The organism is Myxococcales bacterium (assembly GCA_016720545.1).
Lineage (GTDB): Bacteria > Myxococcota_A > Polyangia > Polyangiales > Polyangiaceae > JAAFHV01.
In genome coordinates, this window is the sequence record JADKKK010000002.1 from 574,655 (window position 1) to 689,997 (window position 115,343).

A 115,343-nucleotide genomic window follows, 5' to 3' on the forward strand; every position below is an offset into this window, starting at 1 on the left:
AAACTCGGGGATCATCGCGAGGAGCAGCCCCACGTCGTGCAGCTCGCGCAGCATCGAGCCTGAGCGGGTGCGCACCTCCGGGACCGCGCAGACGAGCCTCACGAAGAGCTCTGCGGCCTCGGCGCTCGCGCGGAGCCGGGCGCAGAACTCGGGATCGGCGGCCGCACGGACGATCGCGTCGGTCGCGAACGGAAGCACCGGGGCGTTCTCGCTGATGCACGCGGCGTAGACGCGGAACGCGAGCGGCGGATCCAGCTCGAGGCGGAGCGGGTCGAGCGTGACCTGGCCGTCGAACAGCCGCACGCCCCCCGCCAGGTGCACCTCGGCGGGCTTGCCGCGACGCCGCGGTGGGGTCGCGCGGGCCAAGATCTGCTCCCGCGAGCGGGTCACGGCGCGCGCGTGCACGTAGTAGTCCTGCATCATGCGCTCGGCGGCGGCCGCCCGCGCCGCGGGCTCGTCGTCGGCCATTCGCGAGCCCTCTCGCGGTCCGTAGCCCAGCTCGAGCGCGATGGCCTCCTGCTGGTCGAAGGTGAGCCTGTCGCTGCGGCGGGTGGCCTTCGCGTGGAGCCGGTTGCGCACACGCCAGAGGAACTCCTCCGCGCGCGCGATCTCCTGCGCCTCGCGGGGCACCAGCACGCCCATGCGCACGAGCGCCGCCCAGAACCCGCCCGCGCGGACATCACCGGCCCGGTAGCGCGCGCGCGCCGCCCAGCGGGCCACGTCGAGGTCGCGGAGGCCACCCGCGCCGCTCTTTACGTCGGGCTCCAGGAGGTACACCGAGCCTCCGAAGCGGGCGTGGCGCGCCGACACCTCGTCGTGGAGGCGCGCGATGAACGGCCCAAGCTCTCCCTCGCTGAAGAGCCCCGCCGTGGCGCGGGCCGACAGATCGCGCTCGAGCTCCACGCTGCCTGCGACCACGCGCCCGTCGAGCAGCGACGTCGCGGTCGCGAGGTCGGTCTGCGCCAGCTCCAACAGGGACGTGGCGGTCGCCACCTGGTAGCCGACTGAGACCCCTGCGTCCCACAACGGGTAGAGCATCGTCTCGGAGAGCGCGTCGGCGCTGGGGTGCTCGCGCGAGACCAAGAGCCGTACGTCCGCGTCGCTCCGGAGCGCCACCGCGCCGCGGCCGTAGCTCCCGATGGCCACGAGGGAGAGCGCGTCCGGGGCGTGGGGGGGGAGCGCGCGGCTCGCCTCGCGAAAGAGCATCGCCAGGATCGCGTCGAGCCGCGCAGCGTGCTCGATGCCCAGAAGGACCCCGTCGGGGCCGTGCAGCTCGGCCCCCTCGCGCTCCTTCGGGGGGCGCGCCACGATGCGCGCCTCGAGCGCCTCGCGATCGTGCGCGACGGTCACGCGGAGGCGAGCCGTCAGCTCCGCCGTCGCGGCCGTCGCGCCCACCGCCCCCGCGCGCTGCTTCACTCTGTCACCATCGGCCGGCAGCGTAGCCGGTCGCGCGCGCCGCCGTCACGAGCTCAGGTGCCGCCGTATTTCTTGCAGCTGTCCGCCCCGGTAGCGAACGTCAGCCCGACGACGCACTTCTTGAGGGTGTCCTCGCAGAGGTTGCTCGCGCAGTCGCGCGAGCTCACGCAGGTGTCGCCGATCTCGAGCTTCTTCTTGCACGTGCCGTTGCACAGGAGGCTCGTTTCGCAGGTGTCGAAGCCGACGCAGAGCTCCCCGAGCGCCTTCAGCTTGACGCAGGTCTTCACGCCTTCGCCCGTGCAGAGGTAGCCGGGCACGCACGACTCGCCCGGGTTCCCGCAGGGTGTGTCAGGCGCCTTCTGGACCGCGTCCGCGCAGAAACCCTTGTCGCAAATCAGGGTGCCTACGCACTGAGCGGTCGCCGTGCAGGCCTTGTTCTTCTCCACCTTCCCCGAGAAGACCTTGAGGCACGCGGCCTCGAGCAGCGCGAGCTCCTCGGCCTTGATGAGCGCCTTGTCGGCCTTGTAGGCCGTCGACAGCTGCAAAATGCACTGATCGGCGCCGTCCGGGTTGTAGCTCAGGCCGAGGGCCGAGGACGCGAACGCGCTCGACTTGCAGAAGTCCTTGCGCTTGGTGATGCACGCGTCCTTCTTCACCGTGCACAGATCGCTGACCGCGCACTCCGCGTCGGCCCGGGCCGCGCAGAACGCGTCTTCGGTGGGGTACTTGGGGCCGGCCGGCGCGTCGGGGGTGGAGCTACAGCCGACCACGAGCCCGAGCGCCGCGGAGGTCCCCAGGGCAAGCGCGATACGGGCGAGGCGAACAGGGCGAGCGACGGCTCGGGAGGCGTAGGGCATGGGCATCTCCAATGAAGTGAGGCGGCGGCTGCGGCCGGACCTTCCGACCAGCATATGCCAGAAAGACGGCGCTGCACCAAAGGCCACGCAAACGAAGGGGTCCTATCGCCAATGAGGGCGTCGTCTTCGCGTGAGCGAGGGCGCGACGCTCGGCGAGTCACTCGTCGCCCCGTCGCGTGCCCCGGGTCCCGCGCGGGCCACGCCGAGGCGGAGCTCCGCTCGCCTCGCCTCCATCCCCCACGACCTCGATGGCCCGCCGGGCCAAGGAGCCACCATGCGCCTCTCGTTACTCTCGCCCCGTTCGCTCGCCGCCTTCGCTGCCTTCGCCGCCTGCACGGCGCTTTCGCTCACGGCCTCCGCCGACCCGACGCCCAACTACAAGGAGTCTCGCGTGGAGGGAGGCAGCGTCGTCAGCTTCGAGACGGACGGGCTCCGCGCCGACGGCAACAGCTTCCTTGGCGACACGATCCGGCGCCCGCCCGGGGCGGTCAGGGTCGGCCTCATTCGCCCACGATTCAACTTCGTCCCCGAAATGTTGAAGAGCGTCGAGAATCTCTGAGTCGCCCGCCCGCCCGCCTCGCCGTCGGAGTCGGCCACTCCAACCGAGCTCGGGCCGGTCGTGGCAGGTCGAGATCGATCCGTGGTGCGCCGCACGTCTGAAACCACCGAGAGCCCTTGCAGACACCGCGGCGCTTGGACTATGGTTCCGTCGCCTCGCGAAGGTGGCGGAATTGGCAGACGCGCTGGATTCAGGTTCCAGTGGGGTAACTCCTGTACGGGTTCAAGTCCCGTCCTTCGCACTCGGTCCTCCAGGGGCCCAAGCGGCCCCAGCCCGCCTCCCCTCCAACTTACGGCCGCGTCGCCCCTCCCGCAGGAGCACGCGGCCGTAGGCGCGTGGGCGACTCGGGTGCCGCGTAGCTCCCATACCGAGACCGCACGACTCCGTTGAACCGGTGTTCACGTCATGCTATTGGCGCGTCGTTCTCGGGCCGGACTTGTCGTCCGGCCGCGCGGTCCCCAAGAGGGCCGCCGGAAGCACACCGCTCGGAACGCAAGGAGAAGCGCCCGTCATGGTCCAGTCTGAGGTTTCGAAGGCCCTCCCGAAGGGCAAGATCGTGCAGGTCATCGGTCCGGTCGTCGACGTCGAGTTCCCGACGGCAATCTCCCGCAGATCCTGAACGCCCTCAAGCTCGACAACGCGAGCATTTCCAGCGCCAAGGACAACCTCACCCTCGAGGTGGCGCAGCACCTCGGCGAGAGCACCGTCCGCGCGATCGCCATGGACTCGACCGACGGCCTCGTCCGCGGCGTCGAGGTCCGTGACACCGGCGCGCCGATCGCCATGCCCGTGGGCCCCGAGTGCCTCGGCCGCATCCTGAACGTCATCGGCGACCCGGTCGACGAGGCCGGCCCCGTCAACGCGAAGCGCACCGCGCCCATCCACCGCGCGCCTCCGCTCTTCCAAGACCAGTCGACGAAGGTCGAGATCTTCGAGACCGGCATCAAGGTCATCGACCTCCTCGCCCCCTACCGCAAGGGCGGCAAGATCGGCCTCTTCGGCGGCGCGGGCGTCGGCAAGACCGTCCTGATCCAGGAGCTCATCAACAACGTCGCCAAGAAGCACGGCGGCGTGTCCTGCTTCGCGGGCGTCGGTGAGCGCACCCGCGAGGGCTGCGACCTCTTCCTCGAAATGAGCGAGTCGAAGCTCGACACGGGCGCGCCCGTCATCTCGAAGACGGCGCTCGTCTTCGGTCAGATGAACGAACCCCCGGGCGCTCGCGCCCGCGTCGCGCTGTCGGCCCTCACGGTCGCCGAGTACTTCCGCGACGAGGAAGGGCAGGACGTCCTCCTGTTCGTCGACAACATCTTCCGCTTCACGCAGGCGGGCTCTGAGGTGTCGGCGCTCCTCGGCCGTATCCCCAGCGCCGTCGGCTACCAGCCCACGCTCGCCACCGAGATGGGCGCGCTCCAGGAGCGCATCACCTCGACGAACAAGGGCTCGATCACCTCGGTGCAGGCCGTCTACGTGCCCGCCGACGACCTCACCGACCCGGCGCCCGCGACCACATTCGCCCACCTCGACGCCACGACCGTCTTGAACCGCGACATCGCGGCGCTCGGCATCTTCCCGGCGGTCGATCCGCTCGACTCGACCTCGACCATGCTCGACCCGCAGATCATTGGCGCGCGTCACTACGACGTCGCCCGCCGGGTGCAGGGCACGCTGCAGAAGTACAAGGATCTGCAGGACATCATCGCGATCCTCGGCATGGACGAGCTCAGCGAAGACGACAAGCTCGTCGTGTCGCGCGCACGCAAGATCCAGCGCTTCCTCTCGCAGCCCTTCTTCGTCGCCGCGCAGTTCACCGGCCTCACCGGAAAGCTCGTGCCCCTCGAGGAGACCATCGCGGGCTTTGAGGAGGTCGTTGACGGCAAGTACGACGACGACCTCAAGTACCCCGAGCAGGCGTTCTACCTCGTCGGCAACATCGAAGAGATGAAGGCGAAGGCCGCCGACCTCACCAAGAGCAAGAAGTAGTTCAGCGCTGGGCCGCGGCGGCGCTCGGCGTCGACGCGCGCCGCCGCCTCCGCGCGACCCGTACACCGACGCCCGTATCGAGGATTCATGGCCACCGACAAGATCGAACTCGAGATCGTGACCCCGCGCGGGCTCGCGCTGAAAGCCTCCGTCGACGAGGTGACTGCGCCGAGCATCGTCGGCGAGTTCGGCCTGATGCCGGGTCACCTCCCGGTGCTCGCGGCCGTCCGCACGGGCGTCATCAACTACCGAATCGGCCAGGAGCAGAATAAGTGCGCGGTCGGCGAGGGCTTCGCCGAAGGCGGCCCCGCGAAGCTCCTCGTCCTCACGGAGGACTACATCACCAAGGCGGGCGTCGAGCCCGTGAGCGTGCGCGCCGAGCTCGCCGAAGTCGAGGCCCAGCTCGACAAGGCCACGCACGACGTCGACGCCGCGCCGGACGAGGTGCGACGCCTCATCATCCGGGAGAACTGGCTGGCGGCCCAGCTCGAGCTCATCGGCGATCCCCCGGCCCCGACCATGAATCCGGTCGAGGACTTCGGCGCCGACGAAGACGACGAGGTCCACCTCGAGCCCGACACCGAAGCGGCGACGGACCGGTGATCCCCGACCGAGCTCAGCGCGTGGTGTGGCTCGCGGCGACGGCGGGCGTCGTGGCGCTCGCCCTAGCGGTTTCCCTTGACAAGCCCTGGGTCGCTCCCCGTCCGCCCCGGGACGCGGGCCCCGACGACGCGTCGACGACCGGGCTCGTCGAGGCGGGGACGGCGACCGCGGAGGTCCCCCTCGCCGCGATGACGGCGGACGGCGGAGCCTTGGCCGACGACGCGGGCGCTGCGCTGAGCCCCCTCGGCGCTTCGCCGATGGACCTGCTGAACACGTCGGACGCGAGCACGCGGTTCGTGCGCATGGGCGTCGTGCTCGTGCAGTACGCCGGAGCGCAGGGCGCCGCGCCCAACGCGCGCCCGAAGGCCGCCGCGCTCGAGCTGGCGAGGCGCCTCGCCGACGAGGCGAAGGGCGATTTTCACCAGGCCGTGACCCACGGCGATCCGGGCTCGGCCGACGACATCGGGCGCATCGCCCGGGGAATCCTCGAGGGGCCGGTCGAGGGGCTCGTTTTCTCGATGTCCGCCGGTCAAACCAGCGAGCCTGTGGAGACCCCCCGCGGGTACTGGGTCGTCAAGCGCCTCCAGTAGTGCTAAGGCCGCGTCAATGGCAACCATTGACATCACGCAGTCGCACCGTCTCTCCCTCGAAGAGGCGCGCACCCAGGCAGAGGAGCTCGCAAAAACCATGGAGGCCAAGCTCGGTCTCACGTGGAAATGGAGCGGCAATACCATCAACTTCGAGGCGCCTAGCGGCGCGGCGAAGGGCACCAAAGGCGAGGTCGCCGTCACCGAGCGTGACGTGCGGGTGGCGATCGATCTCCCCTTCATGCTTCGCGTGATGAAGGGCTCGATCGAGGACAAGATCAAGGAGCGGCTGGCGAAGTTCGCCTGAGGCGCGTGCGGGGCCCGCGGAGCTCGTCGAGACGGCCCTCGGCGAGCTCATGCCTCGCCCGCGAGCGACCGCTCAGCTGACGTGGTGTGTGTGCGCCGTCTTTCTGTTGTGTCGCTGCAAGGTCGCGTAAGCTCGGCGCTCGCACACCCGCGACGCCCAAGTCGTCGGCGGTGGTGCACCCACACCGATGAACGCACCCGACTCGAATCGCCCCGCTCCCCCCACCGCCGGCCCGTCCGTGCCGCCCGCCCCGCTCGGCGCGGGCGAGGTCCAGTTGGCCGCCGTTCGACTGCGCGCAGAAGTGGACCTTGCGCGCGACTCTCTCCGCCGGGCGAGGCTGCTCTACGAGATCGGGGAGCTCGAGGAGGCCGCGGGGCGCCACGCCGAGGCGACGGCAGCGTACTTCGCCGCCCACGACGCGGAGCCGGAGTTCCACGAGGCGCTCGAGGGGCTCGCGCGCACGCTGCGCCACGAGCGCTCACCCGAGGCGCTCGGGAAGCTCTTCGACGCGCTCACCGCCGCGGCCACGACGCCGGACGAGCGTGCGCGCGCGTGGACGGCGCGCGGCGCCTACCTGTACGGCGCTGGCGAATTCGACGGAGCGCGCGCGGCGCTCCAGGAGGCGATCGAGGCGGGCGCCGGGCCGGCGGACGCGGGCCCCGCTCACCTCCTGCTCGAGGCCGTTGCCGCGCGACTCCCCGATCCGGAGCTGCGCGAGACGGCCCTCACGGCACGCGCCGCGCTCCCCGGACAGTCCGACTGGCGCGCGCTGCTCCTCATCGACGCGGCCAACCTCGCCGCTGGAGCCGGAGCGCTCGACCGCGCGGTGATCGCGCTCGAGCGCGCGCGCGATCTCGGCGGATCGGCGACTTACCTCGCCACGCGGCGCCTCGCGGAGCTGCTCGCCGCCCCCACCAACGACGACGCCGAGCACGCCGCCCGGGCCGCCGGGGCCCTCGAGGGCGAGGCCGCGCTCGTCGTCGAGGCCATGAGCTCGCCGGCGCGCGCAAGTGAGCTCGGTGTCCCCACCTCGGTTGGCCTCCACGTGGCCGTGGAGCGCCTCGTGCGCGCGGCGCGTTTCGCGGTCTCGGCGAGCGACCCGCTGCGCGCCGCCGCTTCCCTCGACCGCGCCATCACGCTCCTCGAGGGGCTCGAGGGCCCGTCGGGCGGGCTCTCGTGCACCCGACGACTGCTGCTCGCCACGAAGCTGCAGCTCGCCGACTCCGTGGGCGACGACGCGCTCGCGAGCGCGATCGCAGCGGAATGGCTCCCTCGCGAAGAGGACGGGCGCCTGGCGGCGTCCCTCGCGATGACCGTCGCCGAGGAGGCCGCAGGCCGTGGCGACCTTGCGGCGGCCCTGGAAGCGGCCTCGGCGGCCACGCGGCTCGATCCAGAGTGCATCCCCGCGCGAGCCCTCGAGCTCGATCTTCTCGCCGACGGCGAGGACGCGGGCCCGCTGGTCGAACGGCTCGCGAGCCTCGCCGACGCGGTGCCCACGCTCCCCGCGAAGGGGCGCGGAGCGCTGCTCGTGGCGTTCCTGGCCGGAAGCCGGCTGGGAGACTCCAGCAAGGTGCGTGACGCGCTCGGCGCGGCGGCCTCGACCGGCGTCGACCCCGAGACGATCGCCCGACTCGCCCGCAGCCTCGCGCTGCTGATGGCCAACACGGAGCTCTACGAGAGCGCCTCGCGCGATCTGCTCGGGTGCCTCGGACCGACCGCCGAGGCGCTCGTCGTCGGCTTCGAGATCGTGCGCGAGCGTGTCCGCGCCGGCGACGCCGAGGGCGCCCGCGCGGCGCGCGAGGCCCTCGTCGCTCTTCCGGGCGGGGCCGAGCTGGCCCAACGGATCGCCGCGTTCGTCCCCGGGCAGGCGTCGCCCGACCAGCGCTTCGCGGCCATCGTGGCCCTCGATCGCGGCGCCCCGACCGTCGAGGGGCGGACGCTCGGCGTGCTTCACGCCCTCGCCGCGCGCGATCGAGGCGACGCCGCGGCCGCCGTCGCGCGCGCCCAGGCGCTCGCCGCGGCTGCGCCCGACGACCCGTTCCTCGCGTTCCTCGCGCTCGATCTCGCGCGCGAGACGACGCCCTGCTCGACACGGCGCTTCGGCTCGAGCAGTCGGCGCCGTCCCAGCAAGAGCCCGAAATTGGCGCCGCGATGCTCCTTGAGGCCGCGTTCATTCGGTTCCGAGCAGGGCGCCCGACCGACGCCCTCCGCGCCCTCGGCGCCGCGCGCGAGCTCGCGCCGGAGGCCGCGCAGGTGGCGTACGCTTGGGCGCTTCGCGGGCAGAGCCTCGAGCAAGCCCACGACCGCCGGGACGCCCTCGCGGAGGCCTCCCAGCGGCTCGGTGAGGCCGAGTGGGCGCTCGAGCGGTTCGCGAACGGGGTGGCGCTCGAGGACGACGCGGAGGTGCGCTCGTCGCTCGAGGCCGCCGGCCGCGCCGATGGCGCGCTCCCGCTCGCCGCCGCGCTGGGGGTGCTCGCGTCCGCGTCGCCCGACTCCGACGCGCAGCGCATCGACGAGGCCCTTGATCTCGTCGCGAACCTGGGCAAAGAGGGCGCGATGTTCGCTGCGGGCGAGCGCACGCGGCTCGCGCGCGACCGCTCCGACGAGGCGCTCGTCGACGCCGCGAGCGCCTGGTTCGGCGCCGGCGGCGGCCTCTGCGCGGCCGTCGAGTGGTTGTCGGCGTCGATGGCGCTCGGTGGCGGCGCCGGCGAAGTGCTCGCCCGCGACGCGGTGGCGGATGCGCTCCAGGACGAGGCGCGCGAGGGCGTGTCGGCGAGCGCGAGGCTCCTCGGGCACGTCCTCGATCCGTCGACCCCTCAGCCGCTCGTCGCCGGCACGAGCCACGCAGTACGCCTCGCAAACCTGGAGCTCGCGCCACCAGGCTCGGACCCCCGGCGCCGCGCTGCCGCCTTGAATCGCCTGGGCAGCTCCCTCGGCGACGAGATGGACGCGGACGCGGCGGGGCTCTCGGCCTGGTCGATCTACCTCACGGGCGACCCGAAGGGCGCGCTCCCCCTGTTTCGCGCGGCCACCGCCGCCCACCCGTCGGACCTCGCGTCCTGGGAGGGGGTGCGCACGTGTGCGCTGGAGTTGGGCGATCATGCCGGGTACGCTGAAGCCTGCGAGCAGCTGGGCGCGCGCGCGCGCAACTCCTCCCGCGGCGCCGTTTTTTGGGAGCAGGCGGGGCTCACGTGGCTCGACGAGAACCAGGGAGCTCGAGCCGAGGCCGCGCTCGATCAGTCGTTCCATCGCGACCCCACCCGGCCCGTCGCCTTCGACAAGCTCTTTCGCCGGGTCCGCGACCGCAAGGAGTCGGACAAGATGCTGGAGCTCGTCGATCGGCGACTTCCGCACACCGACGACACCGACGAGCTCGTCCGGCTCTACTGGGAGCAGTCGCGCGCGCTCCGCGAGAAGGGCGATTTCGACGGCGCGCTCTACGCGCTTGAGAACGTGAGGACCATCGACCCCGACCACGTCGGCGCCCTGGCCCTCCTCGGAGAGGTGCACATTCGCCGAGGAAGGTACGACGAGGCGGCGGCCCAGCTCGCCCGCCTCGCCAGCGTCCCCGCGGCGCCCGCGAAGAGCCGGGTCACCGCGGGCATCGCCGCGGTCGACCTCTACGAGAACAAGCTCGGCCGCAACGAGGACGCCCTGCGCGTGCTCCAGGTCCTACACGCGGCCGGGATCTCCACCCTGCCCGTGCGCGAGCGGCTCGCGCGAGCGGCGGCGCGGACGGGCGCGTGGGAGCCGGCCGCGACCATTCTCGAGGAGCTCATGGGGGAGCGCGACACGCGCGAGGGTCGGGTGGAGGCCGCGCGCCTGGCGCTCGTCATCTACCGCGACCGCATCCGCGCGCCGGCCCGCGGCCTCCGCGCCGTAACGAGGCTGCTCGACGAGTCGCCCACCGACGGCGAGGGACTCGAGTTCCTGGTCGAGCACGACATCGACCGAGACGCCCGTCGCGCGCTGCTCGAGCGAGGTCAGGCGGCGCTGCTCGCGGCGCTCCAGCAGGAACCCGGGGATCCCGCGAACGGGCGTCGCCTCTCGCGCGTCGCGCGCGCGCTCGGCAGCGGGCAGCTCGAACACGTCGCGCTCTCCGTGGCCATCGCGACGAACGGCCCGGATCCTGGCCTCGAGCAGGCGCTCGCGCAGCTCGCCTCGGGGAAGCCGCGGGCTCCTCAGCTCGCCATGACGGAGGTGCTGCTCCGGCGCGTGCTGGCCCCCGGCGACGAGGGCCCCCACGCGCAGCTCTTCGCGCTGCTCGGCCCCACGATCGCGGAAGCCCTGGGCCCCACCGTGGCCACGCTCGGCGTCACGAAGCGAGAGCGCGTCGATCCCCGCAGCGGCGTCGCCGTGCGCAACGAGATCGCCGCGTGGGCGGGCGCGTTCGGGATTGCGGACTTCGAGCTCTACATCGGCGGGAAGGATCCCCAGGGTGTCCAAGGCGTCCCGGGCGAGCCCCCGGCCCTCGTCGTCGGCGGAGGCGTCACCGCGCCGCTGACCCCCCTCGTGCGATCCCGCGTCGCGCGAGAGCTCCTCGGGATCTCCCGCGGGACGGTCATCACCCGTTGGCGCGACGACACCGCCCTCGCCGCGCTCGTCGTCGCCGCCTGCAACCTCGCGAAAGTGCAAATTGACTCGCCGCCCTACGCCATCCTCGCGGAGGTGGAGCGTTCGCTCGGGAAGGCGCTGGGGCGACGGACGCGCAACGCCATCGAGCCTGTCTGCCGGGCGCTCGCTCAGTCGGGCGTCGACACCAAGACGTGGGTCTCCCGCGCGATCGCGTCCCAGCACCGAATGTCCGCCATCGCATCGGGCGACGTCAGCGTCGTCCTTGCGGACGCGTTCGGCCTGACGCCGACCGACCTCGTCAGGGTGGCGCGAGAGGACCTGCGCTGCGCCGAGCTCTTCCGCTTCGCCTTGACGCCCGACTACTTCGACATCCGGAGGCTCCTCGGCCTCGAGACTTCCTCATGAGCAACGACGACAAACTCCCTGACTTTTCTGGCATTGACTGGGATGTGGCGCTCGACGAGTGGGAGCAGCGCGTCGTGCTCCCGGGCGAGACGGGGGCCCCCGCGGCGGCCCCCGAGCGCGCGTCCAGCGACGTCGCCCCCGTCTCCGCGGCGGCCTCTCTCGGCGCTCCCATCGAGCTCGACCGCGCCAGCGCCGCGTCCCCCGCGCCCAGCGCGGATCCCGAACGGTTTCGCCCCACGAGGCCGCCGCCCCGCGACCCCCGGTCCGTTCCCCCACCCGCGATCGGCCCACTGCCGCGGCCCGCGCCGCCGCTCGAGCGGGGCGCGTTTGCGCGTGAACGCGTCAACGACGACCAGACGCGCGCTTTCTCGATGGACTCGCTCGCGGCCGACTCCGTGCGTGGTGATTTCGGCGAAGAGGAAGAGCCGACGCGCGCGATCTCCATGGCGACGTTCGACGCCGCGACGCCCGATCCCGGGGCCCCCGTGCGCGTCCCACCGCCCCGCGCCCCCTCCCGACGGCCGGCCGCCCCGGAGGTCACGCTGCCCTCCACGCGCGCGCCGGGTGGGCTCGCGGACGTCACGCCGCGGCGACCGCCGCCCGAGGTGATCGCCGTCGAGGTCCCCGCCCTTACTCCGCTCGCGCCGACCACCACAAGCGGTCCTCAAGTCGCCGCCGCGAGCCCCCGCGCGGACGTCCCCACCGACGACCGTGGAGCCGGGCGCGAAGTGCCTAGCGTGCCGGCGCCCCGTGTGTCGAGGGCGCAGCCGGTCTCGCCCGCGTCGGGCTACCAGCCGCGCAGCGAGGCGTTCCGCCCACCTCCACCTACCTTCTCCGACGAGAAGCCGGCGCACGCTTGGCTCGCTCCGGCCGCGAGCTCTGCGCTCGCCGAGCGCGCCGCCTGGATCGAGGAAGAGGCCCGCGCCACCGAATCCGCCGAGGAGCGCGCGCGGCTCCTGCTCGCGTGCAGCGAGCTCCGCGCCATCGCGAACGAGCCCGACGCCGCGCTGCTCTTGGCCGCGGAGGCGCGGCAGATCGCCCCCCACCTGCCGCTCGCCTGGGCGCAGACCCGCGGCCTCGCCGCGCCCGGCGAAGAGGCGCTGGCACAGCTCGACGCGGAGGTCCCGCACGCCCGCACGTCGGCGGCGAGGGTGCACATGACCCTGCTCGCCGCGGACATCGCCCGCATCTACGGGGACGAGGCTGGCGCGAGGGACCGCTGGGAGCAAGCCACCAAGCTCGACGCGCTCGACGTTCGCCCGGCGCTCGCGCGCGCATGCGCGGCCCTCGGAGAGCGTGAGCACACGAGCGCGGCGCTGCGCCCCTCCGAGGTGCGCGAGCTCGAGGGGCTCGACGAAGCGGTCGGCCAGGTGCTCGCGCTGCGTGGCGCGCGCGCAGCCTCGTTGCCTGCGCCCCTGGCCGCCAACGACGCGCTGCGCGGCCTGCGAGGTCGGCTCACGGAGCGGGATTTCGCGGGGGCGCAACGTGCCGCCGCAGAGCTCGGCACCGTCGAGGGACTCGGCGCGGCGAGCGCGTGGCTCTCTTCGGCCTTCGGGGCGCTCTCGACCTCGACCCGCCGCGCCTCCCAGCGCGCGCTTCGCCCGCTCGTCGACGCGGGGGATCGCGCTGCGCGCCGCGCGTACGTCGCGCGCTGCCTCGAGCTGTCGGACGTGGACGGTCTGCTGGAGACACTCGCCACCGGGCAAGCGTTCACGCGCGAGGAAGAGGCCGTGCTCATCTCGCTCGCCGGAGGTGAGCCGCGCTCGTGCACCGACGCGCTCACTGCGCCAGGGCTCGCGCCGCTCGCGGCCGCGATTTCGGGCGCGACGTCGGTCGCCCGCATCGACCGAGCGCGGCACGTCGCCGGCTCGCCGGCCCAAGGTGCGAGGGTGCGCCTCGCGCGCCTCGTCGCCGCCGGCGCCCCCGCCGACGCGCGGACCGCCGCGTACGCAGAGCTGGCGGAGCCGAGCGCCGCCGAGGCGGCCATCGCGCTGCACGACGCGCTCGAGGCCGGCGCGGCCTCCGAGATCATGGGCTCGGTCGTCACGTTCGCTGACGGAGACCCCGACGCGACGGCCCACCACCTCGTGCGCGCGCTGGTCGCCGAGACGGCGAACGACCGCATCCGGGCGAAGGAGGCCATCCGCGACGCCCGCCGAATCGCGCCGCCGTGCGAGTCGCTCGTCCGTCTCGCGCTCTCGACCGACGCTTCGCTGGAGGCGGCGCCCGAGCTGCTCATGACCGCCGACGCGCTCCCCGCGGGCGTGGGGTCCGCGATCTTGCGCGTCGAGGCCCTCGCGCGGGAGACCGAGCTCCCGGATGCCACGCGGGCTGCCGAGCTGCAACGCGCCCTGGCCGACGCGCCTCACCTCGGCATCGCCGCCTTCTTGGCCGAGCGCGTCGCCCGCCGCCTCGGCGACGAGGAAGAGGCGCTACGCCTCCTCGACGCGCGGAGCGCTTCGAGCGAGGACCCGGTCGAGCGAGCGCTCGACGCCGTGCGCGCAGCCTGGCTTGAGACCGACCCCGCGGCGGCCGCCGCGCGCCTCGCGGCCGTGGTCGCCGAGTTCCCGGCAGACGTCGCCCTGCGCGATCTCCGCGAGCGCCTGGCGCCCGGGCAAGGGGCCGAGTGGCGCGAGGCGCACGCCGACGCGAGCCAGCCCGGGGCGAAGGCCCTCTACCTCACTCAGGCCGCGCTCGCGCGTGAGCAGGAGGGCGACACGACGGCGGCGCTTGCGGCCGCACGGCGCGCTGTCGCCACCGGGGCCGAGGGTGCCCCCGTGGTGGTGCTCGAGCGCCTCGAGCTGTCCTCGGGCGAGCCCGCGAGGCTCGCCGATCCCCTCCTCGCCGCCGCGCGCTCCGAGTCGGCGGAAGTCCGACGCGACGCGTACCAGCGCCTCGCGGAGATCGACGGACGAAAGGAGGACGCGGCCAGCGCGCTGCTCTGGCACCGCGCGCTCCTCGAGGAGCAGCCCGGACACCTGCCGAGCCTCCGCTTCATGGAGCGCGCGCTCCTCGACCGCGGGCGCTCGGACGACCTCGAGCCCATCGTGGCCGCGATCGCCGAGACGCTGCTCCCCGCGAGCGTCGCCGAGCGCTCTGCCCACACCTTCCTCGCCGCGGAGCTCCAGGGCCCGGCGCCCGAGTCGCGCGGTCGTCGCGCCGAGTTCGTCAAGACAGCTTACGAATCGACCCCCGCGTTCTGGTCGACGCGCGCGATGTACAACCAGGCTCGCGAGCGGGGGGAGGACGCCCTCGTGCTGGAGAGCATCGCCCGGCTGCTCGAGACCGAGGAGCGCCTCCCGGAGACCGCGGCCCTCCTCGTCCGCGCGAGCCAGGCCGCGTGGCGCCTCGGTGACCCCGACGCGGCGCGCGACTACCTCGAGCAGGCAGCCGCGACGGATCCCGGCGACGTCGTCACGTGGGCGTTCCTTGCCGACGCGCGCGCGGAAGGCGGCAACCCCCAGGGCGCTGCGGAGGCGTGCGAGAGTCAGGCGCGCACGAGCGTGGTCCCCTCCCACCAGCTCGCGGCGTGGTACCGAGCGAGCCAAATTTGGCTCGAGAAGCTGAACGACGAAGAACGCGGCGTCTTGGCGCTCGAGCAAGCGATGATGATCGACGCGGGCTACTCCGACGTCTTCGATCGGCTCTCGGCGCTGTACGGGGCGCGCCGCAACGACGTCGCGCTCGTCGAGCTCCTGGAGCTGCGCCTCGCCAAGCTCCTCGCCGACGACGCCCGCCGGCTGGCCCTCTCCCTCCAGCTCGCACAAACCTTGGCGGGCATGGGCGATCCGCAGCGCGCCCGCGACGTCCTCGACGAGGTGCTCGCCGCGCACCCCGAGGACGAAGATGCGCTCTTCACGCTCGCGGAGCTCCAGGGCAAGAGCGGCGACCACGAGGGCGCGGAGGCTACCTACCTCCGCCTATCGCGCCTCACCCTCCCGGCACGCCAGTCGCGGCGTGTCTTCGACGCGCTGGCGGATCTCTATCTCGGCGGGCTCGGGAACCTGAGCCGCGCGGAGGTGGCCCTCATGGAGGTCCTGAAGCGTGCCCCAGAGGACCGCCCGACGCTCGAGCGCCTCGTGGTCGTGCACCGCCGCCAGGACGACGTCGTGCGCGCGCTCGAGGTCCAGCAACAGCTCGTCGCGCTCTCCTCGTCTCCCGAGCAGCGCACGGCGGCCCTCGTCGAGCTCGCGGCGATCTACGAGACCGTCGCGCGCGATCCACGCAAGGCCGAGGCGACGCTCGAGGCCCTGCGCAAGGAGCTCCCGCTCTCGGTCACCGCGCTCCGCGCGCTCGCGAGCTTCTTCGAGCGCCAGGGCCAGACGGCCGCGCTGCACGTCTTGCTGGACCGCGCGGCGGGCGATGCGCGCCGCGCCTTCTCGGGCGGCCGCTTCGTCACGGCGCTCTTCGAGGTGCTCGGCGCCGCCTACGAGCTGCGCGGCAAGGCCGACGCCGCCCGCGTCGTCGCGGCGACGCTCGCGGCCATCCAGGGGCAGCCTGCGGCCCTCGCCGGGGTCGAGCTGCGAGCGTCCGCTCCCGAGCTCGACGAGCTCCTCGCCCCCGAGGTCCTGAGCCCTGCGCTCCGCGGTCTCCTGCGACGCGCCGGCGACTCGCTCGACCGCGGACACCCGTTCGATCTCGGGCCCCTCGCGGCGACGCCCCTCGATTCGAGCCATCGGCTGGCGCGCATCATCCAGCAGGCCGCGAGCTCGATGGACCTCTCCGGCCTCCTCGTCCTCGTGTCGCCGAAGCTCGGCCCCGTCGCGATCCCGGGCGCGTGCACGCCACCGACGCTCGTGATCGGGGAGCGCCTGCTCGAGGTGACGAACGACGCGGCCCGGATCTTCCAGGTGATCCGCGCGCTCAAGCTGCTCTCTGTGCGAGCGTCCGCGCTCGTCCGCGGCAAGTCGGAGGAGGTCAACGCGCTCGTGTCGGCCTGGCTCACGCTCTTCAACCCGAGCTGGGAGCCGTCGAACGTGCCCCCTGCCCTGCTCGAGGACATGCAGCGTCGCCTCGAGCCCACGATGCCCGCGGAGGACCCCGCGTTGGGCGTCGCGGCGCTCGAGGCGGCGGGCCTCCTCGGCACCTCGGGCCCGCAGCTCCGCGCCGCGGCGCTCGGCTGGGCGAACCGCGTCGCGCTCCTCTCGGTGGGCGATCCCTCGGCGGCGCTCGACGCCATCGCGTGGAGCCTCCGCGAGGACGGCGCCCCCGACGCGGAGGACGAGCGCGCCGCCTGGATCGCGCGCCACGCCGAGGCGCGCGACCTCCTGACCTTCAGCGTCAGCGACGCCTACACCGAGGCGCGCGCGCACGCCAAGGCGTAGAGGCGGGCTACTCGATACACAAGACCTCGTATCTGTTGATCTTTCTGCCAAGCTCAACCTCGACCTCGTCGCCCTCGCGCGCCCCCAAGAGGGCGCGCCCGAGGGGCGAGCGGGGGGTGACGATCTGCACGCGGTGCCCGTCCAGCTCGAGCTGCTCCCCGCCGCCCGCCGGAGCGAACAGACACACGAGGCGGTGATCGTGACCGCCGGGCCCCGCCAGCGTCACGAGGGCGCCCGCGCCCACGACCCCGGTGCTCTCGAGCCTCGGTAACGCGTCGAGCAGGCCGACCGTGCGCTCGAGCTCGCGAACGCGCTCGCCCTGCGCGCCGGCGAGGTAGCTCGCCTCGATGGCCCGCGTGTCCTTGTCGTTCTCCGGCTTCGCCTCTTCGTGGGTGGCGCCGGCCTTGGTCGCCTGAGCGGCCGCCGTGGCGGTCGCGAGAGCCGCGCGTGTCGAGGAGACGAAGGCCGCGATCACGGCGCGCTTGTCGAGTCGTGGCTGCACGGGCCGAATACGTTACGAGCTTCGCGCGGACCTGGGAAGCACGCGAACGGCCGCGTTCGCGCGATGAGCGCTTGCCCACCCGCAGGCGCGAGGCTATTGGGACGCGTCCGCAGCGACGCCCCGCGTTTCGCGCGCGAACCTTAGCATCCGAGTGTTTGGAGAGAGAGAACCGCCATGCCGAACGACAGGCTCCGCAACGTCGCGATCGTCGCCCACGTCGACCACGGAAAGACGACGCTGGTCGACCACATGCTCCGCCAGGCGGGCACGTTCCGCGAGAACGAGGCCGTCGTCGACCGGGTGATGGACTCGAACGATCTCGAGCGCGAGCGTGGCATCACCATCCTCGCCAAGAACACCAGCGTCCGCTGGGCCAACGAGAAGGGCGAGAGCATCAAGCTCAACGTCGTCGACACCCCGGGCCACGCCGACTTCGGCGGCGAGGTCGAGCGCACGCTCCTCATGGCCGACGCGTGCATCCTCCTCGTCGACGCCGCGGAGGGCCCCCTCCCGCAGACGCGCTTCGTCCTCAAGAAGGCGCTCGAGCTCGGCTTCCCGATCATCCTCGTCATCAACAAGATCGATCGCGGCGACGCCCGCCCGGACGAGGTCCTGAACGAGGTGTTCGACCTCTTCTGCGATCTCGACGCGAGCGACGCGCAGACCGACTTCCCCGTGCTCTATGCCATCGGAAAGCTCGGCATCGCGAAGCGCTCGCTCGACGATCCGTCGACCACGCTCAGGCCGCTCTTCGAGACGATCCTGGCGCACGTGCCGCCGCCCGAGGGTGACCCCGAGCTCCCCCTCCAGATCCTCGTCAACAACCTCGATCACGACGACTACGTCGGCAAGCTCGGCATCGGCCGCATCGTCGCGGGCACCGTGCGCGCGAACCAGCCCGTGGTCGTCCTGAAGGATGGCCGCCACGTGAAGGGCACCATCAAGGTGCTCGCCACCTTCGAGGGGCTGAAGCGTGCGACGGCTCAGGAGGCGCAGGCCGGCGAGCTCGTCGCCATCGCGGGCATCGACGACCTCGAGGTCGGCGACACCATCGTCGACGCCTCCCCGGGCTTCGAGGAGCGCGCGCTGCCCCGCATCGTCGTCGAGCAGCCGACCATCAAGATGCGCATCGGCGTCAACACCTCTCCGTTCGCCGGAAAGTGCAAGCAATCCAAGTTCTTGACGAGCCGGCAGCTCCGCGAGCGCCTGGAGCGTGAGACGCGACGCAACCTCGCCGTCCGCATGGAGGAGACCGACACCCCCGACACCTTCGTGATGCTTGGGCGCGGCGAGCTCCAGCTGGCGATCCTCGTCGAGACCCTGCGCCGCGAGGGCTACGAGATGCAGCTCGGCAACCCCGAGGTCGTCACGCGCATCGTCGACGGCGAGGCGGAGGAGCCCTACGAGCTCGTCGTCGTCGACGTCCCCGAGCAGTTCATCGGGGTGGTGACCGAGCGGCTCGGCTCGCGCCGCGGTCGCATGCTCAAGATGGCGAACCCCGGCTACGGGCGCGCGCGCCTCGAGTACCGCATCCCGAGCCGCGGGCTCATCGGCTTTCGCGGCGAGTTCCTCACGGCGACGCGCGGCACCGGGCTGCTCAACACGGTGTTCGACGGCTGGGAGGCCTGGGGCGGGCCGATGGCCAAGCGCCAGACCGGGGCGATCGTCTCCGATCGGGCGGGCGTCGCCACCCCGTACGCCCTGCACCACCTCCAGCCCCGCGGCACGTTCTTCCTGGGCACCGGCGTGGAGGTCTACGAGGGCATGATCGTAGGCGAGCACAACCGCCCGAACGACACCGACGTGAACGCCATCAAGGAGAAGAAGCTCTCCAACGTGCGCAACCACGGCAAGGACGAGAACGTGGCGATCGCGCCCCCGCGCATCCTCACGATCGAGACCGCGATGGAGTGGATCGACTCCGACGAGCTCGTCGAGGTCACCCCAGACGCCGTGCGCGTCCGCAAGCAGGTGCTGCAGATCAACAAGCGCCAGCGCCGCAGCGACGCCATCGAAGACGCGCAGGCCCTCGATTACTGAGGCGGAATTGGCCCCAACAGGCCGCCGTCCTTGGTACTCTGAGGGCGTGAACCCGCGACGCTCCCCCGTCTGCACTCAGGCACCCGCGTGGACGCGCTAGGCCGCTCCACGCGCAAGCCTGGCGCGATGGTCTGTGGCAAGTGGCGCATCGTCCAGCACCTGCGCTCCACGCCCACGACGGCGACCTACGCGGCGCTGCACCGCAACGGGGCAGAGGTCACACTGAAGATCCTCCACTCGAACCTGGCGGGCGACAAGACCCTCCAGGCGCGGTTTCGGCGCGAAGCGTACGTCGCGAACACCGTCCCTCACCCGGACGCCGTGAAGGTCATCGACGACGACGAGACCGAGGACGGGTGTGCCCTCCTCGTGATGGACCACTTCGAGGGCGACACCCTCGAAGAGCTCCGCATCCGCAAGCGCGGCAAGCTGCCGTACGAGCAGGTCGCCGGGTACATGGAGCAGCTCCTCGACATCCTCGCGGCAGCGCACGACGCCGGGGTCGTGCACCGCGATCTGAAGCCCGAGGCGGTCCTCGTCACGAAGCAAGGTCGTGTAAAAGTTCATGATTTTGGGACCGCCCGCGTCCTCACCGAGACCGCGAACGTCCACGAGATGACCGCCGCGGGCCTCGTCGTAGGCTCCCCCGCGAACATGGCGCCGGAGCAGGCGCGCGGGCAGCGCGATCTCGTGGACGCCCAGAGCGACATTTTCTCGCTCGGCGCGCTGTATTTCCTGCTGCTCTCCGGGCGCGCGGTCCACGAGGAGGAGAGCCCGCTCGCCGCGCTCATGGCCGCCGCGAGCCGGCCGGCCCCGAGCCTCCGCACGGTGGTGGGCGTCGACGTGCCGGACGGCGTCGTCGAGGCCGTCGATCGCGCCCTCGCGTTCATGAAGGTCAATCGCTGGCCCGACGCGCGCGCGTTCAAGGCCGCCCTGCGCGCGGGTCGTGGGGAGATGATCGACACGTTCCCGCAAGCGGGGCGGCGCGATCCGCTCGCCGACCTCATGGGCAGCATGAAGGACGGCGCGGCGCTCGCCGTCGCCTTCGCGACCGGCACGCAGGACGACCCGGGCTTCGCGCCCGATCCGTCGCCTCCGCAGGCGCCGCAAGCCGCACGCGCTCCAGGCGCTCCGCTGCCTCCGCAGGCGCCGCAAGCCGCACGCGCTCCAGGCGCTCCGCTGCCTCCGCAGGCGCCCAAGCCGCACGCGCTCCAGGCGCTCCGCTGCCTCCGCAGGCGCCGCAAGCCGCACGCGCTCCAGGCGCTCCGCTGCCTCCGCAGGCGCCGCAAGCCGCACGCGCTCCAGGCGCTCCGCTGCCTCCGCAGGCGCCGCAAGCCGCACGCGCTCCAGGCGCTCCGCTGCCTCCGCAGGCGCCGCAAGCCGCACGCGCTCCAGGCGCTCCGCTGCCTCCGCAGGCGCCGCAAGCCGCACGCGCTCCAGGCGCTCCGCTGCCTCCGCAGGCGCCGCAAGCCGCACGCGCTCCAGGCGCTCCGCTGCCTCCGCAGGCGCCGCAAGCCGCACGCCCGCCGCCGTCGCGGGTCTCGGGGCCGCAGGCCGCGCGACCGCCGGGTGCTCCGCTGCCCCCGCAGCCGTCGCAGACCGCGGGCCCGCCTCCCCTTCAGGACCGCGACAGCGTTCGGCCGCGCGCTGCGCCTACGCCGTCCGAGCGCCCACCGCGCGCCGCGGTCGCGACGCACGGGACGAACCGCCCGCCGCCCCTCCGCGCCGTCCCGTCCACGCCGCCGCGCGCCCCGGAGGACCGACCGAGCTTCGCGCCCGACTCCGGCCCCGGAGGAGGCGGCTATCTTGCGCCCGTCGGCGTGCAGCCGTGGCAGCAGAGCGTCGAGGAAGAAGACGCGCCCACGATCGCGGGCCCGATGGATCCCGAGCTCAGCGCGGCGCTCGCCCAAGTGCGGGGCGAGGCGGCGGCGATCCGAGGCGCCGTCGCTCCCCCACGAGTGGGCCCCACCGAGCGCCCGAGCGTCGCTCCCAGACCCGCCCCGAGCGCTCCCGCGGTGGCACCGCAGACCCCCGCTGCCCGCCCCGCCGTCGTCGCGAGGCAGCCATCCCGACAGGCCTCGGGGCCCGGGTCAGAGCGCCAGCCGCTCGCCTCAGCGCCTTCCGCCCCCGCCGCCCCCGCCGCCTCCGGCGATCCGCGCTACTCGACGGTCGTCATCCCGGGCAGCCCGGGCCAGGCGGTGCCCGACGCGCGCATGAAGCCCGCCGTGTTCGACGCGGACATGATGTCCGACGATCGCACTCAGGTCGACATGCCGCTCCCGCCCCCGCGCGCGCTCGCCGTGATCGGGCCGCCCCAGCTACCCCCGCCCACGAGCCAGGCCTCCCCGCGCGGCTTCGCGTTCATTCCAGCGCCCGAGCTGCCTCCCGAGATGCGCGGCTACGACCCCGGGCCCGCACGCCGAAACATGCCCTCGCACCCCTTCGAGGTCTTCGAGGCTGCGCCTCCGCCTCCCGTCATGCCGCAGGCCCCGACCGTGCCGCAGGGAGCCTTCCCCGGTCGCCGCCTCTCCACGCACGAAGACCTGCGGATACTGGTCCCCGAGAAGAGCTACGCGATGGACCACAACCCCTTCGCGGCGGCTCTACGGCGACGCCAGCGCATCAAGGTGGGCATCCTGGTGTTCGCCGCGATGCTTGGGCTCGGCCTCGCGGGCGCAGTCGCGAGCCGCTTCCTGCACTAACTGGGGCACCCTGGCCGTCTTTGGGCCGGGACCCAAGACCAGGAGGTGGGGCCCCTAAGGGCTCCGCCCGTGGGGCGGGGGGACGGAGTCCTCCGATGACGAAGGAATGAACCACCGGGCTTGATCGAAGGTCGTGCTCGGTGCTCTAGCGCCACTTGAACAGCCGCATCGCCAACGCGAACGACACAGCGAGCCAGACGGCCATGACGAGCAGCTGACGCCCAATCTCGGCGAAGCCCGCGCCGTCGATCATGACCGCGCGGAGCGCCTCGTTCAGCGCCGAGAGCGGCAGGAGGCGAATCACGGGCTGCACCCGCCCCGGGAACCGGGCTGCCGAGAAGAACACTCCCGAGCAGAGGTACATCGGGAACGAGAGCACGTTGATGAGCCCGCTGACGATCTGCGGGTTCTCCGCGCGCGAGGCCATCGCGAGGCCCATGGTCGCGAACATCATCGCGCCGAGCAGGACCACCACGAGGAAGGCGAGCGGCGAGCCGCGTACCGTGATCGAGAAGAGCAGCCTCGCGAAGATGAGCAGGGGTGGCAGCTCGATCGCCAGCAGGACGACCCGCACGATGAGGAACGACGCGAGAAAATCGCTGCGACGCATCGGCGTCGCGACGATGCGCTTCAGCAGCTTCTTGCCGCGCATCTCGGCGAGGGAGAAGCCGATGCCCCAGAAGCCCGTCGACATGAGGCTCAGGCCGAGGAGCCCGGGCAGCAGGAAATCGATGTAGCGTGCACCCACCTCGGTGACGAGCTCGTCGCGCGAGCCGACCGCGGGGGTCGCGCCCGCGGCGCGCTGGAGCTCGCGATCAGCGAGGGCCCGCGCGAGCCTGGCCTCGGCTCGACTCTCGTCGTAGCGGTAGGTCACGGTGCCGTCCGCCTCACCGACGACGAGGACGTCCACCTTCCCGACGCGCAGGTCGTTCTCGGCGCGGGCCGCCGGCGAGACCGTGGCCACCACCTCGCGACCGCCCGCGAGCCGCTCCGCGAGCCACGCCGCGCGCGGGCCGTCGGCGATCGCGACATGCGCTGGCTCGGGGGCGCGCGCGCGGAACGCGAGGCCGAGCACGAGCGACATGATGATGGGGAACCCGTAGGTCCAGAAGAGGCCGCCCGGCTCCCTGTAGGACGCACGCATGTGCGACGTGACCATCGCGCGGATGGACCGTACGCGGCGCGCGCCGTCACTCACGGAGCTGCCTGCCGGTGAGGTCGATGAACACGTCCTCGAGGGTCGCGCGGTGGGTGCCGAGGCTCGCGACCTGTTCGGCGTACCGCTCGAAGAGGGCGAGGATCCCGGGCAGCGCGGCGTGGAGCTGCGTCACCGTGAGCGTGAGCACGCCCGCGTCTTCGCGCAGCGACACCACGCCCTCGGCCGCGCGGAGGCTCGCGCGGAGAGGGTCGCGGCCGTCGACCGCAGGGGACGGGCCCTCGTCGATGGCGACGCGGTCCTCGGTCGCGGGGCTCGCGCTCGAGGGCCGCGCCTCGAGACGCACCTCGATGACCTCTTTTGCGCCAAGCGACTCGATGAGCTCGTTGGGGGTCCCGCACGCGATGACCTTGCCGTGGTCGACGACCGCGACGCGATCGCAGAGCTTCTCCGCCTCGTCCATCGCGTGGGTGGTGAGCAGCACCGACCCGCCCCCCGCCTTGAAGGCGGTGACGACGTCCCAGAGGGCTCGGCGGGACTGGGGGTCGAGCCCCGTCGTGGGCTCGTCGAGGAAGAGCAGCGCCGGGTTCCCGACCAGCGCGCAGGCGACCGCGACGCGCTGCTTCTGCCCGCCGGAGAGGGTCTCGTAGCGGGCGTCGGCCTTCTCGGTGAGGCGCACGAGCGCCATGGTCTCGTCCACCGTACGGCCGTCGAGGAAGAACGCACGAAAGAGACCGATGGTCTCTCTCACGGTGAGCTTCTCCTGCAGGTGGGTGGTCTGGAGAGACACGCCCACGCGCTCCCGCAGCCAGGCGGCGTCCCGCTCCCAGGTCTTCCCGAAGAGCTGCACGACGCCGTCCGTGGGCTCGAGGAGCCCCTCCAGGATCTCGACCGTCGTGGTCTTCCCCGCGCCGTTCGGCCCCAGCAACCCGAAGCACTCGCCCCGCTCGACCCGCAGGTCGAGGCCGGCGACCGCGAGGGTCTCCCCGAAGACCTTCACGAGCCCCGAAGTGAGCACCGCCGGGCTGTCGGAGCGCGTGTCGGAACCAGGCTCGGGGGACGCGGACACCCCCCACCGATAGCCCACACCAGCCCGCGGCGTCCAGAGCGCCGCTCCGCTCATTTCGGGCGGCTTTTCGCCGATTTGCGTCGCCGCGCTCCTCGGCTGGCGACAGAAACTCGTCGTCGCGCCTCGCTCGGCTCGCAGCTCGGCCAAAATCCTCGGTCATCAAGGGGTTCGGCGCTTTAGGATGGCCGTATGCCTCGCCTCACCGACAACCCGAGCTACGCCGCACTTCGAGAGCACCACCGCGCCGAGGGCGCTTCGCTGGTGATGCGCGAGCTCTTCGACGCGGATCCGACGCGCTTCTCCCGCTATTCGAAGCAGGCCGCAGGCCTCCTCCTCGACTTCTCGAAGAACCGCGTGAACGACCGCACGATGGAGCGCCTCTTCGCGGTCGCGCGAGGGGCCGGCGTGGAGGACCGGCGTCGCGCGATGTTCGCTGGCGAGAAGCTGAACGTCACCGAGGGGCGCGCGGTGCTCCACGTCGCGCTCCGGCGCCGCAGCCCCGATCCCGTGCTCGTGGCGGGCCGCGACGTGATGCCCGACGTGCGCGCGGTGCTCGCGAAGATGCGCGATTTCACGTCCCGGCTCGAGTCGGGCGCGTTCGCCGGGCACACGGGCAAGAAGCTCACCCACCTCGTCAACATCGGCATCGGAGGGTCCGACCTCGGGCCCGTCATGGTGACCGAAGCGCTCCGCCCGTACGCGCGCCCCGGTGTCACCGCCCACTTCGTCTCCAACGTCGACGGCACGCACCTCGCCGAGGTTCTGCGGAAGGTCGACCCCGAGAGCACGCTGTTCATCGTCGCCTCGAAGACCTTCACCACCCAGGAGACCCTGGCGAACGCGCGGAGCGCCCGCGAGTGGCTGATCGGGCGGCTCGGCGACCCTGCCGCCGTCGCGAAGCACTTCGTCGCGCTGTCGACCAACACCGAGCAGGTGCGCGCCTTCGGCATCGACCCCGCGAACATGTTCGAGTTCTGGGACTGGGTCGGGGGTCGCTACTCGCTCTGGTCGGCGATCGGTCTGTCGATCGCCGCCACCCTCGGGATGGACCGCTTCGACGAGCTGCTCGACGGCGCGTTCGCGATGGACCGCCATTTCCAGGAGGCCCCGCTCGAGGACAACCTGCCCGTCATCCTCGCGCTGCTGGGTGTATGGTGCACGAATTTCCTCGGGGCCGAGACCCACGCCATCCTGCCGTACGACCAGTACATGCACCGCTTCCCAGCGTACTTCCAGCAGGGCGATATGGAGTCGAACGGCAAGCGCGTCGATCTCGACGGCGCGGCGGTCGACTACGCGACGGGCCCCGTTCTGTGGGGAGAGCCCGGCACGAACGGCCAGCACGCGTTCTACCAGCTCATCCACCAGGGCACGCGCCTCGTGCCGTGCGACTTCCTCGTGCCCGCGCTGAGCCAGAACCCGCTGGGCGAGCACCACGACCTCTTGCTCTCGAACTTCCTCGCCCAGACCGAGGCGCTCATGCGGGGCAAGACCGAGGCCGAGGCCCGCGCCGAGCTCGAGAAGCGAGGTCTCGGCCCCGCCGACGTCGCCCGGCTCGCGCCGCACAAGGTGTTCCCCGGCAACCGGCCCACGAACAGCCTGGTGTTCGAGCGGCTCGACCCCAAGACCCTCGGGGCGCTCATCGCGCTGTATGAGCACAAGATCTTCGTCCAGGGCGTGATCTGGAACGTGAACAGCTACGACCAGTGGGGCGTCGAGCTCGGAAAAGAGCTCGCGAGCCGCATTCTCCCGGAGCTGCGCGACCCGGCGGAGATCACCTCGCACGACAGCTCCACCAACGGCCTCCTCGCGTGGTTGAAGGCGCGCCGCGCCCGCTGAGGCGAGCCGGGGGGTCTTCGTTCTTTTTGTGGGACATTGGGCCCGTTTGGGCCTCTGCTGAACGGACGAGCTAGCGCAGCGAGCTCGCCGCGTTCTTCGCTGGGAGGGAATGACGAACATGATTCGAACCACACCCAAGGGCATGCTGACCGTGGTCTCTCTGCTGGTCGTGTGGGGCTGCACCAAGCCCGCGCCCGATCACTCAGCGGATCCGGCGCCGGCCGACACCACGCCCGCAGCCAAGGGGCCGACACCTGCGACGTCGGGCGGCGCCCCGCACGCGCCCCTCGGGGCCGCCACCCCCACGGACGAGCCGGCGGCCGCCAGCGCCGACGAGAGCCGCCCGACCGACATCGGCACGTACACCTCGGTCGTGCCCAACCCGTCGATGACCTCCAAGCTCCCCTGCCCGCCCGGCACGACGCAATCGACGGGAGACCACGTGCTCGAGTGCCGCTCGGCCGGCGCGGTCGGCAAGACGCTGTCGAAGCGCCATGGCCCGGCGATCTGGTTTCACAAGAACGGCAAGGTGCACCGCGCCGGTTCGTACGACCAGCACGAGTGGACCGGTCGCTGGTGGGAGCTCGACGACGCCGGGCGCCCCACGAGCAGCTCGGCCTACAAGAACGGCATGGAAGACGGGCTCCACGTCACCTTCCACCCCAACGGGAAGCGAGCCTCCGAGACCTTCTACAAAGAAGGCAAGATGAGCGGGCTCAGCAAGGTGTGGACCGAGGAGGGCGAGCTCATGGGCACGACCACCTACGCCGACGGCAAGGTCGTGGGCACGAAGACCTTCAAGTACAAGCTCAAGGTCGCCACCCCCGAGGAGCTGAAGAAGCTGAACGAGGACCTGCAGAAGCTCCTCGACGAGCAGAAAAAAGAGATGGACAAGCTCAAGTAGCGGCTCGGCGGCGAGGCCTCGCGGGGCCTCGCCGGGCGTCGCGGCGGCTCATCCCGCCACGCCGCGGGTCTTGTCGAGCAGGCTCGGCAGCTTGCCCTGCAGGCGCAGCTCCCACTCGCGGCTCTCGCTCACGTGCTCTCCCTCGGGGAGCAGCGCGCGGTACCGAGCGAGCTGCCGGAGCCCCCGCTCCGCGTCCGGCGCCGCCTGCGCGCCCGCGACGAGGGTGGAGAAGTACGCGTCGTCAAGCGCGAACGGATCCATCTCTTTCTCGACCAAGTTCAAGCGGATAGCCGCCTCGAAGTCGTCGGCTGCCCCCGCGAAATCCTCCAGGAGCTCCTTCGCGGTCGCGCGATCGAAGTACGGCTCGGGACCGGTCGCGCCACCCTCGAGCTCGCTCGTGGCGGCCGAGATCGCCTCGTCGTAGTCGCCCCGCTCGATGTGCCCCTTGGCGAACGACATTCCGTAGCGACCGGCCATGACAACCTCCCTGCGCGACCTTGAATCCTCGCCATGCGCGAATGTGCGCGAGCCTCACGCTGGGTGTGCGGGGGACGACGCGTACGGCGCCGCCAACCTCAGGCGAGGGCCTCGAGGAGCAGGCGCGTGCGCCCAACGATGATTTCGTCGCCGGGGACGACCAGCTCGTCACCCTTGATCTTCACGAACACCCCCGACTGCGAGCCGAGGTCGGTGAGCAGGATCGCGCCCGCCTGCTCCTCGACGAGGCAGTGCGGCTCGCCGACCAGCGGGTCGTTTGGGAACACGAAATCGCCCACCTCACGGCCGAGCTGCATGGTCGTGCCGCGCGCGAGCACGCACGCGCCTCGGCCGCCGCCCTCGAAGAGCTGCACGAGGCGGAACGACGAGGGCCACTTGGGCGACGAGTAGAAGTAGGTGGGGCCGGCCGAAGGCCCGTCGTCCGCCTGCGGGTTCATCTCGACCGTGAGCACCTGATCGCCGACGATGAACTGGTCGCCAGGCTCGAGCTCGACAGGCCGCCGAACCCGGAGGAACACGCCGTTCCCGGCCTCGAGGTCGCACAGATACACCTGCGCGCCGTCGACGCGGAGCACGGCCTCGCGCGGGTGACAGAACCTGTCGCCGTGCAGAGGGACCTCGCCGGAGCGACCCAGAACGACCTCGCGAGAGGTACCTTCGTAGACCTGGGGGCCCTGCGGAGCCCCGCGCAGCACCCGGAGCCGCACCGTCGCGCGAGCCTTCGGCGGAGCAGCGGCGCGGCGCGCCTCGGGCGGGAGCGGCGGGGCCTTCGAGGGCACGGGCGGCGCGTGCGCGGCGACCGGCGGTGGCTTTGGGGCGCCCTTCGGCTCCTTCGCGGCGAGCTTCTGAACCTCGACGACGGGGTCGTGCTCCAGCACCTCCATGCCGCCCACCGCGCGCCCCTCGATCACCGGATCGAAGGTGCCCGTGCGGAGCAGGATGGCCATTTCCATATGCTGGCCCTTCATGAGGGCGCGCACGAACGGGGCGATGTCTTCCCGGTGAACCGCGTGCGCATAGCTGCGCTTGTGGCTCTTGATGACGCGGCCGCCGTCCGCGAACAGGTGCGTGATGAGGTGCGGCTTGTCGAGGCCGGAGTCCTCCGTCTGGATGTGGAAGACGAGGCCCTTGTACTTGACGTTGTTGTTGAAGCCGACCTGCGCCCGGCGGAAGGCGGGCTTGGCGATCTCGCGCTCCAGCCGGCCGATCTCGGCGGGCGTCCACACCGCGATCGCGTCCTCCAGCGGCGCGTGATCACCCGCCTGGATGCCCTCCATGCGCTCGAACGCGAGCTTGGCGAGCGGTGAGCTCGGATCGATGCGGAGCGCCTCGGCGAGCAGCTCGTGGCTCTCCTTGTCGTTGTTCCCGGTGGCCGCGCAGGCGCTGAGGAGCGCCACCGCTTCGGGGGCTCTCCCCGCCCCAAGGAGCCACTTGGCCACCCTGGCCGCGGGCGACCGCGCGACTGCCTCGTCCATTGGGGCCAATAGAATATCAGCTGGCCCGAGTTGCAAGCGGGAACCGCTCGCCGCGCGCGATCCCGGGCTCGCGCCTCAGGCCGGCGCGTCGGGCTCCTCGGGCTTGGTCGCTCGCGCCCGGAGCCGCGCGAGCTCTTCTTTAGCACGAACCAGGTTGTAGTCGCGCTCCATGGTGTGCACGCGCGTGAGGTAGAGCCCCGTGCCCGCCATCACGATCCCCAGCGAAAACACGAGGAAACCGTAGATGGGCTTGTGCGCCACGGCGATCGCCACGCCGACCGCCAGGCCGACCAGGGGAAACCACCGGAGCCGCCGCTCTTCGACCTTGAGCGTCGCTTTGAGCGCCTCGAGACGGGCGACCTCCTCCTCGTACTTCTTCAGCAGCGAGTCATCCTTCACGCGCACCTTCCTAGCACCTCCTGCGGTAGGTTCCCTCTCCGATACGCCGCCGCGCCGAGAGGGCACCGTGCCGGCCTGGTCTCGCCCGGTCTCGCCCGCGCCTGCGAGGCGCGCGGCCTGCGCGCGATCACTCCTCCTCCGTCCGCGCGGGCGAGTACAGCGACACGCCGCGCACATTCTCGAGCACCGTGAGCGGGTGGCGAAGCGACGGGAACGCCCGCTGCTCGCAGCCGGTGCGCTCGCACAGCCGGCAGGTCACCCCAACCGGGACGCAGGTGTCCGGGTTGGCGAGATCGATTCCGTCGGAATAAACGAGCTCTTTCGCGTAGTTAAGCCTGCATCCGAGGCCGATCGCCTGCACCGGCTTTTGCGCGTGGTACCCGCCCGAGTCCTTCTGGATCGTGCGCGCCAGACAGAAGTAGGCCTCGCCGTCGGGCATGCGCGACATTTGAATGCGGATCATGCCCGGCGTGAGGAACGCGCTGAAGATGTTCCAGCGCGGGCACGCCCCCGAGAAGCGCGCGAAGCGGATGCCCGAGGCGCTGAAGCGCTTCGAGATGTTCCCCGCGACGTCGATGCGGATCATGTGGAACGGCACGCCCTCCGAGCCGGGCCGCCGGAGGGTCGTCAGGCGGTGGCACACCTGCTCGAAGCCCACCTTGAAGCGGCGCCCGATGACGTCGAGGTCGTAGCGCTCCTCGCGGCACGCGGAGATGAACGGCTCGTACGGCATCAGCACGGCGCCGGCGAAGTAGTTCGCGAGCGACACCCGCGCGAGCGCCCGTGACTCGGCGGTGGTGAGCCGCGGATCGTTCGAGAGTCGATCGAGCGCCGCGCGCTGCGTGAGCAGGCCGATCTGGTGGGCCACTTGGAAGGTGCGCGTGCGCGTGGGCAGGAGCTCGGAGAGCACGAGCCGCTTCTGGGCGGCGTCGAAGCGTCGCAAGATGCCCCGCTCCGAGCCCGAACGCGCGATCTCCACGGCGACGCCGTGCTCGCGCTCCAGGTAACGGAGCAGGCCCGGATAGAGCTCCTCGGTGCGGAGGCCCGCGTCGCGCCAGAGCTGCTCCGCGCTCGCCTCGAGCTCGGGCACGAAGTTCCACATGCGCTGGACGAAGTCGGAGACCTCCTCGGTCGGCAGGTGCGAGCGGTCCACGAGCCCGAGGTCCTCGCCGCCGACGAGCCGGCTCGAGAGGTCGTCGGTCGTGGCACGCGAGGCCTGGTAGGCCCGGTAGAGCGAGAGTACGGCGCGCGACGCCGCGGGGCTCGCCGCCGCCATCTCGCGCACGTCGACGGACGTGAGATCCTCGTCTTCGAAGAGCGGATCGGCGAACGCCTCGGTGAGGTCGGCCACCAAGCGCGCGTCCTCGTCGGTCGCGAACGCGTGGAGGTCGAGCTCGAAGAGCTGCGCCAGCTTGATGAGCAGCGGCGCGGGCAGCGGCCTGCGGTTGTTCTCGATGAGGTTCAGGTAGCTCGCCGACACGCCAAGCCGCTCGGCGAGCGCCGCCTGGCTGAGCCCCTTCTGACGGCGCATCGACCGCACCTTCGCGCCGAGGCGCCGCGCGCTCTCCGGCGCGCCTTCGCCTTCACTCCCAGAGGCGGCCGGCGCCGCCCGAGCCCTTGACTTGTCGCGTCACTTTCGCCGCCATGCCCTCGTCTCCCTCACCAGTTCGGCCGAACAGCCGCGCCGCGTCGTGACAACAATTACATCATTACAAGTCGACATTCACAAAACATTACCCACTTTTCCCGAAATTATCGGGACTTCATTGACAAGTGACACGACTGGGCACATTGTCAACGGCGTTCGAGGCGACCGTGACGCGGGCGCCCACAGACCTGCCAGGAGACCATATGACCTCTTCGAGCGAAGCATCGGCCAGCGTGCCCGGCGTCGTCGTGCGCGCCGGAGCCGGCTCCCCGTCTTTGGCGGAGCAGCACGTCCTCACGCCCGCGGCGCTCGCGTTCGTGGCCGACCTCGCGCGGACGTTCGGCCCGCGCATTCGCGAGATCCTCGCCGCCCGCGTCGCCCGGCGCGCGCGCATGGAGGCAGGCGCGACGTTCGACTTTCTCCCAGAGAGCGCGGGGATCCGCGCGGCCGACTGGACCGTCGCGCCGCTCCCGCCGGATCTCCTCGACCGGCGCGTCGAGATCACCGGCCCCGTCGACCGCAAGATGATCATCAACGCGCTGAACTCGGGCGCGCGGGTCTTCATGGCCGATTTCGAGGACGCGACCTGCCCCACCTGGGAGAACCAGATCGAGGGCCAGCAGAACCTCTTCGACGCGGTGCGCCGCACGATCTCGCTCGAGACGCCAGAAGGGCAAGACGTACCGCCTGAACGCGCAGATCGCGACGCTGCTGGTCAGGCCGCGCGGCTTTCACCTCGACGAGAAGCACGTCACGGTGGACGGCCGCCCGGTGCCGGCGGCGCTCTTCGACTTCGGGCTCTTCTTCTTCCACAACGCGCGGGAGCTCCTCGCGCGGGGCACGGGCCCGTACTTCTACCTGCCGAAGCTCGAGGGGCACCTCGAGGCCCGTGTGTGGAACGACGTGTTCGTGCACGCGCAGCGCGCCCTGGGACTGCCGGTGGGCACCATCAAGGCCACCGTCCTCATCGAGACCCTCCCGGCCGCGTTCGAGATGGACGAGATCCTCTACGAGCTGCGCGAGCACTCGGCCGGCCTCAACTGCGGGCGCTGGGACTACATCTTCTCCTTCATCAAGAAGCGCGCGCAGGACCCCGCCGCGCTCGTGCCCGACCGCGCCCAGCTCACGATGGACAAGGGGTTCCTGCGGGCCTACTCCGAGCTCCTCATCCAGACCTGCCACCGGCGCGGCGTGCACGCGATGGGCGGCATGGCCGCGCAGATCCCCATCAAGGACGACGACGCGGCGAACGAGGCGGCCTTCGCGAAGGTGCGCGCCGACAAGCTCCGCGAGGTCACCGACGGCCACGACGGCACCTGGGTCGCGCACCCGGCGCTCGTCCCGGTCGCGCTCGAAGTCTTCGACGCGCACATGCCCGGAAGGAACCAGCTCGACAAGAAGCGTGAGGACGTCGCCGTCAGCGCCGACGACCTGCTCGCGATCCCGCCGGGCACCCGCACCGAAGCCGGCCTCCGCCACAACGTCCGCGTGGGTGTACAATACATCGAAGCGTGGCTGCGCGGCCAAGGCTGCGTACCGCTCTACAACCTCATGGAAGACGCGGCGACGGCCGAGATCTCCCGGGCGCAGGTCTGGCAGGAGATCCGCCACGAGGCCAAGCTCGACGACGGCACCGTGGTCACGCGCGCGCGCCTCGCCACGATCCTCGACGAGGAGCTCGCGCGAGTGGCGACCGAGGTCGGCGCCGAGCGCTTCGGGTCCGGCAAGTTCGCCGAGGCCCGCGCGCTGTTCGAGAAGCTGTCGACCGAGCCCAGTTTCGAAGAGTTTCTCACCCTCTCTGCCTACGACCACGTGCTCGCGCACGGCGGCTGACCGCCACGGATCCCTCTGTCACCGCGTCGCCCAAAGCTCGCGACGCACTGCTTGTAACGAACTGTCACTCAAGGAGATTTTCATGTCCTCGACCCCGTCCGACCTCCTCGCCAAGCGCTTCGAAGGCATCGTCCGCCCCTACACCCCGGCCGACGTCCAGAAGCTGCGCGGCTCGGTCAAGATCGAGCACACGCTCGCCCGGCTGGGCGCCACGCGGCTCTGGCAGCTGCTCCACGAGACGCCCTACGTGGCGGCGCTCGGGGCGCTCACGGGCAACATGGCGGTGCAGCACGTGCGCGCGGGCCTCCAAGCCATCTACCTCTCCGGGTGGCAGGTCGCGGCCGACGCCAACACCTCCGGGCAGATGTACCCCGATCAGAGCCTCTACCCCGTCGACAGCGTGCCGGCCGTGGTGAAGAAGCTGAACCTCGCGCTCCAGCGCGCCGACCAGATCGAGCACGCCGAGGGCAAGCGCCTGCACGACTGGTTCGTGCCGATCATGGCGGACGCCGAGGCCGGCTTCGGCGGCCCGCTGAACGCCTTCGAGCTCATGAAGGCCATGATCGAGGCCGGCGCGGCGGGCGTGCACTTCGAGGACCAGCTCGCCAGCGAGAAGAAGTGCGGGCACATGGGCGGCAAGGTGCTCGTGCCCACGAGCCAGTTCATCCGCACCCTCGTCGCCGCGCGCCTCGCCGCCGACGTGATGGACGTGCCGACCCTCCTCGTGGCCCGCACCGACGCCGACAGCGCCAAGCTCCTCACGAGCGACGTGGACGAGCGCGACCACCCCTTCATCCAGAAGGGCGAGCGAACGGCCGAGGGCTTCTACAAGATCAAGAGCGGCGTCGAGACCGCGATCGCCCGCGGCCTCGCGTACGCCCCGTACGCGGACCTCGTGTGGTGCGAGACCTCGACCCCCGACCTCGCGCAGGCCAAGCAGTTCGCCGAAGGCATCCACGCCAAGTTCCCCGGCAAGCTCCTCGCGTACAACTGCTCGCCGTCGTTCAACTGGAAGAAGAACCTGGACGACGCGACCATCGCGAAGTTCCAGGCCGAGCTCGGCGCCATGGGCTACAAGTTCCAGTTCGTCACGCTCGCGGGCTTCCACGCGCTGAACCACGGCATCTTCACGCTCGCCAAGGACTACAAGGCGCGCGGCATGGCGGCCTACAGCGAGTTCCAGACGCGCGAGTTCGCGTCCGAGAAGGACGGCTACACCGCGACGCGCCACCAGCGCGAGGTCGGCACCGGCTACTTCGATCAGGTCGCCGAGGTCATCTCGGGCGGCAAGGCCTCGACCCTCGCGCTCGAGGACTCGACCGAGGCTCATCAGTTCTAGAGCCCGCGGGGGTCAACGCTCGCACGCGCTCGAGTCGGCGGGACGTGACCTAGGTCATGACCGCCGACTCAAGCGCTGCGAACGACGCCCCTCCCGAGGCCGCGCGCCCAGCTCGATGCGCGGGCTCGGGGCGGTTTGGAGGCGTTCTGGCCGCGCTCGCACTGGTTTTTTGCTCGCGTCGTAGCCCCGATTCACGTAGCTTTTCTGCCGAACCATGTCCGACCGGAAGCGCGATCAGAGCGACACCTTGAAAATGGGCGCAGAGGTCCCGCGCGCCAAGGTGAAGCCTGCGCTCCCGAGCCTCGAGCTGGACGACGAGGTCACGGTCGCCGGGGCCGACGCGGCGCGTACGTTCGCGATCCCGCCCAACACGACGGCGCCCCCTGCCGCCCCGTCGGGAGGGACGCTCGGCCCGCAGTCGCTCCCACCAGAGAGCATCCGCAGCGACGACATCGAGTTCCACGTCATCCGTGATCACCACGTCACGAACGGCCCGCGCCGTACCTGGCGGGCCATCGAGGTGTGGACGCGCCACAACGTGTACGGCATCGACTCGCAGATGACCTGCTTCGAGATCATCGACCGCGCCACCGGCAAGCCGGACGACGCGCACGCGATGCTCGGCGCACGGCTCGGCGGCGGTCGCGTCCGTGAGAGCGACTTCGTTCGCTACTCGTACCCGCTCCCCATCCCGGGCATGGCGGCCATGTTCACCCAGGGGCGAAAGCACGGGTACACCTCCACGGTCGACCGGGTCGTGGTGCGAGTTCGCGTGCTGCAGGCGCGACCCGACGACGCGCTCCCCACCTGGGACGAGATCGCCAGCCGGTGGGAGCCCACGAAGCGGTGACGCCCGCGCGGGCCCGCGCGGGTGGGCCGCAGCCTCGGGTCGCCCGCCCGGCCGCATGGAGCATCACCGTGGCCGCCTGCGCGCTCCTAGGGGCGTGCACGCGCGTCGACGAGCCCAGCCACCCGAACGACGCATTCGCATCCGCACCGCCACCGAAGGCTCCGAGCGCGTCGGCGCCCGCGTCGAGCCCTGCGCCCGCCCCCAAGCCGCCGCCCGCGCCGCCTCTCCCCTCCACCAAGACGGGCAAGGTCTCATGGAGCCAGGCGCCCTCGGGCGACGTCGCGCCGCTCGTGCGGGCCTTTGGTGAGGCCGCGCGCGGCGCCGGCAGGACCCCACTCGTGTACGTGGGGGCCCCGTGGTGCGAGCCTTGCCAGCGGTTCCACAAAGCCGCAGAGGCGGGCGAGCTCGATCGCCGCTTCGGCGATCTCGCGATCCTCGAGTTCAACCTCGATGTCGACGCGGATCGCCTCCGCGCCGCGGGCTACACCGCCGACCTCATCCCGCTCCTCGCGGTCCCCGCGGCCGACGGCCGGAGCACCGACAAGAAGATGTTCGGCTCGGTGAAAGGGGCCGGCGCGGTCGCGAACATGACACCGCGCCTCGCGGCGCTTCTCGAGCGATAGAGGCCCCGCGGCGCCCGAGATCGCGCCGCGCGAGCTGCGCGACACGCCCGAGTGTCGTTCCTGTGAACTTCGTGCTTGTCACCTGGGCTCACTGCCCGTATTGGGACCGCCGCCGTGCGAACCATCGACGGCGCCCCGCGCAGCCCGCGCGAGCCCCTTTTGTCTCAACCTTTCAGGAGCTTACTATGGCCCATGGTCGTCACATCAAGGTCCTCGGTCGCGGCTCCGCTGCGCTGATGGGGAATGCCGCCAACGTCGAGGCCATGCTGCGCTCGCTCATCGACATCCTCGGCATGCGCATCCTCGACAAGCCGCACATGTACGAGGTGGAGACCGAGATCGCGAAGCTCGGCGTGGAGCCCTTCGAGGACGAGGGGGGCGTCACGGGCGTCTGCGTGCTCTCCACGTCCCACTGCTCGATCCACACGTGGCCGCTGCGGCCGTTCTTCGTCATGGACGTCTACTCCTGCCGCGACTTCGACGGCGTAGAGGTCGAGCGGCACCTCCGCGCGGCGCTCGGCGCCTACGATCTCCAGGTCACCGACGTGTCGGCAGCGCTCGAGTACAAGTTCGAGAGCACGCCGCCGCGTCCCGAGCTCCACGCGTAGAGCTTCAAGGCTCCTTGGCCTCTGCGGCGAGGAACTTCGCGGCCGCCTCGGGATCGGCGAACCGGACGGCGAGGCGGTAGCGCCAGGGCTCGGCCGAGCCCCGCGACGACGTCTCCACCCGGAGCACGGTCGCCCGCAGCTCCGCCGGTGGGGCCCCGGGAGCGTGGAGGCGCAGCGTGAGCTCCGCGCCCACCTCGAAGTGACTCGGCGTCGCGATCTTCATTCCGCCCGTGCTGGCGTCGCGCGAGACGCCGAAGCGGTCGCGCTTCCCGTCGCCCACGATTTCTACGGCGACGTAGGTGGCAAAGCGCTCCTCGACGCGACGTTCGGCGTGCTCGTTCGGGTCGCTCATGACGCCCTCTCGAGGCCGAAGGCGCAGAGCCCGCGGGCGCGGAGCGCCGTACGAAGCGACGGCGCGAGCGCAGGCTGGCCGAGGAGCGACGCGAGCAGCTCGGCCGCCCAGTCGTCGAGCATCTTGCCGCTCCACCCGCTCGGGTCCTCGGCGACCACCGACAGCTCGCCGCGCACGATGGCGCGCCACGCCGCGAGCTCCTTCGCGAGGCGTGGTCGGAGCACACCGTCCTCCCCCACGAGCGCGGCGTCAATGAGCCGGGCCCGCACCCCCTCCCCGGCCACGCCGCCCGCGAGCAGGGCGCGGACGTCGCCCTCGTGGGCTCCTGCCACCTCCGCCATCGCCTCGACGAGGCCGTGCAGGTACGGATCGTGGGGCGGGCTCGGCGGGCGCGGGCGCGCTCGTCGCTCGGCGCGCAGGCAGGGCGGGCGCGCGGCGGGCTCGGCGACCGCCGGAGCGGGCGCAGGCGCGGGAGCGACGATCTCAGGCGCGGCGTCGCGCGGCGCGTGGACGGGCTCGAGGCGGAGCGCGGGCTCGGCGTGGGTCGTCGCGGCCACACGGTCGTTGTCGCAGGGGAACTCTGGGCAGGGGCGCACGATCTTCTCCATCTCTTTTCCGCGGCTCATTTCCGCCTCGCGCGTCGCGTGCCCGTGAGCCGCGACCCGAGCGCCGCCGGGGCGCCCCCCCGACAGAGCCACAGGCGCGACCCGTGGGGCAAGAAATCGGGCACTCCCCGCGCAGGATCGACGCCCGCGCTCGGGATTTGACTTTCCGTCGCGCGGCCCTCGCGTTACTCGAAGAGGCCAGAACCACAGGAGCATCCAGGTGAAGAACGCTTACGTCTCCGGCACCGGCATGTACGTACCCCCGCGGGTCGTCACGAACGACGATCTTCGCACCCAGTACGGCATCGACACGACCCACGAGTGGATCCTCCAGCGCACGGGCATCGAGGAGCGCCGGTACGCCGACGAGGGGATCGGCTCCTCCGACCTCGCGGTGCCCGCCGCCGAGATGGCGATCAAAAACGCCGGGCTCGAGAAGGAGGACATCGACATGATCCTCTTCGCGACGCTCTCGCCGGAGCACCAGTTCCCGGGCTCGGGCGTGTACCTCCAGAAGAAGATGGGCTTCTGCGAGGGCCCGAAGGCGAAGTTCGTCCCCGCGATGGACATCCGTAACCAGTGCTCGGGCTTCCTCTACGGCCTCGCGACCGCCAGCGGCATGGTGCGTTCGGGCGCGGCCAAGCACGTGCTCGTGGTCGGCTCCGAGACCCACTCGGCGGCCCTCGATTTCAGCACTCGCGGGCGAGCGGTGACGTCTCTCTTCGGCGACGCCGCGGGGGCCGCGGTGGTGAGCGCGACCGACGAAGACCGCGGTATCCGCCACTACAAGCTCGGCGCCGACGGCCGCTACGCCGACACGCTCGCGCTCCGCGTCTTCGACATCCGCAAGCGCCCCTTCATCCCCGTCAACGAAGAGGGCAACGGCGTCGTCGACCCGTTCATGCTCTGGCCCCAAATGGAGGGCAAGGTCGTCTTCAAGAACGCCGTCGAGCGCATGATCGGCGGCCTCATGGAGGTCTGCACCGAGTCGGGCATCGTCGGCAGTGACATCGACTTTTTCCTCTTTCACCAGGCGAACCTGCGCATCAATCAGTACGTGCAGCAGACCCTCGGCATCCCCGACGAGAAGGTCATCCACAACATCCAGCGCTTCGGGAACACCACCGCCGCGACGATCCCGCTGCTCATGCACGAGGCCCTCGAGGCCGGCCGCCTCAAGCGCGGCATGAAGGTCGCCGCGGTGGCGTTCGGCTCCGGGTTCACCTGGGGCGCGATGATCATCGACTGGTGACCCGCGCTGCGCGAGGCCACGGGGGCGAGCGTGTCCCCGCGGCCAGCGCAACGCTGGCAACACGAGCGCGCAGCCGCGGCAGCGGGGCGCGCCTCGTTGACGACCTACTCGGTCTTGGGCAGCTCGTCGGGCCCCGCGGCCTTCGCCTGGGCGGCCTTGGGCAGGATCAAGTGCAGCAGCGACGGCAGGAAGAGCATCGCCATCACGATGCACGCGACCTCGCCAGCCACAGCGAGGTAGCCGAACGACTGGAGCGCCTGGTTGTCCGAGACGACGAGCGAGCCGTAGCCGACGATGGTCGTGTAGCTGCACAGCACCACGGCGCCGCCGGAGCGCTGCACCGCCCGGCGCACGTCTCCGCCGAGTAGACGCGTGCGGTCGAAGATGTTGAACGGGTACTCGCAGCCGATCCCAAAAGTGATGGGCAGCGCGACGAAGTTCAAGAAGTTCAGCTTCACGCCGAGGTGCGCCGCGACGCCGAGCGTGCACACGACGCCCATGAGCAGCGCGAGCAAGACGGCGAGCCCTCCACGGAGCTGATGGGTCGCGAGCAACACGACCACGATGACCGCGAGGAACGAGGCGACCGTCGCGAGCGGGCCGTCGTGCTCGAGCGACCGGATCATCTCGGCGTAGATGGTGGGGCGCGACGCGGTCTGCACGACCGTTCCGTCGTCGAGCCGTACGTTGTCGGAGGCCGCGGCGATCCTGAGCACGGTGTGGCCGTCGCTCCACGAGGTGTTCGGCTTGTACTGGACGTAGAAGAGCGTCCCGACCTTCCCGTTCCACTCCTCGAAGCGGCGGCGAATGAGCGGCGGCACGTCCTTCGGGCCCACAAGCGCGAGGTCCTCCGGCGGCATCATGTCGACGACCCGCTTGCGCTCGTCGGCCGAGAGCCCCTCGAGCACCTTGGGCGTGAGGCGTTCGCGCATCTGCGCGAGGATCTCGAGCTTCTCGTTCTGCTCGGCGTCGGTGCCGGGGAGAAAATCGTTGATGGTCACGATCTTGTCGATGAGCGCGCCCTTCTTGTCGGCGGCGTCGTTCGCCAGGATCTTCGCCTTCACGAGCGGCACCTGCTCGGGGGTGTCGGCCATGATGCGCGCGCCCGAGATGTCGGTCTTGCCCTGGAAGACGCGATCGGCCTTCGTGCTCCACTCGCCGGCGCCTCCTCCACCTGCGGCCTTCGACCCGCGCGATCCGAGGTTGTGGAAGTTGTACTCCCACGGATCGCGCAGGAACGCGGGCAGGCTCCAGGCGGCCGCGACCGTGATCCCAACGAACAACAACACCAATACTTTCGGAATCTTGCCCGTGATCCACGCGAGGGCACGGACCACCACCCCCGCCGGCTTCTGGGGCAGCGCCGCGACCTCTTCGGCGGTGAGCGACTCCGCGAGGGGCGCCGCCAGGAAACGTGGGTGGACCTTCTCGATGAGGACGATCATCGCGGGCACGAGCGGAATGATCGACGCCCACACAAGGAACATGCCGAGGATGCCGATCGTGCCGAACTGGCTGAACCCGCGGAACGCGGTGATGGTGAGGGAGCCGTAGGCGATGCCGGCCACGCTCGCGCCCACGAGCTCGGCGCGGAACGCGTTCTTGACGGCCTCGAGGCGCGCCACGCGCGGAGGCATGCGCGCCTTGAACTCGCGATACCGCGCCAAGAGCACGATGGGGTAGTTGATGCCGTTGCCGATGATGATCGCGCCGAGGAACGCGCCCGCCGTGTTCACGTAGCCGAAATGGAAGGTCGCGAACGCGTACGCCGCGCCGATGCCGACCGCGACCGGCAGGAGCACGACAAGCAGCGACACGATCGAGCGAAAATAGATGACGATCCCGAGCGCGACGCACACGATCGCGAGGATGGTGGCCCACAGCGCCTCGTCGACGATCGACTCCTTCTCGGCCTTGGCGTTCGGGATGTCGCCGGCGAACCCGACGAGCATGGTCGGATCGTAGCGGTGCGCCGTCGCGTCGCGCTTGCGGAGCTCCTCGACGAGGTGCTGCATCTGCACCGTGAAGGCGTCGCCGCTGGTCTCGCCCATGCCCTGCGCGCTGGTGATGATGCGCAGCACGAGGGTCTTGCCGTCGGCGCTCGCGAAGTAGCCGGTGGGGAAGTCGTCGTGCTTGTCGGCGGCCTTGTCCCACTTCTCTTTGTAGGCATCGAGCCCGAGCGCAGGCTTCTTCTTCTCCGGGCCCCCGTCTGCCGCCGCCGCAGCGGGAGCGCCGGCGTCGGAGGCAGCGACGGGCGCGCTCGCCGCGGTCGCGCCGGGCGCCTTCTTCTTTGCCGGCGCGGAGGGCTTGGGCGCCGGCGCGGAGGCGTCTTCGGCGGGCGCGTCCTCGGACTCGAGGTCGGACACGAGACCGCTCTGGATCGCGATCTGCGAGTCGAGCGTGGAGTCCGCGTCCTCGAGGTCCTTCTTCGACGCGAAGAGCCATTTGTGGCTGCGGTAGAAGGTCTGCACCTCCTTGGTGCCGTTCTCGAAGTACTGCACGAGGTTCACGCCGCACGCGCGAACGCAGCCCTCGGCGCCTGCGCAGGCGTCGGTGCAGGCCTTGTGCTTCTTCACCTGCGCCGAGAGCTCGACCGAGAGGTCATCGATGAAGCGCTGGTTGGCGGCTCGATCCGGCGACTCGACGACGACGATGAACGACGCGCCGCCGCCTACGCGGCCGAGCTGGTGCTCGTAGGCCTTGAGCCCGGGGCTGTCCTTCGGGAGCAGCTCGGTGAAGTCGGAGCGCACCTGGAGCGAGCTCTTCGCGTAGGCGAGGCACCCCACCGCAAACGCGAGGCCGATGAGCAGCACCACCGCCCAGCGCCTCTCCGCGAAGGCGACCAGGCGCTCCAGTGCACGTTTGAGGAGGTCTCCCATCGAGCCACGTCGCAGCACACGCCGTACCACGGTCCGCCCATGGGGACGCCGGCGCGAAGCACCTGATACGTCATGGGTCGCGAGCGAGTCAACGTGACATCGGCGTCGTGGGGACCGTGACTCGCGAGGCGATGGTGCCTCACGGCCCCCGAGTCTCTCACGTGCCTTTTGTCATCGAGCAGGCGGCGCAGGCGCGGGCGGACACGCGTCCCGCTTGCGGCGTGGCAGCGGCGGACGCGCCCGCCGGAGCGCGCCGCGAACGACGAGGCGCTTGACCGCTTCGAGGCCGTCGAAGCGGAGGCCGAAGCCCACGCCCCCGCGGTCCTCGCGGCGGCGCCCGCGCACGAGCCGCACGATCGTCGCCTGCGCGTCGACCCACAGGCCGAGATCGCCGGTCTGAAACGAGACGGTGAGGGTGTCGCCCACGACAAGGCCGGCGTCGGACTCGATGAACATGCCGGCCTCCGAGAGGTCGGTCGTCTGCTCTGGGAAGACCTGGCGGTCCGAGTGGCGAATGAGCTGGCAAGGGATCGACTTGAGCTTCCGGTTCGCGCGGCGTCGGTTCTGGGCGTGCGGCATGGGAGGGCCTCCGTTCTTTGATGGATCGTAGGCAGCCGCGATCGCGCGGGCCAAGTTCTGTCGCCCCGCGCGGCCGAGCCGAAGCTCCTTGGGCTTTTCAGGACGGGCGGGAGGCCGTAAGACTGAGTGCGTGACCCGCCGCCCCTCCACACGCCCTCGCCTCTTCACCCTCCTCGTCGCGCTCGGCCCCGCGCTCGTGGTGCTGGGGAGCGCGGCGTGCGGCCCCAAGGACCGCGCGGGGCTTCCGGAGGCCGTGCCCGGCTCGAGCTCCGCGATCCCCGTGGCGACCCCGCGCGACGCCGAGGCCTCCGACGCCACGGTCGACGGCGTGGCCCCCCAGCCCGACGCCGCGAGCGACGCCCCGGCGGACACCGCGAGAGACGCAGACGCGGACGCGGGGACCTGCCTCCCGGGCGCGACGCTCGCGATGGACGCCGCCTTCGGTGGCTCGCTCGCCGTGCGGGGCACGGTCACGCTCCCAGCGCCGCTGCCGAGCGGCCGCACCTTCGTGCTCAGCATCGGGCTGCAGTCGGGCGACACACGCACCCAGACCTTCTTCACCGCCACGGCCACCGACCGCTTCACGTTCCGCATCGCAGGCCTCGCGGCGGGCTTGTATGTCGTGCGCGCGCAGGTCGACGTGGGCGGGAACGGGTCGGTCAGCGACCCCGGGGACTACGACGGGTACTACGACGGCACGGCCGTGGGCCCCATTCAGGTCCGCGCCGACGCCAAGCCGGTCTTCCTCGTGGGGGCGTGCCTGGACAACGTCAACTTCGGCCCTGGCGTGAAGCTCTAGCCGCCGCCGCACAGCGACTCCTTGCCTTTCTCCTAAGGAGTCGAAAAGATTCGTCCGTGCTCCGCCTTCGCGCATCCCGTTCGCCCTCGACCTCCCCGCGCCCGCGGCGCGCCGCGCGCGCCCTCGCCGTCGCACGCGCCATCGGAGCCCTCTCCATGCTCGGCGCGCTCGCGGGCGCCATCACGGCGCTCGCCGTCGCGTGCGGGGGCGGAGACACGCCCAGCGCCGACGCGGCCGCCTCCGGTCAGAGCGCGGAGGCGCTGTTCCGCGCGGTCGAGCCCAGCCTCGTGAACCGCTGCGGGGCGAAAGACGGCGTGTGCCACGTGAACGGCGTCTACAACGGCGCCCCCAAGTGGCTCGCAGAGCCCGACAGGTACGCATCGATCAAGGGCTTCCGCGGCATCCTCCCGCTCACGCGGGACGTGGACGACAGCACGCTGCTCACGCAGGCCGCGCACGACGGACCGAGCCTCGCGGCGACGCCGGACCTCAAGGCGAAGGTTCGCGAGTGGCTCCAGGCCGAGCTGGGCCCGGGCAAACTGCCCGCTACGGCCCCGTTCGTCGTGCAGGCAGGCGCCAACGTGATCGACCTCAAGGACGTCGATCCGGCCCTCGCGGGCTCCACGCTCGAGTTCGTCGCCGACGTGAAGGGCGCCATTCTCACCTTGACCACGCTGAGGCTCCACGCCGCGACGCGGGTGAACGTGTCGGTCGAGGCGCCCTTCTTCGTACAGATGCCGAGAGACGCGCGCGTGAAGATCGACCCGAAGAACGCGGGCTTCGAGGGCAAGCTCGACGTGCCCGCGGGTGTCCGGCGGACGTTCTTCGGCGGCGAGCTCGTGCTGGTCAACTTCAACCAAGACACGCGCCTCAAGCTCGCGTTCACCAAGGTCTCGACCACGCCGGGCAAGGGGCCGGCCCGTGACTGCACGGCGTTCGATCTCTTCCAGTCTTCCGCCATCCCGGCCATGAAGACGTTCCTCGACACCGTGCCCGATCCTCAGTTCGACGCGGGCGTACCGGACGGCGGCACCCCGACCGCGGCCTGCGTGAGCTGCCACGGCGGTGGCGAAGACCAGGCCGACGCGGCGGCGCCGGGATCGCTCGAGTTCGTGGCGACCCAAGCGCTCGATCTGCGCAGGCTCGACTCCGATCCGCGCGCCGCGTGCGCGCAAGCGAAGCAGTGGATCGACTTCGCCGACAAAGAGAAGAGCCTGCTCCTGACGAACCCTCAGGGCAAGGGCAACGAGCTTCACCCGCTGAAGGGCGTGCCCTCGAGCCACCCCGTGGTCGAGGGCATCCGCAAGTGGGTCGCGGCCGAACAGAACTAACGCCGCCGACGAGTGCGGCCCCGATGCGCGCTCGTAAGCTCTCCTACTTGTTCACGATTTTGAGGCCTCGAGCGATGAGTGGCTGAAGTGGGGTGATGTCGGCGATGGCCGCCCCCTCGGTGTAGAGGTACTTCAGCTTCGTGTGCTCGCGGAGGGGCGAGACGTCGGTGACCAGCGTGCGGCGCAGGCTGAGCCGTTCGAGCTTCTTCAGGGCGGCGAGCGGCTTGATGTCGCTCACCTCGGTGTCGTCGATCTCGAGCTCCGTGAGGTTCACGAGCTTCTCGAGCGGCGCGAGATCGCGCACACGTGTGCGCCCGAGGTCGAGTCGATCGAGGAGCACCATCTTCTCGAGCGGGCGAAGATCGCTCACGTGGTTGATGGACACGCGCAGGGTCTCCATCTTCGTGAGGTGCGCGATGGGCGAGAGGTCCTCGAGCTCGCTCGGCCCGAGGAACAGGTCCTTCAGCGCGGTGGTCTTCTGAAAGACGCACGAGTCGAGGGTGTTGGTCGGGGCCTTGATGAGGTTCAGCGACCGAATCGTCGCGAGCTCCGAGGTCTTCACCGGCTCGCCAGGCTTCTTGCCGAGCTTCCGGCGGATCTCGTCGGCGAGGCCCTGGTCCTTCGTGTCGAGCTCCGGCCCGTTCGTGCAAATCACCGGCGCCTTCGGCTTGAGCGGCGTGGGTGCGCTTGGGGCCGCGCTCGGGGCCGCGCTCGGAGCGGCGCTGGCGGGCTCGGCCGAGGGCTTCGCGCTCGCCCCCTTCTTGGGGGGATCGTCGCAAGCGGCGACGGCGACGGCGGCGAACGCGGCGAGCGCGACGGGCGCGACGGGCACAGGGAAGACGAAGGGCCACGTGGCGAGACGCATGCGCATGCGGGCACTCTATCGGGCGCGCGGCGTTCCTTCAACGGGGCCAGCGACGCCCGGAAGGACGAGACTTTCGTCGGCCTCGAGGGTAGCTTGGCGGGCAATGAGCTTCGACGTCGAGAGAGTCCTCGGAACCGAAACCTTCACCCCCGCCGAGGCGGAGGCGATGCTGGAGATCGCCTACCTGACCGGCGCCGCGAACGGCAGCCTCTCGCGCGACGAGCTGCGCTCGTTCCGCCGGCTCGCGCACACCCTCGCCGACCGCACGGAACACGACACCCCGGCGCCCGGCAAGCTCAACGTCGAGCACGCCGTGCCGCCGCTCGAGGAGCTCCTCGAGAAGTACGAGGCCGCGAGCGAGGGCGTCGAGCTCTCGGTGCGACTCGCCCAGCTCGCGAAGGTGCTCGATCGCGACGAGGCGCGCCGCGCGGCGTACCGCGCCGCGTATGCGCTCGCCATCTCCGACCTGGAGTCCAATGAGCACGAGGAGGAGCTCGAGGCCGACCTCGCGACGGCGCTCGGCCTCCTCGACGAGGTGCAGGAGCTCCGCAACAGCGTGCTGGGCGCGGTCGACGGCGAGCCGATCGAGTAGTCCCTCCCGCGAGGGGCCACAAACGCAGAAGACGGGCTCGGGGATCCCCCCTGCCCGTCTCACGTGCGGCGCGTACGACGCTTACTTGGCGGCGGCGGCGGTCTCGGCCTGCTTTGCGCGCCACGCGGCCAGCTTCTTCGTGCGGCGCTTCTTCTGCTTGTTGCGAACGGGGGGGTCTTGCGGGGTCGACATGCGCCGGGACCCTACACAAGGTCGTGCCCGCGAGCAAGCGGGACGCCGCGCGGGCGCTCGGACGCGCCCACGCGAGGTCAGCGCGGGAACGTCGGCATGTGCGCCGAGCCGTCGTCGGGGTTGGCGGCCTCGATGAGCCTCAGCCAGGCCGCGATTTTCTCGTCGGCCGCGCTGTCCCAGGACATGCGGGCGAAGCGCTGGAGGAGCTGTGGTGTGTGATCCCCGCACCGGGTCTTGTCGCCGAACGCCGCGCGCGCGCGGTCGAGCTCGAGGGCGGCGTCCGCCATGCGGTCTTGGGTGTGCGCGAGCCACGCGAGCGTGAGGTGCCGATGCTGGCGCGGCTCGGCCTCGTCGAGCACGATCTTCTCGCAGTCGCGGATCGACCGCTCCGCGTCGGGAGAGGCCTCGGCGAGCGCCACCTGCGCGAGCAAGAGCCTCGCCTCCAGGTCGCCCCACGGATCCTGGAGGCGCTCGAAGATCTTGGCGGCCACCTCCGCGTGCGCTCGGGCGGCGCGAAAGTCGTCCACGTCGAGGGCGATCATCGCGAGGAGGCGCTCGCAGGCCGCCTCGCCGCGGGGGTTCTGGAGCTCGCGGAACGCCGCGCGCGCCGCGAGCGTGCGCGTGCGCGAGGCGTCGAGCTCACCCGCGCGGTGATCCGCGTGGCCGAGCACGACGTCGCACTGCGCGAGCCCGAGCCGATAGCCCATCGAGTCGAAGGCGTGCCGCGCCTCGACGAGCAGCGCTCCGGCCCGGCGGAAGCCTCCCACGGCGGTCTCGATCATGGCGAGCAGGATGAGGCACTGCGCGAAACCGAGCGAGTCGCCGACCGCCTCCGACCGCTCGCTCGCCTCCCCCAACACCGCACGTGCCCGCGCGTGTTCCCCGAGCAAGTAGTCGATTTCACCAAGAACGACGAGGGCTTGCGCGTGTCCGCGTGCATCGCTGAGCTCCTCGAACCGCGAGAGCGCGAGCGCGACCTGCGTGCGGCCCTGGGCGGGCGCACCTTGGTCGGACGCGAGGTGCCCGAGGAGCCGCAGCGCGTGCGCCTCGCGCGCCTTGTCGCCGGCCTGCTCGAACGCGCGGCGCGCGGTCTCGGCCTGCTCGCGGGCCTCTTCGAGGCGACCGATGTGGCGGAGGGCCTCCGCGCGCCAGTAGGCGTACTCAGCCGCCGCGCCGCCCGTGACGCGCCCGTCGAGGAGCTGAAGATCCCTCAGTGTCGCCGTGGTGTCTCGACCGCGCGCCCACGCGCCTTCGATGAACCGGAACATCAGGCGGGACGCCACGTCGTCGTCGCCGGCGCGCAGCAGGTTCCGCACGCGGTGCTTCATGATGCGCCGCGAGCCGACCTCGGGGTGCTTCGCCAGGGCGTTCGCGGCGAGGCGGAAGATGGCCGGCGAGTCGTTGCGCTCCACCAAGCGTCCGAGGAGGTGCTCCTGCAGCAGCGCGTGCGCCCAGCGGAACTGATCGTTGCCGCTCGCGAGGAGGATCTGCGCCCGAGTGAGAGCGACCAGCGCGTCGCGCGCGTCCATCCCGAGCGCGCCGACGAGCGCGCGCAGCACGATGCCACGAATGTCGTCGCCGAGGGCCGCCGCCGCATAGGCCGCGAGGCGGAGGTCCGTGGGCACACCGCGGAGCCGCTCGTCCCACAGCTCGGCGGTCGTGATCGCGCGCCCTCGAAGCGCGGCGTCCGGCACCCGGTAACGGCCGCTCTCGAGCTTCAGGTAGCCACCTCCAGCCCAGGCGTGCACGAGCTGGAGCGCGAAGAGCGGATTGCCGCGGCTCTGCATGGTCGCCGTGACGATCGCCTCGTCGGCGAGCGGGAGCGTCGCCTTCAGCAGGTAGCGCGTCTCGTCGGCCCCGAGCGGGCGGAGATCGAACACCTTGCCGCGCCACTCGACGCGCATCGCCTCCATGCGCAGCGCGGTGTCGAGGTCGGTCTCCAGCGCCTCGCTGCGCGCCGTGGCCAGCATGACGAGACGGAGCTTCGGCGCCTCGCGGCGCAGGCGCGAGAGCATGTCGAACGTGTTGTTGGAGGTGAGGTGGAGGTCGTCGAACCAGATGAGGATCGGCCGCTCCTGGCCGATGCGCTCGAGGACGCGACGCACGACGACCCAGCGCAGCTCCGGTGTATCCAGAACGAAGCGCTTGCCGGATGGGCCCACCGGGGGCATCTGCCCCGGCGCCGTCGGGCGGAGCCACTCGGCCGTCGCGGCTACCCACGAGAGCTCGTCGTCGTCGTCCTTGTCGACCTCCCACCGGTCGATGAGGGTCTGCTCGACGGTGTCGCGATCGACCCCTTGGAGCGCGAAATAGTTGTTGATGGCGCCCGTCAGGCCGTCGAGCGGAGAGGGCGTGCGGCCGTAGCGCGCGCGGAGAGGCCACATGAACCCGCGCTCATGCACCTGCTCGCACACCCACTCTGCGAGGCGGCTCTTGCCGACCCCTGCCTCGCCGATGAGCACCACGAGGCGCTGCGGCGGTCCGCTGCCCGAGCACACGCTCCCCACGATGTCGAGCAGCTCCCGGCGCTCCTCTTCGCGGGCGACCATCGGTGACGGGCGCAGCGAGAGGAGGCCCGGGGCGAGCGAGCGCGCGGCGGTGATCGCGCGCCCCACCTCCTGCGACTGCGATGCCGACGAGGGCGCCGCCGGCGGCGTGCTGGCCGCCGTCGCGACGAGGGTCTCCTCCATGGAAAAGGCGTGGCGCGGCCGGAACTGCGCCCACACCCGGCGGGCGTCGGCCGCGAGCTCGAACCTGTGCCATGGCCGCTTCGCGAGGAGTCGCTGCACGTAAGCGGCGACCCCCGCGGGCACGCCCTCGGGCAACATCGGCGGCGGTACCGCCGTGCGCTTGTGGGCGCGGAGCACCTCCTGCGCCGTGCCCTCGAACACCTCTTTGCCCGACAGCACGCGGTAAAGGATGCACCCCAGCGCGTAGAGGTCGGTCGCCGGCCCGACCTGCGACGCGGACTTTCGGATCTGCTCTGGCGCCACCCAGCCCACCGTGCCCGCGCCGGAGTGCGTGGCCAGCTCGGGCTCCGGACCGCCATCGAGGCGCGGATCGTGCAGAGACTGGCGGAGCCACGCGAGGCCGAGATCGAGCACGTACGCGCGAGGCCCCTTCCCCGTCGTGGCGAGGTCCAGCATGACGTTCGACGGCTTCATGTCGCCGTGGATCACGCCGCGGGCGTGCGCGTGGGCGAGGCCCGCGAGGGTCTGATCGACGAGGCTCCAGATGACCGACCACGGCATCGTGGTCGTGTGCATCCACTCGTGGACGCTCCGCCCCGGGAGCGCGTCCATCACGAGGTACGGGGAGCCGTCCGCGAGGGTGCCGAAGTCGCGCGCTCGCACGATCGCTGGGTGATCCAGCGACGCGACGGCTCGCGCCTCCTGCTGAAACCACCAGCTCTCCTCGGCTCGGGTCGACTTCGACTCGTCGGGAGAGCGCAGGCGCTTCAGCGCCACGCGCTCCAAGGTGACGAGGTCCTTGCAGAGGTAGACCACCCCCATCCCGCCGCGCCCGAGCTCGCGGATGACCTCGTAACGCGACACGAGGACGGTCCCGATCTCGGACTTTTTGTCTTCGGTCGCCGCCGCCTTGGCCTTGTCATCACTCATGGGGAGCCGACTTCCTTCGTCGCATCACGGGCCCGCAGCATACGCTACGCGAGCCCGCCCTAGGCAAGGCCCTAAGCGCGAGCCCGCGCCCGCCGGGTCGCCCACGCAGTGCGGCGTCCAGGCCCCCGCCTCGCTGGGATCAGGCGCTCTTCGCCGCGCGCTTTCGCGGCTGAGGCATCGTGCGGAAGACGAGGTCCCACAGCGGCGACGAGACCCCGAAGCCACCCGCGTGGTCGAGGTGATGGTGCAGCATGTGGTGCTTACGGAGCGCCTTGCCGATCGAGCCGCTCAGCTTGAAGTGATGAAGCGCGAAGTGCGTGCCGTCGTACGCCAGGTAGCCGAGGCCGAAGCCGACGAAGAAGGGCTCGGCCACCGCGCCCATCGTGAGCGAGAAGAGCGTGAAGAAGCCCACGCCCATCGGGATGCTCGCGCCGAGGGGCATCACGAGGCGGTCCTTGTCGTCCGGGAAGTCGTGGTGGACGCCGTGGATCAGAAAGTGGAAGCGGCGCCAGAACGCCGAATCGCGGACGAAGTGGAACACGTACCTGTGGAGCACGTACTCCGCGAAGGTCCAGAAGAAGACGCCGCCCACGACGAGCGCTGCCATCGGCAGCGGCGCGACCTCGTGACGCACGATCGCGCGGCCGAGCAAGAAGCACAGCACGGGCAGCCAGAACACGAACGGTGTGACCGGGTTGATGCGCGAGAAACGCTCCACCAAGTCACTCTCGAACATGCGCGTCGTGGTGGGCCGTGCGTCGTCTTTCGTCGCCTGCATGTGTCCTCGCCTGGGGCGCGTCGCCCGGTACGTTCGGCCGGCACACTAGTGCGCGCGCCGTACACGTGCAACCCGCAGAAGCACGATTCTCTCGGCAAATACCGCGTATTTCGTTGCGCACCGGAACGCAAAAAAGACGCGAGAGGGCTCGCGCGTGTCGCGTCCGTGCGGCTCGGGGCGCCGCGACGCGCGGAGCTCGCCGGCGCTGCGGTGCGGCCCCGAGCCCGCAGGCTCGCCTCTCGTGCCCCGCGCGCGTCGGCGGAGTGAGGCATCGTGACCTCGCTGGGCGCTGAAATACGCCCCTCTCGCGCTTTCACGCTTGACGTCAGGTCGGAAGTTGTAGAGTACAGGGTCTCCACATGGCCGAGCAAGACAGGTTCGCAAGAGCGGTGGTGTCGGTAGCCCGAGGGTTCGGCAAGATGGGTCGCGAGCGCGCCCGTGCCGGCGAGGTTACCCCCCAGCAGGCAGAGACCCTCCAGCTTATCGCGCAGCGCGGTGCGCTCTCGACATCGACCCTAGCGACGCTGCTCGGGATCGACCCGTCGACGGCGAGCCGCAACCTCACGGGGCTCGAGCGCGAGGGCTACATCACGCGGAAGAAGGGCACGAGCGACGGTCGCCAGACCGACGTGCGCCTCACCCCGCGCGGCAAGCGCACGGCCGACGCCGTGACGGCCGACTCGCAGCGCGCGCTCGGCGCGCTCGTCGAGAAGCTCCCGCGAGCCGACCGCGCTCGCGTGATCGAGGCCCTCGAGGTGCTCGCGAAGGTGCTCGAGTCCGAGGGCTGACCGACCACTCCAGCGCGAAGCGCGGCGGCGAGCGTGGCGACGGCGTGGGGAGCGCGCGCGGGGGGCCACCACGAGGCGTCGGCGCGTCACCGGTCGGCGAAGCTCGCGCCGAGGCTGCTCAGCCGCCGCCGGGGCCTGCGTCCGGGGCGACCGAGTCGATCCCGCTCACGCGGGCGAGCTCGGAGAGCGCGATGTTGTAGTCCATGAGCGCCTGCACGTGCGCGACGCGGGCGCCGATGTAGAAGCGCGTCGGCTCGATGAGGTAGCGCTCATCCTTCGTGCCGAGGTCGATCGCGTCCCGCACGCTGGAGAGCCACCCCTTCGCGAGGTGCTCGTTGCGCGACCAGGCCTCTTCGCGGACCTTCGCCTCGTTGACGGCGCCGTAGGCGGTCTCGACCTCGACGGCGATGCCACCGAGCGCGAGGCGCTCGAGGGAGCGAGTCTCCTCGAGGAGCGACTCGCCCTGAACGAGCCTCGCCTGGTTGGGCAGGACATCGAGCCCCCAGCGCACGCCGAGCGCCGCGCCCCACCCGAAGCGATTGAACGGGTCGAGCACCCACGCGGTGGTCTGCTGCGTGGCGTTGGGCGCGATGAGGTAGCTCGCGTTCATGCCGAGATAGATGTCGGGGAAGAAGCGCGCCTGCGCGACCTCCGTGAGCGCGCGCCGTGCGGCGACGCCGGCGCGGGCGTAGTTGACCTCGGGTCGAAACAGGCGCGCGGCCGCCAGGTAACGCACCACCGGCCGCACCGGCACGTCGGGCCGCTTGAGGGGCTCGTCGGGCACGTCGAACTGGGTCGCCACCCCCGTCAGGAACCGGAGGGCGGCGAGCGCGATGGTCTCGCCGCGCCGCGCGTCGCCCGTCCGCGCGATGAGCTCGTCCTTGTAGAACTGGAGCCGAAGGCGATCGACCTCGTCGTACCCGCTGTCGCTCTTCTCGAGGTGCTCGTTGATCTTGTCGAGGCCCTTGTCGACCCCCTTGAGCGCCTCGTCGGCGATGTAGAGCGCGTCGCGGGCGAGCAGCAGGTTGAAGTACGCCCGGCGCACGTCGAAGCGCACCTGCTGGCGAAATTTCTCGAGGTCCCACTCACCGGCGCGGATCTGCGCTTCGGCCGCGCGCCAGTATCCCGTGATCTTCCCGAACGTGTAGAGCGGGAGGCCGCCGTTCACCGAGAACTGAAAGAACGGACCGAACGACGTGTTGAAGCTCGGGTTCAGGAGCACCGACTGGGTCGCCCCGTAGTACGGCGTGCCCCCGAGCGGAGGGATGACGCCGATCGTCGCGTTCGCGCTCCAGCCCTGGAAGAAGGGCGTCCACTTGGCCTCGTCGAGCTGGGCGTGGAAGCTCGCGAGGCGCGCGCGCGCCGCCCACAGGTTCGGGTGGTTGCGCTCGGCCAGCGCGAGGCACTCGGGGAGCGAGTAGACGTGCACCGCGCGCCGCACGACGACCGCGGCGGACGCGGGCGCTGACGGGGGCACCGTGGGCACGGGAAGCCCCGCTGGGCCCGTGGCGGCCGCTGGGAGCCTCCCAGACGCGTCGGCGGCGGGGGTGGCGCTCACACCGGGGACCACCGCGCTGGCTCGCGCAGCGGGCGCAGAGGGCCCGGACGAGGGTGCCGCGGTCGCGCTCGCTGGCACCAACACCCCGACCGTCAGCGCGAGGATGTACGCACGTGTGGGCAGGATGAGGACCATCGCGTCGCGTCCTTTAGCACGAGCGCGCGCCGTGCCGAACCCCGGGCGGGGGCGCGCCTTCACGAGCCGCCGGTACGCGTCAGGATGGGGCCCTCGTGCCGAAACACGGCGACGCGACGCCCGCCCTCTCGTTTCGCGTCGCTCAGCGCCGCCGCCGCCGCCCGCAGAAGCTCCCCGCGTGTGCGGACCTCGCGCCCCGGGAAGAGCGCGACACCCATCGATACGGCGACGGGCACCTGGCGACCGAGGGGAGTCGAGAAGGTCTGTGAGCCGACCGCCTCGAAGACGCGCTCAGCGACCGTCATGGCGCCCCCGAAGTGGGTGGCCGGCAGGAGCAGCAGAAAATCGTCGGCGCCATACCGCACGACCACGTCGGCGTGGCGCACTCCCGCGCGGACGCCCCGCGCGACCTGGACGAGCACCGAGTCGCCGAAGGCCCGGCCGTGCACCGCGTTGTGTTGGCGCAGCCCGTCGACGTCGACGAGCACGCAAGCGAGCGGCTCGTGGCGCCGCTCTGCCGCCTCGAACAGATCGGGGAGCCGGGCGTGGAGGTATCTGAACCCGTAGACGCCGGTCATCGGGTCGATCAGCGAAACGAGCTCGAGCTCCGCGCGCGCCCGCAGCCACGCCGCGTGGGCGCGCTTGAGCCGCAGCATGGCGTCGATCTGAGAGAGCAGGGAGGTCTCCTCGATCGGCTCGTCGAGGCAGGCGTCGGCGCCCGCGAGGACGCCCTCGAGCCTGCCCGCGCCGTCGCTCGCCATCACGAGGAGCATGACGGGCACGAAGCGTTCGTCGCCGAGGCCCCTCAGCGCGCGGCACAGGCTCGGGCTGTCTGCGATGACCACGTCGACGCCTCCCGCCTCGACGCGCGCGCGCGCGACGGCGGCGTCCCCGTGCGCCTCGGCGGTGTACCCCACCTCCTCCAGCTTCGCCGCGAGCGCGCTGCGCGTGACCGCGTCACGGGCGAATACGCCGATGCGCGGCGGCTCGCCGCTCACGTGGCGCCCGCCGCGAGGAGCTTCCGGGCCAGCGCGCTGACGCCGCGGCGCTCCACCGCCGAGAGTCCGACCCACGCGAAGGACGCGTAGTCGCCTGCGGGGCCGAGCGGTGGGCCGTCGAGCCGCGCCGCGAGCACCTTCACCACGAGCCTCCGGTGAGACAGCACGTGGACCACGATGCCACAGTCCCGGCAGTCGCCCAACGAAGTCGCCAAGAGCGCCGCGAGCGCCGCGGCCCCGCTGCCCTCGTCGTCGCTCGCTCCGAGCGCCGCGCTCGGGGGCTCCCACATGCCGCCGAAGCGCAGCTCGGGGAGCCGCTGCCCTAGCAGGCGCTCCCCCGCGGCGTTCGTCGCGACGAGGGCGACGCGCCGCTCCTCGCGTGGGGGCGCCTTCTTCGCCGAGCGGGGCAGCTCGCCCTCCAGGCCCCGCGCGCGCGCTTGGCATGCGGCGGCGAGCGGGCAGCCCGGGCAGGCCGGCTTGGGGGTGCACACCGTCGCCCCGAGCTCCATGAGGGCCTGGTTCCACTCGCCGGGCACGTCGCGGCGGAGCTCGCGCCGGGCCACCGCCCAGACCTCCGCGCTCCCCCGGGTGCTCTTGATGTCGCAGGTCAGCGCGAAGACCCGGGCCAGCACGCGCGCCACGTTGCCGTCGACCAGCTCTGTCGGCTCGCCGAACGCGATGCTCGCGACCGCGGCCGCCGTGTACGGGCCCACGCCGGAGATGGTCCGCAGCTCGTCGCGCGACGACGGAAACCGGCCCGCCGCCGCGATTTCTCGGGCGCCCTTGTGGAGCATGCGCGCGCGCCGGTAGTACCCAAGCCCGCTCCACGCCGCGAGCACCTCCTCCTCGGGGGCCTCAGCGAGAGCGCCAACCGTCGGAAACAGCTCGAGAAACCTATGGTAGTAGGGCACCACGGTGTCCACGCGGGTCTGCTGGAGCATCACCTCGCTCAGCCAGACCGCGTACGGATCGGGGGCGGCGCGGCGCCACGGCAGCGCGCGGGCCGACTGGCGGTACCAGGCGAGGAGCGGGGCCCCGATGTCGGCTGCGTCTGGCGGTTCACCTTGCGCCGCCCGCTCGACGTGCGCAGGTTTGCGTTCGGCGCGGGCTGACGGTCCGTCGCGCCTGGTTCTGTTCGTCACCACCGCTGCGCTCCCTCGCGCTCGCCGCGCGCTCGCGACCCCCTCGAGGCCCCATGTCCGCTCGCCGCTCGAAGCCCGGTACCGCCGCCGTCCTGTCGTTCCTCATCCCGGGGGCCGGGCAGATCTACAACGGCGCGTTCCTGCGCGGCATCTTCTGGCTCCTCGTGACGCCGGGGCTGTGGCTCGGCTCGGGCGGCACCCTCGGCTGGATCTGCCACGTCCTCAGCGCCTACACGGCCTACACGTACGCGCGAGACCGCTAGCCTCCCGCCCGGGCGGAGGCCAGCAGCACCATGACGAGTCGTTTCCATCGTTTGGGCGAAGACCGGGAGCCCGTCGGCGAGGCGGGATACGAGGTGCCGATCGGGCCTCACCGCGTCAAGGGCGTCGCCGAGTAGAGCAGCGTGAACGGCCCCTGGTTGCCCGACTGGTGGCCGTCGACGTGCACGAAGTAGGTGCCCGCCTCGACCGTGGTCTCGATCTTGGCGTGGTGCTCGTCGCCGGAGTCGTTGTTGCACTGAAACTCGCTACCACGCGGCGCGCCGCCTTGGTCGAGGCACGTGCGACGCAACGCGAGCACCCCGTCCCACGTGGGCGTCGCGAGCTCGAGCTTGATTCGGCTCCGCCGCGCGACGACGATCTTGTACATGCGGTCGGGGCTCGCCTGCCCCTGCTGCGGTCCCGCGCAGCTGATGGTGAACTTGTCGCCCGCGCCCGCCGTCGTGCCCGAGGTCGTCTGGCCGGAGCGCAGCTCGGGGGGGGTCTTGCAGGCGCCCTCTTGCGGCCCCACCTCGCCCGTCTTGAGCTCGAGCCGGAACTTGCCGAAGCTCTTGGCGTCGCGGGCGTCGACGATGAGAAAATACGTACCGGGCTGGACCACCTGGTCGAGCGTCGTGCCGCACGCGAGCTGCGTGCTCGCGTCGGCGCAGCTCCGCGCGAGCGCGAGGACATGCGAGCCCTCCTGGCCCACGATCCGAGCGCGGAGGCGCGAGCGCTTCGCGATGTCGACGCGGTAGACCACATCGGCACCGCCCGGCGAACCGCACTTCGCCGCGAGGTCGTCGCGCGCGAGGAACGTGTCGCCGTCGATCATCGCGTTCTGCGAGCTCGCGATGGGGGCTGCGTCGCCGCAGCCGTCGCCCGCGACGCCGCTGCCGGCCTCGGCGCCCACCTCGGCGCGGAGCGTGAAGCGACCGCCCTTCTCCGGCGAGGTCGCGTCGGCGAAGACCGCGTACTGACCGGGGTCGAGCACGTTCACGAAGGCGGCGTCCTCCGACTCGATCGAGTCGGAAGAGCACCCCACCTCCGTGTCGGCCTCGGCGCACCGCTTTCGCACGTGGACCACCGGCGAGAAGTCGGAGTGCTCCGTGACTCGAACGCGCGAGCGCTGCGCGACGTCGAGGCGGTAGACCACGTCGGCGCCCTTCGCCTCTTCGCCGCACGTGGCGTGGGCGTGGTCGAACGAGGTCTGCGTGGACCCGGAGAGCTGGCTGCCGGCGGCGAGCGGCAGCGCGCGCTGGCACGCCTGCGCGATGGTGGGGACCTCGCGCGAGGTGACCGTCACGCGGAAGGTACCCTCGGCCTCCTCATAGCCGTCGACGAACACGAAATACGCGCCCGCCTCGAGCACGGTGTCGACCTTGGAGGGGCGCATGTTGTTGCGACCCGAGGAGGGGCGGCCCTGCACGTCGTCGTTGCAGGCCACCTCCGACCCTGGCTCCGTGCACTCCTTCCGGATGTAGAGCACCGCGTCGAAGCGGGGATCGACCTCGATGCTCACGTGCTGGCGCGTGGGGACCTCGAGGCGGTAGACGATCTCCTTCGCGGAGGAGGTGCCACACGTGCCCTCGAAGTTCGCCTCGCCGTGCGCCGTCGAGCCGATGGTGACGCCGGGCCCGAGGGCCGCGGGGCTCTCGCAGGTGCCGCCGCCGCTCGCCTGCGCCGCCGCCGAGCCCGCGCCGCTCGGGCCACGCCCGCCGCGCTCGCCGCCGGACCACACCGCGCTCATGAACTCGCCGGAACCTTTGGACATTTTGACGACGAGCGTGTGCTTACCGGCCTGCTCTACGCACACGCTCACGACCGCCTCGACGTCGTTCGTGGTGTCGTGGCCTAGGGCCTTGCCCGCCGAGTCCTGGAGCTCCACGTCGAGGTCACGCGCGCCGTCGCTGCCGAGCGTGACGAGCGTGCTGCAGCCGAGCGGGAGATCGACCGTGAGCTTCGTGTCGCGCCCCTCGGAGAGGGCGCCGCGCTGGACCGGGCCGACCTGGCTCATGCCCATGGCAGCGAGCGTGTTGTGGACCGCCACGTAGCGCGCGAGCGGCTCGGCGCGTGGCGTGGCCCCGCACGCGCCGACGGTGGCCGATACGAGGACAACGCCGAGAGAGAGGCGCGCGAGGACGCCGACAGACGGGGGCGTGGGCATCAGCGGTACGGATTGTTCGAGATGTCGTCGGGGATGGGCTTGGTGGACTTGGCCGTGGCGCTGGGCGCGGGCGCCGCCTTGCCGGGCGTCGCCACACGCGTCCCCTTTCTGAGGGGCGTGGTCTCGGCGTGCGCGGGCGCCGGCGCCGCGGGCGCGGACGACGAAGATGCGGCCGCGACCGGCGCGCCGATCGAGGGTGCTGGAGCCACGGGAGCGGCCGTCGCGGACGGCGGCGCCGCTGCGGGGGTGGCGACCGGCGCGGCGCCGAAGGGGCCGGCCTTGGCCACGATCGCGACGAGCGCCCCGCCCGCGAGGCCGGCGAGCAGGATCGGCGCCCACTTGCGGCGCGCTGGCGGGGGCGGCTCGCTCGGGCTCGCCTCGGTGAGAGTCGACAGCGAGGAAGCGGAGACCGAAGTTGGCGCGCTGATGACCGGCCCCGACGCTTCGCGGATGGCCGCGCCGGACGGCGACGTGACCTCGAGCTGTGCGGCGGTCGGGGTGACACCGCGCGGCTCCGAGCGGTCCACGGCCTGCGGCCCCGAGGCCTCCTCGGCGCCCTGACGGCGGGCCACGCGGCTCGGCTCGCTGAGCGCGAGCCACGTCCGCACGGCCGTGCGCTGCTCGGAGATCTCGGCCCCCATGTGCGCTTCGAGACAGGCAGCCACGTCCTTGTGCGAGCCCACGCAGCGGACGGCGCGGCCCGCCTTCTCGAGCGCATCCGCGAACTCTGCCGCGGTGGCGAAGCGGTTCGCCGGATCGCGTTCGAGCGCTTTCATCACCGCGGCCTCGACCCCTGAAGGGAGCGTAGGGACGATCGAGCGGAGCGGCGGCACCACGTCGTTCAGCACGCGGGAGAGCGTCTCGGCCTCGCCGTCGCCCTTGAAGAGGCGGCGCATGGCCAGCGCTTCCCAGAGCACGATACCGAGCGCGAAGACGTCGGCGCGACGATCGACGCCCTGCCCGCGCGCCTGCTCGGGCGCCATGTAGGCGAGCTTGCCCTTTAGTTGCCCCGTGCGCGTAGTGGTCAGGCGGGCCGCGGCGCGCGCCACGCCGAAATCGGTGATGCGAGTGGTGCCATCCACGCCGATCAGGATGTTCTGCGGGGACACGTCGCGGTGCACGACCTGGAGGGGCTGGTCGTGGTCGTCTTTGAGCTCGTGCGCGGCGTCGAGCCCCGCGAGCGCGTCGAGCGCGATGCGCACCGTGACCTCGGTGGGGAGCCTCGTCTGCTTCTGAGCGGCGCGCGCCAAGAGGTGCGCGACCGTGTCGCCCTCGACGTACTCCATGACGAGGTAGTAACCGCGGGCGCTCTCGCCCACCTCGAGGATCGAGACCACGTTCGGGTGGTGGATCCGCGCGGCGAGCCTAGCCTCGTCGAGGAACATGTCGACGAACTCTTGCTCGCGCTGCAAGTGCGGGTGGAGCCGTTTGATCGCGTAGAGGCGCTGAAACCCTGCCACCGAGCTGAGTCGCGCGAGGAACACGGTCGCCATGCCGCCGCTCGCGAGCTCGGCCACGAGCTCGAAGCGATCGAGACGTTCACCTTCGCCGTCGCTTGCCAGCAGCTTGGTCAGGGGATCCTCCGGGTTCCGCGCAAGCGCTTCCCCTTGTTCAGTAAACCACGGATCGGGGCATACGCCCAACCGCCTGTGCGTGGTCGATCGCCGATTCGCGCGCCGTCAGAAGCGCCCGGCGAGGCCCGCGCTCTGCCAGCCGATCATGAGCGTCGGGAGCCCGGCGCCCGATCGAACCGATGGGGTCTTGGGCCCCCAGTCTGTAAAAAAGAGGCCGATCACGCCCGTCGCGACGACGAGGCCGCCGGTGAACGCGAGGCCAACGTTGGTGCGGGTCTCCCCGGCGAGCCCGCTCTGGTAGAGCGGGCACTCGGTGCCCTGCCCGACGCAGCCCTGCCGCACCGCCTCCTTGCCCGGCGAGTCGATCGTGGCGACGCCCGAGATCGCGGTCGCCGCCCCCGCGGCGAGCGAGAGCCCCACGCCCACATAGAAGACCGCAGGCGAGAGCCCCGAGCGAGGAGCGGCCGGCGGCTCTTGCCCGACGCGGGGTGGCGCGCCGGGGACCGCCGGCGGCGGCGCCTTCGGTGCCACGGGAGGGGGCTCGATCGTCAGCTCGTCGCGGAGGCCCGCCTTTGCCTGGAAGCTCCGCTGCACGCCCCGGCCCTCTCCGAAGCCGAAGGTGAGCGAGTGCGGTCCCGGCTCGAGGTAGACGCTGAAGATGCGCGCATCACCAATGGAAACGACCTTGCCGTCGGCCGTGAGGCCGCACTCGGGCACGCACCGCACCTGCAGCTCGTGCAGCCGTCCCTTCGCGGCGCCGAGCACCTCGTTGGCGAGATCGCGCGTCTGCGCGTCGGCGGTGTATCGGCGCACGGCGAGATCGGCGAGCGTCGCGGCCCGCGCAAGCTGACCGGCCTTCTCCCGGGAGCGGATGGCGTTTCGGAGCACCTGAGAGCGCGGCGCGTCCCGGTACGCGTTCTCGAAGTGCGTGGCGGCGGCCTCGAACTGGTCGGCGAGGAACGCCCGGCGGCCGGCGTCGTACTCCTCTTCGGCCGCGCGGACGCGGTCCGGCGTGGGCAGGGGCTCGTCGGCGTGCACCGAGGGCGCGGCGAGCGCCGCCGCGGCGAGCGCCGCCGCGGCGGTCCAGGTCGCCGCGCGGGCGTTTCGCTTGCACCGCACGCGTGCACGCTCGGCGACGGGGCGAGGGCTCATCGATCGCAAGCGTGACGGAAAACCGACGGGCGCGTCAACCCTGTCCTCCGCTGGTGTCCGTCGGCGTCCACGGAGGCGTCACGTCATCTCGAGGAAGAGGCGATCGGGGTCCTCGAGGTAGGCAATGATCTCGTACGCGAAGGCCGCGCCCACGTGCCCGTCGACGATCCGGTGGTCGAACGACAGAGACAGGAGCATCACGTGGCCGATCACGATCTGCCCGTCGCGGACGACCGGCTTCTCTTTCATCTGATGTATCCCGAGGATGCCCACCTCGGGGAAGTTGATGATCGGCGTGGCGAAGAGGCCGCCCTGTGCCCCGAGCGAGGTGATGGTGAACGTCGACCCCGAGAGATCCTCGCCCTTGGACTTCCCCGCCTTCGCGTCGCCCGCGAGGCGCTCGATGTCGCGCGCGATCTCGAGCAGGCTCTTCCTGTCCGCGTTCTTGACCACGGGCACGATGAGGCCGGCGTCGGTGGAGGCTGCGATCCCGATGTTGTAGACCTTGCGATAGACAAGCTCGTTGGTCGACTCGTCGAGCGCGGAGTTGAGGATGGGGTGCTTCTTCAGCGCCGCGACCACGGCCTTCACGAAGAACGGCAAGAACGAGAGCTTCACGCCTGCGCTCGCAGCCTGCGCCTTCATGCGCTCGCGCAGGGCGCGCAGCGCGCCCGCGTCGCACTCCTCGACGAACGTGAAATGCGCCGCGGTGTGCTTCGACTGCGCCATGCGAGCGCTGATCTTGCGGCGCATGCCCGCGAACGGCACGCGCTCCTCGAGGATCGCGGAGCCGTCCGACAGCGACGCGATCTTCACAGGCTCCCGCGCGGCCGGGGCCTGCCCTGGCGCGGGGGCCGGGGCCGCAGCCGCGGGCGGCGTGGTGGCGAGCGCGGCGGGGCGCGCGGTCTCGATGACGCTCTCGGGCGCCGGGGCGCTGCCCGCGAATGCCTCGACGTCGGACTTGGTGACCCGGCCCTGCGGCCCGGTCGGCGGCACCTCGGAGAGGTTCACGCCGCGGTCGCGCGCGAGCTTGCGGGTCGCCGGCGTGGCGAGCGGCCGCTCGTTGAAATAGCTGGGGACTGCGCGCGGTGCGGGACCGGCTGCGGGCGCGGCTGCGAGCGCGGGCCTTCCCATGCCCGGGAGAGACTCGCGGATGTCGCCGACGGCGGTCGCCGCGGGGCCCTCGTCGGCCGCGGACGGATTGGGCCCGGCGCGGCCCGAGGCCGCCGACGCGACCAGCGATGGCCCGTCGAGCTCGAAGACCACCAGCACGGAGTGGACCGCCACGATCGCGCCCACCGCGCCCTGGGTCTCGACCACCAGGCCGGACCGCGGCGACGTGATGGTGACGGTCGCCTTGTCGGTCATCACCTCCACCATCGGCGCGTCCTCGGTGAGTACGTCCCCGGGCCGGCAGAGCCAGGCGACGATCTCGCCCTCCGTCACGCCTTCACCGATATCCGGAAGCTTGAATTCCCAGCGCGCCATGGTGTTCCTTCGACTCAGTAGTTCGCCGTCGCGACGACGGCCGGCAGAATGCGGTGGGCGAGCGGCAAGTAGTCCATCTCGAGGGTGTACGGGAAGGGCGTGTCGTAGCCCGTCACGCGGCAGGGGGGCGCCTCGAGGTGGAGGAACGCCTTCTCGTTGACGAGGGCGATGATCTCGGCCCCGAAACCGCAGGTCTTCGGCGCCTCGTGCACCACGACGAGCCGCCCCGTGCGTTTGACGCTGTCGAGCACCGTGTCGAGGTCGATCGGCCACAGCGTGCGGAGGTCGACCACCTCGCACGAGACGCCCTGCCGCTCGGCCTCGTCCGCAGCCGCGAGCGCTTCGTAGAGCATCGCGCCCCACGCGACGACCGTGACCGCGCGCCGGCCGGTCGCCTCGCGCACCACCTTCGCCTTGGAGAGCGGCACGACATAGTCGCCCTCCGGGACGTCGCCTTTGGCGGCCCTGTAGACCCGCTTCGGCTCGAAGAACAGCACGGGATCCGGATCGCGCAGCGACGCGAGCAGGAGGCCCTTCGCGTCGTAGGGGTTCGAGGGGCACACCACCTTCAGACCGGCGACGTGGATGAAGAGCGACTCAGGAGACTGCGAGTGGTAGAGGCCGCCTCGGATGCCGCCGCCGACCGGCGTGCGGATGACCATTTTCGCGGGATACTCGCCGCCCGAGCGATAGCGCAACTTCGCGAGCTCGCTCACGATTTGGTCGTAGCCGGGGAAGATGAAGTCGGCGAATTGGATCTCCGGGACGGGCAAGAGCCCGTAGAGGGCCATGCCGATCGCGGCGCCAATGATACCGCCCTCGGAGAGCGGCGTGTCGATGACGCGGTCCTCGCCGAACTCTTCGTGCAGGCCCTGGGTCACGCGGAACACGCCCCCGACCTTGCCGACGTCCTCGCCGAGCACGATGACGCGGTCGTCGGCGCGCATGGCGACCTTCAGGGCGTCGTTGATGGCGGAGACGAGATTCATCTGGGTCATGGGGTCGCCTCGATCAGACAAAAGCGTCGCGCTGAGACAAGAGGTGCGCGGGCACCTCGGCGTATACGTCCTCGAAGAGGCTCGCGCGGCCGGGCGAGGCGCTCGCCTTCGCCTCCGCGACGGCGAGCCGGAACGCCTCCTCGAGCTCCGCCTCGAGCGGCGCGCGGAGCGCAGCGACGTCGACGCCGCTGCGCTCGAGGTAGCGCTCGAGCAGGAGCACCGGACAGTCGTCAGCCGGCAGCGCGATGCTGCCGTCCTCAGAGGGCTTCGCGCGCGCGCTCACGATCTCGACGAGGCTCGGGCCGCCCCCGTCGCGGGCACGCGCCAGCGCACGCGTGATGGCCGCGTGGACCGCCAAGGCGTCACGACCGTCGACGCGGGAGGCCGGCACACCGTAGGCCTGGCCCTTCTCTGCGACTGTCTCGCAGCCGGTGTGGGACGAGAGCGTCGCGCTGTCCACCACGCACGCGAAGACGACGTTCGCCCGCCCAACGCCCGCGAAATTCAGGGCGTTGTGGAAGCCGCCGCTCGCGAACGCCGCTCCGCACACCACCGCCAGGCAGGCGCGCCGGTCGCCGCGCATGCGGGCCGCCCAGCCCCACCCGGACGCGTGAACGAGCGAGGCGCCGGGGACGCCGCCGACCGACACCACGCCGTTCTCTCGCGAGGATACGTGGTGCGGCAGGCCCCGGCCCCGCGTCGCCGAGCGTGCGGTGCCGAACACCTGATGGACGAGCTCGGCGAGGGTCACCGCGCGCGCGAGCGATCCGAGCGCCGACCGAGGACCCGGAAAATACGCGTCGCCGAGGTCGAGCGCGAACGGTGGCGCGCACGTGGCGCCCTCCTCGCCCACCGAGCTCGCGTAGAAAGGAATGTCGCCCGCACGCTGCAGCGCGATGAAGCGCAGATCGAGCTGGCGCGCCCGCACCATGTGCCGGAAGAGCCCGACCGCAGCTCCCTCGTCGATCGGGACGTCGACGAGCGCCTCGCCCTCGGGGGAGAGGACCCGCTCGATGGGCGCGCCGGGCGCGACGCCGCTGGCGGTTGTCTCGCTGGTGGCCGGAGTGCCGTCCTGCATGGCGCGCATCCTACAGCAAGCGGCCCGCAGACGGCCTCAAAATGCGGCGACCAAGCGTCGTCAAAGCGCGTGGACCGCGACGCGCTCGCGCTCCACCGCGGCCTCCGCGGCCTCGAGGCTCACGGTGGACGGGTGCGGGTCGCGCAGGAGCCGGGAGCTCGTGAGACCGACGGCCCAGAGCAGCGGCGACGGGGGTCGAAGGTGGAGATCGTCCTCGTGGAGGAAGAGCCTCCCGAGGTGCTCGGCGTACGCCCGGGCGAGCGTGGGGAACGGGATGTGGTCGAACGCGAGGGCGCGGCGGCGGCTCGCGTAGGCGGAGGCGAGCAGGGCGCCGAACAGCGTGTCGTACAGCGCCTGCTGGCGCCACGGGTGCGAGGCGAAGCCGAGGCGCGTGCACTCGCGCAGGAAGTGGACGTTCAGCGGCACGTGGAACGACTCATCCCGCGTGAGAATCGAGAGCATGTGACGCACCCCCGCCAACGTGGGGTGCGCGCGAACGTGGCGCAGCGCGAGGCGGTAGGTGGTCGAGCCGATGGTCTCGAACATGAGGTTCGTGAGGACGATCGTGTCGACCCGCTCCGCGCGAGCGTAGAGGCGATAGAAGGTGCGGGTCGTGGGACCCATCGGTCGAACCTCGCCGCCTATCGACTCGAGAAACGCGGTGAGCAGCTCGCGGTGCCAGCCCTCTTCGTCGCCGTAAAGGCGGAGGCATTCGCCCAGCTCCGGGTCGCGCTCCGAGAGCTGGTCGGCGAGGGCGTGGGCCTGCGTGAGCCCCGACTCCTCCGCGCGGAACGCGGCGTTGAAGAACGCGACGCACGCCTCTCGCTCGCGCTCGGACTCCCACTCGACGGGCACGCTGAGGTCGACGTGCTCCTCGCGCATGCGCGCCGCGCGACGGCGGAGCATCGCGAGCCACCACGACGTTGGCCGGGACGAAGGCTTCTCCACGCCGCCTACTTACCCGGAGCGGAGCCGGGCGCAAGGGGAGCGCTCCTCCGGCGCGACCTCCGCGAGCCCGCGGACGGCCACGAGCAGCACGTTCGAGAACGGCGTCCCCGCCCAGCACGGCTCCACCCGACACTCGAGGCCGGCCGACGTGAGGATCGGCACGATCTCGCGCTCAACGTCGCGGAAGATCACCCGCTCCCCCCGGTTTACGCGCAGGGCGGTGCCCACGCCCTCGAACCCGCGCGTGATGAGCGACCGGAGCCCTCGACCGAGGTCGGCCTCGCGGAGAAGGAGCCTGCCCCCCGGCGCCACGCGCGCGGCCACCTCGCGCAGCAGCGCGTCCTGCTCGGCGATCGAAAAATAGTGAAGTATATCAATCAGAAGCAGCGTGTCCGCGGGATCCGCCGTGGCGCTCCTCACGTCGCCGGTCGCGAACTCGGCGGTCAACCCCTCCGCGGCCCGCGTGGCCAGCGCGACCTTCACCGGATCCCAGTCGACCCCGCGCACGCGGTCGGCCACCCCAAGCTCGAGGAGCAGGACCCCGAGCTGCCCGCGGCCGCAGCCCAGATCGAGGACGGTCCCGAGGCGCCCCAGCGCGGCGACCACGCTCGTCACGGGATCGCCGGAGAGCTTTCCCCGCGCGAAGTAGTACTGTCCGCGGCCGTCGGCGGCGCGCGCGTAGCGCTGCGCTGTGCGATCGATCGCGAGCCGGAGCGCGCTCTGGGGGAAGCGCCCGGCGCGGCGACGCGCGACGAGGAACAGCACCGCGGCGAGGGCGAGGGCGACGACGCACGCATGAAGGAGGGACATCCCGGTGGGCATGACCGCGAGGGCCTCGCGCCGAGCTCAGCCTCGAGCGGCGAGCTTCCGCTCGCGAACGCGGAGCACGTGGTCGCCCAGCTCACCCACCTTGACCTCCCAGGTCTCCTTCTTCATCTCCTCCGAGCGCGCGCGGCGGCGCTCCGGGGAGTCCTCCCGGAGCACCCGCTCGCAGTGCGCGAAGAGCTCCTCGTGGGTGCGCCCCACGAGGACGGCGCCGCTCATCGCCCCCTGTTTCGCGCGCGGATCGTCGGCATACAGCGTGACCTCGGGGATGTCGGTCGACACGACCGCGAGGCCCGCCGACAGGTACTCGCGGAGCTTGATCGGGTTCACGTTGCGCGTGAGCTCGTTCGACACGAACGGGATGAGGGAGACGTCGAACCCTTTGCAGTACGAGGGGAGCTCCTCGTAGGCCTTGCGGCCGAGCAGGTGGATGTTGGGGTATTTCTGCAGCCTCGACAGGTCCACGAGCGACTTCCCAACCACCACGATCGACCAGTCTTTTCGCTTCTCGGCGAGGTACGCGAAGAACTCGATGTCGACCCAATCCTGGACGAGCCCGATGAAGCCGAGGATGGGCCGCGGCAGGCGGCGGAGCTCCTCGGCGATCTCGGTCTTCTCGTCGAGCGCCTTCGCGAAGTGAGCCTGATCGACGCCGTGCGAGGCGAGGAAGGTGTTCGGGTTGTACGCCCCCTTGCGCTCGAGGAGGGTGCGCGCCGTGCAGAAGACGAGGTCCGCGCGCTGGCAGAGCGACCGCTCCATGGCCACGATCTTGTCCTTGTCGACGTAGCTGAAGTGCGACCACTCGTCGGTGCAGTAGTAGACGGAGAGGGACTCGCCGAGCTTGCCGACGTATTTCTCGGCCGTCGGCAGGAAGGTCCAGAGTTGGAACTCGCGCATGCCGCGCTGGCCACGCAGAAAGCGCAGGCTCTCGCGCACGACGTGCTCGTTCACGCGCTGCGCCACGGCGCTATGGGGGAACGGCAGCACGATCGGCGTATACACGTCGAGCCCGCCCGCGATGTGGGTAGGCCCCTTCGCGAAGCTGCGGAGCTTCGACACGATCTTCCCCATGTCGCGGCCGCTCGTGAGGCTTGGGGTCCGCGTGGCGATGGAGTTCAGCCAGAGGACCTTGTTGTCCCGCCCGAGCAGCTTCATCACGTGGTTGTTGCTGGTCGGATCTTCGGTCCAGTCTTTGGCAAAACAGACGATGTTCTCACCACGCATCATGCGCGGACTATCGCCGATCGAGGCGGCGAGCGCGACGGAAATGCCATCAAACGCCTCCCGCGCCGCCGTGACGTTTGTCGCCAAGGGGTAGGCGCCGACGCGTGAGCCCTTGCGCCGGCGCGCGCATCTCCGGTATCCATCCCGGAAGGAGTGATCTTGCCCAACGCCCGCGCCCACGCCCCGCTTGCTCACTTCGGCGCCGCCGTCGCCGTCACCGTCGCGAGCGCCTGCCTCGCGGGGTGCGCCACCACCGGGCCCGGAGAGGCCTCGGCTGCGCCGGCGCCGACCCCGCCGGCGCAGGTGCAGAGCTTCACCGTCTCCCCCGAGTCGCTCCGTGTGGACCGCATCGGCATGCGCGGGCTGAAGCCCGACGGCTCGCTCGATCTCGTGTTCACCCTGCGTGTCGTGGGCCCCGCGAGGGCCATCTACGTCACGTCGGCGAGCGAGCGATGCGACGCCGGGGGCGCGTTCCGCGCGAGCACCGCCGCGAGCGACGAGGCAGCTCCTCAAGAGCTCGGCGGACCTCTGGAGCTCGGTCGCATGAGCGGGGTGATCGCCGTCGAGAAGAACGGCGCGCTGCTGAACGCGGCGAACGGCAGCGTCGCGCTCCCCGCAGGCGTCCACGACCTCAAGCTCTTCGTGCCCAACCTGGGCGTGCTCCGCGACGGGATGACCCTCTGCGCCTTCGCGATCAGCGCCGACGGCTCCGTCGCGAAGAGCAAGCCGCTGAAGTACTAGCCCGTGCACCACGCGCTGCTGCTGCGACCGGGCGCCTGCGACTCGGGCTCCCCTCACCTCTCCCTCGCAGGCCGGGCGGCCGTGCGTGAGGTGCTGCGCCGAGTGGGCCTCGAGGGCCCCCTCGTCGAGCCCACCGCCATCGTCTCGGCGCCGTCGCCCGCGTGCGTCCAGACCGCGGAGCTCGCCGCGAGCGCGCTCGACTATCTCGGGGCGGTCGCGGTCCTCCCCGGGCTCGTCGCGCCGTCGCCCGCCGAGGTCGTCCTGCGCGGCCTCGTCGGTCACGACGTGCTCATCGTGGTCGCAGACGAGCCGTTCCTCTCCTCGCTCGGCGCCGCCATCGCTGGGCGTCCTTCGTTTCCCACGCACACGCCGGGCCAAGCGTCGCTGTTCGACGGACGCAGCCCGGTAGGGTACTGGCGCGCTGGCGCCTCCATGCAGCAGCTGCTCCTCGCGTAGCGCCGGCTCGCTCGCCGACGCGACCGCGCGTTTTTCGATCGAGACTCGGGCGGGCGCGGTCTAGAGTGCCGTCGATGTCCGTACGCGGCTGGAACGACCACTGGCAAGCTTCCTTCGACGCCCTCTCCGCGCTGAAGCGTGACTGGCCCACTCGCGGCTGGACATGGGACTCGCGTGTAGGGTGCGTCACGTCGTCGTTCACCGTCGAGCAAGAGCTCCGGGCTCGGGCCGCCGTAAACGCCGCGATGCCTGCGCAGTACACGCATGTGAGCCTCGAACGTGCGCCTGCGGCCCTCCAGCAGGTCGTCGAGATCTCCGGCGGGCTGCGCCCCGGCCAGCTGGCGCTTGCGCTCGGCCCGACCGCGGGCCTGCTCGTCTTCGGCTTGTGGTGGCCCTGGGGCGACGGCGAGACCATTTCGTTCCGCCTGGGCCTCGCCGACGTGGACCCCGCGAAGGAGCCGAACCTGCGCTTCCGCGAGCTCTTCCACACGAGCTACTGACGGCCCCCCGGAGACGCGCGGTCACCTGCCGGCGAGGGTAGCGTTGGCGCTCGCCTCGTGCGATGATGCCCTACATGTGGCGAACGGCGGCAGCCGCAGGGCTGGGGTTGGCGTGCTTCTTTCTGGGTGAGGGTGTGGCGCGCGCGGGCTCCGCCGAGGAGCTGCTCGCGAGCGCCAAGCGCCTGGAGCAGGCCCACGACGACGAGCTCGCCGCGCGTCGGTACAACGAGGCGCTCTCGCTGGACGGGAGCCTCGCGGAGGCCTGGCTCGCGCTCGGAGCGCTGCGCACGCGCCAGGGCGATCACCGCGAGGCGGAGCGGGTGTACGCGGTGTGCGTGGCCCGCCTGCCCGGGCTGCTCCCTGCGCGATCGGCGCACGCGGAGGCGCTCCATGCACTCGGCCGCACGCCCGAGGCGGTGCAGGAGATTGAGCTCTTGGCCCGCGCCGTCCCGCGCGAGCGCCGCCGCATCGCGACCTGGTACACCGAGGAGGGCCGCTACCCCGCGGCGCTCGCGACGTGGCGCCTCGTGCTCGCGCGCGCGGTCGTGGACCACGACGACGAGACCGTCGCTGAGGCCCGCACGATGGTCCGCGCGCTCGTCCTGGTGGCCCGCCCGGTGGACCCGGCGGCGTATCCGACGAACGGGAACCGCGTTCGCCAAATGCTGGGTCGCATCGCTCGAAACGGCGGGATCTAGCCGCGCGGGCTACTTCGGGTCGGCGTCCGCCGCGCGCGCGGGCTCATGCCACGTGACCGTGACCCGCGCGCCGATGGGCCCGTGGACCACGAGGCGGAGCACCTCGCCCCGCCGGACGCACACGGGCCCGTCACCGACAAGACCGGATCGCCCGTCGCGGCGGGCCCGCGCGACCTCTCGCACCAAGATCTCGGTCTGCACTCGCTCGCTCGCGACGAACGCCGCGCGCAGGCATCGATCGCGGGCGGGATCGGCTGGCGCCTCGAACACCTCTTTGGCGGGCCCCCCGTCCACGACGCGGAGCGGGCGCGCGCGCGTCTCCGCCACGCGCACGAACCCGCGCGCGGCGAGCGGCGCCTCGACCGCCGTGAGATCCCCCGCGAGCTCGACCCCCTCGGAGGATGGCGCCGCGTCGGCGCCGCGCGGGGCGGACTGCGAGGCCTCCGGCGACCGGGCCGGCGCGCAAGCGAGAGGGGCGCGCGCCGCCACCACGACGAGGCCGAGCGCGAGCGCGCCCGCGGCCCACGTCCGCGCGCGCCTCACGCCGGTGGCTCGTCGTCCGGCACCGCGTCCATTCGGCAGGCACCTTCGAAAGCCACGCCGCGGTCGATGAACAGCGACGGCGAGTGGATGTTGCCGACGACCCGCGCGGGCGCATGGACCTCGACCGAGCTCCGCGCGCGGATGTTGCCGTGGACCACCCCGCCACGCACGATCACCACGGCGACGTCGATCTCGGCGAACACCTCCGCGCCCTCCCCGATGATGAGCGTGTCTTCACTGCGGATCTCGCCTTTGAAGAGGCCGTCGATGCGGACCACGCCGTCGAAGCGGAGCTTCCCCTCGAAGGCGGTCCCTTGACCGAGCAGCGCTGTGATCTCGTTCGACGCGGGCGTCATCGAGGGGTCCTTAGCGTAGTTCGCTCCGGCCCGCGACGGCGTTCGCGACGAGACAGCGCGCCCCCGAGCGGCTACGCTACACGCCATGCGCATCAGCGTGAACGGCGCGCCCCTCGAGGTCCCGGAGGGGCTCACGGTGCGGGCCCTCGTGGAGCACCTCGGGCTAGCCGGACCGGTCGCCGTCGAGCAGAACCGCGAGATCGTCCCGCGCGCCGAGCACGCGGCGCGGCCCGTCGGCGAGGGCGACAGCTTCGAGCTCGTCCATTTCGTGGGCGGGGGCTAGCCCCGATCGGTCCCCTTCTTGGCGATTTCGGCACGACGTGCTTGCCAAGCGGCGTGCCCTTCCCCGATGCTTGGCTCCGAGGCTCCGTGGCAGACACCCCAAGCGACGCGCCGATACCTCCCCCCCTCCCGGAGGACCCCGAGGACGTGTCCTGGGCGCTCTCCACCGCCGGGGCGATGTGGAGCCGCGGGGATCTCGTGGAGGCCTTGAAGTGGCTTCGCCGCGGCGCCGAGGCCGCGTCCGAGGCGGAGCACGACGATCGCGCGCTCCAACTCGCGAAGATCGCCGCCGATCTGACCGGCCGGCTTGGCGTGGGCGCCTCCTCGCCACCTCCCGCCCCGCGACCTTCGGTCCCGATCCCCGCCGCGAAGCCGGCGACGGTCGCGCCGACGAGGCCCACGTCCCCGCCGCCGAAGGCCTCCTCCGCGCCCCTGCGCCCGTCGGTCGCTCCGCGCCCCGCGGCCGCTCTGCTCGTCCGGGGGACGCCCCGCGGGGGTGCAGCGAGGCCGGGCGAATCGCGCTCGGACAGCGCACCGCCGCGCTCCGTCCGCCCGTCGGGCCCGCCAAGCGCGAAGCGGGGGGCCATGCCCGTCCCCTCCTCGGCCCTCGAGTCCGGTCGCTTTCGGACGCAGCCCCCCGCGCGCGGACGGCTCGAGGTCGCGGTCGACGAAGCGGTCGCCCAGGCCGCGGTCGACGAGCCTCGTCGCGGGCCGCCGCCGCTGCCAAGGACCGACGACGACCCCGCGGACGCGCGCGAGAACACCTTCTCCAGCCCCGACGACGACGACGACACGTGCGAGCGGCGCGTCGAGGACATCTGGCCACCCACGCGCGTCGAGGCCCCCCAACCCATGAGCTCGGGGCGCGAGCTGGCGGCGACGCCTGCGGGCGAGGTGGCCCCGGAGGCGCCGGGAATCGCTTCGCTCGGCGCCATGCGCCCCCCGGCGTCGTCCGCGACCGACTGGGACGCGCTCCCCACGCGCGCCCGACTCGAGGCGCTCGCCCTGGCGCCACCCGCGACGCCGAGCGTCGAGGACGACGAGGACAGCGGCACGAACCCTTCCCAGGACCCGCATTCCGCCGCGGGCGCCTCGGTGGCCACCCCCACGCCCTCGCGCCCGGGTAGCCCCGCCCTCGTGACCTCACAGGCCGTCCGTGTGGTGCTGTGGAAGGACGCGAACGGGGTCCACGTGGCGCCGCAGGGCACGCTCGTCCGCGCCATCACGATCGAGGCGATGCTCGTGGCGCTCGACCCGTCCGCCGACCTCGGCGCCTGGCTCGACCCCGTGCGACCCAAGGGCTGACACCCCGCTCCGCGAAGCTGTGTATTTCCGGCATGTTTCCGGTGTCGAATCACGCGCGTTCGGCTAACATCGCGCGCACGCCGTCTCGCGCACTCAGGCGCGCTCGGGCCCCACCCAGGCCCTCCGCCCCAGCCAGGAATGAACCGACATGTTCGAGGAGTTCGGAATCAACGCAGGCTTCGTCGAGGAGCTCCACGCGCGCTACCAGCAGAGCCCGCAGTCGGTGGACGAGCAGTGGCGCTCGTTCTTCGCCGAGCAGCGCCGCGCCGGCGGGACCCACGAGACCCACGGTGACACCGGCGGACACGCGGCGCGCATGGACCAGGCGAGCGTCGCGCGCCCGGCCACGCCGGCGCCGCGCCCGACCATCACCGCCACCGGACCGGTCGTGCCTCCGCAGCGGCTGCTCGACGCCGCCGCGCTCCAGGGCCGCGTCTACGAGCTCGTGAACGCCTACCGCGTCCGTGGCCACATGCACGCGCACCTCGATCCGCTCGGCCCACCGCCGGAGCCGGGCGACGAGTTCAACCTCAGTCGGTTCGACCTCCACGCCTCCCAGCTCGACGAGATGTTCCCCACCGTGGGCATCTCCGGCCTGCCCCCGCACGCCACGCTCCGCACGATCGTCGCGCACATGCGCGAGACGTACTCCAGCTCCATCGGCGTCGAGTTCACGCACATCGAGAACGCGACGCAGCGGCTCTGGCTCGAAGAGAAGATGGAGAGCTGCAAGAACCGCCCGGTGCTCGATCACGGCGAGGTGCTGCGGATCCTGACCAAGCTGACCGACGCGGAGAACCTCGAGCACTTCGTCCACCAGAACTTCGTCGGCGCGAAGCGCTTCTCGCTCGAGGGCGCCGAGAGCATGATCGCGATGCTCGACCTCTTGGTGGAGGAGGCTGGCAAGCACGACGTCGACGAGATCGTGCTCGGGATGGCGCACCGCGGACGGCTCAACGTGCTCGTCAACGTGATGGGGAAGCCGCCGCGCGAGCTCTTCGCCGCGTTCCGCGACAACCGCCCGGAGCGCTTCGTGGGCGGCGGCGACGTGAAATACCACCTCGGTCACTCCATCGACCGGGTGACCGCGTCCGGGCACACCATCCACCTCACGCTGGCGTTCAACCCGAGCCACCTCGAGTTCGTGAACCCCGTCGTCGAGGGCCGCGTTCGCGCGAAACAAGACCGCCGCAAGCGCAACGGCGTCATGCCGCTGCTCATCCACGGCGACGCGGCGTTCATCGGTCAGGGCATCGTCCCCGAGACCCTCAACCTCGCTGGGCTCGAGGGCTACGCGACGCACGGCACCGTGCACCTCGTCGTCAACAACCAGATCGGCTTCACCACCCTGCCAAGCGACTCTCGCTCCACGCGGTACTGCACCGACATCGCGCGCATGATGCGCGTGCCGGTGTTCCACGTGAACGGCGAGGACCCCGAGGCCGTGATCCACGTCGCTCGCCTCGCGATCGAGTACCGCCAGCGCTTCGGCGAAGACGTCGTGATCGACATGTACTGCTACCGTCGCTACGGGCACAACGAGGCGGACGAGCCTCGCTTCACGCAGCCCACGATGTACGCGACGATCGACAAGAAGCCGACGATCCGTGAGGTGTACGTGCGGCGGCTGCTCCGCTCCGGGCACATCGACGAGGGCCGCGCGGGCGCGCTCCAGGTCGAGCGCAAGGCCGCGCTGGAGTTCGCGCTCGAAGAGGAGAAGCAGGGCGACTACAACCAGCCCCCGCCCGCCATGGGCGGCGTGTGGGAGGGCTACGCCGGCGGCGCAAACGCCGACACCCCCGAGGTCCCGACGCAGGTGTCCCGCGAGCACCTCGGCGCCCTCGCCGCGACGCTCGCGGAGGTACCCGCGGGCTTCAACCCCAACCCGAAGGTGCTGAAGCTCATCGAGGGCCGCCGGGACAAGGTCGCCGCGGGGCAGGCGTTCGACTGGGGCACCGCCGAGCACCTCGCGTTCGGCACCCTGGTCCAAGAGGGCTTCCGCGTGCGCCTCTCCGGGCAAGACGCCCGCCGCGGCACGTTCACCCATCGCCACGCGGTGCTGTTCGACGCGGCGAACGGAGCCCGCCATACGCCCCTCGCTTCGCTGCCTGGCGCCGCGCCGTTCGAGGTCTGGGACAGCCCGCTGTCGGAGGCAGGCGTCCTCGGCTTCGAGTACGGCTACTCCCTCGATTTCCCCGACGCGCTCGTCCTCTGGGAAGCCCAGTTCGGCGACTTCGCGAACGGCGCGCAGGTCATCATCGACCAGTTCATCATCTCGGGCGAAGACAAGTGGAAGCGCCTCTCCGGGCTCGTCCTGCTCTTGCCGCACGGCTACGAGGGGCAAGGCCCGGAGCACTCCAGCGCGCGCGTCGAGCGCTTCCTCACGCTCGCAGCCCAGGACAACATTCAGGTGATGAACCTCACCACGCCCGCTCAGCTCTTCCACGCGCTGCGGCGTCAGGTGAAGCGCAAGTGGCGCAAACCATTGGTAATTTTCACCCCCAAGAGCCTCCTTCGGCACCCGAAGGCGGTCTCGACCGTCGACGACCTCGCCGACGGCGAGTTCAGGAAAGTGCTGGTCGAGGCGAACCCCACGATCCAGCCGAGCGCGGTCAAGCGCGTGCTCCTCTGCAGCGGGAAGGTCTACTACGATCTCGTCGACGCTCGCGACGCGGCGGGCCGCACCGACGTGGCCATCCTGCGGCTCGAGCAGCTCTACCCGCTCGACGCCTCGCTGCCCGAGGCCCTCGCGCCCTACGCCGACGGCACGCCGCTCGTGTGGGTCCAGGAAGAGCCCCGGAACGCCGGCGCCTGGTACTTCTTGTGCGCGAACCTGACGGGCGCCGTGGGCAACCGCCTGCCACTCTCGTCGGTCACGCGCGCGGCGTCCGCCAGCCCCGCTACAGGCAGCACGGCGAGCCACAAGCTCGAGCAGAAGCGCCTCATGGAAGAAGCTCTCGGCTAGGGTCGTGCTCGCCAACTACCGAGACACCCTCGCGCTCTTGGTCTGCATCGTCGCGCTCGCGGCGCTGATCAACCGATTCGCGAAGGAGCACAGGTGGGTGCTCCGACGCCTCGTGAGCCTCTTTGCGCTGCTGCTGCTCGCGCGGGGGCTCGCCTTCGCGCTCTCGCAAGCCGGCGCGCCCGCCTGGGAGCACCGCATGCTCGGCGCGGCGGCGCTCCTCTCGAGCTTCGCGTGGGTCAACGTCGGCGGCGCGACGCTGTTCGACCTCGTCCTGCCTCGCCTCGGCGTGCGTCCGTCGCGCCTCGTGAGTGATCTGCTCCTCGGCGCCGCCTACATCGTGGCCACGGGCATCGTGCTCGCGGAGTCCGGCCTGGCGCTCAGCTCCGTCATCACGACTGGCGCCGTGCTCTCGGCCGTCCTCGCCCTCTCCCTCCAGACGACGCTCGGCAACGTCCTCGGCGGCGTCACGCTGCAGCTCGAGGGCTCGGTCAAGGTCGGCGACTGGATCCAGCTCGACAACGGCAAGCAAGGCATCGTGCGCGACATGCGGTGGCGCCACACCGTGGTCGAGACGCGCGACTGCGACACAGTCATCATCCCGAACGCGACGCTGCTCTCGACGGCGATCACGATCCTGGGACGGCGCGGCGGCAAGCCCGTGCCGCACCGCATGTGGGTCTATTTCAACGTGGACTTCCGCTACTCCCCCGCGCGGGTGGTGCAGGTCGTCCAGGAGGCCCTGACGGCCTCGCCCATCCCGAACGTCGCCTCCACGCCCCCGCCCACGGTGGTGTGCCTCGACTTCGCGAGGGACAACCGCCATAGCTTCGCCTACTACGGCGCCCGGTATTTCATCGAGGATCTCGGGCCCGACGACCCCACGAGCACGGTCGTGCGCGCGCGCCTCCACGCCGCGCTGCGCCGCGCCAAGATCCCTCTCGCGAGGCCGGCCGGCACCCAGTTCGTGCGGCTCGAGTCGGACGAGGTCGACACGAGGCGCGAGGCGCGCCACGAGCAGCGCCGGCTCGACGCGCTGCGGCAGGTCGCCCTATTCAGCTCGCTCACCGAAGAGGAGCTGGCGATCCTCCAGACCGAGCTCGAGTACGTGCCGTTCGCCTCGGGCGAGATGATCACCCGCCAGGGCGCGCGCGCCCACTGGCTGTATGTGCTCGGATCCGGCTCCGCCAACGTCGTCGCGACCCACGAGGACGGCAGCACCGCCCAGCTCGCGACGCTGCACGCGCCCAACTACTTTGGTGAAATGGGCCTCATGACCGGCGCCCCTCGCGTCGCCGACGTGATCGCGACGAGCGAGGTGGAGTGCTTCCGGCTCACCAAAGAGGGGTTCGAGAAGGTGCTCCTCAAGCGGCCCGAGATCGTGAAGGAGCTCTCGGCGCGACTCGCTGAGCGACGCCGCGAGCTCCGCAGCGCCGCCGACGCGCGCCCTGCCCGGCCCGGTGAGGAAGAGGAGCAAATCTTCGAGGCGATCCAGCGCTTCTTCGGGCTGCGCTCGTGACCCGCCTCTCCGCCGTCGAGCTGCCTGCGATGTCACCCGCGGCCGCCGTGCGCGTCGTCCGCGCGCTCGGCGGGAACCGCTACGTGGAGGGGCGCCTCCACGAGGTCCACGCGTTCGTCTTCGCGGCCGCGGGCGCCCACCACGCCCTCGTCGAGGCCCAAACATGGGCCGCTCGGGTGCTCTCCGACCCGACCATCGACCGCGACTCGAAGGACCCCGCGCTCTTCCGGGCGGCGACCGACAAGGAGCTAGGCGCCGCGCTCGGAGCGTTCTGGGGGGACCCGGGCGAGGCCGAGGCGCGCGCGCGGCTCACCGAGCTCTTGCGCTCCGTCGGGGCGGAGCCCAGCGGAGGCCCGCTGTTCGACGAGGGCGCGGAGGAAGACGTCTACCCGGTGCTGATCGACGCCGGGTGGCAGCTGCTCCCGCTCGCGCGGCTGGAGTCGGAGCGCCACCGGGGCGTCCTCGAGAGCTACACCGAGCTCGAGCTCGCCTCTGCCCGGTTCGAGGAGGAGAGCGCCGTTCCGCCACGCGCGCAGCTGCTCGAGCTGCCCGTGTTCGGTGGGCGCGAGCTCGTCCTCCCCGAGGACGAGTGGGGCGAGCTGCGGTCACCCCTGGTGGTCTGGTCCTCGCTCGACGCGACCTACGAGGACTACCTCGTCCGGGGCGTCCTGCGAGCGGCGAAGGTCGCGGAGCCGCAAGACTGACCCAAAGCCTGACCCGGGCGAGCCCGTGGACTGTCAGGCGACGCCCTTCTCGCCCTCTTCGGCCCCCTCTTCCGACGCGGCCGCTTTCTCTGCGTCGGCCTCGGCCTCGGCCTGCTCATCGGCCTTGGCCGCTTCGCTCGGCTCCGAGGTCTGCTCACCCACCTTGGCCCCCTCGTCGGCCTTCGCCTTCGCCTTCTTGCGCTTGGCCTTCCCGGGTGCGGCGGGCGGCTCCTCGGTCTCCGCGACGCCGGCGAAGTCCCCCTCTGCGAACGGGCGCAGCTTCGCGAAGCGCTCGCGCTCCTCGGGCGTCGCCTCCCAAGCGACGGCCCGGCTCTTGGACACGAGACCGACCCACACGAGCAGGAGCGCGATGACGATCGTGGCGACGACGTAGAGGACCGTGGGGCTCGGCATGGCGGCGTTATACATCGCCCAGCTGCGCGTCGTCGCTACTTGCCGCTCGGGGCCTCATCGGGAGCGGAGGGCGGCTCCGGGGCATGCCGGACGCGATTGGCGATGGCCGCGAGGCTGATGACAGCCAGCACCGAGACGAGGACCCACACCAAGGCCGCGCCCTTTCGGGCTCGGGGACCGGCCGCGGCGGGGGACTGCGGCGCCATCGGCGCGGGCGGGGTCGCGATCATCGGCGCGATGGGCGCCATCGGCGCGACGGGCGCCATCGGCGGAGACGCCGGCATCGGTGGGACCGACGCGCGAGGCGCGGCGACCGCGGCGGGCGCTCGAGGAGCCGCCGGGGCCACCATCCCGATCGGCGCCGTCCGCGCGAGGGGCTCCTGGCGGCGACCCGCGAGCGGCAAGATGACGTTGGGTGGGCTCGGCCCTCCCCCGGACAGCGGCGACGCCATACGCGTCGTGACCATCTCGCCCTCGTCCGTGTAGGGCACCGGCCGTCCGTGGGCGAGCGAAGCGCCCGTGCCGCTGAGATGCAACGTGGTCTTCTCGGTGCCGCTCGACTCGACGAACGCGCGCGCCGCCTGGCTCGCCGAGAGCGCCGCGGGGGCGACGGCGCCCTGCGAAATCGAGCTGTCGCGGCGCGGGGGCTCCGCGAGCGGAAGGAGCGCGGCCTGGACCTCCAGCGCGCTCTGGTAGCGGCGGGACAGTTCCTTCTCGAGGCAGCCCTGAATGACGCGACGGAACGCCGGATCGGTGCCGTCGGGGAACCTCGGGTCTTGCGTCCGGATCCCGGCCAAGACCGCGGAGATTGTCCCCTCGAACGGGAGCCTCCCCACGACCACTCGGTAGAGGATCACGCCGAGCGACCAGATGTCGGCGCGGTGGTCGACGTCCCGCGACGAGCTCGCCTGTTCGGGGGCCATGTAATACGGCGAGCCGATGATGGTGGTCACGGTCGTCGTCTCGTTCACCTCGCCCACGCGCTTCGAGATTCCAAAATCGATGATCTTCGCCGTGAGCTCGCCGCTCAGCTTCTTGACGACGAAGATGTTCGCGGGCTTGAGGTCGCGGTGCACGATCCCCTGGGCGTGTGCGTCAGCGAGGCCCTCGCAGACCTGCGCGAGCAGGCGCGCCGTCTGCGTGAGGTTCAGCGTGCGCTTGGTGATGAGCGCCTCGAGCTCGTCTCCCTCGAGCAGCTCCATCACGATGTAGAGCGTCCCGTCGGGCAGAAGCCCCGCGTCGAAGATCGCGGCGATCGCGGGCGACCGCACCTGCGCGAGAATGCGAGCTTCGCGGAAGACGCGCTCACGCATGAGCGGATCTCGCATCGTCGCGTCGAGCATGATCTTGATCGCGACCGACTGACCGAGCACGAGGTGCGTGCCGCGGAGCACCGCGCCCATACCCCCGAGCGCGATCACGGCGTCCACGCGGTAGCGACCGTCGATCACCTGACCGACGAGCGAACCCACCCGCTGAGCTTCGGTCGCGCTACTCATGGAGGCCGAGGTCACGTAGTCTCGCCAAGAACGGGGACCGTGTCGACAAAGTCCACCACCTGGCCGCCGACCCGCCCGAGGGCTCCCCTCACAGGGGCCGCGGTCGTGGCGGCCCTCCTCGCCGTCGCGGCGCTCGTCGTCGCGGTGGTCTGGGGCGGCGGCTTGCCCGGCCTCGACGACCGGGTCGCGCGGTTCGCGCTCCCAGAGGACGCGCCCCCAGATACCCCGTGGGTGGTAAGCCGCTGGCTCCGCGCCACCGCGCTCTCGGCGGACGTCCGCGTCGCCCCCGCGGACCCCCTGGGCCGGGCGCTCGAGCTCCGCGCGCCGCGTCGTGAGATCCCCGCGCTGACCGAGCTGCTCGTGAACCCGCCAGGCCTCGTGGTGCGCGCGAGGCCCGCGCGATGCGCCGACCCCGGGTGCCCGCCCGAGGACGAGCTCGCCATCGGCGCACCCACGCCTCCGGCCCGGCCCGGCGAGGTCATCGCGCTCGCCCCGACCCGCCGAGGGTGGGGTCGGCCCGTCGCGGCCGACCGCGCCGGCGAGGCGAGGCTCGCCGCCGCCGAGCTCACGGTCCGGCGCGGCGACGGCCCGACGCTGACGGTCACCGCCGCGCCCGGGTCGCGCGCGGCCGCGCTCCTCGCGAACGGGCGGGAAATTGTCCTGTCCGACGGCATACATGCACTCTACACAGGACCGTCGTCACCGACGCTCACGCTCTCCTTCGGCACCGACGTCGCGGCGTACGAGCGGGCGCGCCGCGAGCGCGTGCTCCTCACCCTGCCTCCCCTGCCCCCGTTCGGCCCGCCCACGGTCTCCACGCCCCCGCCCGACGTCACGCTCGCGACCCTCGCGCTCACGCTGCCGCCGCTCCTCTCGCTCCTCTACGTGGCGTTCGTCCGGCGCTTCGATCGGGCCCACCCCGAGCCCTTGTCGCTCGTCTCGATCACGTTCGCGCTCGGCGGGGCGTCCACCCTGCTCGCGCTCGGCCTCGAGGTCACATCCCGTCGGCTGACCCCGTGGCTCGACCCGCGCAACCTCACGTTCGGCGGGCGGCTCGAGGCCCTGCCGCTGGCCACCCTCGGCTTCACGATCACGGTCGGGCTCGCCGAGGAAGGCGCGAAGCTCCTCGCGACGCTCTACGCGTCGCGCCGCCGCGAGTTCGACGAGCCGGTCGACGGCGTGGTCTACGGTGCCGTCGCGGCGCTCGGCTTCGCCGCGGCGGAGAACGTGGTCTATTTCGCGTTCGGGCGCGTTTCGCCCGCCTTGGTCGCGGGGCGCGCGGTCACCGCCGTGCCCGTCCACCTCTTCCTCTCCGGGCTCTGGGGCTACGCGCTCGGCGCGCGCCTCGTGCGCCCACGCCAACGCGTCGCTCCCGCGCTCGCCCTCTCGGCCCTCGGCCACGGCGCGTACGACGCGGCGCTCGTGACCGACGGCGGAGGGGTAGTCGCCGTCGGCGTGGTCCTCGCCCTCGCCGTCTCGTTCGTCGTCGTGCTGCGGGCCGCGCTCCGGCACGGCCCGGTGTCGACCGCGAGCGCGTCGGCGGCGCGGGGCCCTCGCGCCCGCTTCCGGCTCGGGCGGCCCTGGGCGTTCACGAGCCTCGCCGCGCTGCTCCCCGCGCTCGCGCTCGCGCTCATGAAGGCCGCGGCCTCTTGGGAGGCAGCCGGCGCTTCGCAGCGCTCGGCGTTCCTCGCCCCGGTGGGCCTCCTCGTCGTCGCCGTGGCGGCCACGCTGTGGGGCATCACCGCGACGCTGCCCCTCGACGCCGTCGTGGACGACCACGGCCTGACGTTCGCGGGCGCCGCGCGGGCGTACTCGGCGATCCACGCCGTGGCCGTGCATGGGGCCTACGTCGACGTGGCTTCGCCGGCGGGCGACGTCGAGCTAGGCCCCGGCTCGCCGCGCACCCTGGCCGCCCTCGAGGCGGCCATCCGCGCGCGGACAACGGGCTTGACCCGAGACAGCGGAGAGTGAAACGCTCGGCGAGCGCTCGGCGGCGGCCCCGGGAGGGACCACGCGAGCTGGGCGCGAGCGTCGAAATGTTTCCGGGCGAGACCCGCCCGTGAAAGTCTTCGCTTCTCCCGCGACCGCCAAGAGGATGACGACGTGAAGAAGACCTCGGCCGAGATTCGACAGAAGCACAAGGACTACCTCTTCCCGAGCGTCGCCAACTACTACGACGAGTCCGTCGTCCTCGACGAGGGCAAGGGGCTGCGGGTCAAAGACCTCGACGGCATCGAATACCTCGATTTCTTCGGCGGGATCCTCACCGTTAGCCTCGGTCAGGCGCACCCGAAGGTGAACGCCGCGCTCCACGCTCAGATCGACCGACTCGGGCACGTCTCGACGCTCTACCCAACGGTCGGCATCGTCGAGCTCGCGGAGAAGCTCGTGAAGCTCGCGCCCGGAAAGCTCGCGAAGGCGTTCTTCACGGCGAGCGGCACCGAGGCCGACGAGACCGCCGTCGCCCTCGCCCAGATGGCCACCGGCAACCAGGAGCTCATCGCGCTCCGCCACGGCTACTCGGGGCGCTCGCTGCTCGCGCAGTCGCTCACGGCCAACAGCAAGTACCGGCAGCTGCCGAGCCAAATCGCGGCCATCAAGCACGCGCACGCGCCCTACTGCTACCGGTGCCCGTTCGGGCTCACGTACCCGTCCTGCGAGGTGAGGTGCGCGCAGGACATCGAGGAGCTGATTCAGACCACCACGACGGGCAGCATCGCCGGGTTCCTCGCGGAGCCCATCCAGGGCGTGGGCGGCTTCGTCGACGCGCCGCAGGGCTATTTCAAGGTCGCCGTGGACATCGTGCACAAGTACGGCGGCGTGTTCATCTGCGACGAGGTGCAGACCGGCTTCGGCCGAACCGGCGACCACATGTGGGGCATCCAGCACCACGAGGGCGTCGAGCCCGACATCATGACGATGGCCAAGGGCATCGCGAACGGCCTCCCCCTCGGGGCGACGCTGGCGACGGTCCCGGTGGCCGACTCGTGGAAGGTGGGGAACATCTCCACGTACGGCGGCAACCCGCTGTCGTGCGCCGCCTCGAGCGCGGTCATCGACACCATCCAAGAGGAGGACCTGGTGGGCAACGCCGCCCGTATGGGGAAGGTGCTCCGCGAGGGCTTGGAGGCGTTGAAGGCAAAATACCCCAAGCAAATCGGCGATGTGCGAGGCAAAGGTCTCATGCAGGCCCTCGAGTTCGTCGTCGACGAGCCGGCCCGCGACCGCACGCCGAACGCGGCCTTCGTGAGCCGCCTCTTTGAAGAGACGAAGAAGCGACGCCTGCTCATCGGGCGAGGCGGCCTCTATGGCAACATCACGCGCATCGCGCCCGCCCTGAACGTGGGCCGCGCCGACATCGAAGAGGCCCTCCGCGTCCTCGACGAGTCGCTCGCCGCCATCGCCTGACGCCACGCCTGACTTCCCCCGCGGAAGCCCCCGCGTCTGCCCCGCCCGCCCCCGCGCCTGCCCCCGCCACGCCCCGAACTCGAAAGGACCGAGCAAGAGGACATGACTTCCCTTCTGAAAAGCGACCGCCTGGAGACCGCGCTCCCCGACAAGAAGCCCGTCTACTCCGCGGCGGAGGCGAAGGCGGAGGCCGACCGCTGCCTCTACTGCGTGGACGCGCCCTGCATCAAGGCGTGCCCCACCGAGATCGACATCCCCACCTTCATCAAGAAGATCGCGTCGGGCAACGTCCGCGGCGCCGCGAGCACCATCTTCGACCAGAACCTGCTCGGCCACTCGTGCGCGCGGGTCTGTCCGGTGGAGGTGCTGTGCGTCGGCGACTGCGTGTACAACGGCTGGGGCCGCGAGCCCATCGCGATTGGGAGGCTCCAGCGCTTCGCGACCCAGACGGCGACCGCCGCGGCAGGCGCAAGGTGGCGTGCGTGGGCGCCGGCCCCGCGTCCCTCGCCTTCGCGGGCACGCTCGCCCTCGAGGGCGTCTCGGCCACCGTGTTCGAGAAGCGCGCGGTCGCCGGCGGCCTCAACACCACGGGCATCGCGCCCTACAAGCTCCACGCGGAGGACGCCCTCCACGAGGTCGAGTGGGTGGCCTCGTTCGGCGTCGACATCCAGACCGGCAAGGAGGTCGGCGGCGAGCTCTCGGCCGAGGCGCTGCTTCGCGACTACGACGCGGTGTTCCTCGGCGTAGGGCTCGGCGAGGACACCCGCCTCGGCCTGCCGGGCGAGGACGGCCCGGGCGTCGTGGGCGCTACCGCGTGGATAGAGCAGATGAAACTGCAGCTCACCGTCGCTGACGCCGCGTCCCTCGGGCGCGTCCTCGTGGTGGGCGGCGGCAACACGGCCATCGACGTCGCGCGCGAGTGCGCGCAGCTCGGGGCGCAGGACGTGGCGATGGTCTACCGCCGCGGCCAGAAGGAGATGAGCGGCTACGCGCACGAGCTCGACTGCGCGCGGATCGAGGGCGTGCGCTTCGTCGAGCACGCCGCGCCCCACAGCTTCGTGCGCGACCCGAGCGGCAAGCTCGTGGCGTGCGTGCTCGCGCCGCCGAGGGCGGCAAGCCGGTCCCGGCAGCGAACGACGCTCCCTGCGACCTGGTCGCGCTCGCCATCGGCAGTCCAAGCTGCGCACGCTGGCCTCGCAGTTCCCGGGCGTCGAGCTCGACGCGAAGGGCTGCGTCATGGTCGACCCGCGACCAGGCAGACCGGCAACGCGAAGGTCTTCGCCGGCGGCGACTGCATCAACGGCGGCAAGGAAGTCGTCAACGCCGTCGCCGACGGCCGCGACGCCGCGCGCGCCCTGCTCGCACGCTCAAGGAGGCCTGAGCCATGGCCGATCTCAGCATCGATTTCGCAGGCATCAAGTCTCCCGAACCCCTTCTGGCTCGCCTCTGCGCCGCCCGCAAACACGGGCGAGCAGGTCATGCGCGCCTTCGACGCCGGCTGGGGCGGCGCCGTGTGGAAGACCCTCGGGGACCCGATCGTGAACGTGTCGAGCCGCTTCGCCGCGGTCGACTACGGCACGTACAAGATGATGGGGCTCAACAACATCGAGCTCATCACCGACCGCCCGCTCGAGGTGAACCTCAAGGAGATCAGCGAGGTCAAGAAGCGCTACCCGAAGCACGCCGTCATCGCGTCGCTCATGACCGAGACCAAAGAAGACTGGCGCGTCCTCATCAGAAAGCGCCGAGGACGCGGGCGCCGACGGCCTCGAGCTCAACTTCGGCTGCCCGCACGGCATGTGCGAGCGCGGCATGGGCTCGTCGGTCGGCCAGGAGCCCAAGCTCCTGCAGGAAATCACCAGCTGGACGAAAGAGTTCGCCCGCACCCCCGTGCTGGTGAAGCTCACGCCGAACACCGGCGACATCCTCGAGCCCGGGGCTCGCGGCCGTGGCGCGGCGGCGCCGACGGCATCTCGCTCATCAACACCATCAAGAGCATCATCGGCGTCGACCTCGACCGCATGGTCCCCAACCCCCGCGTCGGCAAGGGCTCGACCAACGGCGGCTACTGCGGCCCGGCGGTCAAGCCCATCGCCCTGCACATGGTGGCGGCGCTCGCGCGCGAGCAGGGCATCGGCGTGCCGATCTCGGGCATCGGCGGCATCTCGAACTGGCGCGACGCGGCCGAGTTCATCGCGCTCGGCGCCACCAGCGTGCAGGTCTGCACCGCGGTGATGCACTACGGCTACCGCATCGTCGAGGACATGATCGAGGGCCTCGAACTACCTCGACGAGCACGGCATGAAGAGCGTGAACGAGCTGCGCGGGCGCGCCGTGCCGGGCTACCGCGAGTGGGGCGACCTCGACCTCAACTACAAGGTCATCGCGCGCATCGCGCCGGACAAGTGCATCGGCTGCCAGCTCTGCATGACGGCCTGCCACGACGGGGCTCACCAGTGCATCTTTCCCGGCGCCGACGCCGAGCGCGCGCGTCCCCCGCACGCCCACGCCCACGGCAAGCCATTCGGCCCCAGAGCTACGTGAAGGGCGCCCTCGCCGGTGACCGCGTCCCGTGGATCGACGAGCCTGAATGTGTAGGATGCAACCTCTGCCAGCTCGTGTGTCCGGTGCCCGACTGCATCGAGATGGTCGAGGTCCCGAACAACGGCAAGGAAGAGACCTGGAACGACCGCGTCGCCCAGGGCCGCACGAAGCAGCCCGGCGGCATCCACGACTGAGCCGCGACCCCGTTCGCGGCCAAAAGCTGGCCCACGCCCACCGACCGCCATGAGCCCGCGCGCGCGAGCTCTGGCGGTCGCTTCGCGTGTGTGGCATTTCACGGGGATGCGCCGCCCGCACCCCGCGCACCTCGTGGCGCCCTTCGCGCTTGCCTTCGCGCTCGTCGCCTGCTCGAGCCCCTCCACGGCGCCGACGCCCGTCGAAGCTCCGGCCGTGGCCGCTTCCGCGCCCGACGCCGGGCCCGACACCGAGGCGCCGGCGCCGCCTCCCAGCCCCGGCTGCGGGATCGTCCCCCCTCGAACGGGCCTCCTCGCGAAGCAGACCCTCTCGGTGTCGGGCAAGGCGCGAGAGCTCTACGTGAGCCTGCCCGCCACCTATCAGCCTGCCCGCGGGTACCCGGTCGTGCTGGTCTTCCACGGGGCGAGCGACACCCGTCCGGAGGCGCAGCGCGAGTGGTTCGGCGTCGAGAAGGCCGCGCCGCCGGCGATCTTCGTCTATCCCCAGGCGCTGCCTCGAACCCGGGCCGACGGCACGGGGGGCTCGGTGACGCGCTGGGATCTCGACGGCGACGAGGACCTCGGCTTCGTCGACGCCATCCTCGCGGAGCTCTCCGCCACCTACTGTGTGGAGCCCAACCTCGCCTTCGCCACCGGTTTCAGCTCGGGCGGCAACTTCGCTCAGCAGCTCGGCTGCAAGCGGCGGAGCGCCCTTCGAGCCATCGGCGCCGTGTCGGGTCCGGGGCCCTTCTCCACGAAATGCGACGGTCCGCTCGCCGTGTGGATGACCCACGACGTCGACGACAACGCCCTCCCGGTGGCCGGCGCGCGGTCCTCCCGCGATTTCTGGATCAAGAAGAACGGGTGCGGCGCCGAGCTCGTTCAAGAGCCTCAGGCCGAGTGCAAGCGGGCTGTGGGGTGTCCGGCCGATGCGCCGGTCATCTACTGCGAGTCGAAAGGTGTCGGCCACGCGGTCGCCGGGTACGCGCCCAAGGCCGTGGCCGACTTCTTCGCGACGATGATGCCGTAGCCTCGAGGCGAGCTCAGTGCCAGAGGTCGAGCGCCAGCGGGGCGTCGAGGGCGGGCGCCTCGTCCTCGCTCGCCAGGTTCGCCAGGTACGGCCGCGACTCCGCCAGCCCGAGCGGCTTGTAGGTCTGCTCCGGCCCTGGGAACGCGCCCGACTGCACGTCGGCGACATAGGTCTCGAAAGCGCTGACCGCGGCATCACCCAACTGCGCGAATTGTTTTGCAAACTTCGGACGATGACCGCGCACCAGGCCGAGCAAATCGGTGCAGACGAGCACCTGCCCGTCGCACCCTCGCCCCGCGCCGATGCCGATCGTCGGCACGCTGACGGCGGCCGTCACGAGCTCGGCAAGATCGGGCGGGATGGCCTCGAGCACGAGCGCGAACACGCCCGCCTCCTCGAGCGCGCGGGCGTCGCGGAGCAGCTTGTCGGCGGCACCCTCGGCTCGGCCCTGCACCTTGAAGCCGCCGAGCGCGTGGACGCTCTGAGGCGTAAGGCCGATGTGGCCCACGACCGGGATGCCCGCGCGCACGATGCGGCGCACGTGCTCGGCCACCTCTTCGCCCCCCTCGAGCTTCACGCTCTCGCACATACCGTCTTTCATGAGCTTGCCCGCGCTCTCGACGGCCTGCGACGGCGACACTTGGTAGCTCATGAAGGGCAAGTCGCCCACGAGGTGCGCGCGGCGCAGCCCACGCGAGACCGCGCGGCAGTGGTAGGCCATCTCGTCGAGGCTCACGGGGAGCGTGTTCGAGAGCCCTTGGACGACCATGCCCAGGGAGTCGCCGACCAGCACCATGTCGACCCCGGCCTCATCGACGAGCGTCGCCATCGTGAAGTCGTAGGCGGTCACCATCGAGATTTTTGGGCCGTCGCCCTTGCGCGCGCGGAGCGCGGGGACGGTCACCTTCACGACGCGGCTCGAGGAGCCAGCGGAATTTGCGTACATGGAACACCTCCGGGTCGCGGCTCGAAGCGAGTCCACGCCTTAGCTGAGCCTAGCGCCGTCGGGCGCGGTCGAACAGGCCAAACGATCGAATCGAGGGTCGCGCGGCAGGCGCTCCCCGTCGACGCCGGTTGAAGTCCCACAAGCGAGGCACTAGCTTCACGCGCGTGCGCCCCCCTCGCATCGCCACGTCGTCGTCGACGATCCCGCGCGTCGTGTTCGCCGCGCTCGTCGCGGTCGCCGCCGCCGCCTGCGACCGCGCCCCCTCCTCCAGCGGGCTCCCAGAGTGGACCCCCGCGGACCACGATCCGTCGGGCGCCACGCCCAAGCCCGGGCAGAAGGCCGCGGCGCCGCGCGCCGCGCAGGACGAGGCGTCGCACCTGGCGGACCTGACCTGGGGCGCGCAGTGCGCGCAGTGCCACGGGCCCGAGGGCCGCGGCGACGGCCCTTCCGGGCCGATGGTCAAGGCGCCTGACCTCACGCGGGCGGATTGGCAGGCGCGGGTGAAGGACGAGGATGTGGCCGCGACGATCCGCAACGGCCGCGGGCAGATGCCCAAGTTCGACCTGAGCGACGCGGTGATCGGTGGTCTCGTCAAGCGCATCCGGAAGAGCCGTGTCCCCTGACGACGGGGCGGCGCCCGCAGCCCCCACCGAGGAGCGGGCCGGCGAGCTCGCCCCTGACGCGCCCGCCCCTGACGCGCCCGCGAGCCCGCCGGTCGGCCGCATCGGGCGCCGCCCTCTCCTCTTCGCCGCGGCGGGCGTGGCGCTGCTCGCGGCCTACGCGGGGCCGAAGGTGCCGCGCGATCAGCGGCTCCGCGTGCTGCTCGGCCCGAAGGCGCGCGGCGCTCGCTCCGTCCGTATCGCCTGGTCGAGCCACGGCGACCCGCTCCGGGAGGCCGCCCTCACGTTCCCCGAGGGCGCACCGGACACCGTACTCCAGGAGGTCCGCCTGCCGGACGGTGACTACGACGTCGAGGTCGAGGTCGACACGCAGGAAGGTCGCTCTGCCGCGCGAAAGCGGGTAACTCTGGGAGGGGCAACCGCGACCCTCGATCTGCGCGACGAGCGCTAGCGCCGGCGTTGGCGCGGGTGGGTGGTCGGGGTTGCCCCGCGCCCATGAGCTCCGATCCCCCTTCGCCGCCCTCGCCGCCCTCGGCAGCCTCGCCGCCCTCGGCAGCCTCGCCGCCTCCTTCGTCTGCGGCCGCTCCGCCGCCCTCGCGTTCGCCGCGCGCGCCCTTGGGCGCCCCCGTGCCGATCGAGACCCGCGCCGCGGGGCGCGCAGGGGGCGTGCCGGCGGGGCTCTGCGCGTTCGTGCTCTCGGGCGCCCACAAGGGCACCCTGCGCCCCGTGGGCGGCCGGCTCACGATCGGCAAGGCGCCGGACAACGATCTCGTGCTCTCGGACGACACGGTGTCGCGCCACCACTGCGAGCTGGTTCGCTCCCCCGACGGCCTCCACGTGCGCGATCTCGGGTCGACGAACGGCACCAGGATCGACGGCACACGCGTCCGCGAGGCCACCCTGCCGCCCGGCGGGGTGCTCAAGATCGGCGAGGTCGAGGTCGCGTTCCGACCGTCCACCCACCGCGTGGAGGTCCTGCCCAGCGAGCGCCACGAGTTTGGGAAGGCCCTCGGCCAGAGCCTGGCCATGCGCACGATTTTCGGCGTCCTCGAGCGGATCGCGCCCACCGAGGCCACCGTGCTGCTCGAGGGCGAGACCGGCACCGGCAAAGATCTCCTCGCGCGGGCCGTGTGGCAAGCGAGCCCCCGCGCCAACAAGCCCTTCATCGTGGTCGACTGCGGCGCCGTGACCTACTCGCTCCTGGAGAGCGAGCTCTTTGGTCACGAGCGCGGGGCCTTCACCGGCGCCGTGGCCGCCCGACAGGGCGCCTTCGAGCTGGCCGACGGCGGCACGGTGTTCCTCGACGAGATCGGCGAGCTGCCGCTCGACGTGCAGCCGAAGCTCCTCCGCGTGCTCGAGACTCGTGAGTTCCGGCGCGTGGGTGGCAACCGCACGCTCCCCACGAACGTGCGGATCCTCGCCGCCACCAAGCGTGATCTGCGACGTGAGGTTCAGGCAGGTAAGTTCCGAGAAGATCTGTACTTTCGACTCGCGGTCGTCCCCGTGACGGTGCCCCCCCTGCGGGAGCGCCGCGAGGACATCCCCGCGCTCGTGCACCACATGTTGCGGGCCGCCGGCGGCCGCCAACGCGTCTCCCCCGAGACGCTCGCGTCGCTCGAGGCCCACGACTGGCCGGGGAACATCCGAGAGCTCCGCAACGTGCTCGACCGCGCCGCCTACATGGCGCAGGCCGCGGGGTCCGACGAGATAAGCTTCGTGACCCTCCCCTCGGGCGAGCGCGCCCCCGCCACCCTCCAGTTCGACGCCGAGCGCAGCTACCGCGACACTCGCGCGAAGCACGACGCGGAGTTCGAGCGCGCGTACGTGCGGTGGCTCCTCGGCCGGCACCAAGGGAACGTGAGCGCGGCCGCCCGCGAGGCGAAGATGGATCGCAAGCACCTCCACGATCTCGCGAGGAAACACGGCCTGCGGGGCGGCGAAGTGGACGAGTGACGCGCCTCTCTCGCGTCGCGCAAAGGCAAACAGGAACAGTGTCGCACCCTTGGCTCGACGTTCGCGCCGCGGCAGGGCGCCGGCGGCGGGCCTGGGAGCTCACTTGCAGGTTCATCCGCCGTTTTTCGGGGGCGTGGATGAGCGACGGCGCACGCTATGCTTCGGCGGATGGCTCCCTCGCGCAAGGCTTCGCCGCTGATGGCCCGACTGCTCGCGGTGGCGGTGAGCGTCCTCGCCGCGCCCGGCCTCTTCCAGGGATGCAGCGGCTGCACGTGTGAGCACTGCTTCACCCAAGGCGTCGAGCGCGACGTCACGCGCGACGCCGCGCGAGACTACGTCTACTCGGCCCCTCTCGCCGAGACCGAGGCCGCGATGCGCGAGGTGCTCGCGCAGAGCGGCTACGAAGCGCCCAAAGTGAACGGCCCCGCGGCGCGGACCTCGACGTTCGCTACGAACCGGACGGGCATGCCCGATCACGAGCTGCTCCTCCAGCTGAGCCCGGTCGGCGCCAACCGCTACAAGCTCGAGGCAAGCAAGCGACTCACCTGGCCGCTAGGCGACGGCGGCTCCCAAGTGACCAGGGAGCGCGATCTCGACGTCGAATACGACATCGCGCGCCGGGTCGACCCCGCGTGGGCGGCGAAGGTCAACGAACGCGTGGACCGCAAGCGCGAGCGCGCCCGGACGGTGGGCCGAGGCTGTGATCGTGGCTGCGAGCTCGGCTGTACGGCGTGCGAAACCTGCGCGCGAGCCATCGAGTCTACGGCGCCGCGCCCGCCCGACGCGCCGTAGCCGCTCACCAGGCGCCGGTGTTCGACATCGAGAGCCACGGCTCGGCGGGCGGCAGCGCCCCACCGCGCTGGATGAGCTCGATCGAGTGGCCATCCGGCGACTTCACGAACGCCATGCGCCCGTCGCGCGGTGGCCGGTTCACGACCACGCCCGCGGCCTGGAGGCGCGCGCACGCGGCGTAGATGTCCTCGACCTCGTACGCGAGGTGACCGAAGAAGCGGCCCGTGGGGTAACCCTCGGTCTCGTCCCAGTTGTAGGTCAGCTCGATTTCCCCGCCCGCGTCGCCCTCGGCGGCGAGGAAGACGAGGGTAAAGCGGCCCTCGGGGCGCTCGGTCCGGCGCACCTCGCGGAGGCCCAGCGCCCCTACGAAGAACGCCAGGGCTTGGTCGAGATCGCGCACGCGAAGCATGGTGTGGAGGAAGCGCATGGGCCGCGAGTCTACCGGAGATCCCGGCGCGCGCCGCCAGGCTTGCCCGGGGCGCCACCAAGTACGTCCTCCGGTCGGACGTGAGGGTCGGGGCCGGCTACGGGCACGGGGCCGCGGCGCGTGACTCCGGCAGTCGCGGCCAGCACCTGAACAGAGCGCCACGCGACCCGGCAAAAAGGCGCCTGTCATTCCGTTGTCGCTGGACTCGGAACGCCCCGCGCGGCTGCCTGGACCCAACCCGTGGGCGCCAGACCACGCGTCCCCGCGCCCGTGGAAGTCAAGAAAACGGCAAACTTCGCGATAACGTGGAAAGAAACGCGATCTCCACCACTTGGCGTGGATCCTGAAAGGTGATGGGCGAGCACCACTGAACGTTTTTGTTTGATCCCATGACACCGATGTCAGTACAAGTTTGGCCACGGCGCCAAGGTGTCGTACGGTATCCTACATGTCGGTGGTTGGGAGGGAACCCCCGTCGTGACCTTGGCCCCACTCTTCGGGACTCCGGAGCAGGAACGAGAAGAATGAAGCTCACTCACTGGTACGTCGCCGCTCTCGCCCCCATCGCCATCGCCGGCTGGTCAGGCGCACTCCTCGGGCACATGGCTGTCCTCGCGCTCACCATCGGCATCTTCGTAGGCACCCTTTCGCTCAACCGGCAGGCCCAGACCCCGGCCCTCGATCAGCACGACTCGCAGGTCGAGAAGGCCTGAGCCCACCGCCCGCGGGACCATGTACGCGGGCTGGAGCCGGTTGTTCCCCGTCGGCTCCCGGATCGGGAGCCCCTCGCCGGCAGGTGACGGCCCCCCGCCGCATCGTTCTGGTGCGCGGCCGGCATCGCCGGTAGGGTCGTAGGCGATGTCTGGGCTGAAGCGCCTCGAGGAGTTCACCCTCGCCGACTTGGAGGCCGTGAGGCTCATCCTGCGCGGCGACTCGGTGATCGACTGGCACCGGCTGAATTTCGTGGCCGGAGAGGCCGACGAGTTCCTCGCCTCGCAGGAGTTCCAGGCAGCCAACCCCGCCGACCGCGCGCGCATGCGGAACCTCCGCGCCGAGGCCATCGGCTACCTGCGCCGGCACCTCGACTACCCGATCCCGAAGCCCGTCGAGAACGCCTCGGTGGAAGAGCTCTTCGCGCTCGCCGTGGGCAAAGGGCACAGGCAGATCTGCGCATGCTCGATCCTGAAGTGCATGCACATCATCCACCACCTCGACAGCCGGGAGCTCTTGTTCCTGCTGCCGATCTCCGACCAGGACGTGTTCCACCTGGTCGAGGAGAAGGTCTACCGGGTGATAGGCGGCATGCTCGCGGGCGGCTTCCCCATCACCGAGCTCGTGGGCGGTCGCAAGAACAAGGACTCGCTCTATACGAAGCTGCTGTCGAAGCAGGAGACCATCGCGGCGCAGATCTTCGACAAGCTGCGTTTTCGCATCGTGGTGCGCGACCGGGAGGACATCTTCCCGGTGCTGCAGTACCTCACGAAGAAGCTATTCCCTTTCAATTACGTGATCCCCGGGCAGAGCATCAACTCCATCTTCCACTTCAAGAAGTACTGCTCGCAGAGCCCGCACCTCGGCCCGATGCTCCCGGAAATGCAGGCCGGCCGCGACGAGGAGTACACGCCCAGCGACAACGTGTTCTCGGCGACCAACTACCGAGTCATCCACACGGTGGTCGACTTGCCCGTCCGAGTGCCCGCCCGCGTGCTGGAGCACGCGCCGCCCGCCGCCGCCGACCTCGGGCCGGTCATCTTCGTGGTCTGCGAGTTCCAGGTCATCGACCGGGCGACCGAGGCCTCGAACGAGCTCGGCGAGGCCTCCCACGCGAAGTACAAGGAACGCCAGAAGAAGGCCGTGATGCGCCGCCTCCAGCTCGGGATGCGCGAGATGAAGCTCGCCGGTCGCCGGAAGCCGCCGCGCGCCTGAGCGGTCGCCGAGCTTCGCCTCGCGCTTCACCTCCGCGCGGCCATCATTCGCCTCCCCCGTCCGCCTACCGTGCGCTTTCTCCTATCGCGCGGCGCGAAGCCCTCGTACCCTGCGCCGCATGCGCCTCTTCGCTTCGAAGGCCCTCCCCATCGCCCAGGAGTGCGTCCGCGCGCTCGTCAAGAGCGAGAGCATCGAGGCGGCCGCGCCGTCCGAGGTCATCGCCGACGTGGAGGCGGTGCTGAAGTCGTACGTCGACGCCGAGCGCGAGGTGGGCCAAAAGACCCGTGATTTGCTCGAGCGCACGGGCCGCGGCGCGAGCGAGTTCACCCGAGTGCGGGCCCAGCTCGCCGAGACCATGGGCATAAAAGTGGGCGACGAAATGCTCGACTACCTGCTCGATCAGGTCGTCCAGTCGTTCCACCACTCGAACCACGTCGACGAGATCTTCGCCGAGGACGTGGAGCTGCGCCGCCAGATGGTCCCCTTCTTCAAGAAGCACATGGCCCACGACGCCGAGCTCGACGCCGAGGTGCGCCTGCAGCTCCGCCACCTGAAAGAGGGCACCAGCACCTGGGACGTGGAATACGCCCGGGTAATGGAAGGCGTCCGCCGCAAGCGCGGCGGCTGAGCGAGGCCGACCGAGGAGTTGGTCCCCGCGCCCGTTCTGGCGCGACGATCCTGGATTCTGGCGCCCGATGGGTGCATCATCGCGACGAACGATGGCGACCGCCGACGACTTCCTGCTCCTCATTTTGTGCTCTCCGAGCGGCGCCGGCAAGACCACGCTGACGCGCATGCTGGAGGCGAAATTCCCGGAGCTCGTCTTCAGCGTGTCCCACACCACGCGGGCGCCGAGGTCCACCGAGCAGGGCGGCCGCGACTACCACTTCGTGGACCGGGCCGCGTTCGAGGGCCTCGTCGAGCAGGACGCCTTCATGGAGTGGGCCGAGGTCCACGGGAACCTCTACGGCACCTCCCGCGCCGAGATCGACCGCGCGCGGGCCACGCCCGGCTGCCGCGGCATGATCTTCGACATCGACTACCAGGGAGCGCGGCAAATCCGCGCGCGCGCCCCGGACGTGGCGGCCGTGTTCATCCTCCCGCCGTCCCTCGACGAGCTGCTCCGCCGCCTTCGCGGCCGGGCGAGCGAGCCGGAGGAGGTCGTGCAGCGGCGCTTCCGGGTGGCCGAGGGCGAGATTGAGCACTACGGCCTCTTCGACTACCTCGTCGTGAACGACGACCTCGCGCGCGCGTTCGAGGAGCTCTCGGGGGTCATCCTCGCGGAGCGCGCGCAGCGCCGACGCCGCGCCCCCCTCGCCGAGTCGCTGCTCCGCAGGGGCGCGATCGCGCGCTGAGTCGATCGCAACCGTTTGATTGTCCATAAGAAAAGAGGACTCGCACGTGAAAAGCCCGCTGCTGATTGTCGGTTCGCTCGCCTTCGATGACCTCGAGATGCCCACCGGCTCGTTCAAGAACGTCGTGGGCGGAGCGGCCACCTATTCGTCCCTCGCCGCGTCGTTCTACTCGCCGGTCCGCATCGTCGGCGTGGTCGGCGACGACTTCGGCGACGACACCCTCGCGGATCTCCGCAGCCGCGGCGTCAGCACCGAGGGCGTCGAGCGGGCCAAGGGCAAGACGTTCCGCTGGCACGGCCGCTACGCGGACGACCTCATGAGCCGGACCACGCTCGACACGCAGCTCAACGTGTTCGCCGATTTCCAGCCGAAGATCCCCCCCAGCTACAAGGGCACGCCGTTCGTGCTGCTCGGCAACATCCACCCTGCCCTCCAGTCGAGCGTGCTCGACCAGGTCGATCGCCCCAAGCTCGTCGCCGCCGACACGATGAACTTCTGGATCCACGGCGAGCCCGCGGCGCTCGGTGCGCTCCTCAAGCGCATCGATCTCCTCATCATCAACGACGAAGAGGCGCGCGACCTGTCGGGCATCTCCAACATCTTGAAGGCGGCCGCCGACATCCGGAAGCGCGGCCCCTCGCGCCTCATCATCAAGCGCGGGGAGCACGGCGCGCTCCTCTTCGACGAGGCGGGCGTGTTCTTCGCGCCCGCGTACCCCCTCGAGACGGTCCTCGACCCCACCGGCGCGGGCGACTCGTTCGCCGGCGGCCTCATGGGCTCGCTGGCCAGCGACGGCGAGGTCACGCCCGTGGGCCTCCGGCGCGCGATGTACTTCGCGTCGGCGATGGGCTCGTTCTGCGTCGAGGACATCGGCTCGGCGCGCCTGCACCGCCTCACCCGGGCGGAGCTCGAGGACCGCGTCGAGGGCTTCCGCCGCATGGTCGATTTCGGCGGCTCGCTGAGCCTCCCGGCCCCCGCAGCGCAGAGCGGGTCGTGAGCGCACGCCCGCTGACCGCGGTCCTCGTCGGCTCGCTGGGCGCGCTCGCGCTCGCCGCGTCGTCGGGGCTCGCCTCGTGCAAGGACGACCCGCACCTCAGGAGCGACGGCGCCTCCCCGGTGGGCGGCGCCTGCCAGATTGAGCCTGGGCAGCTGCCCGAGCCCAACTGCGACAACTCGAGCAAAGAGTGCACCCCGCAGCCCGGGTGCGCGATCGACGAGGGCCGCTGCGGCTCCGCGAGCACCTGCTTGCCCTTGGCCGACCAGAAGGGCAAAAAGATCAAGGACCTGCGCATTCGCCGGCTCAACATCGCGGCGCCCGCGGCCCTCGCCCAGGAGTTCATCCAGCGCACCGTCGTCACGCTGAACATCGATCTCGCCGAGAAGAGCTGCGGCGAGGTCGGTAAGGGGCTCTTCTCGTGGATCTTCCGCGTGGATCGTGAGGCGAACGAGCTCGTCACAGGCGGGGCGCCGCCCCCCACCGATCCGCTCGGGCAGGGCTTCTGCTTCGCGAGCTACAACGCCAACGGCATCACGATCCAGCCCGCTCGCTTCAAGATCGCCTTCGAAGGCGACACGTTCCGCACCACCGAGAAGCAGAAGCTCAACGTGCCGGTGTTCCTCTCGTCCGACCTCGCGAGCAGCATCGTGCTGCCCCTGTCGGACGTGACCGTGTCGGGTGTCACCCTGAGCGATGACGGCAACTGCGTAGGATCGTTCCGCAAAGAGGGCCTCCAGTCCGACTGCGCCGAGGACCCCACCTCGTGCCCCAAGTGGCTCACTGCCGGCGCGCTCGGCGGCTACATGACGCTCGAAGAAGCCGACGCGGTCATCATCCGCGACCTCGGCCGCTCGCTCTGCGTGGTGCTCTCCCAGGGCACACCGAACGCCGAAGGCAAGTGCCTGCGCGGCGCGGACGGCAAGCTCACGTACAAAGGCGACTACTGCTCCACGACCAAGAAGGCGGGCGACTGCCAGGACTCGGTGTGGCTCGCCGCCACCTTCGCCGCGAGCGGCGCCAAGATCTTCGACGGCGCCGGCGTGGCGGGCTGCAGCGGCGCGAGCACGCAGGACGGCGGCGTCGACGCGACCGTGCCCGACGCGACCGTGCCCGACGCGGGCCCGCCGGACGCGGCCCCACCCGACGCGAGCGCGGACGCGAGCCAAGACGCGAGGCGCGACTGACGGCGCTGACGAGGCTCCGGCTGGTCGAGGGCTCAGGCCAGGCGGGCGACGGCGATCGATCGGGTGTAGTGCTCGAGCTCGACGACGGACTGAGCGATGACGACCGGCTCTGCCTCACCTACGAGGGGCAGTCGGTCGCGGTGCCGTGGGCCGTTCTGTGTGCGGTGTTCGACCGCTTCGGCCGCGAAAAGGCGCCCGAGGTGAGCCTCGAGGGGGCGCCCCGGCTCGATCTTGGCGGCGGCCGCGCGCTGGTGCACCTCCGGCACCGCGCGCGGTACGACGTCATCGCCCGCGATTTTTTGGTGCTCGAGCGCCCCCTCGCGATGGGGCCGCCACGGGTCGAGCTCGCGACCGCCATCGCGGCCGCCCTCGTGCACCTCGCCGAGGCCACGAGCTGAGCTCGTCGCGCGGCCCGCGCGCTGCGGTGCGTCACGGCAAATTCGTCCGACCTTTCGCGCCTCAGGCGCGAATGGGTGCTTTCGGTAGCGCGCACTCCAGGTAATGTCATGCTCACCGAATACCGGCGGCAGGCGTCGCGCGCGCGCGACGCCACGGAGGACACATGGTTCGTGCATGGTGGCGTAAAGCTTTGGGCGCGGCGAGCGTTCTTCTCGTGGCTTCGTGCAGCGGCGGCGGGTGCTCCAGCGGGTGTCAGAGCTGCGGCGTCACGCCGCTCCCCGGCGGCTTCCCCAAGGACAAGGCCATCGAGAACGCCGGCTCCGTCCGGATGACCCGGCCGGCGCTCGACTTCTTGGCGACCAACGCGCCGGACCTGGCCACGCAGCTCACGAAGGCCCCGAACGGGCTCTTGTCGTTCGGTATTCCGCAGTCGGTCATCGGGCCGAACTCGCTCGCCCTCGGCTACGACCTCGGCGCCACGCTCTGCGTGGGCGGCCCCGACGAGACCACCGGCCGCTGCACGGCGACGGTCGACATCAAGCAGTCGACCTTCAAGCTCGACGCGGTGAAGACCAACGCGCTCCGCGTGCGCGGCGTGCTGCCGCTCGTGCTGAAGAACACGCCGGTCAACGCGCGGCTCACGCACTCGATCCTGCCCGATCTCAGCATCACGCTCTACATCGGCTATGGCGACGGCGGCTGCTCCGGCGGGCGCCCCGCGGTGGGCGCGCACCCGCTCCCGGTCACCATCACCCTGCCCATCGCGGCCGAGACCGTGTCGCCGCGCGACGGCTACTCGAAGATCGACGCCGCGAACGCGGTGGTCGACCTGAGCGCGCTCAACGCCGACGAGGTGCAGATCTGCTCCGACTGCGGGTTCGCGAGCGCGCTCTGCAGCGCGATCACGAACTCGAGCCTCATCAAGAACCAAATCGTGGGCCAGCTGAAGAGCGGCCTCGACTCGCAGGTGAAGGACCTGCTGAACGACCAGCTGTGCACGGCGCCCACTCCGGGCGCGAACCCGCCCTGCCCCACCGGCTCGAAGCCGAACGCGGGCAACACGAAGTGCGTCTACAACTCCGACGCGAACAAGTGCGTGCCCACCCTGCTCGGCATGGACGGGCACATGGATCTGAGCAGCGCGCTGAAGAGCATCTCGCCCGGCGCCTCCGGCGGCATCGACATCGCCCTCGCGGCGGGCGGCGACATGAAGCCGCTCCCCGGCCTCGACCCCGACAACGTCCCCTACGTGGGCCACACGAAGAACGGCGCCACGCTCGGCATGCTCGGCGGCGCGATCCCGCAGCCGCAGTCGAACTGCGTGCCGAAGGCGGACATCCCGGTCCCGACGGGCATCCCCATCCCCGACGAAATCACGAAGGACGACGTCGCGGGGTTCCCGCAGGGCACGCCGCCCCACCACCTCGGCATCGCCCTCGCCGGCCGCTTCCTCAACTACGCGCTCGGCAGCGTCTACAACAGCGGCCTCCTCTGCCTCGGCGTCACCACCGAGCAGCTCGAGCAGCTGAACAGCGGCCTCGTGAGCCTGCTCATCCCGTCGATCAAGAAGCTCTCCTTCGAGCAGAAGGCGGCGTCGCTCGCGATCGCCACGCGCCCGCAGACGGCGCCGGAGCTGAAGCTCGGGTCGGGCGCCGACGTGAAGACCGATCCGCTGCTCGCGATCACCATGAAGAGGTTCGCGATCGACTTCTACGTGTGGTCGTACGACCGCTACGTGCGGGCGTTCACGTTCGAGGGCGACGTGCGAGTCCCCGTCAACCTGCAGACCGGCAAGAGCGCGAAGAACCCGAACGGCGGGCTGCTCCCGACGATCGGCGACCTCACCATCACGAACGCCAAGGTCACGAACTCGGATCTCCTCACCGAAGACCCCGCCGCCATCGCGGCGGGCCTCCAGTCGATCCTCTCCGGCCTCGTGGGCCAGGCGATCGGCGGCGGCATCTCGCCGGTCGACCTGTCGGGCGCGCTCTCGAGCCTCGGCCTCGGGCTCACCATCCCCGAGGGCGGCATCCGCAAGCTCACGAAGGGCTCGGACGACTTCATCGGCCTCTTCGCGACGCTCTCGAAGGCGGCGCCCACGGCCACCGTCGAGAGCGACACCCACGCGAAGCTGGTCTCGAAGGAGGTCCACGCGGAGGCCATGACCTTCGCGGGGTACGACCGCGAGCGCCTCCCTGTGCTCACCCTCGCGCTCGGCTCGAGCCTTGAAGATGGCAAGAACGCGGTCGAGTACTCCTACAGCATCGACAAGGGGCTCCCGAGCCCGTGGTCGCGCGCCAAGGAGCTAAAGGTCAAGGAGGATTACCTTTTCTACCAAGGCAACCACACGCTCCACGTCACCTCGCGCCTCGTCGGTCAGCCCGAGACCGAGGACTCGTCGCCCGCGGACGTGCCGTTCCGCATCGACGTGCTCCCGCCGGAGGTGAAGCTCGAAGAGACCGACAAGGGCCTCTCGCTCTCGGCCTTCGACTTCGTCACCCCGAGCGACAAGCTGGAGCTCCGCACGAAGGTGGGTGATGTGTGGTCGGCGTGGGCCCCGCTCGCGAACGACCAGGTCCTCCCGGCGACTCCCGGGCAGGACGTGGACGTCGAGGTCCGCGACGAGGAGGGCAACATCGGCCGCTCGAGCAGCGCGCTCATCCGCGGCAAGGCTGACTCCACCTTGGGGACCGCCACCGGGGGCTGCGGCGGGTGCACGACGACGGGCGACACGAACCCGGCCAAAGACGCGACCGGCGGGCTGCTGGCGACTGCGCTGGTCGCGCTCTCGCTGCTCGCCATCCGCAAGCGGCGCGAGCAAGGCACTTCCGCGGACAGCCCGGCCCCATTAGCGGTCCGCGCGGGGACGCGCGCCTCGGGCAGTCGCTTCCACGCGGCCCTCGGCCTCGGCTCGCTCCTCGCCGTCACTGCCACCTCGCAGGGCTGTTCGTGCGGCGGTGAGGGCCCGCCTCCCGGCGGCGAGGCCAGCGTCCTCTGCGGCGCCGACTGCAAGCAAGAGTGCGAGGCTGCGCTGAAGCCGGGCATCGTGGGCGCGTACACGTCGGCCGCGAAGGCGCCCGACGGCACGCTGTACGTCGCGGGCTACAACGACGCGCTCTTGTCGAACGAGGGCGACACGCTCTACGGCGACCTGGTCGTCGGCCGCTACGACACGGGCAAGCAGGCCGTGCAGTGGGAGACCGTCGACGGCGTGCCCGCGCGGGAGCCGAACACCTGCCCCGACCACGACCGCACCGGCTGGCGCAAGGGCGAGACCGAGTCGGGCGACGACGTGGGCCTCTGGACCAGCATCCAGGTCGGCTCCGACGGCGCGCCGCGCGTGGTCTATTACGACGCCACGCACAAGTCGCTGAAGTACGCCACCAAGCGCGGCGACGCGTGGACCAGCTACGTGCTGAAGGCGCCGGCCACGCCCGCCGGCGACTTCGGCCGCTACGCGAAGATGGTCTTGATCGACGACAAGCCGGTCGTCGCGTTCCTCGCCATGGAGCCTGGCACGGGCGGCAAGGCGCTGTCCCACGTCGTCGTCGCCCGGGCGAGCTCCCCCTCACCCGCCGACGGCGGCGCGTGGGCCTTCGAGGACGCCGCGGCCGACAAGGCCGCGCCTTGCCGCGTAGGCATGTGCACGGGCAAGCAGACCTGCGTAAAGGACACGGGCACCTGCACCGACACGGCGACCGGCTGCAGCCCGGCCGACTGCGGCAGCGGCAAAGCCTGCGTGGCGGTCGCGGGGAAGGCCACCTGCGTGTCGATCATCAACGCGAACTCCGTGGAGGCGTACCCGAACGCGTACGGCGCGTACGTCAGCCTCGCGAAGACGAAGGACGGCCTCGGGGTGGTCTTCTACGACCGCATCCACGGCAACCTCGTCGGCGCACAGCAGGCCGGCGGCAAGTGGACCACGTTCATCCTCGACGGCGAGACGGGCTCGCGCGATCAGAAGACCGCGAAGGACACCGGCGATGTGGGCGTCGGCGCGCACCTGACCGTCGGCGACGACGGCACCTGGCACGTCTCGTACGTGAGCGGTCTCGACGAGTCGCTCCGCTACCTCTCGGTGACCGCCGGCAAGGCCGGCACGCCCGAGGTCGTGGACAACGGCTCGGGCGTCGACGGCAAGCCGTTCCCCGACGGCAAGCACGTCGTCGGCGACGACTCGTGGGTGGTGCCGCAGGGCTCTGGCCTCGCGATTTACTACCAAGACGCCACGGCGGGCACGCTCCGCGTCGCGACCTCCGCGCAGGCCGCGGGCGGCCGGACCTGGACGCTCAAGACCCTCGTGCAGCCGAACAAGTTCGCGGGGTTCTTCCCGAGCGTCGTCGCGGGCGAGCCGAAGGTGGTGAACTTCTGGCGCCAGACCGACAAGGCGACCAAGGACATCGTCGGCGACGTGACCCTGGTGCAGCCCTAGGCGGTCGCGTCACCCCCGCGCGAGAGGCGAGTCTCGGGCAGGCGGGGATAGGTCAGATGACAACGGCAGGCCGACCGCGCGGGGGCTCCCGGGCGGTCGGTGTGTTTCTTGCCCCGAAGCGACCCGGCAAGGCCTGGGCGCCGCGTGAGAGAGGGCTAGGCGGCGCGCTCGTCGCGCGGCTCGTCGTCGCGCGCCGGCCCGACCGCGGGCCCCGAAGAGCGCGCGCGCTCCTCGGTGACGAGGGCGAGCAGCTCGGCCTTGGAGAGGACCCCGAGGTCCAGCACGGCGCGCATGTACCCGTCGACGTATCCGTGGGCCCGCGCCAGGCGCGTGTACGCCTCGCCGGACGCCTTCGCGGCGAACACGTCGCGCAGGAGCTCACGCAGCTCGTTCCTCACTCGATCCAAGTCGCGCATGGCATCTCCTCTGGCTCTCTCTGGCTCTCTCGTCGGGCTCTCTGACGTCTCGGTCTCGCGCGCTCGCCGTTCGCTCACGCCCGTCCTCTCCCTCGGTATCCAACCCGCAGGAGGAGGGCCAAGTTTTCGCCGCGCAGGGCCTCGCGAGCCCCGACGATCGCGCGTCGACGCTGGGAGAGAATAGTGGTGCTCGCGCGGTCGTTCGAGGTATGACGCGGCGGACGCGGGAGGACGCGAGAGGCGATGGCAGGCGCGAGAGAAGCACGAGACACGGGCGGCGCCTCGGCCGAGGCTGCGTTCGACGCGCTGGCGACGCTGCCCAAGCTCTCCGAGATATCCCAGGTGGCGCGCGCGGTGCTGTTCGAGGCCGCTGAGCGCCGGCGCGTGCACTACGCCGACGCCGCCCGCGTCGACGCGCTCCGAGAGGAGCACGGCCTCAGCCACGAGGACTGCGCGACGCCGTTCGGCAACGCCCTCGGAGTGCTCGGGGCCGGCCCGGAGGACGCGTCGGAGCGCACGCTCGTCGCCGCGCTCGCCGCCCACGCGCTCGCCGAGGCCCCGCCGAAGAACGGCGAGGCCGACGCCGCGGCCATCGGCGACTTGCTGTGGCTCGCGGCGCACGCCTCGGTCGACGCGCTTCCGCTGCTCGACCGCGCCATGGGGGACTCGGCCGCCGAGCTGTGGCGGGCCGTGGCCGACGCCGTCCGCCGGATCGACGCGGGGAAGACCCCCTCGTTCGGCCGCGCAGAGGCGCTCGTCGGCGCCGCGGCGCTGGCCGACGCCTCGCGGACTAGCGCCGCCGCGAGGGCGGCCGCGAAGCAGCTCGGAGGCCAGGTGAGCGATCCGTTGCTCGCGCGCGTGCTCGGTGGCGTGACCGCCGTCCCCGCGCCGGAAGGCGCCGACGACGGACAACGCCTGGAGGGCGAGCTAGAGGCCACACCCCGCGGGCCGGTCGCGACGACCGCGCTGGCGCTCACGGGGCTCCTCTTCGCGTTCGGCGTGGCGAGGCTCGTGGGTCGCTTCGCGCTGTCGTACCGGCGCCCGGCCGAGGTGGTCGTCACGCCCGGCGGCGTGAAGGTCTCGTCGAAGACGCTGCTGCTCGGGCGAACGATCCGCGAAGAAGAGTTTCACATCACGCACGCGTCGCTCCGGCGCGCCACGCGCGAGGTCCGCTACCCGCGCGCGGGTTTGTACACCGGCCTGCTGGCGCTCGCCGTGGGGAGCTACCTCGGACTGTCGCTGTTCGTCGACGGGGTGCGCGCCGCGTCGCCCTCGCTTCTCCTCACCGGCCTCGCCTTCGTGGCGGCTGGCATCGGCCTCGACTTCGCACTCAGCAGCATCCTGTCGGGCGCTCGAGGGCGCTGCCGGGTGCAGTTCCTCCCCTCCACGGGCAAGGGTGTCTGCGTGGTGGACGTCGATCCGAAGCGCGCCGACGAGGCCCTCGCGCTGCTCCGCCAGCCAGCCGCGCGCTAGTCTCCTGGAAGCGTGATCCCTTCCAGAAGTCGCGCGGCTCGGCCTTTCGCCACAAGGGAGCGAGGGGTGTCCCGTTTTCGGCGGCGTCGAAGCTCCTCGACTATCAAGAAGAGGCGCGGGCGGCCGCGGCCTCCACCTCGGCGACGGTCTTCGGGATGGCGCGAGTGAGGTTCTCGGGCTCGGCCGCCGTCACGAGGATGTCGTCTGCGATGCGGATGCCGATGCCCCGCCACTGGGCGTCGACCGTGGCGTCGTCCGCGCCCACGTAGAGCCCCGGCTCGACGGTCAGCACCATGCCGGGCTCGAGCGCCCGCGGGGCTCGGGCAATGTGGTAACGCCCGACGTCGTGCACGTCCATCCCCAGCCAATGGCTGGTCTTGTGCATGTAGAAGCGCTTGTAGCTGGCCGTCTCGATCACCTCGGCGACCGTCCCTTGCAGCAGCCCGAGCTCGATCAGCCCCCGCGCGAGGACCTCCACGCACGCCGCGTGGATCGCGTCGAGCGTGCTGCCCGGTCGCGCCGCCGCGATGCCGGCGATCTGGGCCTCGAGCACGAGGTCGTAGAGCTTGCGCTGCGGCTCGCTGAAGCGCCCCGAGACGGGGAAGGTGCGGGTGACGTCGCTCGCGAAGTACGCGTACTCGCACCCCGCGTCGAGCAGGAGCAGGTCGCCGTCCGCCATGAGTCGGTCGTTCGACCGGTGGTGGAGCACGGTCGCGTTCGGACCCGACCCGACGATGCTGCCGTAGGCCGGGCGCTCGGATCCGTGGCGCCGAAACGTGTCGAGGAGCACCGCCTCGATCTCGAACTCGTACATCCCCGGGCGCGCTGCGGCCATCGCCTTGGCGTGCGCGATCGCGGTGATCTCCGCGGCGCGGCGCATGGCGTCGAGGCTCGAGGCGTCCTTGAGGAGGCGCATTTCGTGAACGATCGTGCCAGGGTCCACGATCTCGGTGGGGTAGCCGTGACCGAGCTTCGCGCGCGCTCGCGCCCGGTCGAGGGCCGCGAAGACTCGGTCGTCGAACGCGCGGTCCTTCCCGGGGCGGTAGTAGAGCCGCGCGCGGTCCTCGAGCAGCTTGGGCAGCTCGGTCGCGAGCTCCGCGATGGGGAAGCTCTGGTCGGCTCCAAAGGTCGCGAGCGCCCCGTCGAGACCCGCGCGCGGGCCATCCCACTGCTCGCGCTCGGGATCGCGAGGGCGCACGAAGAGCGTGGTCTTCACGCCGCCGCCCTCGAGCGTGGAGAGCACGAGCACGCTGTCGGGCTCAGTAAACCCGGAGAGGAAGTGCACGTCGGAGTCCTGACGGTAGTCGTGCTCGACGTCGTTGTTTCGGATGTAGACCGGCGCGGCGGGGAACACCGCCACGCTCGCGGGTTCCTTGTCGGCCATGGCGCGCGCGAAGCGCTCGCGGCGCTCGGCGTAGACGTGTCGCATCGGCTCTTCCATGCTGGCGGTCCTCACTGCGGTTCCCCGTGCGTCACGGTGTCTCACGTACTGTGACGGCCTCGCGCGCTCGCTCGGCCCCTCGCATTTCGCACGCCCAGCGTCGCGTTTCAACGCCCACCACGCGACCGAATACTTGGCCTTGGATCCTGGCCCGGGGAAACTTCGAACCATCATGAATACGCCGGACCGCCGCAAGCAGCGCAGCCACGACCCGTTGGTCGCCCTCCACTACCAGCTCGCCCAGGCCCGCTCGCGAGACGGCCTCGACGCCGTGGTGCTCGCCGACGACTCGGGGATCGTGGTCGCGGGAGCCGGCTCGTGGGCCGTCTGCGAGGAGCTCGCCGCCTACGCGCCGCTCCTCGCCGAGGGGGCCGCGCCCGTCACCGACCGCATGCTCGCCTGCCGAGAGGCCCTCGACGTGCGCCCGCTCGCCGGCGGCGCCGTGTTCCTCTGCACGCGAGGGAGCGCGACCGAGGAGAGCCTCGCCACGACCGCCCGGGGCGTGGAGCGCATCCTCCGCGCGGCTTGATCCGCGCGGCTTGACCCCCAAGCGCTTCAACATTTCCGCGTGGCATGCCGTTGAAGAGGGGTGGGAGCGCCAGACCGTGCTAGTCTGCGCGCCCAAGAATGACAAAGTCCCTCAATACGGGTGGTGAGATCGACAGCTTCTGCACCAAGTGCAAGATCTTGTTGAACCACCGGATCATCGCGATGGTCGGCAACCTGCCGGTGCGGGTGGAGTGCTCGACCTGCGGGTCGCACCACAACTACCGGCCACGCGCCCCGGGCGAGAAGGCCCCCAAGGCCGCCAAGGCGCCGTCTACGGTCACGCGGACGGCCTCGAAGAGCAGCGCCTCGCGGCCCGTGGGCGGCGTCCGCGCGGCGGCGGTGCGCGCCGAGGAAGAGCGCCTCGGTCGCGTGAAGCTGTGGGAGAAGTCGGTGAGCGGTAAAACGCCCGCCGAGTTCCGCCCCTACGGCGTGGGCGAGATCTTCGCGGAGGGCGACCTCGTGCGCCACACCAAGTTCGGCGACGGAATCGTTACCCGCATCCTCGACTCCCGAAAGGTCGAGATCTTGTTCCAGGCCGAGCCGAAGACGCTCGCTCAGGGCCTCGAATGAGGTGAGCCGGCGCGAGGAGGGGGAGGCGCCGGGTCTCTGGAGCACGCTCGCTCGGCGCGCCGCGGGCGCGTGCCTGTTCGCCGTGGCCGTGGCGGCCGACGCCCGGGCCACCGGGCCGCCTCGCGGCGATCTCACGCTCGAGCTCCCCGCGGACGGGCGCGTCTCGGTGCTCGTCGTGGCGGGCCCCTATGCGCGGGGAATCCCCGGCGGCCGCGGACAGGCGCTCGCGCTCGGAGACCGCCCCGAGGGGATGCCCCCAACGGCCCCGATGGCGCTCGGCGGCGCGTGCGTGGGCGCCCGCTGCAGCGCACGCACGGTCGTGGCGACCGGGAGTGGCGGCGTCTTCGACCTTCGAGAGCTGTTGCACCCGAGGCCCGGGCACGCGCTCGGGTACGCGGGCTTCGTCGTCCGCGCGCGGCGCGCGTGCCGCGCGGTGCTCCTCGTTGGCGCGAGCGACGGCCTGCGGATCACCCTGGACGGGCGCCCCCTCCTCACGCGTGAGGAGGCCCGCCCCTCGCGCGCGGACGACGACGCGGTCGCGCTCGACCTCCCGGAGGGAGACCACGCGATAGGCCTCGAGCTCCACCAGCGCGACTTGCCCGTCGGCGCGTGGCAGGTCCGAGCCCGCCTCGTCGGGGAGGACCTCGTCCGCTCACCCGACCTCGCGGTGGTGCTGCCTGCTGTCCCGCCCGTGGCGCCCCGCGCCCGCGTCACGCTCCACCGATCGCTCGACGCGGCCGGGGTCGAGGTCGCGCCGGCGCTCGACGTCGCCCTCCCCGACGGCGCCTTGGCAGGCGCGACGCCACGCATCCACGCGCGGCTCACCCGCGGCCCGAACGTCCTCTTCGACGTCGACGCGGGCGCGGCCTCGCCGCAAGGGACGACGCGGGTGGAGCTGCCGGCGCTTCCGCTCGACGAGCTCGGCGACGGCGCCCACCTTACGGTGCAAGTAGCTGATACAATAGAAAAATACACCGTTGCCCCGTCCCGCACGGTCGCGGCGGCCGTGGGGCTCGCCGCCCGCGCGCTGGCGACGCCCGCCCCGCCGGCCCTCGACGACGCGCGCGCGACGGTCGCCCTCACCGATCGGCGGCTGCGTGCTTTCGTCGCGGAGGGCGACACCGACCTCGAGGCCCAGGACTCCGAGGCGGCGGAGCTCTCGCGTATCGCAGCAGAGCTCCTCGCAGGCCGCGACGCGGTGACGACGACCCACGGCGCGAGCCGACGGGGGCTCGTCGCGCGGGCGGACGGGGAGCTCTCCGAGGCCGCCGTGTATGTGCCTCCGAGCTTTCGAGCCGAGGGGTCACGACGGTACGGGCTCGTCGTCGCCTTGCACGGGCTGAACGGCCGCCCCATGCAGATGCTCCGCTGGTTCTTCGGGAAGGACGACCCGCACCAAAACGGCGCCTGGGAAGACCGGCACATGCCGTCGTTGCCGCCCACCGACGTCTTCGTGCTCGCGCCCACGGGCTACGGCAACGGCATGTACCGCGAGCTCGGCGAGGTCGCGGTATTGGACGCCGTGCGCTGGGCCCTCGCGCGCTACCCCATCGACCCCGCGCGCGTCGCGATCACGGGGCCGTCGATGGGCGGCATCGGCGCCGCGTCGATCCCGCTCCGGCACCCGTGGACATTCTCCGCAGCGGCGCCGCTCTGCGGCTACCACAGCGTCTTCGTTCGCCGCGACATGCGCGGGTTGGCGCTGCGTCCGTGGGAGCGCTTCTTGGCCGAGGAGCGCTCGAACGCCGAGTGGGCCCCCAACGGCCGCGGCCTCCCCCTCTACATCGTGCACGGCACGCAAGACCTGCCGGAAGAGCACAGCGGGGTCTTGATCGACCGCTACAAGAAGCTCCGCTTCTCGGTGAGGCACGAGCACCCTGCGCTCGGGCACAACGTGTGGCAGCCCACGTACGAGAACCCCGACACGCTCCGGTGGCTCACCAGCATGCGCACCGCGCTCCACCCTCGCTCGTTCACCTTCCGCACCGCGCGGGCACGCTGGGGGCAGAGCGCGTGGGTCAAGGTGCGCGCGCTCCAGAGGTCCGACGCGTGGGCCGAGGTGCGGGCCCGCGCCGCGAGCCGCGAGCGCGCGGAGCTCACGACCCACCACGTGGCCGAGCTGGAGCTGCTCGCTGACGAGCTCTTCGACGCCGAGGGCCCACTCCAGCTCACAGTGGACGGCACGAAGCTCACGCTTCCCGCGGGGACGCCGCGAGTCGTCCACGCGACCGCGAGCGGCTGGGCCTTGGGCCCGGGGCCGGCTCCTGCCTGGCCGCCCCCGAAGGCCGGTGCGGTGACAGGGCCGCTGCGTGACGTCTTTCACGAGCCGCTGCTGTTCGTCTACGGGACGGCGAGCCCGAGGGACGCGGCGGCCAACGAGCACGTGGCGCGCGCGTTCGCCGCGGTGCGCGCAGGGATCACGGCTCGCTACCCGGTCGTCAGCGACGCCGAGTTCTTCGAGCGCGGCGAGGCGCTCGCCAACGACCGCGCGCTCTTCTTGGTCGGCTCGGCTCGCTCGAACCGGGTCGTGGCGGCCCTCGAGGCGATGCGTTCGATGCCGCTCACCTTGGAGGGAGAGCGCGTCCGTCTGGGCGCGAACACCTACGAGGGCGCCGAGCTCGGGGCCGCTTACGTCTATCCGAACCCAGCGCGCCCCGATCGCTACGTGGCCGTCGTGTTCGGCGCGACGCCGCTCGGCACGCTGCGCGCGCTCTCGCTCCCGGATCTACTCCCGGATTTCGTCGTGTACGACACCGGCGTGGCCCGCGCGCGCGGCCAGCTCGTCCTCGGCGGGGCGTCGGTCCGTGCCGCGGGCTTCTTCGAACGAGACTGGTCCCTGCCGCCGACCGTGGACGATCCGCTCGCCCCCCGCTAAATTTAGTGCCCGGAAGCGTGATTTCTTTCAAGAGGTGGTTCACGTGTTCCGCGAGTGAGACCGGCCCCACCGGACCGCGGGGGTGCTCCTTTTTCGGCGCCGGCAGACAACGCGACGCTTGCTCGGCGCCGGACGCCAGACGGTGCGCGTGGACGCGTGCCCGCCCCCTTCACGCGTCGCACGGGCGGCGGAACGCGGCCCCTTCCGTGGTACTCTAAGGGGGCGATGCAGCTCGAAGAGGGAAAGATCCTTGCGGGCCGCTATCGACTCGTGAAGCTCCTCGGTGAGGGCGGCATGGGCGCGGTCTGGGAGGCCCTGCACCTCGTCACGCTGAAGCCGGTCGCGCTGAAGTACCTGAAGCCGCGCGGGCACGGCGGCGCGGACGAGAGCGGGGCACAACGCTTCCTCCTCGAGGCGCGCGCCGCCAGCGCCGTGCGTCACCCGAACGTGGTGAAGATTCACGACGTCCTGGCCCTCGAAGGCGCCCTCTTCATGGTCATGGATCTGCTCGAGGGCGAGTCGCTCGAGGGGCTCCTCGGGCGCGAGCCGAGGCTGTCCCTGCGGCGCACGAGCGAGGTGCTCGCCCCGGTGGTGAGCGCCGTGCGCGCCGCGCACGCCGTCGGGATCGTGCACCGCGATCTCAAGCCAGCGAACATCTTCCTCTCCCGCGCTCGAGGCGACGCCCCGGAGCTCGTGCAGGTCCTCGACTTCGGCATAGCGAAGGTGCTGTCCACCGACGGCACCCCAAAGCCGCTCGACGGGAAGCTCACGGCGACCGGCGCCGTGCTCGGGACGCCCTATTACATGGCGCCCGAACAGGCCTGGGGCGAGGCGGTCGACACGCGGGCCGACATCTGGGCCCTCGGGATCGTCCTCTACGAGTGCCTCGCCGGGCGGCGCCCGTTCGAGGCCGACAACATGGGCCAGCTGCTCAAGGCCATCGCGAACCAAGCGTACGTCCCGCTCGCCCAGTGCGATCCCGCGCTGCCCCCGGCGCTCACGTCGCTCGTCGCGGCGATGATCCAGACCGACCGCCGCGAGCGCTTAGGCGACCTCGCGCCGCTGTCGGCCGAGCTCGCGCGCCACGTCGGGGGGCGCGAGTCGGTGCGCGTCACCGTAGCCCACGTGTCGGGCCCCCCCGGTCCTCCGGTCGATCCGCTCAGCGCCACGACGGGGTCCGACGCCGCCGACGCCGGCTCCGCAGGTGCCAAGACCGACGCCACCGGCCCCGGCGAAGCGACGCCCGCGGCGCAGACCTTGGTGAGACCGCCGCCCGACGACTCGGTCCGGTCGGCACCGCTCGACGGGCTCGACACCTCGACGCCGCTCGCCGGTGCGACGGTGCCCCCGCCCCCGCGGCGCTCCGCCTGGCCGCTCGTGGCCACGGCCGCGGTCGTGGCGGCCGGAGGGGTCGCCTTCGCGGGCGCGTGGCGACACGCAGCCTCGGCGCCGCCCTCAGCGCCGCTGGCGGCGAGCGCACCGGTTGCGAGGCCCTCCGCGAGCGCGCCGGTCCCGGCCCCTGCGCCGCCCGCCGTCGCGTCTGCGTCACCGTCCGCCGTGGGGACCGCGATCCCGCCGGCGGCCCCGTCCCACGCAGGAACGCACGCGGGACCTCACGCAGGTACGGCACCCCACCCGTCAGCGCCGGCCGCGAAGCCCTCGGCCGCTCCGCAAGCCGCGAGCTCAGGCGCCGGCGGCCTCCACGTGCCTCCCCCCTTCTGAATCGGAGTCAACGTATGCGCTATGTTTGGATCGGGGTGCTCTGCGGGCTCGCGCTCACGTCCCCGGCGCGCGCCGCAGACCCCGAGGACGCGAACGTCACCGAGGCGCGCGCCTTGTACGAGAAGGGCAGCGTGCTCGGCCAGCAGTCGCGCTGGGCGGACGCGCTCGCCGCGTTCGAGCGCTCGTTCAAGCTACGGCCGCACGCGGCGACGATCTACAACGTGGCGCAGTGCTTCAGGGCGACCGGGCAGTACGCGCGGGCGCGGGCCACGTTCACGGAGGCGCTCCGCTGGAGCTCCGACCACGGCGACGAGCTGCCGGAGAGCCTCGTCGTCGCCTCCAAGGGCCACATCGCGGAGATCGAGCGGCTCCTGTCCCGCGTCGACATCACGCTCGCGCCCGTCGACGCGACGCTCGCCGTCGACGGGGCGCCGCTCGTGGCCGACGGGCCGGGCTGGGTCGCGGGGGTCGCGCCGCCTGGCGTCCCCGCAAAGGCCCCTGGCGAGCGCTTCACTGTGGCGCTCGATCCGGGCACGCGGGTCTTCACCGTGGCGCGAAAGGGCTTCCAAGACGTCGTCGTGCGCGAGACCTTCGCGCCCGGAGCGCAGACCAAGCTCTCGCTCCAGCTCGACCGGCTGCCCGCGCTCCTGCACATCTCGGCGAACCGCCCAGGCGCGCTGGCCACCGTGAACGACGTCGACGTTGGCCCCGTGCCCCTGACGTTGCGCCGCTCCGCGGGGACCTACCGAGTTCGGGTGAGCGCCAACGGGTTCGTCGCCTACGAGACCGAGGCCACGGTCCGCGCCGGCGAAGAGCTCGATCTGCGCGCGGCGCTCGAGATCGAGAAGACGCCGCTCACGAAGCAGTGGTGGTTCTGGGCCGCAACAGGCGCCGTGGTGACGGGCGTCGCCGTCACCACGTACGCCGTGACGCGACCCGACCCTGAGCGCCAGGCCCTCAACGGTGGAGGCCTCGGATGGACCGTCCCGGTCAGGTGATGAGGACGTGCGCGCTGGCGCTCGCGCTGGCCCCGTCGTGCAAGGAGGCGCCGCCGCCCCTCGGCGAGGCGCTCGTCGTCGTGGACACGGACGCGCCGGTGCCCGCCCTCGTGGGCCGGCTGCGCGTCGATTTCTACACGACCGCGGGCGAGTGGTTCGAGTCGAGAGACCTCGCCGCGCCGGATCCCTCCGCCTGGCCGCTGAGCTTCAGCGTCTTCACCCCGGACGAGGTCGGCCCCCGCGACGTGATCGTACGCCTCCGCGCGTACCCCGAAGGCAAGACGCGCGACTACCGGGGCGAGCGTTTCGCGCCCCGCGGCGCCACCGAGGCGACCCCCGTCGACAAGCGCCTCGTGGCGTCGGGGGTGGACATCACGCCACGCTCCGAGCCGCAGCCGCTGCTCACGATCGACCGCATCCTGCGCATCTCGCTCCAGCCCGGCCGGGTCGGGAGCGCGCGCGCCGTCCTCCGCGGGGCCTGCTTTGGGACCATGGCCGACCTCGCGACCGGTGCGTCGTGCGTGGACACGGAGAACGCGCGGGTCACGCCCGCGGCGTCCGCGCTGGACCCCGACATGTCGCTGCCCTCCGTCTCCCTGCAGGGCAGCTTCGGCGCGGCCGAGCCTTGCGCCGGCGCGCCTCGCGCCCACGAGGTGTGTGTGCCCGGCGGTGCGTTCGTGTTCGGCAACGCCAGCGAGTACGGAGCGGGCGACGGAGACGGCGTGCCAGAGCGGATCGCTCGAGTGAGTGCATTTTACATGGATCGTCACGAGTACACCGTTGGGCGCTGGCGCCCCCTCTTCGACGCTGACCCGACGGGTGAGCCGGGGCAGCTCGTCGGCAACGACGGCCCCATCGCGAGCACGTCCAAGAACGAGCTCGACAGGGCGCTCTGCAGCGCGAGCTTGAGCCCGCGCGGCCGCGAGGAGCTCGCGCTGACCTGCCTGACATGGCCCGTCGCCCGTGCGCTCTGCAGACTCGTCGGGGCGGATCTCCCGACCGAGGTGCAGTGGGAATATGCCGCCCAGGTGGCTGGCCGCGCCGCGAAGACGGTGTATCCGTGGGGGCGAGACGCCGTGACCTGCGAGCGCGCGGTGCACGGCCGCCTCACCGGAGGGACCCTCGGCCGAAGCTTGTGCACCGAACGCGGCGCCGGGCCCGCGCCCGTCGACACCGCGGGCGCTCCGGGGGGAGATGTCACGTCGCTCGGTGTCGTCGGCCTCGGCGGCGGGGTCTCCGAGCTCGTGCGCGACGCGTTCTTCAGCTACCAGAGCGCCTGCTGGCGGAGCGCGGGCCTGCTCGATCCGACCTGTACGCCCGACGCCGGGCCCGTGCGGCAGGTCCGCGGCGGGAACTGGGCGTCGAACGCGCCCTCGGTCGCCTCCCCGCGGCGGCAGGCTGTCGGCATCGAGGAGTACGCCCCGACCGTGGGATTCCGTTGCGTTCGCCCTTCCGGCCCCGGTGGGCCCTGATGCGCCGGGCCCTCTCCTTCGCGCTCCTGGCCGCCGCGTGCGCGCGCGAGCCGCTCCCGCCCACGGGTCACGTGCTGCTCTTCTTCGATACGGACGCCCCGGTGCCGGCTCCGGCGGGCGAGGCGGCGCCCGAAGTGCAGCCGCTCTTCGATAGGCTCCAGGTGGAGATTTTCGAGCCAGGCGCGACCTCGCCTTGCGACGGATGTCGCCGCGAGTTCGCGCTCGATCGGCGCCTGTTCAGCGACCACCGCGCGTCCATCCAGGTGCCTGCGACGCCCGGGGTCGACGGATACCGGGTTCGCGCCCGCCTCTACCTCGCGGCGCACCTCGTCGGTGGCCGCGCGGCGTCGCCCAGCAGCACGGTCGAGGTCGTCGGTGCGCTGCCGGCAGCTCCCGCGGAGGGAGGCGGCGAAGCCACGGTCCAGCTCGCGACAGACGACGTCGGCGCGCCGCGTGGCACGCTGGTCTCCCCCGCCCCGCTCACCGCGGGTCGCCCCGAGGTGTCCCGCGTCGGCACGTGGCTCGGCGCCGCGAGGCGCGACTGCTCCTCCCCCGCCCCCACGGGAGAGGTGTGTGTGCCCGGTGGCGCGTTCTGGATGGGCCGCCCTGGCGAGCGGGCGCCGATCCTGGAGCACACCGCCGACCTCGCGCGGCTCGTGGTCGTCTCGCCCCATTTTCTGGACGCCGACGAGGCGACGGTTGGCGACGTGCGCGGGTTCGAGAAGAGCGAGATCGGCTTCATCCCATGGAGCCAGAAGACCACCGGCGCGTCGCGCTCCGATTACTGCTCCTTCACCGCGACGCCGGGCTCACGAGAGGCATTGCCTGCAAACTGCACGTTGTGGACCGCGGCCCGACACTTCTGCCTCTCGCGTGGCAAGGACCTCCCCACCGAGGCGCAGTTCGAGCACGTCGCGTCGGCGCTCGTGTCACGCAGATTCCCCTGGGGCGACGATCCGCCCGCGTGCGATGACGCCGTCTGGGGACGCGGCGGCGACGGGTACCTCGCGCCCATCGTTGCGCCGTGCCGCGCGCGCGGCCAGGCCTCCGGGCCCGAGTGCGCCGGCGCCGCGTGCGCCGCCTCACGCCGCCGCGACTCGTTGCCGCTCGAGGGCGGCGTGCTCCGCGACCTCGCCGGCAACGTGAGCGAGTGGGCCCTCGACCGCTTCAGCCGCCAGGACGAGGCGTGCTGGTCGACCCCCGGACCAAGGCGCGATCCGCTCTGCACCCTCGCCGGCCAAGGGAGCCCCCGGCTCGCGGTTCGCGGCGGCTCCTGGCTCGCCAGCGGAAAGACGCTCGCGGCGTCGAGCCGCGCGGCCGAAGGCCTCGACGCCTACGAGCCCTTCATCGGGTTCCGCTGCGCGCGCGGGAACGCTGAGCGGTGCGGCAAGCTCAAGCCGGGGCTCTACGCCGGCTCCACGCGCGGTGGAGACGCAGGCACCCTGCTCACCGTCGGCGTCGGGTGCAGCGGCGTGGTCTCCGCGCTCGGGGCGCACCGCAACCAAGGGACGTTTCAGCTCGTCGGGGTCATCGATGGCGACGCCGTGCGCCTCGACGGCGCGGACCTCTCCCCGAAGGTCACCCAGACCTTCGTCGGCCGGGTCGTCGACGCCGAGCACATGGAGGGCACGTGGACCTCGGGGGACGGGACGTCGGGCACCTGGAGCGTCGGCCCGAGGCCCTGACGCGACTACCTGCGCAGACCCACGATCGCCGTCGCGACGCCCTGCCCGGCCCGGGCCTCGAGGCGCACCTTGAGCGGCGCGCCCTTCGCGCACGCAGACACGCCGCCGCTCGACTCGCCATGCGCCCGGTCGAGCTCCGCGCCGCCAACCGCGTCGAAGAGCCGCAGCTCGACCCCCTGCCCGGGCCCCTCGATGCCGAGGTACGCGTGCAGGCAACCGCCCGCGGGGACGTCCTCGGTGAGCGTGGCGAGGTGCACCGCGTCGAGCGTGAGCCTGCGGAGCCCGACCGCGGTCCCCTCGATGAGCTGATGCTCGCCACTCGCGGCCCGCGCGAGCATGCGTGAGGCGGCGAGCGGCGCGGCGGTCAGCTCGGGGCCAGACCAGAGCGCCGGTCGCACCTCCAACGCGAACGGGCCCCCGGCGCCACGGCTCTCGAGGTCGAAGCGCACGCGCGACTTCGCGCCCGGGCACACGAACACGGCGGCCCCGGCGGGGCCCTCGGCCGCGCCCAGCAGGTCGCCGCCCGTCGCGCCCGCCGTCCAGACGTCGAGCTGGGCGCGTCGCACCGGCGCGCCCACCACGAGATCGACCCGCGCGCACTCCGTCTTCAACGTCTCGAATACACTCGATATTCTTGCGGCTGGCAGCTCTCCCCGGCGGGAGGACGAGGCTGGCGCGTAGCCCGCCTGGGCGAGCGCCGTCGCGCGCTTGGCGAGCGCGTCCGGCAGAGGCAGCGCGACGCCGTGGTGCGTGAACTCGGGCCGGGTCCTCGCCTCCTTCGCGAACTCGGAGGAGGCGCGGGACATCACGACGGCCACGCTCCCCTGGCCGACGTGGGAGCGGAGGCGCAGCGAGCCGGCGAGCGGCGCGTCGGTGCAGACGACGAGCGAGCGCGCCTCCGCCGCGCCGCGCGCCCTCGCGATCTGCCTACCCTCCTCGTCGGAGAGCTCCGCGTCGACGAGGCCCACGTCGTCGTCCGGGACGAGCAGCAGGTCGAGGCACTCGCGAGGGCCGCCGCTCACCGCGACGTACGCCGGCGCGCGCGTGTCCACCGGAACGGCGACGCGCTTGGTCTCCTCCCACGCGCCCCCGAGCGCGCGCCTGTGGTCGCGGAGCAGATCGTCCAGGTAAGGCCAGTCGTCCGCGCGCTTGGGGGCCCCCAGGGCCCCGCGGGCTCCCATGCCGACGCCGACGCGACCCGCGAGCGCGCGAGGCACCGTGTGCGCCGCGATGACGGCGAGGCCGTCCCCCTGGGCCACCTGCAGCGCCACGTAGAATCGGCGCGGGTGTGGCGGACACAAGAGGACCGTGGGCCGGGGATCGGGGCTCTCGTCGAGCGCGAGCGGGCTGCCGTCGTCGGTGAGCGCGACGAGGTCGATGTCTTCCACGGCGCTGGCGGCGCGGCCGTACACGAGCAGGCACGCGTCGTCGGGCACCTCGACGAACGCGCCGAGGCGCTCGCCCTCGCTGACGAGGCCCGACGCCACGACGGAGACGGGGCCCGCGCCGAGGTCCGTGGCGCGCACCGCCGCGTCTCCGAGCAGCTTCGTCACATCGGGGGCGCCGGCGATGACCCGCGGAGGCGCGAGCCGAAGCGCGCGCGGAGGGCTCGCGGCCGGTGGAGCGTGACAGCCACTGGCCACGACGAGCGCGGCGACGAGCGCCGACGCGGCGACGGACTCCT

Annotated in this window: 91 protein-coding genes, 1 tRNA gene and 4 pseudogenes (2 of these 96 running past the window's edge); 58 read left to right on the forward strand and 38 right to left on the reverse strand. The window is 71.6% G+C overall.

Annotation, left to right across the window (positions count from 1 at the left end):
* Together glnD and IPQ09_06270 are read right to left on the reverse strand one after the other, a co-directional pair.
* Positions 1–1,416, reverse strand: the 5' portion of a protein-coding gene (gene glnD, locus IPQ09_06265) for a [protein-PII] uridylyltransferase (protein MBL0193822.1). It extends 1,362 nt beyond the left edge of the window; 1,416 of the gene's 2,778 nt are visible here — the first part of the coding sequence; the start codon lies at positions 1,414–1,416; its stop codon lies beyond the left edge, outside the window.
* Positions 1,417–1,469: 53 nt separating this feature from the next.
* Positions 1,470–2,273, reverse strand: a complete 804-nt coding sequence (locus IPQ09_06270; protein MBL0193823.1) for a hypothetical protein — start codon at positions 2,271–2,273, stop codon at positions 1,470–1,472.
* A 274-nt stretch (positions 2,274–2,547) separates the two neighbouring features.
* Between IPQ09_06270 and IPQ09_06275 the strand changes: the two genes are divergently transcribed.
* From IPQ09_06275 to IPQ09_06300, 6 genes and pseudogenes are all read left to right on the forward strand, one after another.
* Complete coding sequence (locus IPQ09_06275; GenBank protein ID MBL0193824.1) at positions 2,548–2,832, forward strand: hypothetical protein; 285 nt, start codon at positions 2,548–2,550, stop codon at positions 2,830–2,832.
* A gap of 157 nt (positions 2,833–2,989) precedes the next feature.
* Positions 2,990–3,073 (forward strand) — tRNA-Leu (locus IPQ09_06280).
* 270 nt (positions 3,074–3,343) lie between these two features.
* A pseudogene (gene atpD, locus IPQ09_06285) lies at positions 3,344–4,812 on the forward strand (F0F1 ATP synthase subunit beta).
* An 87-nt stretch (positions 4,813–4,899) separates the two neighbouring features.
* Positions 4,900–5,415, forward strand: a complete 516-nt coding sequence (locus IPQ09_06290) for an ATP synthase F1 subunit epsilon (GenBank protein MBL0193825.1) — start codon at positions 4,900–4,902, stop codon at positions 5,413–5,415.
* Complete coding sequence (locus IPQ09_06295; GenBank protein MBL0193826.1) at positions 5,412–6,005, forward strand: peptidylprolyl isomerase; 594 nt, start codon at positions 5,412–5,414, stop codon at positions 6,003–6,005. Before IPQ09_06290 ends, IPQ09_06295 begins: the two co-directional genes overlap by 4 nt.
* 16 nt (positions 6,006–6,021) lie before the next feature.
* Positions 6,022–6,309: a polyhydroxyalkanoic acid system family protein gene (locus IPQ09_06300; GenBank protein MBL0193827.1), complete on the forward strand. Its 288-nt coding sequence runs from the start codon at positions 6,022–6,024 to the stop codon at positions 6,307–6,309.
* Between the two features lie 478 nt (positions 6,310–6,787).
* Here the strand turns inward: IPQ09_06300 and IPQ09_06305 are convergent, their stop codons facing one another.
* Positions 6,788–8,263, reverse strand: coding sequence for a hypothetical protein (locus tag IPQ09_06305; protein ID MBL0193828.1), 1,476 nt, complete (start codon positions 8,261–8,263; stop codon positions 6,788–6,790).
* Positions 8,264–8,460: 197 nt separating this feature from the next.
* Between IPQ09_06305 and IPQ09_06310 the strand changes: the two genes are divergently transcribed.
* On the forward strand, positions 8,461–11,289 hold the full coding sequence (locus tag IPQ09_06310; GenBank protein ID MBL0193829.1) for a tetratricopeptide repeat protein: 2,829 nt from the start codon (positions 8,461–8,463) through the stop codon (positions 11,287–11,289).
* Entirely contained in the window at positions 11,286–16,613 is a 5,328-nt protein-coding gene (locus IPQ09_06315; GenBank protein MBL0193830.1) for a tetratricopeptide repeat protein, read from the forward strand. The genes IPQ09_06310 and IPQ09_06315 overlap by 4 nt, the downstream gene beginning before the upstream one ends.
* A gap of 7 nt (positions 16,614–16,620) precedes the next feature.
* On the opposite strand, the gene IPQ09_06320 is transcribed toward IPQ09_06315, so the two are convergent.
* Entirely contained in the window at positions 16,621–17,115 is a 495-nt protein-coding gene (locus IPQ09_06320; protein ID MBL0193831.1) for a GreA/GreB family elongation factor, read from the reverse strand.
* Positions 17,116–17,289: 174 nt separating this feature from the next.
* Between IPQ09_06320 and typA the strand changes: the two genes are divergently transcribed.
* The 3 genes from typA (at position 17,290) to IPQ09_06335 (ending at position 21,857) form a co-directional block, all read left to right on the forward strand.
* Positions 17,290–19,155: a translational GTPase TypA gene (gene typA, locus IPQ09_06325; protein ID MBL0193832.1), complete on the forward strand. Its 1,866-nt coding sequence runs from the start codon at positions 17,290–17,292 to the stop codon at positions 19,153–19,155.
* A gap of 126 nt (positions 19,156–19,281) precedes the next feature.
* Entirely contained in the window at positions 19,282–21,372 is a 2,091-nt protein-coding gene (locus IPQ09_06330) for a protein kinase (GenBank protein ID MBL0193833.1), read from the forward strand.
* A complete protein-coding gene (locus tag IPQ09_06335) occupies positions 21,369–21,857 on the forward strand; it encodes a hypothetical protein (GenBank protein ID MBL0193834.1) in 489 nt (162 codons plus the stop codon). The genes IPQ09_06330 and IPQ09_06335 overlap by 4 nt, the downstream gene beginning before the upstream one ends.
* Before the next feature lie 145 nt (positions 21,858–22,002).
* Here the strand turns inward: IPQ09_06335 and IPQ09_06340 are convergent, their stop codons facing one another.
* Together IPQ09_06340 and IPQ09_06345 are read right to left on the reverse strand one after the other, a co-directional pair.
* The gene (locus tag IPQ09_06340) at positions 22,003–23,001 is read right to left on the reverse strand and encodes an ABC transporter permease (protein ID MBL0193835.1); all 999 of its coding nucleotides are present in this window, start codon (positions 22,999–23,001) and stop codon (positions 22,003–22,005) included.
* A gap of 46 nt (positions 23,002–23,047) precedes the next feature.
* On the reverse strand, positions 23,048–24,136 hold the full coding sequence (locus tag IPQ09_06345; GenBank protein ID MBL0193836.1) for an ABC transporter ATP-binding protein: 1,089 nt from the start codon (positions 24,134–24,136) through the stop codon (positions 23,048–23,050).
* Positions 24,137–24,271: 135 nt separating this feature from the next.
* Here IPQ09_06345 and pgi point away from each other — a divergent pair, with 135 nt between their 5' ends.
* Positions 24,272–25,921 carry a glucose-6-phosphate isomerase gene (pgi, locus tag IPQ09_06350; protein ID MBL0193837.1) on the forward strand — a complete coding sequence of 550 codons (1,650 nt, stop codon included), beginning with the start codon at positions 24,272–24,274 and terminating at the stop codon, positions 25,919–25,921.
* Between the two features lie 118 nt (positions 25,922–26,039).
* Positions 26,040–26,825 carry a hypothetical protein gene (locus IPQ09_06355; GenBank protein MBL0193838.1) on the forward strand — a complete coding sequence of 262 codons (786 nt, stop codon included), beginning with the start codon at positions 26,040–26,042 and terminating at the stop codon, positions 26,823–26,825.
* A 48-nt stretch (positions 26,826–26,873) separates the two neighbouring features.
* Here IPQ09_06355 and IPQ09_06360 read toward each other — a convergent pair whose 3' ends face one another.
* The 4 genes from IPQ09_06360 to IPQ09_06375 form a co-directional block, all read right to left on the reverse strand.
* Positions 26,874–27,302: a hypothetical protein gene (locus IPQ09_06360; GenBank protein ID MBL0193839.1), complete on the reverse strand. Its 429-nt coding sequence runs from the start codon at positions 27,300–27,302 to the stop codon at positions 26,874–26,876.
* Between the two features lie 98 nt (positions 27,303–27,400).
* A complete protein-coding gene (locus tag IPQ09_06365; protein MBL0193840.1) occupies positions 27,401–28,798 on the reverse strand; it encodes an FHA domain-containing protein in 1,398 nt (465 codons plus the stop codon).
* 75 nt (positions 28,799–28,873) lie between these two features.
* Positions 28,874–29,197: a hypothetical protein gene (locus IPQ09_06370; protein ID MBL0193841.1), complete on the reverse strand. Its 324-nt coding sequence runs from the start codon at positions 29,195–29,197 to the stop codon at positions 28,874–28,876.
* 127 nt (positions 29,198–29,324) lie between these two features.
* Positions 29,325–30,728, reverse strand: coding sequence for a DUF2083 domain-containing protein (locus tag IPQ09_06375; protein MBL0193842.1), 1,404 nt, complete (start codon positions 30,726–30,728; stop codon positions 29,325–29,327).
* A gap of 320 nt (positions 30,729–31,048) precedes the next feature.
* On the opposite strand from IPQ09_06375, the pseudogene aceB reads away from it, so the two are divergent.
* The 5 genes and pseudogenes from aceB to IPQ09_06400 all read left to right on the forward strand — a co-directional run bounded on the left by aceB (position 31,049) and on the right by IPQ09_06400 (position 36,098).
* Positions 31,049–32,678: pseudogene (gene aceB, locus IPQ09_06380) on the forward strand (malate synthase A).
* A gap of 82 nt (positions 32,679–32,760) precedes the next feature.
* Positions 32,761–34,017 (forward strand): isocitrate lyase, encoded by a 1,257-nt coding sequence (aceA, locus tag IPQ09_06385; protein ID MBL0193843.1) that lies wholly within the window; start codon positions 32,761–32,763, stop codon positions 34,015–34,017.
* Between the two features lie 214 nt (positions 34,018–34,231).
* Positions 34,232–34,867 carry a hypothetical protein gene (locus IPQ09_06390; protein MBL0193844.1) on the forward strand — a complete coding sequence of 212 codons (636 nt, stop codon included), beginning with the start codon at positions 34,232–34,234 and terminating at the stop codon, positions 34,865–34,867.
* On the forward strand, positions 34,846–35,490 hold the full coding sequence (locus tag IPQ09_06395) for a hypothetical protein (protein MBL0193845.1): 645 nt from the start codon (positions 34,846–34,848) through the stop codon (positions 35,488–35,490). Before IPQ09_06390 ends, IPQ09_06395 begins: the two co-directional genes overlap by 22 nt.
* 185 nt (positions 35,491–35,675) lie before the next feature.
* The gene (locus IPQ09_06400; protein MBL0193846.1) at positions 35,676–36,098 is read left to right on the forward strand and encodes an S-adenosylmethionine decarboxylase; all 423 of its coding nucleotides are present in this window, start codon (positions 35,676–35,678) and stop codon (positions 36,096–36,098) included.
* 4 nt (positions 36,099–36,102) lie between these two features.
* Here IPQ09_06400 and IPQ09_06405 read toward each other — a convergent pair whose 3' ends face one another.
* Positions 36,103–36,450 (reverse strand): PilZ domain-containing protein, encoded by a 348-nt coding sequence (locus IPQ09_06405; GenBank protein ID MBL0193847.1) that lies wholly within the window; start codon positions 36,448–36,450, stop codon positions 36,103–36,105.
* Positions 36,447–37,076, reverse strand: a complete 630-nt coding sequence (locus IPQ09_06410) for a hypothetical protein (GenBank protein MBL0193848.1) — start codon at positions 37,074–37,076, stop codon at positions 36,447–36,449. The genes IPQ09_06405 and IPQ09_06410 overlap by 4 nt, the downstream gene beginning before the upstream one ends.
* Before the next feature lie 199 nt (positions 37,077–37,275).
* Here IPQ09_06410 and IPQ09_06415 point away from each other — a divergent pair, with 199 nt between their 5' ends.
* Positions 37,276–38,307: a ketoacyl-ACP synthase III gene (locus IPQ09_06415; protein ID MBL0193849.1), complete on the forward strand. Its 1,032-nt coding sequence runs from the start codon at positions 37,276–37,278 to the stop codon at positions 38,305–38,307.
* Between the two features lie 104 nt (positions 38,308–38,411).
* Here IPQ09_06415 and IPQ09_06420 read toward each other — a convergent pair whose 3' ends face one another.
* Complete coding sequence (locus IPQ09_06420) at positions 38,412–41,186, reverse strand: MMPL family transporter (protein ID MBL0193850.1); 2,775 nt, start codon at positions 41,184–41,186, stop codon at positions 38,412–38,414.
* 171 nt (positions 41,187–41,357) lie between these two features.
* The gene (locus IPQ09_06425; protein MBL0193851.1) at positions 41,358–41,765 is read right to left on the reverse strand and encodes a PilZ domain-containing protein; all 408 of its coding nucleotides are present in this window, start codon (positions 41,763–41,765) and stop codon (positions 41,358–41,360) included.
* 130 nt (positions 41,766–41,895) lie between these two features.
* Between IPQ09_06425 and IPQ09_06430 the strand changes: the two genes are divergently transcribed.
* Both IPQ09_06430 and IPQ09_06435 read left to right on the forward strand, forming a co-directional pair.
* Positions 41,896–42,564, forward strand: coding sequence for a hypothetical protein (locus tag IPQ09_06430; GenBank protein MBL0193852.1), 669 nt, complete (start codon positions 41,896–41,898; stop codon positions 42,562–42,564).
* 155 nt (positions 42,565–42,719) lie between these two features.
* On the forward strand, positions 42,720–43,895 hold the full coding sequence (locus tag IPQ09_06435) for a hypothetical protein (protein ID MBL0193853.1): 1,176 nt from the start codon (positions 42,720–42,722) through the stop codon (positions 43,893–43,895).
* A gap of 43 nt (positions 43,896–43,938) precedes the next feature.
* On the opposite strand, the gene IPQ09_06440 is transcribed toward IPQ09_06435, so the two are convergent.
* Complete coding sequence (locus tag IPQ09_06440) at positions 43,939–44,766, reverse strand: leucine-rich repeat domain-containing protein (GenBank protein ID MBL0193854.1); 828 nt, start codon at positions 44,764–44,766, stop codon at positions 43,939–43,941.
* A gap of 97 nt (positions 44,767–44,863) precedes the next feature.
* Here IPQ09_06440 and IPQ09_06445 point away from each other — a divergent pair, with 97 nt between their 5' ends.
* A complete protein-coding gene (locus tag IPQ09_06445; GenBank protein ID MBL0193855.1) occupies positions 44,864–45,352 on the forward strand; it encodes a hypothetical protein in 489 nt (162 codons plus the stop codon).
* 269 nt (positions 45,353–45,621) lie between these two features.
* Here the strand turns inward: IPQ09_06445 and IPQ09_06450 are convergent, their stop codons facing one another.
* Positions 45,622–49,164: an AAA family ATPase gene (locus tag IPQ09_06450; protein MBL0193856.1), complete on the reverse strand. Its 3,543-nt coding sequence runs from the start codon at positions 49,162–49,164 to the stop codon at positions 45,622–45,624.
* Positions 49,165–49,303: 139 nt separating this feature from the next.
* Complete coding sequence (locus IPQ09_06455; protein MBL0193857.1) at positions 49,304–49,942, reverse strand: sterol desaturase family protein; 639 nt, start codon at positions 49,940–49,942, stop codon at positions 49,304–49,306.
* A gap of 359 nt (positions 49,943–50,301) precedes the next feature.
* Here IPQ09_06455 and IPQ09_06460 point away from each other — a divergent pair, with 359 nt between their 5' ends.
* Positions 50,302–50,730 carry a MarR family transcriptional regulator gene (locus tag IPQ09_06460; GenBank protein MBL0193858.1) on the forward strand — a complete coding sequence of 143 codons (429 nt, stop codon included), beginning with the start codon at positions 50,302–50,304 and terminating at the stop codon, positions 50,728–50,730.
* A gap of 118 nt (positions 50,731–50,848) precedes the next feature.
* Here IPQ09_06460 and IPQ09_06465 read toward each other — a convergent pair whose 3' ends face one another.
* The 3 genes from IPQ09_06465 to mutY are packed head-to-tail and all read right to left on the reverse strand — an operon-like array spanning position 50,849 to position 54,563.
* A complete protein-coding gene (locus tag IPQ09_06465; GenBank protein MBL0193859.1) occupies positions 50,849–52,423 on the reverse strand; it encodes a TolC family protein in 1,575 nt (524 codons plus the stop codon).
* A 59-nt stretch (positions 52,424–52,482) separates the two neighbouring features.
* Positions 52,483–53,421 carry a diguanylate cyclase gene (locus IPQ09_06470; protein MBL0193860.1) on the reverse strand — a complete coding sequence of 313 codons (939 nt, stop codon included), beginning with the start codon at positions 53,419–53,421 and terminating at the stop codon, positions 52,483–52,485.
* Complete coding sequence (mutY, locus tag IPQ09_06475) at positions 53,418–54,563, reverse strand: A/G-specific adenine glycosylase (protein ID MBL0193861.1); 1,146 nt, start codon at positions 54,561–54,563, stop codon at positions 53,418–53,420. Before mutY ends, IPQ09_06470 begins: the two co-directional genes overlap by 4 nt.
* Positions 54,564–54,616: 53 nt before the next feature.
* Between mutY and IPQ09_06480 the strand changes: the two genes are divergently transcribed.
* The gene (locus IPQ09_06480; protein MBL0193862.1) at positions 54,617–54,826 is read left to right on the forward strand and encodes a hypothetical protein; all 210 of its coding nucleotides are present in this window, start codon (positions 54,617–54,619) and stop codon (positions 54,824–54,826) included.
* Between the two features lie 107 nt (positions 54,827–54,933).
* Here IPQ09_06480 and IPQ09_06485 read toward each other — a convergent pair whose 3' ends face one another.
* The 9 genes from IPQ09_06485 to IPQ09_06525 form a co-directional block, all read right to left on the reverse strand.
* A complete protein-coding gene (locus IPQ09_06485) occupies positions 54,934–56,988 on the reverse strand; it encodes a hypothetical protein (protein ID MBL0193863.1) in 2,055 nt (684 codons plus the stop codon).
* Positions 56,988–58,505, reverse strand: coding sequence for a serine/threonine protein kinase (locus IPQ09_06490; GenBank protein ID MBL0193864.1), 1,518 nt, complete (start codon positions 58,503–58,505; stop codon positions 56,988–56,990). The genes IPQ09_06485 and IPQ09_06490 overlap by 1 nt, the downstream gene beginning before the upstream one ends.
* Before the next feature lie 162 nt (positions 58,506–58,667).
* The gene (locus tag IPQ09_06495; GenBank protein ID MBL0193865.1) at positions 58,668–59,714 is read right to left on the reverse strand and encodes a hypothetical protein; all 1,047 of its coding nucleotides are present in this window, start codon (positions 59,712–59,714) and stop codon (positions 58,668–58,670) included.
* A gap of 78 nt (positions 59,715–59,792) precedes the next feature.
* The gene (locus IPQ09_06500) at positions 59,793–61,202 is read right to left on the reverse strand and encodes a 2-oxo acid dehydrogenase subunit E2 (protein MBL0193866.1); all 1,410 of its coding nucleotides are present in this window, start codon (positions 61,200–61,202) and stop codon (positions 59,793–59,795) included.
* A 14-nt stretch (positions 61,203–61,216) separates the two neighbouring features.
* On the reverse strand, positions 61,217–62,200 hold the full coding sequence (locus IPQ09_06505; protein ID MBL0193867.1) for an alpha-ketoacid dehydrogenase subunit beta: 984 nt from the start codon (positions 62,198–62,200) through the stop codon (positions 61,217–61,219).
* Between the two features lie 13 nt (positions 62,201–62,213).
* Positions 62,214–63,278, reverse strand: coding sequence for a hypothetical protein (locus IPQ09_06510; protein MBL0193868.1), 1,065 nt, complete (start codon positions 63,276–63,278; stop codon positions 62,214–62,216).
* A gap of 60 nt (positions 63,279–63,338) precedes the next feature.
* Positions 63,339–64,184, reverse strand: coding sequence for a ferritin-like domain-containing protein (locus tag IPQ09_06515; protein MBL0193869.1), 846 nt, complete (start codon positions 64,182–64,184; stop codon positions 63,339–63,341).
* 51 nt (positions 64,185–64,235) lie between these two features.
* Positions 64,236–65,036 carry a class I SAM-dependent methyltransferase gene (locus IPQ09_06520; GenBank protein MBL0193870.1) on the reverse strand — a complete coding sequence of 267 codons (801 nt, stop codon included), beginning with the start codon at positions 65,034–65,036 and terminating at the stop codon, positions 64,236–64,238.
* A gap of 36 nt (positions 65,037–65,072) precedes the next feature.
* Positions 65,073–66,278, reverse strand: a complete 1,206-nt coding sequence (locus tag IPQ09_06525; GenBank protein MBL0193871.1) for a glycosyltransferase — start codon at positions 66,276–66,278, stop codon at positions 65,073–65,075.
* Positions 66,279–66,434: 156 nt separating this feature from the next.
* Between IPQ09_06525 and IPQ09_06530 the strand changes: the two genes are divergently transcribed.
* The 4 genes from IPQ09_06530 to IPQ09_06545 all read left to right on the forward strand — a co-directional run bounded on the left by IPQ09_06530 (position 66,435) and on the right by IPQ09_06545 (position 68,670).
* Entirely contained in the window at positions 66,435–67,016 is a 582-nt protein-coding gene (locus tag IPQ09_06530) for a hypothetical protein (protein ID MBL0193872.1), read from the forward strand.
* A 3-nt stretch (positions 67,017–67,019) separates the two neighbouring features.
* Positions 67,020–67,472, forward strand: a complete 453-nt coding sequence (locus IPQ09_06535; GenBank protein ID MBL0193873.1) for a hypothetical protein — start codon at positions 67,020–67,022, stop codon at positions 67,470–67,472.
* 74 nt (positions 67,473–67,546) lie between these two features.
* A complete protein-coding gene (locus IPQ09_06540) occupies positions 67,547–67,972 on the forward strand; it encodes a hypothetical protein (protein MBL0193874.1) in 426 nt (141 codons plus the stop codon).
* Between the two features lie 62 nt (positions 67,973–68,034).
* Positions 68,035–68,670, forward strand: coding sequence for a hypothetical protein (locus tag IPQ09_06545; protein MBL0193875.1), 636 nt, complete (start codon positions 68,035–68,037; stop codon positions 68,668–68,670).
* 9 nt (positions 68,671–68,679) lie between these two features.
* Here the strand turns inward: IPQ09_06545 and IPQ09_06550 are convergent, their stop codons facing one another.
* Both IPQ09_06550 and IPQ09_06555 read right to left on the reverse strand, forming a co-directional pair.
* Positions 68,680–69,213, reverse strand: coding sequence for a hypothetical protein (locus IPQ09_06550; protein ID MBL0193876.1), 534 nt, complete (start codon positions 69,211–69,213; stop codon positions 68,680–68,682).
* Complete coding sequence (locus tag IPQ09_06555) at positions 69,210–69,569, reverse strand: polymer-forming cytoskeletal protein (GenBank protein MBL0193877.1); 360 nt, start codon at positions 69,567–69,569, stop codon at positions 69,210–69,212. The genes IPQ09_06550 and IPQ09_06555 overlap by 4 nt, the downstream gene beginning before the upstream one ends.
* Before the next feature lie 85 nt (positions 69,570–69,654).
* Between IPQ09_06555 and thiS the strand changes: the two genes are divergently transcribed.
* The 5 genes from thiS (at position 69,655) to IPQ09_06580 (ending at position 76,341) form a co-directional block, all read left to right on the forward strand.
* Positions 69,655–69,852: a sulfur carrier protein ThiS gene (thiS, locus tag IPQ09_06560; GenBank protein ID MBL0193878.1), complete on the forward strand. Its 198-nt coding sequence runs from the start codon at positions 69,655–69,657 to the stop codon at positions 69,850–69,852.
* 86 nt (positions 69,853–69,938) lie between these two features.
* Positions 69,939–71,156 (forward strand): hypothetical protein, encoded by a 1,218-nt coding sequence (locus IPQ09_06565; GenBank protein ID MBL0193879.1) that lies wholly within the window; start codon positions 69,939–69,941, stop codon positions 71,154–71,156.
* A gap of 148 nt (positions 71,157–71,304) precedes the next feature.
* Positions 71,305–74,121: a 2-oxoglutarate dehydrogenase E1 component gene (locus IPQ09_06570; GenBank protein MBL0193880.1), complete on the forward strand. Its 2,817-nt coding sequence runs from the start codon at positions 71,305–71,307 to the stop codon at positions 74,119–74,121.
* Positions 74,122–74,125: 4 nt separating this feature from the next.
* Entirely contained in the window at positions 74,126–75,637 is a 1,512-nt protein-coding gene (locus tag IPQ09_06575; protein MBL0193881.1) for a mechanosensitive ion channel, read from the forward strand.
* Positions 75,634–76,341, forward strand: a complete 708-nt coding sequence (locus IPQ09_06580; protein ID MBL0193882.1) for a hypothetical protein — start codon at positions 75,634–75,636, stop codon at positions 76,339–76,341. The genes IPQ09_06575 and IPQ09_06580 overlap by 4 nt, the downstream gene beginning before the upstream one ends.
* 33 nt (positions 76,342–76,374) lie before the next feature.
* On the opposite strand, the gene IPQ09_06585 is transcribed toward IPQ09_06580, so the two are convergent.
* A complete protein-coding gene (locus tag IPQ09_06585) occupies positions 76,375–76,755 on the reverse strand; it encodes a hypothetical protein (protein MBL0193883.1) in 381 nt (126 codons plus the stop codon).
* 35 nt (positions 76,756–76,790) lie between these two features.
* Complete coding sequence (locus IPQ09_06590) at positions 76,791–78,227, reverse strand: protein kinase (GenBank protein MBL0193884.1); 1,437 nt, start codon at positions 78,225–78,227, stop codon at positions 76,791–76,793.
* 66 nt (positions 78,228–78,293) lie between these two features.
* Between IPQ09_06590 and IPQ09_06595 the strand changes: the two genes are divergently transcribed.
* From IPQ09_06595 to IPQ09_06615, 5 genes and pseudogenes are all read left to right on the forward strand, one after another.
* Positions 78,294–80,225, forward strand: coding sequence for a PrsW family intramembrane metalloprotease (locus IPQ09_06595; GenBank protein ID MBL0193885.1), 1,932 nt, complete (start codon positions 78,294–78,296; stop codon positions 80,223–80,225).
* 132 nt (positions 80,226–80,357) lie between these two features.
* A complete protein-coding gene (locus tag IPQ09_06600) occupies positions 80,358–81,662 on the forward strand; it encodes an aspartate aminotransferase family protein (GenBank protein MBL0193886.1) in 1,305 nt (434 codons plus the stop codon).
* 102 nt (positions 81,663–81,764) lie between these two features.
* Positions 81,765–83,020 (forward strand): annotated as a pseudogene (locus tag IPQ09_06605) (FAD-dependent oxidoreductase).
* Between the two features lie 26 nt (positions 83,021–83,046).
* Positions 83,047–84,400 (forward strand): annotated as a pseudogene (gene preA / locus IPQ09_06610) (NAD-dependent dihydropyrimidine dehydrogenase subunit PreA).
* Between the two features lie 106 nt (positions 84,401–84,506).
* Positions 84,507–85,427, forward strand: a complete 921-nt coding sequence (locus IPQ09_06615; protein ID MBL0193887.1) for a hypothetical protein — start codon at positions 84,507–84,509, stop codon at positions 85,425–85,427.
* Positions 85,428–85,440: 13 nt separating this feature from the next.
* On the opposite strand, the gene panB is transcribed toward IPQ09_06615, so the two are convergent.
* The gene (panB, locus tag IPQ09_06620; protein MBL0193888.1) at positions 85,441–86,373 is read right to left on the reverse strand and encodes a 3-methyl-2-oxobutanoate hydroxymethyltransferase; all 933 of its coding nucleotides are present in this window, start codon (positions 86,371–86,373) and stop codon (positions 85,441–85,443) included.
* A gap of 179 nt (positions 86,374–86,552) precedes the next feature.
* Here panB and IPQ09_06625 point away from each other — a divergent pair, with 179 nt between their 5' ends.
* The 4 genes from IPQ09_06625 to IPQ09_06640 all read left to right on the forward strand — a co-directional run bounded on the left by IPQ09_06625 (position 86,553) and on the right by IPQ09_06640 (position 89,738).
* A complete protein-coding gene (locus IPQ09_06625; protein MBL0193889.1) occupies positions 86,553–86,996 on the forward strand; it encodes a cytochrome c in 444 nt (147 codons plus the stop codon).
* A complete protein-coding gene (locus IPQ09_06630; protein ID MBL0193890.1) occupies positions 86,986–87,444 on the forward strand; it encodes a hypothetical protein in 459 nt (152 codons plus the stop codon). The genes IPQ09_06625 and IPQ09_06630 overlap by 11 nt, the downstream gene beginning before the upstream one ends.
* Before the next feature lie 176 nt (positions 87,445–87,620).
* Positions 87,621–88,946 (forward strand): sigma 54-interacting transcriptional regulator, encoded by a 1,326-nt coding sequence (locus tag IPQ09_06635; GenBank protein MBL0193891.1) that lies wholly within the window; start codon positions 87,621–87,623, stop codon positions 88,944–88,946.
* Positions 88,947–89,114: 168 nt separating this feature from the next.
* Positions 89,115–89,738: a hypothetical protein gene (locus IPQ09_06640; GenBank protein MBL0193892.1), complete on the forward strand. Its 624-nt coding sequence runs from the start codon at positions 89,115–89,117 to the stop codon at positions 89,736–89,738.
* A gap of 4 nt (positions 89,739–89,742) precedes the next feature.
* On the opposite strand, the gene IPQ09_06645 is transcribed toward IPQ09_06640, so the two are convergent.
* The gene (locus IPQ09_06645; GenBank protein MBL0193893.1) at positions 89,743–90,165 is read right to left on the reverse strand and encodes a VOC family protein; all 423 of its coding nucleotides are present in this window, start codon (positions 90,163–90,165) and stop codon (positions 89,743–89,745) included.
* 524 nt (positions 90,166–90,689) lie between these two features.
* On the opposite strand from IPQ09_06645, the gene IPQ09_06650 reads away from it, so the two are divergent.
* The 8 genes from IPQ09_06650 (at position 90,690) to IPQ09_06685 (ending at position 100,458) form a co-directional block, all read left to right on the forward strand.
* On the forward strand, positions 90,690–90,878 hold the full coding sequence (locus tag IPQ09_06650; protein ID MBL0193894.1) for a hypothetical protein: 189 nt from the start codon (positions 90,690–90,692) through the stop codon (positions 90,876–90,878).
* Positions 90,879–91,023: 145 nt separating this feature from the next.
* Positions 91,024–92,091, forward strand: a complete 1,068-nt coding sequence (locus IPQ09_06655; protein ID MBL0193895.1) for a TIGR04552 family protein — start codon at positions 91,024–91,026, stop codon at positions 92,089–92,091.
* Between the two features lie 118 nt (positions 92,092–92,209).
* The gene (locus IPQ09_06660; protein MBL0193896.1) at positions 92,210–92,719 is read left to right on the forward strand and encodes a DUF507 family protein; all 510 of its coding nucleotides are present in this window, start codon (positions 92,210–92,212) and stop codon (positions 92,717–92,719) included.
* 67 nt (positions 92,720–92,786) lie between these two features.
* A complete protein-coding gene (gene gmk, locus IPQ09_06665; GenBank protein ID MBL0193897.1) occupies positions 92,787–93,446 on the forward strand; it encodes a guanylate kinase in 660 nt (219 codons plus the stop codon).
* 97 nt (positions 93,447–93,543) lie between these two features.
* The gene (locus IPQ09_06670) at positions 93,544–94,443 is read left to right on the forward strand and encodes a sugar kinase (protein MBL0193898.1); all 900 of its coding nucleotides are present in this window, start codon (positions 93,544–93,546) and stop codon (positions 94,441–94,443) included.
* The gene (locus IPQ09_06675) at positions 94,440–95,627 is read left to right on the forward strand and encodes a hypothetical protein (protein ID MBL0193899.1); all 1,188 of its coding nucleotides are present in this window, start codon (positions 94,440–94,442) and stop codon (positions 95,625–95,627) included. Before IPQ09_06670 ends, IPQ09_06675 begins: the two co-directional genes overlap by 4 nt.
* A gap of 68 nt (positions 95,628–95,695) precedes the next feature.
* Positions 95,696–96,025, forward strand: a complete 330-nt coding sequence (locus tag IPQ09_06680) for a hypothetical protein (GenBank protein ID MBL0193900.1) — start codon at positions 95,696–95,698, stop codon at positions 96,023–96,025.
* 215 nt (positions 96,026–96,240) lie between these two features.
* Positions 96,241–100,458, forward strand: a complete 4,218-nt coding sequence (locus tag IPQ09_06685; GenBank protein ID MBL0193901.1) for a hypothetical protein — start codon at positions 96,241–96,243, stop codon at positions 100,456–100,458.
* Positions 100,459–100,613: 155 nt separating this feature from the next.
* Here IPQ09_06685 and IPQ09_06690 read toward each other — a convergent pair whose 3' ends face one another.
* Positions 100,614–100,874: a hypothetical protein gene (locus IPQ09_06690; GenBank protein MBL0193902.1), complete on the reverse strand. Its 261-nt coding sequence runs from the start codon at positions 100,872–100,874 to the stop codon at positions 100,614–100,616.
* 243 nt (positions 100,875–101,117) lie between these two features.
* Between IPQ09_06690 and IPQ09_06695 the strand changes: the two genes are divergently transcribed.
* The gene (locus IPQ09_06695) at positions 101,118–102,347 is read left to right on the forward strand and encodes a hypothetical protein (protein MBL0193903.1); all 1,230 of its coding nucleotides are present in this window, start codon (positions 101,118–101,120) and stop codon (positions 102,345–102,347) included.
* A gap of 103 nt (positions 102,348–102,450) precedes the next feature.
* Here IPQ09_06695 and IPQ09_06700 read toward each other — a convergent pair whose 3' ends face one another.
* Positions 102,451–103,776 carry an aminopeptidase P N-terminal domain-containing protein gene (locus IPQ09_06700; GenBank protein MBL0193904.1) on the reverse strand — a complete coding sequence of 442 codons (1,326 nt, stop codon included), beginning with the start codon at positions 103,774–103,776 and terminating at the stop codon, positions 102,451–102,453.
* A 184-nt stretch (positions 103,777–103,960) separates the two neighbouring features.
* Between IPQ09_06700 and IPQ09_06705 the strand changes: the two genes are divergently transcribed.
* The 7 genes from IPQ09_06705 (at position 103,961) to IPQ09_06735 (ending at position 113,659) form a co-directional block, all read left to right on the forward strand.
* Entirely contained in the window at positions 103,961–104,317 is a 357-nt protein-coding gene (locus tag IPQ09_06705) for a hypothetical protein (protein ID MBL0193905.1), read from the forward strand.
* 98 nt (positions 104,318–104,415) lie between these two features.
* Positions 104,416–104,907, forward strand: a complete 492-nt coding sequence (locus tag IPQ09_06710) for a hypothetical protein (GenBank protein MBL0193906.1) — start codon at positions 104,416–104,418, stop codon at positions 104,905–104,907.
* Between the two features lies 1 nt (position 104,908).
* Positions 104,909–107,782 (forward strand): hypothetical protein, encoded by a 2,874-nt coding sequence (locus tag IPQ09_06715; GenBank protein ID MBL0193907.1) that lies wholly within the window; start codon positions 104,909–104,911, stop codon positions 107,780–107,782.
* A 225-nt stretch (positions 107,783–108,007) separates the two neighbouring features.
* A complete protein-coding gene (locus IPQ09_06720) occupies positions 108,008–109,504 on the forward strand; it encodes a serine/threonine protein kinase (GenBank protein ID MBL0193908.1) in 1,497 nt (498 codons plus the stop codon).
* Positions 109,505–109,518: 14 nt separating this feature from the next.
* The gene (locus IPQ09_06725; protein ID MBL0193909.1) at positions 109,519–110,502 is read left to right on the forward strand and encodes a PEGA domain-containing protein; all 984 of its coding nucleotides are present in this window, start codon (positions 109,519–109,521) and stop codon (positions 110,500–110,502) included.
* Positions 110,481–111,974, forward strand: coding sequence for an SUMF1/EgtB/PvdO family nonheme iron enzyme (locus IPQ09_06730; GenBank protein MBL0193910.1), 1,494 nt, complete (start codon positions 110,481–110,483; stop codon positions 111,972–111,974). The genes IPQ09_06725 and IPQ09_06730 overlap by 22 nt, the downstream gene beginning before the upstream one ends.
* Positions 111,974–113,659, forward strand: a complete 1,686-nt coding sequence (locus IPQ09_06735; protein MBL0193911.1) for an SUMF1/EgtB/PvdO family nonheme iron enzyme — start codon at positions 111,974–111,976, stop codon at positions 113,657–113,659. The genes IPQ09_06730 and IPQ09_06735 overlap by 1 nt, the downstream gene beginning before the upstream one ends.
* Positions 113,660–113,664: 5 nt before the next feature.
* Here the strand turns inward: IPQ09_06735 and IPQ09_06740 are convergent, their stop codons facing one another.
* Positions 113,665–115,343: the 3' portion of a hypothetical protein gene (locus IPQ09_06740; GenBank protein MBL0193912.1), read on the reverse strand. It continues 16 nt past the right edge of the window; the window shows 1,679 of its 1,695 coding nt (coding positions 17–1,695); the start codon falls outside the window, past its right edge; its stop codon occupies positions 113,665–113,667.

What these genes read in the sequence shown, in the direction of transcription:
- IPQ09_06270 (MBL0193823.1), bottom strand. Translation starts at nt 2,273, where the DNA reads ATGCCCTACGCCTCCCGAGCCGTCGCTCGCCCTGTTCGCCTCGCCCGT.
- IPQ09_06275 (MBL0193824.1), top strand. Translation starts at nt 2,548, where the DNA reads ATGCGCCTCTCGTTACTCTCGCCCCGTTCGCTCGCCGCCTTCGCTGCC.
- IPQ09_06290 (MBL0193825.1), top strand. Translation starts at nt 4,900, where the DNA reads ATGGCCACCGACAAGATCGAACTCGAGATCGTGACCCCGCGCGGGCTC.
- IPQ09_06300 (MBL0193827.1), top strand. Translation starts at nt 6,022, where the DNA reads ATGGCAACCATTGACATCACGCAGTCGCACCGTCTCTCCCTCGAAGAG.
- IPQ09_06310 (MBL0193829.1), top strand. Translation starts at nt 8,461, where the DNA reads ATGCTCCTTGAGGCCGCGTTCATTCGGTTCCGAGCAGGGCGCCCGACC.
- IPQ09_06315 (MBL0193830.1), top strand. Translation starts at nt 11,286, where the DNA reads ATGAGCAACGACGACAAACTCCCTGACTTTTCTGGCATTGACTGGGAT.
- typA (MBL0193832.1), top strand. Translation starts at nt 17,290, where the DNA reads ATGCCGAACGACAGGCTCCGCAACGTCGCGATCGTCGCCCACGTCGAC.
- IPQ09_06330 (MBL0193833.1), top strand. Translation starts at nt 19,282, where the DNA reads ATGGTCTGTGGCAAGTGGCGCATCGTCCAGCACCTGCGCTCCACGCCC.
- IPQ09_06335 (MBL0193834.1), top strand. Translation starts at nt 21,369, where the DNA reads ATGAAGCCCGCCGTGTTCGACGCGGACATGATGTCCGACGATCGCACT.
- IPQ09_06340 (MBL0193835.1), bottom strand. Translation starts at nt 23,001, where the DNA reads ATGCGTGCGTCCTACAGGGAGCCGGGCGGCCTCTTCTGGACCTACGGG.
- IPQ09_06345 (MBL0193836.1), bottom strand. Translation starts at nt 24,136, where the DNA reads ATGAGCGGAGCGGCGCTCTGGACGCCGCGGGCTGGTGTGGGCTATCGG.
- pgi (MBL0193837.1), top strand. Translation starts at nt 24,272, where the DNA reads ATGCCTCGCCTCACCGACAACCCGAGCTACGCCGCACTTCGAGAGCAC.
- IPQ09_06355 (MBL0193838.1), top strand. Translation starts at nt 26,040, where the DNA reads ATGATTCGAACCACACCCAAGGGCATGCTGACCGTGGTCTCTCTGCTG.
- IPQ09_06360 (MBL0193839.1), bottom strand. Translation starts at nt 27,302, where the DNA reads ATGGCCGGTCGCTACGGAATGTCGTTCGCCAAGGGGCACATCGAGCGG.
- IPQ09_06365 (MBL0193840.1), bottom strand. Translation starts at nt 28,798, where the DNA reads ATGGACGAGGCAGTCGCGCGGTCGCCCGCGGCCAGGGTGGCCAAGTGG.
- IPQ09_06375 (MBL0193842.1), bottom strand. Translation starts at nt 30,728, where the DNA reads ATGCGCCGTCAGAAGGGGCTCAGCCAGGCGGCGCTCGCCGAGCGGCTT.
- aceA (MBL0193843.1), top strand. Translation starts at nt 32,761, where the DNA reads ATGTCCTCGACCCCGTCCGACCTCCTCGCCAAGCGCTTCGAAGGCATC.
- IPQ09_06390 (MBL0193844.1), top strand. Translation starts at nt 34,232, where the DNA reads ATGTCCGACCGGAAGCGCGATCAGAGCGACACCTTGAAAATGGGCGCA.
- IPQ09_06400 (MBL0193846.1), top strand. Translation starts at nt 35,676, where the DNA reads ATGGCCCATGGTCGTCACATCAAGGTCCTCGGTCGCGGCTCCGCTGCG.
- IPQ09_06405 (MBL0193847.1), bottom strand. Translation starts at nt 36,450, where the DNA reads ATGAGCGACCCGAACGAGCACGCCGAACGTCGCGTCGAGGAGCGCTTT.
- IPQ09_06410 (MBL0193848.1), bottom strand. Translation starts at nt 37,076, where the DNA reads ATGAGCCGCGGAAAAGAGATGGAGAAGATCGTGCGCCCCTGCCCAGAG.
- IPQ09_06420 (MBL0193850.1), bottom strand. Translation starts at nt 41,186, where the DNA reads ATGGGAGACCTCCTCAAACGTGCACTGGAGCGCCTGGTCGCCTTCGCG.
- IPQ09_06425 (MBL0193851.1), bottom strand. Translation starts at nt 41,765, where the DNA reads ATGCCGCACGCCCAGAACCGACGCCGCGCGAACCGGAAGCTCAAGTCG.
- IPQ09_06435 (MBL0193853.1), top strand. Translation starts at nt 42,720, where the DNA reads ATGCTCGGCGCGCTCGCGGGCGCCATCACGGCGCTCGCCGTCGCGTGC.
- IPQ09_06440 (MBL0193854.1), bottom strand. Translation starts at nt 44,766, where the DNA reads ATGCGCATGCGTCTCGCCACGTGGCCCTTCGTCTTCCCTGTGCCCGTC.
- IPQ09_06445 (MBL0193855.1), top strand. Translation starts at nt 44,864, where the DNA reads ATGAGCTTCGACGTCGAGAGAGTCCTCGGAACCGAAACCTTCACCCCC.
- IPQ09_06450 (MBL0193856.1), bottom strand. Translation starts at nt 49,164, where the DNA reads ATGAGTGATGACAAGGCCAAGGCGGCGGCGACCGAAGACAAAAAGTCC.
- IPQ09_06455 (MBL0193857.1), bottom strand. Translation starts at nt 49,942, where the DNA reads ATGCAGGCGACGAAAGACGACGCACGGCCCACCACGACGCGCATGTTC.
- IPQ09_06460 (MBL0193858.1), top strand. Translation starts at nt 50,302, where the DNA reads ATGGCCGAGCAAGACAGGTTCGCAAGAGCGGTGGTGTCGGTAGCCCGA.
- IPQ09_06465 (MBL0193859.1), bottom strand. Translation starts at nt 52,423, where the DNA reads ATGGTCCTCATCCTGCCCACACGTGCGTACATCCTCGCGCTGACGGTC.
- IPQ09_06480 (MBL0193862.1), top strand. Translation starts at nt 54,617, where the DNA reads ATGTCCGCTCGCCGCTCGAAGCCCGGTACCGCCGCCGTCCTGTCGTTC.
- IPQ09_06485 (MBL0193863.1), bottom strand. Translation starts at nt 56,988, where the DNA reads ATGCCCACGCCCCCGTCTGTCGGCGTCCTCGCGCGCCTCTCTCTCGGC.
- IPQ09_06495 (MBL0193865.1), bottom strand. Translation starts at nt 59,714, where the DNA reads ATGAGCCCTCGCCCCGTCGCCGAGCGTGCACGCGTGCGGTGCAAGCGA.
- IPQ09_06500 (MBL0193866.1), bottom strand. Translation starts at nt 61,202, where the DNA reads ATGGCGCGCTGGGAATTCAAGCTTCCGGATATCGGTGAAGGCGTGACG.
- IPQ09_06505 (MBL0193867.1), bottom strand. Translation starts at nt 62,200, where the DNA reads ATGACCCAGATGAATCTCGTCTCCGCCATCAACGACGCCCTGAAGGTC.
- IPQ09_06510 (MBL0193868.1), bottom strand. Translation starts at nt 63,278, where the DNA reads ATGCAGGACGGCACTCCGGCCACCAGCGAGACAACCGCCAGCGGCGTC.
- IPQ09_06515 (MBL0193869.1), bottom strand. Translation starts at nt 64,184, where the DNA reads ATGCTCCGCCGTCGCGCGGCGCGCATGCGCGAGGAGCACGTCGACCTC.
- IPQ09_06520 (MBL0193870.1), bottom strand. Translation starts at nt 65,036, where the DNA reads ATGTCCCTCCTTCATGCGTGCGTCGTCGCCCTCGCCCTCGCCGCGGTG.
- IPQ09_06525 (MBL0193871.1), bottom strand. Translation starts at nt 66,278, where the DNA reads ATGATGCGTGGTGAGAACATCGTCTGTTTTGCCAAAGACTGGACCGAA.
- IPQ09_06540 (MBL0193874.1), top strand. Translation starts at nt 67,547, where the DNA reads ATGTCCGTACGCGGCTGGAACGACCACTGGCAAGCTTCCTTCGACGCC.
- IPQ09_06545 (MBL0193875.1), top strand. Translation starts at nt 68,035, where the DNA reads ATGATGCCCTACATGTGGCGAACGGCGGCAGCCGCAGGGCTGGGGTTG.
- IPQ09_06555 (MBL0193877.1), bottom strand. Translation starts at nt 69,569, where the DNA reads ATGACGCCCGCGTCGAACGAGATCACAGCGCTGCTCGGTCAAGGGACC.
- thiS (MBL0193878.1), top strand. Translation starts at nt 69,655, where the DNA reads ATGCGCATCAGCGTGAACGGCGCGCCCCTCGAGGTCCCGGAGGGGCTC.
- IPQ09_06570 (MBL0193880.1), top strand. Translation starts at nt 71,305, where the DNA reads ATGTTCGAGGAGTTCGGAATCAACGCAGGCTTCGTCGAGGAGCTCCAC.
- IPQ09_06585 (MBL0193883.1), bottom strand. Translation starts at nt 76,755, where the DNA reads ATGCCGAGCCCCACGGTCCTCTACGTCGTCGCCACGATCGTCATCGCG.
- IPQ09_06615 (MBL0193887.1), top strand. Translation starts at nt 84,507, where the DNA reads ATGCGCCGCCCGCACCCCGCGCACCTCGTGGCGCCCTTCGCGCTTGCC.
- panB (MBL0193888.1), bottom strand. Translation starts at nt 86,373, where the DNA reads ATGTACGCAAATTCCGCTGGCTCCTCGAGCCGCGTCGTGAAGGTGACC.
- IPQ09_06640 (MBL0193892.1), top strand. Translation starts at nt 89,115, where the DNA reads ATGGCTCCCTCGCGCAAGGCTTCGCCGCTGATGGCCCGACTGCTCGCG.
- IPQ09_06645 (MBL0193893.1), bottom strand. Translation starts at nt 90,165, where the DNA reads ATGCGCTTCCTCCACACCATGCTTCGCGTGCGCGATCTCGACCAAGCC.
- IPQ09_06650 (MBL0193894.1), top strand. Translation starts at nt 90,690, where the DNA reads ATGAAGCTCACTCACTGGTACGTCGCCGCTCTCGCCCCCATCGCCATC.
- IPQ09_06655 (MBL0193895.1), top strand. Translation starts at nt 91,024, where the DNA reads ATGTCTGGGCTGAAGCGCCTCGAGGAGTTCACCCTCGCCGACTTGGAG.
- IPQ09_06660 (MBL0193896.1), top strand. Translation starts at nt 92,210, where the DNA reads ATGCGCCTCTTCGCTTCGAAGGCCCTCCCCATCGCCCAGGAGTGCGTC.
- gmk (MBL0193897.1), top strand. Translation starts at nt 92,787, where the DNA reads ATGGGTGCATCATCGCGACGAACGATGGCGACCGCCGACGACTTCCTG.
- IPQ09_06670 (MBL0193898.1), top strand. Translation starts at nt 93,544, where the DNA reads ATGCCCACCGGCTCGTTCAAGAACGTCGTGGGCGGAGCGGCCACCTAT.
- IPQ09_06690 (MBL0193902.1), bottom strand. Translation starts at nt 100,874, where the DNA reads ATGCGCGACTTGGATCGAGTGAGGAACGAGCTGCGTGAGCTCCTGCGC.
- IPQ09_06695 (MBL0193903.1), top strand. Translation starts at nt 101,118, where the DNA reads ATGGCAGGCGCGAGAGAAGCACGAGACACGGGCGGCGCCTCGGCCGAG.
- IPQ09_06700 (MBL0193904.1), bottom strand. Translation starts at nt 103,776, where the DNA reads ATGCGACACGTCTACGCCGAGCGCCGCGAGCGCTTCGCGCGCGCCATG.
- IPQ09_06705 (MBL0193905.1), top strand. Translation starts at nt 103,961, where the DNA reads ATGAATACGCCGGACCGCCGCAAGCAGCGCAGCCACGACCCGTTGGTC.
- IPQ09_06710 (MBL0193906.1), top strand. Translation starts at nt 104,416, where the DNA reads ATGACAAAGTCCCTCAATACGGGTGGTGAGATCGACAGCTTCTGCACC.
- IPQ09_06720 (MBL0193908.1), top strand. Translation starts at nt 108,008, where the DNA reads ATGCAGCTCGAAGAGGGAAAGATCCTTGCGGGCCGCTATCGACTCGTG.
- IPQ09_06725 (MBL0193909.1), top strand. Translation starts at nt 109,519, where the DNA reads ATGCGCTATGTTTGGATCGGGGTGCTCTGCGGGCTCGCGCTCACGTCC.
- IPQ09_06730 (MBL0193910.1), top strand. Translation starts at nt 110,481, where the DNA reads ATGGACCGTCCCGGTCAGGTGATGAGGACGTGCGCGCTGGCGCTCGCG.
- IPQ09_06735 (MBL0193911.1), top strand. Translation starts at nt 111,974, where the DNA reads ATGCGCCGGGCCCTCTCCTTCGCGCTCCTGGCCGCCGCGTGCGCGCGC.